Annotated in this window: 98 protein-coding genes, 1 tRNA gene and 1 other RNA gene (1 of these 100 running past the window's edge); 60 read left to right on the forward strand and 40 right to left on the reverse strand. The window is 45.2% G+C overall.

Translation table 11 applies throughout. From position 1 onward, the window contains the following. On the reverse strand, positions 1 to 863 hold an 863-nt coding region (locus AB4384_RS11715; protein ID WP_372129593.1), incomplete at its 3' end, for a PIN domain-containing protein. 466 nt (positions 864 to 1,329) lie between these two features. On the opposite strand from AB4384_RS11715, the gene rapA reads away from it, so the two are divergent. Continuing rightward, entirely contained in the window at positions 1,330 to 4,239 is a 2,910-nt protein-coding gene (gene rapA / locus AB4384_RS11720; RefSeq protein ID WP_017062952.1) for an RNA polymerase-associated protein RapA, read from the forward strand. Between the two features lie 92 nt (positions 4,240 to 4,331). Here rapA and AB4384_RS11725 read toward each other — a convergent pair whose 3' ends face one another. Continuing rightward, entirely contained in the window at positions 4,332 to 5,609 is a 1,278-nt protein-coding gene (locus AB4384_RS11725) for an NRAMP family divalent metal transporter (RefSeq protein ID WP_171732381.1), read from the reverse strand. 158 nt (positions 5,610 to 5,767) lie between these two features. Between AB4384_RS11725 and rluA the strand changes: the two genes are divergently transcribed. Further along, positions 5,768 to 6,502, forward strand: a complete 735-nt coding sequence (rluA, locus tag AB4384_RS11730; RefSeq protein WP_372129594.1) for a bifunctional tRNA pseudouridine(32) synthase/23S rRNA pseudouridine(746) synthase RluA — start codon at positions 5,768 to 5,770, stop codon at positions 6,500 to 6,502. 36 nt (positions 6,503 to 6,538) lie between these two features. Further along, positions 6,539 to 7,501 (forward strand): D-2-hydroxyacid dehydrogenase, encoded by a 963-nt coding sequence (locus tag AB4384_RS11735; protein ID WP_372129595.1) that lies wholly within the window; start codon positions 6,539 to 6,541, stop codon positions 7,499 to 7,501. An 85-nt stretch (positions 7,502 to 7,586) separates the two neighbouring features. Here the strand turns inward: AB4384_RS11735 and AB4384_RS11740 are convergent, their stop codons facing one another. The 4 genes from AB4384_RS11740 to argR form a co-directional block, all read right to left on the reverse strand. Next, entirely contained in the window at positions 7,587 to 8,024 is a 438-nt protein-coding gene (locus tag AB4384_RS11740) for a universal stress protein (RefSeq protein ID WP_017061372.1), read from the reverse strand. A 104-nt stretch (positions 8,025 to 8,128) separates the two neighbouring features. Continuing rightward, entirely contained in the window at positions 8,129 to 10,708 is a 2,580-nt protein-coding gene (locus tag AB4384_RS11745) for a TRAP transporter permease (RefSeq protein ID WP_065584689.1), read from the reverse strand. A 255-nt stretch (positions 10,709 to 10,963) separates the two neighbouring features. Then, complete coding sequence (locus tag AB4384_RS11750; RefSeq protein ID WP_017061374.1) at positions 10,964 to 11,932, reverse strand: TAXI family TRAP transporter solute-binding subunit; 969 nt, start codon at positions 11,930 to 11,932, stop codon at positions 10,964 to 10,966. Between the two features lie 341 nt (positions 11,933 to 12,273). Next, on the reverse strand, positions 12,274 to 12,744 hold the full coding sequence (argR, locus tag AB4384_RS11755; protein WP_004740827.1) for a transcriptional regulator ArgR: 471 nt from the start codon (positions 12,742 to 12,744) through the stop codon (positions 12,274 to 12,276). A gap of 332 nt (positions 12,745 to 13,076) precedes the next feature. Between argR and mdh the strand changes: the two genes are divergently transcribed. Next, positions 13,077 to 14,012 (forward strand): malate dehydrogenase, encoded by a 936-nt coding sequence (gene mdh / locus AB4384_RS11760; protein ID WP_009847834.1) that lies wholly within the window; start codon positions 13,077 to 13,079, stop codon positions 14,010 to 14,012. A gap of 124 nt (positions 14,013 to 14,136) precedes the next feature. Then, on the forward strand, positions 14,137 to 14,328 hold the full coding sequence (locus tag AB4384_RS11765) for a hypothetical protein (RefSeq protein ID WP_017068805.1): 192 nt from the start codon (positions 14,137 to 14,139) through the stop codon (positions 14,326 to 14,328). Positions 14,329 to 14,445: 117 nt separating this feature from the next. Here the strand turns inward: AB4384_RS11765 and ispB are convergent, their stop codons facing one another. Then, positions 14,446 to 15,417 carry an octaprenyl diphosphate synthase gene (ispB, locus tag AB4384_RS11770; RefSeq protein ID WP_017061376.1) on the reverse strand — a complete coding sequence of 324 codons (972 nt, stop codon included), beginning with the start codon at positions 15,415 to 15,417 and terminating at the stop codon, positions 14,446 to 14,448. Between the two features lie 268 nt (positions 15,418 to 15,685). Here ispB and rplU point away from each other — a divergent pair, with 268 nt between their 5' ends. The 6 genes from rplU to folA all read left to right on the forward strand — a co-directional run bounded on the left by rplU (position 15,686) and on the right by folA (position 19,691). Beyond that, a complete protein-coding gene (gene rplU / locus AB4384_RS11775) occupies positions 15,686 to 15,997 on the forward strand; it encodes a 50S ribosomal protein L21 (protein ID WP_004740823.1) in 312 nt (103 codons plus the stop codon). A 19-nt stretch (positions 15,998 to 16,016) separates the two neighbouring features. Then, the gene (gene rpmA, locus AB4384_RS11780) at positions 16,017 to 16,274 is read left to right on the forward strand and encodes a 50S ribosomal protein L27 (protein ID WP_004735905.1); all 258 of its coding nucleotides are present in this window, start codon (positions 16,017 to 16,019) and stop codon (positions 16,272 to 16,274) included. A gap of 323 nt (positions 16,275 to 16,597) precedes the next feature. Next, positions 16,598 to 17,770, forward strand: a complete 1,173-nt coding sequence (gene cgtA, locus AB4384_RS11785) for an Obg family GTPase CgtA (RefSeq protein WP_372129596.1) — start codon at positions 16,598 to 16,600, stop codon at positions 17,768 to 17,770. A 164-nt stretch (positions 17,771 to 17,934) separates the two neighbouring features. Continuing rightward, positions 17,935 to 18,702 carry a threonine/serine exporter ThrE family protein gene (locus AB4384_RS11790; RefSeq protein WP_017061378.1) on the forward strand — a complete coding sequence of 256 codons (768 nt, stop codon included), beginning with the start codon at positions 17,935 to 17,937 and terminating at the stop codon, positions 18,700 to 18,702. Then, positions 18,702 to 19,175, forward strand: coding sequence for a threonine/serine exporter family protein (locus AB4384_RS11795; RefSeq protein WP_017062945.1), 474 nt, complete (start codon positions 18,702 to 18,704; stop codon positions 19,173 to 19,175). Before AB4384_RS11790 ends, AB4384_RS11795 begins: the two co-directional genes overlap by 1 nt. Positions 19,176 to 19,211: 36 nt before the next feature. Next, positions 19,212 to 19,691 (forward strand): type 3 dihydrofolate reductase, encoded by a 480-nt coding sequence (gene folA, locus AB4384_RS11800; protein ID WP_137001747.1) that lies wholly within the window; start codon positions 19,212 to 19,214, stop codon positions 19,689 to 19,691. 74 nt (positions 19,692 to 19,765) lie between these two features. Here folA and AB4384_RS11805 read toward each other — a convergent pair whose 3' ends face one another. The 6 genes from AB4384_RS11805 to lptD form a co-directional block, all read right to left on the reverse strand. Continuing rightward, the gene (locus tag AB4384_RS11805) at positions 19,766 to 20,569 is read right to left on the reverse strand and encodes a symmetrical bis(5'-nucleosyl)-tetraphosphatase (RefSeq protein WP_017062943.1); all 804 of its coding nucleotides are present in this window, start codon (positions 20,567 to 20,569) and stop codon (positions 19,766 to 19,768) included. A 29-nt stretch (positions 20,570 to 20,598) separates the two neighbouring features. Beyond that, entirely contained in the window at positions 20,599 to 20,979 is a 381-nt protein-coding gene (apaG, locus tag AB4384_RS11810; RefSeq protein ID WP_004735899.1) for a Co2+/Mg2+ efflux protein ApaG, read from the reverse strand. A gap of 88 nt (positions 20,980 to 21,067) precedes the next feature. After that, entirely contained in the window at positions 21,068 to 21,883 is an 816-nt protein-coding gene (gene rsmA, locus AB4384_RS11815; RefSeq protein ID WP_017062942.1) for a 16S rRNA (adenine(1518)-N(6)/adenine(1519)-N(6))-dimethyltransferase RsmA, read from the reverse strand. Continuing rightward, complete coding sequence (pdxA, locus tag AB4384_RS11820; RefSeq protein WP_017061382.1) at positions 21,880 to 22,872, reverse strand: 4-hydroxythreonine-4-phosphate dehydrogenase PdxA; 993 nt, start codon at positions 22,870 to 22,872, stop codon at positions 21,880 to 21,882. Before pdxA ends, rsmA begins: the two co-directional genes overlap by 4 nt. Further along, positions 22,859 to 24,157: a peptidylprolyl isomerase SurA gene (gene surA / locus AB4384_RS11825; RefSeq protein ID WP_372129597.1), complete on the reverse strand. Its 1,299-nt coding sequence runs from the start codon at positions 24,155 to 24,157 to the stop codon at positions 22,859 to 22,861. Before surA ends, pdxA begins: the two co-directional genes overlap by 14 nt. 43 nt (positions 24,158 to 24,200) lie before the next feature. After that, complete coding sequence (gene lptD, locus AB4384_RS11830; protein WP_372129598.1) at positions 24,201 to 26,531, reverse strand: LPS assembly protein LptD; 2,331 nt, start codon at positions 26,529 to 26,531, stop codon at positions 24,201 to 24,203. Between the two features lie 149 nt (positions 26,532 to 26,680). Here lptD and djlA point away from each other — a divergent pair, with 149 nt between their 5' ends. Further along, positions 26,681 to 27,535, forward strand: coding sequence for a co-chaperone DjlA (djlA, locus tag AB4384_RS11835; protein WP_017061385.1), 855 nt, complete (start codon positions 26,681 to 26,683; stop codon positions 27,533 to 27,535). Between the two features lie 57 nt (positions 27,536 to 27,592). Beyond that, a complete protein-coding gene (locus AB4384_RS11840; RefSeq protein WP_017061386.1) occupies positions 27,593 to 28,138 on the forward strand; it encodes a DUF924 family protein in 546 nt (181 codons plus the stop codon). A 95-nt stretch (positions 28,139 to 28,233) separates the two neighbouring features. On the opposite strand, the gene AB4384_RS11845 is transcribed toward AB4384_RS11840, so the two are convergent. The 5 genes from AB4384_RS11845 to leuA all read right to left on the reverse strand — a co-directional run bounded on the left by AB4384_RS11845 (position 28,234) and on the right by leuA (position 34,057). After that, a complete protein-coding gene (locus AB4384_RS11845; protein WP_017061387.1) occupies positions 28,234 to 29,016 on the reverse strand; it encodes a DUF547 domain-containing protein in 783 nt (260 codons plus the stop codon). Between the two features lie 156 nt (positions 29,017 to 29,172). After that, positions 29,173 to 29,775 (reverse strand): 3-isopropylmalate dehydratase small subunit, encoded by a 603-nt coding sequence (gene leuD, locus AB4384_RS11850; protein WP_372129599.1) that lies wholly within the window; start codon positions 29,773 to 29,775, stop codon positions 29,173 to 29,175. A 14-nt stretch (positions 29,776 to 29,789) separates the two neighbouring features. Then, complete coding sequence (gene leuC, locus AB4384_RS11855) at positions 29,790 to 31,202, reverse strand: 3-isopropylmalate dehydratase large subunit (protein ID WP_372073167.1); 1,413 nt, start codon at positions 31,200 to 31,202, stop codon at positions 29,790 to 29,792. Positions 31,203 to 31,319: 117 nt separating this feature from the next. After that, a complete protein-coding gene (gene leuB / locus AB4384_RS11860; protein ID WP_017061390.1) occupies positions 31,320 to 32,411 on the reverse strand; it encodes a 3-isopropylmalate dehydrogenase in 1,092 nt (363 codons plus the stop codon). A gap of 98 nt (positions 32,412 to 32,509) precedes the next feature. Then, a complete protein-coding gene (gene leuA, locus AB4384_RS11865; protein WP_017066940.1) occupies positions 32,510 to 34,057 on the reverse strand; it encodes a 2-isopropylmalate synthase in 1,548 nt (515 codons plus the stop codon). 568 nt (positions 34,058 to 34,625) lie between these two features. Here leuA and AB4384_RS11870 point away from each other — a divergent pair. The 10 genes from AB4384_RS11870 (at position 34,626) to AB4384_RS11915 (ending at position 49,677) form a co-directional block, all read left to right on the forward strand. Continuing rightward, on the forward strand, positions 34,626 to 35,285 hold the full coding sequence (locus tag AB4384_RS11870) for a TetR/AcrR family transcriptional regulator (RefSeq protein ID WP_372101346.1): 660 nt from the start codon (positions 34,626 to 34,628) through the stop codon (positions 35,283 to 35,285). After that, positions 35,285 to 36,622 carry an efflux RND transporter periplasmic adaptor subunit gene (locus tag AB4384_RS11875; protein WP_372129600.1) on the forward strand — a complete coding sequence of 446 codons (1,338 nt, stop codon included), beginning with the start codon at positions 35,285 to 35,287 and terminating at the stop codon, positions 36,620 to 36,622. The genes AB4384_RS11870 and AB4384_RS11875 overlap by 1 nt, the downstream gene beginning before the upstream one ends. Then, positions 36,619 to 39,726, forward strand: coding sequence for an efflux RND transporter permease subunit (locus AB4384_RS11880; RefSeq protein ID WP_372129601.1), 3,108 nt, complete (start codon positions 36,619 to 36,621; stop codon positions 39,724 to 39,726). The genes AB4384_RS11875 and AB4384_RS11880 overlap by 4 nt, the downstream gene beginning before the upstream one ends. A gap of 287 nt (positions 39,727 to 40,013) precedes the next feature. Beyond that, on the forward strand, positions 40,014 to 40,538 hold the full coding sequence (locus tag AB4384_RS11885) for a phosphatase PAP2 family protein (RefSeq protein WP_136982218.1): 525 nt from the start codon (positions 40,014 to 40,016) through the stop codon (positions 40,536 to 40,538). Between the two features lie 54 nt (positions 40,539 to 40,592). Next, positions 40,593 to 41,648 carry an MJ1255/VC2487 family glycosyltransferase gene (locus tag AB4384_RS11890; protein WP_372129602.1) on the forward strand — a complete coding sequence of 352 codons (1,056 nt, stop codon included), beginning with the start codon at positions 40,593 to 40,595 and terminating at the stop codon, positions 41,646 to 41,648. Positions 41,649 to 41,994: 346 nt separating this feature from the next. Next, complete coding sequence (gene leuO, locus AB4384_RS11895) at positions 41,995 to 42,954, forward strand: transcriptional regulator LeuO (RefSeq protein WP_137001755.1); 960 nt, start codon at positions 41,995 to 41,997, stop codon at positions 42,952 to 42,954. 202 nt (positions 42,955 to 43,156) lie between these two features. Next, positions 43,157 to 44,965 (forward strand): long-chain fatty acid--CoA ligase, encoded by a 1,809-nt coding sequence (locus tag AB4384_RS11900; protein ID WP_372129603.1) that lies wholly within the window; start codon positions 43,157 to 43,159, stop codon positions 44,963 to 44,965. 461 nt (positions 44,966 to 45,426) lie between these two features. Further along, a complete protein-coding gene (locus AB4384_RS11905) occupies positions 45,427 to 47,184 on the forward strand; it encodes an acetolactate synthase 3 large subunit (RefSeq protein ID WP_017062926.1) in 1,758 nt (585 codons plus the stop codon). Between the two features lies 1 nt (position 47,185). Beyond that, the gene (gene ilvN, locus AB4384_RS11910; RefSeq protein ID WP_008219984.1) at positions 47,186 to 47,680 is read left to right on the forward strand and encodes an acetolactate synthase small subunit; all 495 of its coding nucleotides are present in this window, start codon (positions 47,186 to 47,188) and stop codon (positions 47,678 to 47,680) included. Positions 47,681 to 47,793: 113 nt separating this feature from the next. Then, complete coding sequence (locus AB4384_RS11915; protein WP_017068819.1) at positions 47,794 to 49,677, forward strand: diguanylate cyclase; 1,884 nt, start codon at positions 47,794 to 47,796, stop codon at positions 49,675 to 49,677. Between the two features lie 582 nt (positions 49,678 to 50,259). On the opposite strand, the gene AB4384_RS11920 is transcribed toward AB4384_RS11915, so the two are convergent. Together AB4384_RS11920 and pykF are read right to left on the reverse strand one after the other, a co-directional pair. Then, positions 50,260 to 50,931: a GntR family transcriptional regulator gene (locus tag AB4384_RS11920; RefSeq protein WP_080582236.1), complete on the reverse strand. Its 672-nt coding sequence runs from the start codon at positions 50,929 to 50,931 to the stop codon at positions 50,260 to 50,262. 176 nt (positions 50,932 to 51,107) lie between these two features. After that, complete coding sequence (pykF, locus tag AB4384_RS11925; protein WP_017061403.1) at positions 51,108 to 52,520, reverse strand: pyruvate kinase PykF; 1,413 nt, start codon at positions 52,518 to 52,520, stop codon at positions 51,108 to 51,110. Between the two features lie 429 nt (positions 52,521 to 52,949). Here pykF and AB4384_RS11930 point away from each other — a divergent pair, with 429 nt between their 5' ends. Then, a complete protein-coding gene (locus AB4384_RS11930) occupies positions 52,950 to 53,720 on the forward strand; it encodes a DeoR/GlpR family DNA-binding transcription regulator (protein WP_372129604.1) in 771 nt (256 codons plus the stop codon). A gap of 107 nt (positions 53,721 to 53,827) precedes the next feature. Continuing rightward, entirely contained in the window at positions 53,828 to 55,660 is a 1,833-nt protein-coding gene (gene glmS, locus AB4384_RS11935) for a glutamine--fructose-6-phosphate transaminase (isomerizing) (RefSeq protein WP_372129605.1), read from the forward strand. A gap of 102 nt (positions 55,661 to 55,762) precedes the next feature. On the opposite strand, the gene AB4384_RS11940 is transcribed toward glmS, so the two are convergent. The 6 genes from AB4384_RS11940 to rpsU all read right to left on the reverse strand — a co-directional run bounded on the left by AB4384_RS11940 (position 55,763) and on the right by rpsU (position 61,974). Next, positions 55,763 to 57,031, reverse strand: a complete 1,269-nt coding sequence (locus AB4384_RS11940) for an O-acetylhomoserine aminocarboxypropyltransferase/cysteine synthase family protein (RefSeq protein ID WP_372129606.1) — start codon at positions 57,029 to 57,031, stop codon at positions 55,763 to 55,765. A 204-nt stretch (positions 57,032 to 57,235) separates the two neighbouring features. Then, positions 57,236 to 57,311: transfer RNA gene (locus AB4384_RS11945), tRNA-Ile, on the reverse strand. Positions 57,312 to 57,474: 163 nt separating this feature from the next. Beyond that, entirely contained in the window at positions 57,475 to 59,319 is a 1,845-nt protein-coding gene (rpoD, locus tag AB4384_RS11950) for an RNA polymerase sigma factor RpoD (protein WP_048614894.1), read from the reverse strand. 99 nt (positions 59,320 to 59,418) lie between these two features. Beyond that, a complete protein-coding gene (gene dnaG, locus AB4384_RS11955) occupies positions 59,419 to 61,170 on the reverse strand; it encodes a DNA primase (protein ID WP_017069474.1) in 1,752 nt (583 codons plus the stop codon). Between the two features lie 119 nt (positions 61,171 to 61,289). Beyond that, a complete protein-coding gene (locus tag AB4384_RS11960; RefSeq protein ID WP_017069475.1) occupies positions 61,290 to 61,733 on the reverse strand; it encodes a GatB/YqeY domain-containing protein in 444 nt (147 codons plus the stop codon). 25 nt (positions 61,734 to 61,758) lie between these two features. Beyond that, on the reverse strand, positions 61,759 to 61,974 hold the full coding sequence (rpsU, locus tag AB4384_RS11965; protein ID WP_004396009.1) for a 30S ribosomal protein S21: 216 nt from the start codon (positions 61,972 to 61,974) through the stop codon (positions 61,759 to 61,761). Between the two features lie 257 nt (positions 61,975 to 62,231). Here rpsU and tsaD point away from each other — a divergent pair, with 257 nt between their 5' ends. Together tsaD and AB4384_RS11975 are read left to right on the forward strand one after the other, a co-directional pair. After that, a complete protein-coding gene (tsaD, locus tag AB4384_RS11970) occupies positions 62,232 to 63,248 on the forward strand; it encodes a tRNA (adenosine(37)-N6)-threonylcarbamoyltransferase complex transferase subunit TsaD (protein WP_017061410.1) in 1,017 nt (338 codons plus the stop codon). Positions 63,249 to 63,354: 106 nt separating this feature from the next. Further along, entirely contained in the window at positions 63,355 to 64,170 is an 816-nt protein-coding gene (locus tag AB4384_RS11975; RefSeq protein WP_372129607.1) for an alpha/beta fold hydrolase, read from the forward strand. A gap of 43 nt (positions 64,171 to 64,213) precedes the next feature. Here the strand turns inward: AB4384_RS11975 and plsY are convergent, their stop codons facing one another. Further along, a complete protein-coding gene (gene plsY, locus AB4384_RS11980) occupies positions 64,214 to 64,810 on the reverse strand; it encodes a glycerol-3-phosphate 1-O-acyltransferase PlsY (protein WP_009847793.1) in 597 nt (198 codons plus the stop codon). A 138-nt stretch (positions 64,811 to 64,948) separates the two neighbouring features. On the opposite strand from plsY, the gene folB reads away from it, so the two are divergent. The 3 genes from folB to AB4384_RS11995 are packed head-to-tail and all read left to right on the forward strand — an operon-like array spanning position 64,949 to position 66,606. Next, on the forward strand, positions 64,949 to 65,308 hold the full coding sequence (folB, locus tag AB4384_RS11985; protein ID WP_102321466.1) for a dihydroneopterin aldolase: 360 nt from the start codon (positions 64,949 to 64,951) through the stop codon (positions 65,306 to 65,308). Continuing rightward, entirely contained in the window at positions 65,305 to 65,787 is a 483-nt protein-coding gene (gene folK, locus AB4384_RS11990) for a 2-amino-4-hydroxy-6-hydroxymethyldihydropteridine diphosphokinase (RefSeq protein ID WP_017062921.1), read from the forward strand. Before folB ends, folK begins: the two co-directional genes overlap by 4 nt. Positions 65,788 to 65,802: 15 nt before the next feature. Further along, a complete protein-coding gene (locus tag AB4384_RS11995; RefSeq protein WP_017069477.1) occupies positions 65,803 to 66,606 on the forward strand; it encodes an undecaprenyl-diphosphate phosphatase in 804 nt (267 codons plus the stop codon). 104 nt (positions 66,607 to 66,710) lie between these two features. Here the strand turns inward: AB4384_RS11995 and AB4384_RS12000 are convergent, their stop codons facing one another. Next, entirely contained in the window at positions 66,711 to 68,027 is a 1,317-nt protein-coding gene (locus AB4384_RS12000; protein ID WP_372129608.1) for a multifunctional CCA addition/repair protein, read from the reverse strand. 36 nt (positions 68,028 to 68,063) lie between these two features. Between AB4384_RS12000 and AB4384_RS12005 the strand changes: the two genes are divergently transcribed. Together AB4384_RS12005 and AB4384_RS12010 are read left to right on the forward strand one after the other, a co-directional pair. After that, positions 68,064 to 69,734 carry an AAA family ATPase gene (locus tag AB4384_RS12005; protein WP_372102380.1) on the forward strand — a complete coding sequence of 557 codons (1,671 nt, stop codon included), beginning with the start codon at positions 68,064 to 68,066 and terminating at the stop codon, positions 69,732 to 69,734. Next, positions 69,734 to 70,726, forward strand: a complete 993-nt coding sequence (locus AB4384_RS12010; RefSeq protein WP_372129609.1) for a general secretion pathway protein GspB — start codon at positions 69,734 to 69,736, stop codon at positions 70,724 to 70,726. Before AB4384_RS12005 ends, AB4384_RS12010 begins: the two co-directional genes overlap by 1 nt. A 105-nt stretch (positions 70,727 to 70,831) precedes the next feature. On the opposite strand, the gene AB4384_RS12015 is transcribed toward AB4384_RS12010, so the two are convergent. The 3 genes from AB4384_RS12015 to AB4384_RS12025 all read right to left on the reverse strand — a co-directional run bounded on the left by AB4384_RS12015 (position 70,832) and on the right by AB4384_RS12025 (position 73,720). Further along, a complete protein-coding gene (locus AB4384_RS12015) occupies positions 70,832 to 71,443 on the reverse strand; it encodes a TIGR04211 family SH3 domain-containing protein (protein ID WP_017062917.1) in 612 nt (203 codons plus the stop codon). 205 nt (positions 71,444 to 71,648) lie between these two features. After that, entirely contained in the window at positions 71,649 to 72,911 is a 1,263-nt protein-coding gene (locus AB4384_RS12020; protein ID WP_017062916.1) for an inorganic phosphate transporter, read from the reverse strand. Between the two features lie 128 nt (positions 72,912 to 73,039). Further along, positions 73,040 to 73,720, reverse strand: coding sequence for a TIGR00153 family protein (locus AB4384_RS12025; RefSeq protein ID WP_010434644.1), 681 nt, complete (start codon positions 73,718 to 73,720; stop codon positions 73,040 to 73,042). A 207-nt stretch (positions 73,721 to 73,927) separates the two neighbouring features. Between AB4384_RS12025 and AB4384_RS12030 the strand changes: the two genes are divergently transcribed. Then, complete coding sequence (locus AB4384_RS12030) at positions 73,928 to 75,445, forward strand: CYTH domain-containing protein (RefSeq protein WP_372129610.1); 1,518 nt, start codon at positions 73,928 to 73,930, stop codon at positions 75,443 to 75,445. 51 nt (positions 75,446 to 75,496) lie between these two features. Here the strand turns inward: AB4384_RS12030 and AB4384_RS12035 are convergent, their stop codons facing one another. Continuing rightward, entirely contained in the window at positions 75,497 to 76,246 is a 750-nt protein-coding gene (locus AB4384_RS12035) for a potassium channel family protein (RefSeq protein WP_102321461.1), read from the reverse strand. 97 nt (positions 76,247 to 76,343) lie between these two features. Here AB4384_RS12035 and AB4384_RS12040 point away from each other — a divergent pair, with 97 nt between their 5' ends. The 3 genes from AB4384_RS12040 (at position 76,344) to hldE (ending at position 82,227) form a co-directional block, all read left to right on the forward strand. Further along, positions 76,344 to 77,600, forward strand: a complete 1,257-nt coding sequence (locus AB4384_RS12040) for a methyl-accepting chemotaxis protein (protein ID WP_372129611.1) — start codon at positions 76,344 to 76,346, stop codon at positions 77,598 to 77,600. A gap of 225 nt (positions 77,601 to 77,825) precedes the next feature. After that, the gene (glnE, locus tag AB4384_RS12045) at positions 77,826 to 80,675 is read left to right on the forward strand and encodes a bifunctional [glutamate--ammonia ligase]-adenylyl-L-tyrosine phosphorylase/[glutamate--ammonia-ligase] adenylyltransferase (protein WP_102321459.1); all 2,850 of its coding nucleotides are present in this window, start codon (positions 77,826 to 77,828) and stop codon (positions 80,673 to 80,675) included. Between the two features lie 121 nt (positions 80,676 to 80,796). Continuing rightward, positions 80,797 to 82,227, forward strand: coding sequence for a bifunctional D-glycero-beta-D-manno-heptose-7-phosphate kinase/D-glycero-beta-D-manno-heptose 1-phosphate adenylyltransferase HldE (hldE, locus tag AB4384_RS12050; RefSeq protein ID WP_017069485.1), 1,431 nt, complete (start codon positions 80,797 to 80,799; stop codon positions 82,225 to 82,227). Positions 82,228 to 82,348: 121 nt separating this feature from the next. Here hldE and tolC read toward each other — a convergent pair whose 3' ends face one another. Further along, positions 82,349 to 83,674, reverse strand: a complete 1,326-nt coding sequence (tolC, locus tag AB4384_RS12055) for an outer membrane channel protein TolC (protein ID WP_017061424.1) — start codon at positions 83,672 to 83,674, stop codon at positions 82,349 to 82,351. 227 nt (positions 83,675 to 83,901) lie between these two features. Here tolC and nudF point away from each other — a divergent pair, with 227 nt between their 5' ends. The 6 genes from nudF to parC all read left to right on the forward strand — a co-directional run bounded on the left by nudF (position 83,902) and on the right by parC (position 90,863). Further along, entirely contained in the window at positions 83,902 to 84,531 is a 630-nt protein-coding gene (gene nudF, locus AB4384_RS12060) for an ADP-ribose diphosphatase (RefSeq protein ID WP_017061425.1), read from the forward strand. Positions 84,532 to 84,535: 4 nt separating this feature from the next. After that, complete coding sequence (locus tag AB4384_RS12065) at positions 84,536 to 84,976, forward strand: DUF1249 family protein (RefSeq protein ID WP_008222561.1); 441 nt, start codon at positions 84,536 to 84,538, stop codon at positions 84,974 to 84,976. Positions 84,977 to 85,035: 59 nt separating this feature from the next. Then, positions 85,036 to 85,860: a 3',5'-cyclic-AMP phosphodiesterase gene (gene cpdA, locus AB4384_RS12070; protein WP_017061426.1), complete on the forward strand. Its 825-nt coding sequence runs from the start codon at positions 85,036 to 85,038 to the stop codon at positions 85,858 to 85,860. Positions 85,861 to 85,875: 15 nt separating this feature from the next. Continuing rightward, positions 85,876 to 86,481, forward strand: a complete 606-nt coding sequence (gene yqiA / locus AB4384_RS12075) for an esterase YqiA (protein ID WP_102319687.1) — start codon at positions 85,876 to 85,878, stop codon at positions 86,479 to 86,481. A gap of 239 nt (positions 86,482 to 86,720) precedes the next feature. After that, positions 86,721 to 88,601: a DNA topoisomerase IV subunit B gene (parE, locus tag AB4384_RS12080; protein WP_017061428.1), complete on the forward strand. Its 1,881-nt coding sequence runs from the start codon at positions 86,721 to 86,723 to the stop codon at positions 88,599 to 88,601. Positions 88,602 to 88,604: 3 nt separating this feature from the next. Next, positions 88,605 to 90,863: a DNA topoisomerase IV subunit A gene (parC, locus tag AB4384_RS12085; protein WP_017067236.1), complete on the forward strand. Its 2,259-nt coding sequence runs from the start codon at positions 88,605 to 88,607 to the stop codon at positions 90,861 to 90,863. 102 nt (positions 90,864 to 90,965) lie between these two features. On the opposite strand, the gene degS is transcribed toward parC, so the two are convergent. From degS to zapG, 3 genes are all read right to left on the reverse strand, one after another. Further along, complete coding sequence (gene degS / locus AB4384_RS12090; RefSeq protein WP_017061430.1) at positions 90,966 to 92,030, reverse strand: outer membrane-stress sensor serine endopeptidase DegS; 1,065 nt, start codon at positions 92,028 to 92,030, stop codon at positions 90,966 to 90,968. Between the two features lie 158 nt (positions 92,031 to 92,188). After that, positions 92,189 to 93,544, reverse strand: coding sequence for a Do family serine endopeptidase (locus tag AB4384_RS12095; protein ID WP_017061431.1), 1,356 nt, complete (start codon positions 93,542 to 93,544; stop codon positions 92,189 to 92,191). A 126-nt stretch (positions 93,545 to 93,670) separates the two neighbouring features. Continuing rightward, positions 93,671 to 94,126 carry a Z-ring associated protein ZapG gene (zapG, locus tag AB4384_RS12100; protein ID WP_017061432.1) on the reverse strand — a complete coding sequence of 152 codons (456 nt, stop codon included), beginning with the start codon at positions 94,124 to 94,126 and terminating at the stop codon, positions 93,671 to 93,673. A gap of 219 nt (positions 94,127 to 94,345) precedes the next feature. Here zapG and zapE point away from each other — a divergent pair, with 219 nt between their 5' ends. The 8 genes from zapE to sspB all read left to right on the forward strand — a co-directional run bounded on the left by zapE (position 94,346) and on the right by sspB (position 100,685). Next, positions 94,346 to 95,449, forward strand: coding sequence for a cell division protein ZapE (zapE, locus tag AB4384_RS12105; RefSeq protein ID WP_102319689.1), 1,104 nt, complete (start codon positions 94,346 to 94,348; stop codon positions 95,447 to 95,449). A 247-nt stretch (positions 95,450 to 95,696) separates the two neighbouring features. Next, positions 95,697 to 96,125, forward strand: a complete 429-nt coding sequence (rplM, locus tag AB4384_RS12110) for a 50S ribosomal protein L13 (RefSeq protein WP_010434689.1) — start codon at positions 95,697 to 95,699, stop codon at positions 96,123 to 96,125. A gap of 13 nt (positions 96,126 to 96,138) precedes the next feature. Then, complete coding sequence (gene rpsI, locus AB4384_RS12115) at positions 96,139 to 96,531, forward strand: 30S ribosomal protein S9 (protein ID WP_004740758.1); 393 nt, start codon at positions 96,139 to 96,141, stop codon at positions 96,529 to 96,531. Positions 96,532 to 96,861: 330 nt separating this feature from the next. Continuing rightward, positions 96,862 to 97,452 carry a ubiquinol-cytochrome c reductase iron-sulfur subunit gene (petA, locus tag AB4384_RS12120; protein ID WP_017061434.1) on the forward strand — a complete coding sequence of 197 codons (591 nt, stop codon included), beginning with the start codon at positions 96,862 to 96,864 and terminating at the stop codon, positions 97,450 to 97,452. Beyond that, positions 97,452 to 98,717: a cytochrome bc complex cytochrome b subunit gene (locus AB4384_RS12125; protein WP_017061435.1), complete on the forward strand. Its 1,266-nt coding sequence runs from the start codon at positions 97,452 to 97,454 to the stop codon at positions 98,715 to 98,717. The genes petA and AB4384_RS12125 overlap by 1 nt, the downstream gene beginning before the upstream one ends. Continuing rightward, positions 98,714 to 99,451 carry a cytochrome c1 gene (locus AB4384_RS12130; RefSeq protein ID WP_017061436.1) on the forward strand — a complete coding sequence of 246 codons (738 nt, stop codon included), beginning with the start codon at positions 98,714 to 98,716 and terminating at the stop codon, positions 99,449 to 99,451. Before AB4384_RS12125 ends, AB4384_RS12130 begins: the two co-directional genes overlap by 4 nt. Before the next feature lie 97 nt (positions 99,452 to 99,548). Then, positions 99,549 to 100,184 carry a stringent starvation protein SspA gene (sspA, locus tag AB4384_RS12135; protein WP_009848943.1) on the forward strand — a complete coding sequence of 212 codons (636 nt, stop codon included), beginning with the start codon at positions 99,549 to 99,551 and terminating at the stop codon, positions 100,182 to 100,184. A 6-nt stretch (positions 100,185 to 100,190) separates the two neighbouring features. Continuing rightward, positions 100,191 to 100,685: a ClpXP protease specificity-enhancing factor gene (gene sspB / locus AB4384_RS12140; protein WP_017072808.1), complete on the forward strand. Its 495-nt coding sequence runs from the start codon at positions 100,191 to 100,193 to the stop codon at positions 100,683 to 100,685. 254 nt (positions 100,686 to 100,939) lie between these two features. Here the strand turns inward: sspB and AB4384_RS12145 are convergent, their stop codons facing one another. Genes AB4384_RS12145 through AB4384_RS12160 form a run of 4 tightly spaced genes read right to left on the reverse strand, consistent with a single transcriptional unit; the run spans position 100,940 to position 104,357 of the window. Next, complete coding sequence (locus tag AB4384_RS12145) at positions 100,940 to 101,545, reverse strand: BON domain-containing protein (protein WP_017062905.1); 606 nt, start codon at positions 101,543 to 101,545, stop codon at positions 100,940 to 100,942. A gap of 16 nt (positions 101,546 to 101,561) precedes the next feature. Beyond that, the gene (locus AB4384_RS12150) at positions 101,562 to 102,152 is read right to left on the reverse strand and encodes a phosphoheptose isomerase (protein ID WP_004729817.1); all 591 of its coding nucleotides are present in this window, start codon (positions 102,150 to 102,152) and stop codon (positions 101,562 to 101,564) included. A 2-nt stretch (positions 102,153 to 102,154) separates the two neighbouring features. Next, the gene (locus tag AB4384_RS12155; protein ID WP_048614934.1) at positions 102,155 to 102,553 is read right to left on the reverse strand and encodes a YraN family protein; all 399 of its coding nucleotides are present in this window, start codon (positions 102,551 to 102,553) and stop codon (positions 102,155 to 102,157) included. Then, entirely contained in the window at positions 102,540 to 104,357 is a 1,818-nt protein-coding gene (locus AB4384_RS12160) for a penicillin-binding protein activator (protein WP_102319690.1), read from the reverse strand. Before AB4384_RS12160 ends, AB4384_RS12155 begins: the two co-directional genes overlap by 14 nt. Before the next feature lie 61 nt (positions 104,358 to 104,418). Between AB4384_RS12160 and rsmI the strand changes: the two genes are divergently transcribed. From rsmI to ftsW, 10 genes are all read left to right on the forward strand, one after another. Beyond that, on the forward strand, positions 104,419 to 105,285 hold the full coding sequence (gene rsmI / locus AB4384_RS12165) for a 16S rRNA (cytidine(1402)-2'-O)-methyltransferase (protein WP_017066241.1): 867 nt from the start codon (positions 104,419 to 104,421) through the stop codon (positions 105,283 to 105,285). Positions 105,286 to 105,461: 176 nt separating this feature from the next. After that, positions 105,462 to 105,901, forward strand: an RNA gene (gene rnpB / locus AB4384_RS12170) — RNase P RNA component class A. A 228-nt stretch (positions 105,902 to 106,129) separates the two neighbouring features. Next, the gene (gene rsmH / locus AB4384_RS12175) at positions 106,130 to 107,080 is read left to right on the forward strand and encodes a 16S rRNA (cytosine(1402)-N(4))-methyltransferase RsmH (protein WP_017062902.1); all 951 of its coding nucleotides are present in this window, start codon (positions 106,130 to 106,132) and stop codon (positions 107,078 to 107,080) included. Between the two features lie 3 nt (positions 107,081 to 107,083). Continuing rightward, positions 107,084 to 107,401: a cell division protein FtsL gene (gene ftsL / locus AB4384_RS12180; protein WP_017062901.1), complete on the forward strand. Its 318-nt coding sequence runs from the start codon at positions 107,084 to 107,086 to the stop codon at positions 107,399 to 107,401. Further along, a complete protein-coding gene (locus tag AB4384_RS12185; RefSeq protein ID WP_102319691.1) occupies positions 107,398 to 109,155 on the forward strand; it encodes a penicillin-binding transpeptidase domain-containing protein in 1,758 nt (585 codons plus the stop codon). The genes ftsL and AB4384_RS12185 overlap by 4 nt, the downstream gene beginning before the upstream one ends. A gap of 18 nt (positions 109,156 to 109,173) precedes the next feature. After that, positions 109,174 to 110,658: a UDP-N-acetylmuramoyl-L-alanyl-D-glutamate--2,6-diaminopimelate ligase gene (murE, locus tag AB4384_RS12190; protein ID WP_102319692.1), complete on the forward strand. Its 1,485-nt coding sequence runs from the start codon at positions 109,174 to 109,176 to the stop codon at positions 110,656 to 110,658. After that, positions 110,658 to 112,031 carry a UDP-N-acetylmuramoyl-tripeptide--D-alanyl-D-alanine ligase gene (murF, locus tag AB4384_RS12195; RefSeq protein WP_017070828.1) on the forward strand — a complete coding sequence of 458 codons (1,374 nt, stop codon included), beginning with the start codon at positions 110,658 to 110,660 and terminating at the stop codon, positions 112,029 to 112,031. Before murE ends, murF begins: the two co-directional genes overlap by 1 nt. Continuing rightward, entirely contained in the window at positions 112,028 to 113,110 is a 1,083-nt protein-coding gene (gene mraY, locus AB4384_RS12200) for a phospho-N-acetylmuramoyl-pentapeptide-transferase (protein WP_017059284.1), read from the forward strand. Before murF ends, mraY begins: the two co-directional genes overlap by 4 nt. 57 nt (positions 113,111 to 113,167) lie before the next feature. Further along, the gene (gene murD, locus AB4384_RS12205; RefSeq protein ID WP_102319694.1) at positions 113,168 to 114,493 is read left to right on the forward strand and encodes a UDP-N-acetylmuramoyl-L-alanine--D-glutamate ligase; all 1,326 of its coding nucleotides are present in this window, start codon (positions 113,168 to 113,170) and stop codon (positions 114,491 to 114,493) included. Between the two features lie 22 nt (positions 114,494 to 114,515). Next, on the forward strand, positions 114,516 to 115,343 hold the 5' portion of the coding sequence (ftsW, locus tag AB4384_RS12210; RefSeq protein ID WP_102319695.1) for a cell division protein FtsW. 369 nt of this gene lie beyond the right edge of the window; the window shows 828 of its 1,197 coding nt (coding positions 1–828); it begins with the start codon at positions 114,516 to 114,518; its stop codon lies off the right edge, out of view.

A 115,343-nucleotide genomic window follows, 5' to 3' on the forward strand; every position in this document is an offset into this window, starting at 1 on the left:
TTTTCGAACTTGACACCCGTCTTACCACTACCTGCGGCGCCAGTGAGAATCACAAGATCAATATCAGGGTCGAGCAGCGCATCAATCGCCATGCCTTGATAGACGTTCTTTGGTGTGATGTCCCATGCTCTGCGATTCATCAATCTTTCGCGGCTGAGGTCTCTCAGGGTAATGCTTTCCGGCTCAATCTCCTCGACTCGAGCGGCAAAGTCACTTTCTTCGTCAATCACATATTGGTTGAGGAAGGTTGGCTCGAACGGCGCTCTTGCTAAGGTGTGCAGCGTCTTGCCGCCTAAACTTCTGCTCTCGACATTATCGATACCATCCCAAAATGAGCCTTCCAGTTGTTGGAAGCCTTTGGTGAGGTATTGGATATCATCAATCAGTTGGTCAGTTTGATAGTCTTCAACAAAACGTACACCGGCGCCTTTTGCTCGTAAACGCATATTGATGTCTTTGGTGATGAGAACCACTTCGCGTGGTGCGCGTTTATTTTGAAGATAGAGGACAGCGTTGAGGATTCGGTTATCGCCCGCCTTGTCATCGGCAAAGGCTTTGATGCTTTCTTGAAGTTCGTAGTCAGCGAGTATTGAAATACTGCCAGATGCATTTATGTCTTTAGAAAAAGGGATGCCTTCCGATATTTGGTCTGGTGTGGCTTCCCTGAACAGGTCTTCGAGCGTTCGAATCGCAATTCTCGCATCTCGAGCAACGTCTCTTTTACTGTCTTTGATTCTGTCGAGTTCTTCTAGCACTGTCATGGGGATAACGACATCGTGCTCTTGGAAAGAAAATATAGCGAAGGGTTCGTGAAGTAGGATATTGGTGTCTAAAACAAATAGCTTCCGGTTGGTCTCGCCCATAGCATCTCCTTGCCGACGTGCGGCTTGCCTTGCATTCATTGAACGTAGATAAAGCTCATATAAAGATTAGTATCTGATTCTGGTGATAGTCAACTACTCACCTAAACTTCATCTAGAGGAACAGCACCATATCGTTACGAGTGAATATGGTGTATTCGTTTGAGAGCAGCAATCTGCTACCTATAGATTAACCATGAATTTTTGACAGTTTGATTGCACTGGCGAAAACAGAAAAAAAGCATGAAATCATCTCCTTTAGGCGTGACCTAAATCACAGCATCGAGTAAGATTAGCGACCTTTTTCTGCACCATTTTCTCGAGATATTTATTATTGAGAGCGCACTTAAAAAGTGGCTGCAAACTAGACATTTTTGGCTATATTTTTAGTTCAGGAGCGATAATGTTCTTGTTTAAAACTGCAGTTAAGAAGACCAAATTCCAACTATAAGATTGAGGTAGTCGATTCATGACATTTGCTTTGGGGCAACGCTGGATAAGCGATACGGAGAGCGATTTAGGTTTAGGTACCGTTGTAGCAATGGATGCTCGCACAGTGACACTAATGTTTGCAGCGTCAGAAGAAAACCGTGTTTATGCACGTACTGATGCTCCCGTAACCCGAGTAACGTTTAATGTAGGCGATGTCATCGAATGCCAAGAAGGTTGGTCTCTGTCTGTCGAAGAAGTTATCGAAGACAAAGGGCTGCTAACCTACTTAGGTACTCGCGAAGATACCCAAGAAACAGAAGTCACTCTGCGTGAAATCTTCTTAAGCAACCAGATCCGCTTTAACAAGCCACAAGATAAGCTATACGCAGGTCAAATCGACCGTATGGATAACTTTGTGTTGCGTTACCGTGCGCTAAGCAACCAGTACCAACAACACAAGAGCCCGATGCGTGGCTTGTGTGGTATGCGTGCTGGCTTGATCCCTCATCAGCTATACATCGCTCATGAAGTGGGTCGTCGTCACGCTCCGCGCGTTTTACTGGCTGATGAAGTGGGCCTAGGTAAAACCATCGAAGCGGGCATGATCATTCACCAACAGGTGCTGTCTGGCCGTGCTGAACGCATTCTGATTGTGGTTCCTGAAACTCTACAACACCAATGGTTAGTAGAGATGATGCGCCGTTTCAACCTGCATTTTTCTATCTTCGATGAAGAGCGTTGTATTGAAGCGTTTGCTGAATCAGACAACCCGTTTGATACCCAGCAGTACGTTCTGTGTTCTTTGGACTTCCTACGTAAGAGCCGTAAGCGCTACGAGCAAGCACTTGAAGGCGAGTGGGACTTGTTGGTTGTCGATGAAGCGCACCACCTTGAGTGGAGCCAAGACAAACCAAGCCGTGAATACCAAGTGGTTGAAGGCTTAGCGGAAAATACGTCTGGTGTGCTACTACTAACAGCAACGCCTGAACAGCTTGGTCGTGAGAGCCACTTTGCACGTCTGCGTCTGCTTGATCCTGATCGCTTCTACGATTACGAAGCATTCGTTGAAGAAGAAGACCAATACGCACCGGTTGCTGATGCAGTAACGGCTCTGTTCTCTGGCGTGAAGCTTGAAAACAGCGCGAAGAACCAGATTACGGAACTGCTTTCTGAGCAAGATGTTGAGCCTCTGTTCCGCGTTATCGAAGGTGATAGCAGCGAAGAAGAGCAAGCGTTAGCTCGCCAAGAACTGATTGATAACCTTATGGATCGCCATGGTACCGGCCGTGTTCTTTTCAGAAACACACGTGCTGCAATCAAAGGCTTCCCTAAGCGTAATGTAAACCTACTGCCGATGGAGATTCCAACGCAGTACACAACCTCAATGCGTGTATCTGGCATGATCGGTGGCAAAATGGCTCCCGAAGCTCGTGCAATGAAGATGCTGTATCCAGAAGAGATCTTCCAAGAGTTTGAAGGTGAAGATTCAAGCTGGTGGCAGTTCGACTCACGCGTTAACTGGTTGATTGAAAAGATCCAAGACAAGCGCAGCGAGAAAATCCTAGTGATCGCCTCTCGTGCAAGTACGGCTCTTCAATTAGAGCAAGCACTGCGTGAGCGTGAAGGTGTACGTGCAACCGTATTTCACGAAGGCATGTCGATTCTAGAGCGTGATAAAGCTGCGGCTTACTTTGCTCAAGAAGAGGGCGGCGCTCAGGTTCTTATCTGTAGTGAAATCGGCTCTGAAGGTCGTAACTTCCAGTTCGCTAACCAACTTGTGATGTTCGATCTTCCATTCAACCCAGACTTGCTTGAGCAACGTATTGGCCGTTTGGACCGTATCGGTCAGCTGCGTGATATCGACATTCATGTTCCTTACCTAAAAGGCACATCACAGGCGATCCTTGCGCGTTGGTTCGATGAAGGTCTGAATGCATTTGCGGAAACTTGTCCAACGGGTCGCACGGTTTACGATAAGTACTCAGATGTTCTTATCGAGATGCTGGCTTCTGGTAACACTGAGCAACTTGATGAAGTGATTGAAGAGTCTGCCAAGCTAAATCAAAGCCTGAAATCAGATCTAGAAAAAGGCCGTGATCGCCTATTAGAAATGCACTCAAACGGCGGCGACAAAGCGCATGAAATTGCAGAGAAGATTGCCTCGACTGACGGCGACACTAACCTAGTAACGTTTGCACTAAGCCTGTTCGATACGATTGGCTTGAACCAAGACGACAAGGGTGAGAATGCGCTAGTTGTGACACCATCTGAGCACATGATGGTGCCAAGCTACCCAGGCTTACCATACGAAGGAGCAACCATCACGTTTGATCGTGATACTGCACTTTCTCGTGAAGACATGAACTTCATTAGCTGGGAACACCCAATGATTCAGGGCGGTATCGATCTGCTACTGAGTGAAGGTGTTGGTGCATCAGCGGTATCGCTACTGAAAAACAAAGCGCTGCCAGTAGGTACTATCCTGCTTGAGCTGGTCTATCTTGTCGATGCGCAAGCGCCGAAACGCAGCGGTATCAGCCAGTTCTTACCTAAGACGCCAATTCGTTTGATGATGGATGGCCGTGGTAATGACTTATCAGCTCAGGTTGAGTTCGACAGCTTTAACCGTCAACTAAGCCCTGTAAACCGTCACCTAGCGAGCAAGCTAGTTAACTCGGTACAAGGTGAAATTCACAAGCTAATCGAAGCGGGTGAGACGCACGTACTTCCTAAAGTGGAAGAAGTGCGTGAACAAGCTCAACGAGACATGCAGACTAACCTGAACGGTGAATTAGAGCGTCTACAAGCGCTTAAAGCCGTGAACCCTAACATTCGTGATGAAGAGCTAGAAGTCATTGAAGCTCAAATCAATGAATTGACTGGTTACATCAGCAAAGCTCAGGTTCAGCTAGATTCATTACGCTTAATTGTGGTTTCTCACAACTAGTTTTGAATTAGCGAGATGCTTCAACGAAATAAGGCCTTCATTATGAAGGCCTTATTTGTATCTGTAGCTTAATTAACAATTCAAGTAGCTGGTTACATTAACCACTTCCACCAAACAAATACCGCTAGGAAACCAAATAGGTAAACAAGACCTGCTACAGACAACCATTTTAGTTTGCTGCCAATGGCTAGCGCTTCTGGAAGCTTAGCTTTGTTGACCAAGATGAAATTAAGCAGAGCGAAGAATGGCGTTGTTGCAAACGCGAGTACCATTGCGAAATCGAGCATAGGCATCAGTGCTGCGCTAAAGAACATCACAATCGCGAGTGCCGCGATAGAGACAATGATTATCCAGCCTTGCAGCATTCTTGGGCTTGAATCTTTTTTGAATAATAGACGTTGTGATTCAGCAAGCACGCGTGAGTAGCCATCGATAACGGTAATGGTGCTACCAAAGATACAGAAGAAAGCGATAAGAGCGATTAACGGGCGAGACCATTCACCAATTGTCGAAGCGTAGATGCCGACCAATTGATGAGTAAAGCCAACACCGGAGCGAGACAGTTCAACTCCCGAACCGTGAAGTACTAGCGCGCCTAACGCAACGAATACTAAAGCAAGCAGCGCCGTACCAATGTAGCCAACGTTAAAGTCGAACAGCGCTGATTGTGCGGTCACTTCCTGCTTCTCTTTTTGGCTTTTTAGCCACATAGAGGTGATGCTTGATATTTCGATAGGCGCAGGCATCCAACCCATGGTCACCACGATAAAACCAATAGCAGCCAATGACCAAGGCGACGGTGGAACAAAAGCAGTATCAGGTTCGACTGGAGAGCCGATAGCAATGGCGACTGCAGCTAAGGTTGTGATGGTTAAGATCGCCATGATCGCTTTAGATAGTGTATCTAGAGCACGATAATGGCCAGCAAACAGAATGATCAAACAGGTCGCTAAAACGATCATGCACAAGGTGCTAGTGGCTAAATCGAAAGGAACAAAGTAACTGAGTAGGCTTGCACTGAATAATAGCAGGGCAGCGGTATTCACGACCGCAGATATGGCACTCAAGATCGAAAAGATCACAAGGTATGGGCGGCCTAGGTTAGAGTAACCTTCCACCAAGCTTTGACCCGTTCCTAGCGTGTATTGGATGCCGGCTCTGAAGAATGGATATTTAAATACGTTAACGAGGATAATGAGAGCGGCAAGCTGCCAACCATAAATCGCACCCGCCTTGGTTGAGGCGACTAAGTGAGAACCACCTACAGCCGCTGCGGCCATCATAACGCCTGGGCCAAGAGACTTAATTAAACTTGATAGGGGAGCTGAGGTTGGTGTTTTTGTGTTGGTGGTTTTAACCGTACTGTCCATCGTTTTTCCTTTGATGCTGACTTCTTATTATCCGTTACCCTATCAATACCATGTTTTGTAAAATCGTCAACTTTTATGTACGAAAATGTTGAAAGTTGTATTTATTTATAAACGAATCAACCGTAAATTATTTATTCACTAGCAATTAAGAGGCTTCAATGGCGTTAGAACAGTACACACCACCGCGTGAACCGTGGATTGATATTGTTTATCAAGATGACGATATTCTTGTGGTGAACAAGCCTGCAGGCCTGCTTTCTGTTCCGGGTAGGTTACCTGAGCATTACGACAGCATGTGGAGTCGGTTAATTGTCGAATTTCCAGAGATTCAAGTCGTTCATCGATTGGACATGTCGACCTCAGGCTTGATGCTGCTCGCTAAACACAAACAAGCTGAGCGTCATTTGAAGAAGCAATTTCAATATCGACTGACACACAAACTCTATTACGCCCGAGTATGGGGTTCAGTAGAAGAAGCAGAAGGTTTGATTGACCTCCCTCTTATTTGCGATTGGCCAAACCGGCCGAAGCAAAAAGTGTGTTTCGAGGATGGTAAATCATCACAGACTCGTTATGTGGTAGAACAGCAAGAACTCCAAACGACTTTACTTAAGTTACTGCCAATTACCGGGCGTTCTCACCAATTGAGAGTGCATTGCATGGAAATAGGCGCACCGATTGTGGGCGATGAGTTTTACGCAACATCAGAAGCATTTGAATACAGTGATAGGTTGGCTTTGCATGCGTGTGAGCTGAGCTTTTATCATCCAGCGAATAATCAGTTGTTTAAAGCCTTTGTTCCCTGTGACTTTTATCCTCAAGCATCCCCACAAATCGAACAGCACTTTGAAATTGCGCTTGAGCTTCCAGACTACAGTAAGCTAAAAGCTTAGAATGGACTGATTCATAGATCTAACCAAGGAAGAAGAATGCCAACGCTGAATGTTGTGTTTCTTGATAGAGCGACTATCCCATCTCAAATTCATTTAAAGCCTCTGAGCTTTGAGCATGAATGGGTAGAGTATGATTTCACAGCTCCTGAGCAAGTATCAGAGCGAGTTGAAGAAGCTGATGTGGTGATCACTAACAAGGTAGTGCTCAATGAGTCGAATCTCGCTGGTGCGAAAAAACTCAAGTTGATCGCGGTTTCAGCGACCGGTGTTAATAATGTCGATGTGGAATACTGCAAATCTAAAAACATTGCAGTGACAAACGTGCAAGGCTATGCGATTCAATCGGTTCCTGAACATGTCATCGCAATGCTGTTTGCACTTAAACGAAACCTTGTTGGTTATCATAAAGACATTGAGGCGGGCGAGTGGCAAAAGGACAAGCAGTTCTGCTTCTTTACTCATCCGATTCAAGATGTGGCTGGCAGCACACTGGGGTTGATGGGGAGTGGCAGCTTAGGTCAAGCCACCGCAATGTTAGCCAAAGCGATTGGTATGAAGGTGATGTTTGCCGAGCGAAAAGGAGCAGAGTCTTGTCGAGAAGGGTATCTACCTTTTGATACGGTATTGAAGCAAGCGGATGCGATCAGTCTACATTGCCCATTGACTGATGCGACCCAAAATCTGATTTCAGAGCGAGAGCTCACAATGATGAAATCGAGCGCGGTATTAATTAATGCCGGGCGCGGAGGTCTAGTAGATGAACAAGCCCTAGTTGAGGCTTTGAAAAAACATGAGATTGCAGGCGCAGGTATGGATGTGTTTACACAAGAGCCAGCCGACAACTCAAATCCACTATTAGCTAATAGCCACTTACCGAACTTATTACTCACTCCACATGTGGCGTGGGGCAGTGACAGTTCAATTCAAAAGCTGTCTGATATCTTAATCGACAATATTGATGGGTTTGTTGCGGGTAATCCGCAGAACTTAGTGAGTTGATTGAAGAATTAAATTGCGTGAACGAAAAACAAAAAAGGTTGGCTTTTAGGCCAACCTTTTTAGATCGTTGTGTCGATTAAGTGATTTAGCCTTGCGGCTTAACTACCAATACATTGATTGGTGAGTTCTGTACCACTTTGCTTGCAACAGAACCAAGTACCACTTTGTCGATTTTCGAACGCTTATGGCTAGGCATCACGATAAGGTCAGCGCCCAGTTTTTCTGCGTAATCTAGAATCGTTGTGTAAGTCTTGCCTTCGGCAACGTGAACTTTATACACCACTTCATCGTCAATGTGCTTGTCAGCAAACTCTTTCAGCTGATTTTTAACATCAAGCTTCATTTGGTTCGCTGCATCTTTCGGGAAGTAAGACGCCACCATCGACATGTGAATGCCTGGTAGTACGTTCAGAATGTGGATTTCAGCATTGCTGTGTTTTGCGTGCCATACCGCCAGTTCGACTGCCTTATCAGAAAAGCCTTTGTCATTAAGATCAACAGGAACAAGGATTTGTTTATACATGTATTCGTCTCTTTTTAATCAGCGCTAAGCTTTCACTTAGCACTGTAATTATCCTTTCCATGTAATAAAGCCAAATAGCGCTAAGCACTACTCAGCCTTATCCATTACGCGCTAATCTCATCCTTACGAGCACGTCTTCTTTGGTTCATCGCTAAACCAATCAAAATGATCAGAGCTGGTAAGAATACCCACTCTTTCATTGGTCGATCTGCATCTTGGATAACGGATTTGATTTCCCAATCGAAATCAATACCAGCCGCTTCTGCTGGGCTACCGAACTCAACCATATCAACAATCATCTTGCCTTCTGATTCAGTCAGCATTAGACCCATAGAGGCAATACGATCTTCACTTGAGGTCGCAGAATCTTCAAACGGCAGGCGAACTGTCTTTTCAGAATAGTCACCTTCTAAGTTTTCGCCACCCACTCTAAGTTCAAGTGATTGTCCCACATCCAGCTTTTCCGTGATTTGAGCAATCTCAACTCCAGGTGAAAGAACTTTCTCTGGGTAAATCATGTCCCACCAGAAGCCAGGGCGGAAGAAAGTGAAGGTTAATGCAATAAGCAGCACCGTTTCCCACCACTTGTTCTTGGTGAACCACCAACCTTGTGTTGCAGCTGCGAAGATAAGTACCGCAGTCACAGATGAGAAAATCGTTAGTGCTAAGTGCCACCAAGAATCAATGCCCATCAGTAGTAGTTGAGTATTGAAGATGAACATGAAAGGTAGAATTGCGGTACGGATATCATAGGTGAAGCCTTGGATACCAGTACGAATCGGATCTGATTTCGCAATTGCCGCTGCTGCAAACGCCGCGAGACCTACCGGAGGTGTATCATCCGCAAGAATACCGAAGTAGAACACGAATAAGTGAACCGCAATCAATGGAATGATCAAGCCGTGCGCAGCGCCTAGGGTCACGATTACCGGAGCCATCAGCGTTGATACAACGATGTAGTTCGCCGTTGTTGGCAAGCCCATACCTAAGATCAAGCTGATTACTGCAGTGAATAGCAACATAAGAATGATGCTACCGCCTGAGATAAACTCAACGAAGTCCGTCATTACTAGACCGATACCCGTTAGAGTCACCACGCCTACAACCGTACCTGCAGCCGCTGTCGCGACACCGATACCAATCATGTTACGTGCGCCTGAAACCAAGCTCTCTGCGAGATCAACGAAGCCAGCTTTAGTTTGCTCTGCAAGATCGTCTGATTTGTTCATCAGAGTCATTAACGGACGCTGAGTGATCAGAATGAAGATCATGAACACGGTCGCCCAGAATGCCGACAGACCTGGAGAGAAACGTTCAACTGTTAAACACCAAACAAGCACCACGATAGGCAATAGGAAGTGCAGGCCAGACTTAATTGTTGGACCTGGATCCGGAACTTCTTTGAGATCCGCATCGATTTCCATGCCGCCTTCAGATGCGTATTTTGCTGATACACGAACCAGAGCGACATAAGCGACTAATAGCGCCACCGTTACGATTGGTGTTGCAGCATCGCCAAAGACATCTTTCGTCCAACCGACACCGTAGTAAACTGCGGCACTGATAACACACAGACCTAAAATGGTACCCGTGAAAGACAGTAAGCTTTGTACGATAGTTGGTGTGTGGCGACGAGGTAGGCCAGTCATACCTGCTTTACATGCTTCTAGATGAACAATGTAAATCAGAGCGATGTAAGAGATCAGAGCGGGCAGTAGCGCGGCTTTGATTACTTCTACATACGAAATGCCCACATACTCAACCATCAAGAAGGCTGCTGCACCCATGATAGGTGGTGTTAATTGACCATTGGTTGAAGCCGCGACTTCTACTGCGCCTGCTTTAGTACCCGGGAAACCAACACGCTTCATTAGCGGGATAGTAAAGGTACCCGTGGTTACCACATTCGCGATAGATGAACCTGATACCAAACCAGACAGACCTGATGCGACAACGGCTGCTTTCGCTGGGCCGCCTTTCATGTGACCAAGCAGTGAGAATGCAACTTTAATAAAGTAAGCACCGGCGCCAGCACGTTCTAGCATTGCACCAAACAGTACAAACAAGAATACGAATGACGTTGATACGCCAAGTGCCACACCGAATACACCTTCAGTTGTTAGCCACAGATGCGACATTGCCTTGTTCAGGCTCGCACCTTTGTGGGCAATAACGTCCGGCATGTGAGGGCCGCCAAAGGTATAAAGTAGGAATACTGCTGCCACAACCATAAGAGGTGGACCCAAAGCGCGTCGTGTTGCTTCAAGCAGTAAAACCATACCGAATACAGCCGCAACAATATCGAATGTTGTTGGTGCGCCCGATCGCTCAGCGAGTTCAGTATAGAAAATATAGATATAAGAAGCTGAAAAGCTACCTACAAGCGCTAATATCCAATCGACTGCGGGGATGCGATCCCTAGGCGAATTCTTCATGGCTGGATAAGCGGTAAAGGCTAGGAAAATAGCAAACGTAAGGTGAATTGCTCGAGCTTCAGTGTCGTTTAAAATTGCGAAGTTAAAAATGAACGGCAGCGGAGATGCATACCAAAGTTGGAACAGTGACCAACATAGAGGCACAAACCATAAAATACGGCCTTGGATACCACGAGGGCTACGCGCACCAGTATCTGATTGTGCCACCATTTCTTGCACATCTGGAGACGGTGATGTTGTCTGCGTCATGTACTTTATCCTTATTATTGATGGTCTGCCTTTTCTTACGAACAACCAAACGTTATTTATTTCCTATCTAGTGTAGTGAATGGATAGGGAAATGCGTTTTTTGTTCGTCTTTGTCTTAGGCTTGATACGAAGGTAAGTCCTCCAAATTGGAGAAACTTAAAGGGCTGTTCTTTTCACTTAAATTATTTTTATAAAACGTGAAAAGCCAATAAGGAGGGCTAGCCTCCTTATTGGTGTAGTAGGCTTAAAGTAGAGTTACTTTAGAAGGCCCACTTCTTTGTAGTATTTTGCTGCGCCTGGGTGAAGAGGGATAGAGATACCCGCTTTAACCATGTCTTCTTTTTTCAGGTTAGCAAATGCTGGGTGTAGGCGTTTGAAAGTGTCAAAGTTTTCAAATACTGCCTTAGCAACGTTGTATGCAACTTCTTCAGAAACGTCTGAAGTTGTTACCATAGTAGCTGCAACACCGAAGCTGTTTACGTCAGCGTCAGTACCACGGTACATACCAGCAGGAACTGTGCTGTAAGCGTAGTATGGGTTTTCAGCTACGATCTTGTCGATCTGTGGACCTGTTGCTGAAACCAGTTTTGCATCACAAGACGTTGTTGCTTCTTTGATTGATCCGTTCGGGTGACCAACCATGTAGATGAATGCATCAATCTTGTTATCACAAAGTGCTTGTGAACGCTCAGAACCTTTAAGTTCAGAAGCAAGCTTGAAGCTGTCGTTAGTCCAGCCCATAGCGTCCATTACAACACCCATCGTTGCACGGTCACCAGAACCTGGGTTACCAATGTTTACACGCTTACCTGCTAGGTCAGACACATTGTTGATGCCAGCATCAGTACGAGCGATGATGTTGAACGGTTCTGTATGTAGAGAGAACATCGCGCGAAGTTTCTTGTATTCGCCCTGATCTTTGAACTTACTTGTACCGTTGTAGCCGTGGTATTGCCAGTCCGATTGAACAACACCGAAATCTAGTTCACCAGCACGGATGGTGTTAACGTTGTAGATTGAACCACCAGTAGACTCTACAGAACAACGAATGTTGTGGTCTTTGCGGCCCTTGTTCACTAGCTTACAAATCGCACCACCAGTTGGGTAGTAAACACCCGTAACTGAACCAGTACCAATCGTGATGAACTCTTGAGCGTTAACAGCGCCAGCGCCCATTACAGCAGCTGCAATAGCACCAACTTTAATAAGTTTGGTAAATGCCATGAATTTCCCTTCCTTTATTCATTATTAACCCTGAAACAAGTGTAGTTGCTTCAGGAGTTTCCTATTTGGAAACGGCACCTTTTTCAATCCATGTGATGAAAAAGTGGCTGAATAATATCAAAAATTGGCAGAAAATTACTCGAATGTTAAAAGATATAGCTAAAAAATCTAACAAATGATGTCTTGATCTCGTGTTTGATTTGCTACTGGGTTTTTAAAATCAATGGTTTAGTGTGATTTTGGAAGGGAGGTATGGATATTCTAGGATGTGATTTGGATCACGAAGCAAATAGATACTCGTGATCCATTAATAAGGCTGATAGTTATGAAACAGCGATCAATTATCCTGCGTATTCAAACAGTTCACACACTGAATCAAACAGTTGCTTAGTGGTAACCGATAACGTTGGGGTAATGAAGATAGTATCATCACCTGCGACTACGCCCAGTATACCTTCCGACTTACCTAGTGAGTCTAATAAACGAGCAATCAGCTGCGCCGCACCAGGACCTGTGTGTATCACCACCAATGCATTGTTGTGGTCAATATCTAGTACTAATTCTCGTAAAGAGCTAGAAACGGTCGGAACACCTAGCTCAGCAGGAAGACAGTAAACCATCTCCATTTTTGCGTTACGAGTTCGAACGGCACCAAACTTGGTTAACATACGCGAGACTTTAGACTGGTTGATGCTTTCAAAACCTTCGTGTTTTAGGGCATCCACAATTTCGCCTTGTGAGCCAAAACGTTCTTCTTTTAGTAAGGCTTTAAATGCACGAACTAAGTTGTCTTGCTTTTCTGTATTGCGCATATGTCATTCTTATTCATTAACAAAGATGTTTGCATATTCTCGCATACATATTCAATTTTAGCCAAAACATCCCTGTAATTTGTTAGTCATATCACTGTAAATATTTAATAGAATAATGTGTTATTTGCGACGACTTATTTTGTTATTTCAGTCGATTATCGCCATAATGCGAACTTGCTGTGTAGCACGGTTTTATTGACTTGCGCGAAGTCGCAAAGCTAGCGTTAATTGATTGTAATCACTTTGTGATTAATATAGTTTTTTAACTTAGATTTAGCTCAAGAATTACCCTACAAAGAATCTATAAGAGAAAGCTCTCAAGGAGAATAACAATGAAAGTAGCTGTTATTGGTGCCGCTGGTGGCATCGGTCAAGCCCTAGCCCTACTACTTAAGAACCGCCTACCTGCTGGTTCAGATCTTGCACTTTACGACATCGCTCCGGTAACACCGGGTGTTGCTGCCGATCTTAGCCATATCCCAACGCCTGTTTCGATCAAAGGTTACGCGGGTGAAGATCCAACACCAGCACTAGAAGGTGCGGATGTTGTACTTATTTCAGCGGGTGTTGCTCGTAAGCCTGGTATGGATCGTGCGGATCTTTTCAATGTGAACGCTGGCATTGTTAAGTCTCTTGCAGAGAAAATCGCAGTTACTTGTCCGACTGCTTGTGTTGGTATCATTACTAACCCAGTAAACACAACAGTGCCAATCGCGGCTGAAGTACTGAAGAAAGCGGGCGTTTACGACAAGCGTCGTCTATTCGGTATTACGACTCTTGATGTGATTCGTTCTGAAACGTTCGTTGCTGAACTAAAAGACAAAGATCCAGGCGACATCCGTGTTCCTGTTATCGGTGGTCACTCAGGCGTAACGATTCTTCCTCTACTTTCTCAAGTTGAAGGCGTAGAGTTCACTGATGAAGAAATTGCAGCGCTAACGACTCGCATCCAAAATGCAGGTACTGAAGTAGTAGAAGCTAAAGCTGGCGGCGGCAGTGCGACACTGTCTATGGGTCAAGCGGCTTGTCGTTTCGGTCTTGCACTAGTTAAAGCACTTCAAGGTGAAGAAAACGTGATTGAATGTGCATACGTTGAAGGTGAAGGCGAGCACGCTCCATTCTTCGCACAGCCAGTTAAACTAGGCAAAGAGGGCGCTGAAGCGATCCTTAGCTACGGTGAGCTAAGTGACTTCGAACGTAACGCTTTAGATAGCATGCTTGAAACGCTAAATGGTGACATCGAGATTGGTGTTGAATTCGCTAAATAAGCGAAACGCTATTTAACTCAGACTTAAGCTAATTAATAAGGGCCGGTCATTACGATCGGCTTTTTTGATCCTGAAGTTCAAGCTACTCGTATTTAGCTTTACAATTAATGTGAAGGTAAATGTTATGGCTACTGTTCAGAAGGGTATGAATGTCGAATATTTGGGGCACTTAGGAAAAGTATTGGTAATTGATGAGCAAGAGCAGTACGCGCTAGTAGAGACTTACAACGGGCAAGAGCAGTACGCGGTGCCAATGGAAGAGCTTGAAGAGATTGAAGCACAACTGCCGTTATCATTAGAAGCCAGTCGATATTGAATTTGGCTCACCTACAAATATTTGTTGAAAACCAAAAAAAAGAGCCCTGAGGCTCTTTTTGTTATTTATATAGAAGCTAGAAGCTAGAAGCTAGAAGCGAGTTGTCTATTAACCTGCTTACTTACTGCGTTTAACAGCTAAGTGTGCGAGCGTGGTTAGCGCTTGCTTATATTCAGAGTCAGGAAGTACAGAAAGCTCAGCGATGGCTTTATCGGCCTCTTCGTAGGCTTTATTTGTTGTGTACTCTAAAGAGCCTGTCTCTTTCATTACAGCCATAATGTCGTCAAGACGTTCCATGCCGTTCGCTTTCTCAATCGCTTCACGAATCATGCTTGCTTGTTCAGGAGAGCCATTATGCATTGCGTAAAGTAGAGGAAGCGTTGGTTTGCCTTCGGCAAGATCGTCACCAACGTTTTTACCCATCTCTTTACCATCTGCAGTGTAATCCATCACATCGTCAATCAGTTGGAATGCGGTGCCTAGGTATTTACCATAGTTCTGCATTGCTGTTTCGATCTCTGGTGATGACTCAGTAAGAATCGCGCCGATTTGGGTCGCAGCTTCGAACAAACGAGCAGTCTTAGAGTAGATCACCTGCATGTAGCTTTCTTCTGTGGTGTCTGGGTTATTGCAGTTCATTAATTGTTGAACTTCACCCTCGGCAATCACGTTTACCGCTTCACTCATTAACTCAAGGATCTTTAAGGATCCTAGCGTTGTCATCATTTGGAATGAGCGTGTGTAGATAAAGTCACCCACCAAAACGCTAGCGGCATTACCAAAAGCGGCATTGGCCGTCGCTTTACCACGTCTCATGTCCGATTCGTCGACAACGTCGTCATGAAGCAGGGTTGCGGTGTGAATAAACTCGATAAAGGCTGCAGAGGTGATATGAGCTTCACCTTGGTAACCAAGTGCGCGGGCAGATAAAAGAGCAAGCAAAGGGCGTAGGCGCTTTCCACCACCGCTAACGATATAAAAACCAAGCTGGTTGATTAAACTTACGTCAGAATTAAGTTGGGCTTGAATTGTTTCATTCACTTTTGCCATATCATTGGCAGTAAGCGTTTGGATAGCTTTAAAATCCATTGTTCATCCGGCTGAAGTTAGACCCTGTAAGGCTTATACGTTGTATTCAATTGTTGAATAATACACTAAAAAACGTTGATTAATACATCGCTAAAGGGCATGATTGCCACACTTTTCTTTGGCGAACAGGTTTTCGCCAATTTTTTAAAAATATGGCTTGTCATAGCGCCATGATTCCCGTAGAATCTGCGCCCTATTGATTAGTTTAGCGCACACCCGAGTTGTACAATTGACAACCATAGGCTGTGCGGAAAAAGCGGAGTAAAATATGTACGCTGTTTTCCAATCTGGTGGCAAACAACACCGAGTAAGCGAAGGTCAAACACTTCGTTTAGAGAAATTAGACGTTGAAACTGGTGCAACTGTTGAATTTGATAAAGTTCTTCTTGTTGCTAACGGCGAAGAAATCGCTGTTGGTGCACCTCTTGTTGAAGGTGGCAAGGTTACTGCAGAAGTAGTACAACACGGTCGTGGCGATAAAGTAAAAATCGTTAAGTTCCGTCGTCGTAAGCACTCGCGTAAGCAAGCTGGTCACCGTCAGTGGTTCACTGAAGTGAAAATTACTGGCATTAACGCTTAAGTATTAGGAGAGTTTAACAATGGCACATAAAAAAGCTGGCGGTTCTACTAATAACGGCCGCGATTCAGAAAGCAAACGTCTTGGTGTTAAGCGTTTTGGTGGTGAATCTGTTCTTGCAGGTAACATCATCGTTCGTCAACGTGGTACTAAGTTCCACGCTGGCACAAACGTTGGCATCGGTAAAGACCACACTCTTTTCGCTCTTACTGAAGGTAAAGTGAAATTTGCTGTTAAAGGTCCTAAAAACCGTAAGTTTGTAAGCATCGAAGCTGAGTAATTTAATCTTTAACTAGATTATTTTATTAGCTTTCAAGCTGAATTCAAAAGCCCTGCCGATTCGGCAGGGTTTTTTATTTATAGCAAGAATAAAAAAGCAGACGCTCTTGTTTTGGTTTTGAGAAGCCGTTTTATTTTTTGATAAACAGATTAGTTTTTAAGAAGCCGTTTGTTTTTAAGAAATAAGAAGCAAAGAACCTCTCCTTATTTGTTCCTTGGTTGCAGGTCGGCCTAGATCTTAGGTGATCGATCTAAACACGGATCTGCTAGAATTTATATCACTCCTTGATGAGTGGTAACGCAACGTAAGTGCGGAGTTAAAAAATGAAATTCGTTGATGAAGCGGTAGTAAAAATAGAAGCCGGTGATGGCGGTAATGGTACAGTTAGCTTTTGGCGCGAAAAATTCGTCGCTAAAGGTGGTCCTGATGGCGGCGACGGTGGTGACGGCGGTGATGTTTACATCCAAGCGGATGAGAACTTAAACACACTGATCGATTACCGTTTCCAACGTTTTTACAATGCAGAGCGTGGCGAGAATGGTCGCGGCGGTAACTGTACTGGTAAACGTGGTAAAGACATTACGCTGAAAGTACCAGTTGGTACGCGTGCAGTTGATATCCACACCAACGAAATCGTTGCTGAAGTTGCTGAACACGGCAAGAAAGTAATGGTTGGTAAAGGTGGTTGGCACGGTCTTGGTAACACGCGTTTTAAATCGTCTGTTAACCGCGCTCCTCGTCAAAAGACAATGGGTACTAAAGGCGAAGTTCGTGAACTGCGTTTAGAGCTTCTTCTATTAGCTGACGTTGGTATGCTTGGCCTACCAAACGCAGGTAAATCTACTTTTATTCGTTCAGTATCTGCTGCGAAACCAAAAGTGGCTGATTACCCGTTCACTACTTTGATCCCAAGCTTGGGCGTGGTAAGTGTTGTCCCTGAAAAGAGCTTCGTTGTTGCCGATATCCCAGGACTAATCGAAGGCGCAGCTGATGGCGCTGGCCTTGGTATCCGATTCCTTAAGCACCTTGAGCGTTGTCGTGTTCTTCTGCATATGATCGACATTATGCCGATCGATCAATCTGATCCTATTCAGAATGCACTAACGATCATCGATGAGCTTGAGCAATACAGTGAAAAAGTTTCACAAAAACCTCGCTGGTTAGTGTTCAATAAAGTTGACCTAATGCCAGAAGACGAAGCAGACGAAAAGATTCAAGAAATCATCGATGCTTTGGGCTGGGAAGGCGAGTACTTCAAGATCTCTGCTGTGAATAAAATCGGCACCAAAGATCTTTGCTTCAAACTTGGTGAGTTTATGGAAAACCTACCTCGTGATGTTGTAGAAGTTGAAGAAGAAGAAAAAGTAGACTTTATGTGGGATGACTACCATAAAGATGCGATGAGCGGTAAGAATGTCGTTACTGAAGATGACGACGATTGGGACGATTGGGATGACGAAGAGGATGACGGCCATGTTATCTATGTTCGTGACTAATCCTCTTAGTTTCTCATAACGCATCGGTCGCTTCTTACAAGTACACTGATAGTTTTATTAAACCGCAATGAAAATTGCGGTTTTTTTGTATCTAAATCATGACGTCTTACTGTTTTTTATGCAAAATTTATCTTTAGATAATTAACGCCTATGGGAAGGAAATCATGGCATCAAAGCAAAGAGCGATCTCAAGACTCGTCGCTCAATCAGGACAAATGTTATTGGCGCACGGGGCAGAGAGCACACTGGTCGGCGATATCATGCGTCGCATCGGTATTGCTTGTGGGGTGAATGAGGTTGAAGTCGCACTGTCAGCCAATGCGCTTGTTGTAACTACCGTAATGGATGATCACTGTATTACCACTACTCGAAGTTGTGCTGATCGTGGCATTAACATGCAGGTTATCACCGACATTCAACGCATTTGCATCATGATGGAGAAGGGAATTCTCGATTATGATTTGGCGTATAAAAAGATTCAAAACATCAGCCCCGAGCGCTACAACCGTTGGTTAGTGGTTGTGATGATAGGGTTGTCGTGCGCCTCTTTTAGCCACCTTGCGGGCGGAGACTGGCAAGTCTTCATGATGACTTTTATTGCTTCAGCTTGCGGTATGATCGTCAGGCAAGAGATTGGGCACCGCCATTTCAATCCGCTATTAAACTTTGCTATCACAGCATTCGTTACCACGACCATTTCAGCTCAAGCCGTACTTTACAATATTGGCGGCCAACCCACGATCGTGATGGCTTCATCTGTATTAATGTTAGTACCTGGTTTTCCTCTGATTAACTCCGTCGCTGATATGCTTAAAGGCCATATTAATATGGGGTTAGCGCGCTTTACCATGGCCAGCTTATTAACTCTGGCGACGAGCTTGGGCATTGTCGCGGCGATGAGTCTATCAGATGTTTGGGGGTGGGCAAGCTAATGAGTATTTTCGAACTGTTTTTAGGTCTGCTCAACGATATGTTTTTCGCCGCTATTCCTGCGGTTGGGTTTGCATTGGTGTTTAACGTTCCGCAACGTGCTTTAATTTATTGTGCACTCGGTGGTTCTATCGGTCATGGTAGCCGGTATCTGATGATGCACTTTGGTATTCCAATCGAATGGGCGACGTTCTTCGCCGCAACCGTGGTTGGTATGATAGGGGTTCATTGGTCACATAAACTGTTAGCACATCCGAAGGTGTTTACGGTTGCAGCTCTAATTCCTATGGTGCCAGGTGTGTTCGCCTTCAAGGCGATGATTGCGATGGTGGAGATTAACAGGGCAGGCTACACGCCTGAGTTGTTGGCAATGTTGATGGAGAACTTTTTAAAATCGATGTTCATTATCGCAGGGTTGGCGGTTGGCTTAGCTGTGCCAGGGCTGTTATTCTATCGCCGTAGACCTATCGTTTAGCGTTAATTTTCTTTTTAGGGACAGGACTTTCGATTTATGATCATCAGCATGATAGCGGCAATGGCAAACAACCGTATAATTGGTAAAGACAATCAGATGCCTTGGCATTTACCTGCGGATTTTGCATGGTTTAAACGCTCGACTATGGGTAAACCAGTCGTGATGGGACGTAAGACCTACGATTCTATTGGACGCCCTTTGCCGGGTCGGTTGAATGTCGTAATCAGCCGTGATGAGAGTTTAAAGATTGAAGGTGTAACGACGGTAACTTCTATTGAACAGGCTCTAGAGCTACTCAGTGATGTTGAAGAGGTGATGATCATTGGTGGCGGCTCTATTTATGAGAGCTGCTTACCTAAAGCGGACAAGTTGTATCTGACTTACATCGATTTCGCCGTCGATGGAGATACACAATTTCCTGACTGGGGTGAAGGTTGGAAGCAGAGCTTTAAAGAGAGCTATCAAGCTGACGAGAAAAACAAACACAACATGGAGTTTGTGATTCTCGAGCGTTAACTGTGGTTATCAATAGCTAGTCTCTGAAAAATGCTTGCGTTACCCTACCAAGGTAGCGCAAGTTTCTCGTATCTTTATAGCGCTTTCTGAGTGAAAAACTGTTTATCTTCCCAGCGAAGAATTGTCAATTCACCTCCCCAGACGCATCCAGTATCAAGTCCAATTACGTCTTTTCCGTTATAGCCTTCAAGCGCAGCCCAGTGTCCAAAAACAACGGTTTTATCGAGCTTTATGCGTTGCGGAAGGTCAAACCATGGCACTAATGGTTCATCGGTAATCTCATTCGGTGGTAGCTTACATGCCATGTCGAGACGGCCATCTTCAAAACAGAAACGCATTCTTGTCAGGCTATTGATCGCATAGCGATAGCGCTCAATATCATGTAAATCCTGATGCCATAAATCAGGCGCGTTGCTGTACATGTTTTCGATTAGCCATTGCCATTTATCGGACTTTAACAAGGATACGATCTCTCGATTTTCAACACGTGCTCTTTCTAGATTCCACTGCGGTGAGATACCCGCATGGCACATCACGAACTCTGGGTGTTCTTGAAGCAAAGGCTGTTGTCTTAACCATTCGATTAGCAGTTCACGATCTTCAGCATCAAGAATCGCTTGAGTCTTATCTTTTGGTTTCGCTGGAAATAGTCCTAAGGACACCGCCAGAAGATGTAAGTCGTGGTTGCCTAATACAACCTTAGCTGCGTCACCAAGGTTACGAATAAAGCGTAACGTCTCCAATGATTTAGGGCCTCGAGCAACTAAGTCTCCGGCGACCCATAAAGTATCTTGGTGTTTATCAAAGTTAATTTTTTCAAGTAGTCCTTGAAGTTCGTCGAAGCACCCTTGGATGTCTCCGACAATGTAATTCGACACAATAATTTCCTGTAGATACGGATGTACGGCTAATTAAGAATATTAGGGATTGCGAGTCTGAATGGGTCAACTTCGGTAATAAAATCAATGCCCTTGTTATCGGTCATCACATAGTGACCTTGCATAACGCCAACAGGGGTTTCGATGACCGTACCACTTGTGTAGGTGTACTCGTCGTTGGCTTCAATCACGGGTTGTTGGCCAACTACACCATCACCCTCAATGGTGAGCTGCTTGCCGTTAGAGTCGGTAATTAACCAGCGGCGAGACATAAGTTGCACCGTTGTTTTACTTAGATTTTTGATGGTAATAATGTAGGCGAAGACATAACGATTCTTCGTTGGCTCAGATTGTTCTTCTATGTACTTAGAGTGAACCTGGCATTTGATACAAGGCGTAGATATATCCATATTCGCACCTTTTGTTGTTGATATACTTAATGTAATTAAAGTATTACATAAAAAAGGCTCCTAACCGAAGTGTAGGAGCCTTTTTTATTTATTTGTCAGCGTTATGACTGTCGTACAACCAGTTTGCCATGTCGACAAACTGCTCGAGCGTTAAGTTCTCAGGACGCATGCTTGGGTTGATACCTAGCTCTTCAAGCACTTCCTTATCGATTAAGCTCTTGTAGCAGTTACGAACTGTTTTACGACGTTGGTTAAAGCCTTCACGACATACGCGATCTAGCCATTTCAGATCTTTTGCCGGATAAGGCAGCACTTCGTATGGCTGTAGACGCACGACTGCTGAGTCTACTTTCGGTGGCGGAACGAAGGCCGTTGGTGGAACTTCTAACACAGGCGTTACTTTACAGTAGTATTGAGCCATTACAGTAAGACGACCGTAAGCTTTACTGCCAGGGCCAGCAGCTAGACGGTTAACCACTTCTTTTTGAAGCATAAAGTGCATGTCTTGCACGTCTTTATGGAATTCAAAAAGGTGGAACATCAATGGTGTAGAGATGTTATATGGCAAGTTACCAAAGATGCGTAGCTTATTGTTTGGCTTAACCAGTTCTTGGAAATCGAACTTCATCGCATCGCCTTCACGGATCGTTAGCTTGTCCGCAAGATCTGGATGGTTACGAAGACGTTCTGCAAGGTCTCTATCCAATTCGATAACAGTAAATTTATCGACAAGCTTACCCACAGGCTCAGTAATTGCGCCTAGACCAGGACCGATCTCTACCAAGTTTTGACCTGGTAGTGGGTTAATACTCGATACGATGCCATCAATAATGTATGGATCGTTAAGGAAGTTTTGACCAAAACGTTTACGCGCTTTGTGCCCTAAGTGGACATCATTTCTCATTGCTTTTTCTCTACTAATTCAATGGCGTGCGTGAGCGCTGTTCTAAAGCTCCCTGTATCGGCTTGGCCTTTCCCTGCCAAGTCTAAGGCGGTACCGTGGTCGACTGATGTGCGAATAAACGGTAAGCCAAGCGTGATGTTCACTGAGCGACCAAACCCTTTGTATTTCAATACCGGGAGTACTTGGTCGTGATACATACCTAAAACAGCATCTGCATCTTGCAAATATTTTTCATTAAAGATGGTGTCTGCTGGCAATGGGCCAACTAAATTGATGCCATCTTTTTGGCGAATTTTTTCTAGCGTCGGGGTGATAGTTTCAATCTCTTCACGCCCTAAACAACCATCTTCACCAGCATGTGGATTCAAGCCACACACATAGATAGTTGGTTTCTCAATAGCAAATTTTTCAACCAAGTCTTTATTTAGAATAGCAATAATTTGCTCTAATCTGTCTTCGGTCACAGCTTGAGATACATAAGCTAGTGGGATGTGCGTTGTTACTAGCGCAACACGCAGCCCTTCAGTTGCCAACATCATCACCACCAGTGGTGTATTGGACTTCTCTGCAAAGAACTCGGTATGGCCGCTAAAAGCAACGCCAGCTCGGTTAATTACACCCTTGTGAACGGGGCCGGTGACAATAGCATCAAATTCATCATTCATACAGCCAATTGCTGCGGTTTCTAAAGTATTTAATACGTAATGACCATTAGCCTCATTGAGTTGACCTGCAACTGCCGTTTTAGCAAGTGGAACGTGTTTCACTACCAGTGTGCCAGCGCGTTGCGGTTGCTTAGCTGCATTTGCATCGTAGTCCAGAAGATCGACTTCGATACCAAGAATTTTAGCTCGCTCGGATAGCAGTGTTTTATCAGCACAAACCACGAGTTGATGAGGCCAACTTTCTTGAGATAGAGCCAAAGTTAAATCTGGGCCTATCCCTGCTGGTTCACCTGCGGTTATGACAATACGTTTAGTTGTTGTCATCTTGGTCGTCCTCAACCATCTCAACAAAGGCACTTGCTCTTACTTCTTGTAGCCAAGCACCAGCTTCTTCGTTGAATTTACGGTTAAATAGAATTTGGTAAGCTTTGTTTTTCAAAGCTGAATCGGTACGGTCGACTTCGCGACGGTCTAGTACTTCAACAATGTGCCAACCGTGTACGGTTTTGAATGGCGCACTGATTTTGCCTTCTGGTAGCGTTTCTACTTGGTGTTTGAATTCTGGTACATACAAATCTGGTGTTTGGTAGCCTAGCTCACCATCTTGTACTGCAGAACCTGGATCTTGGCTGTATTGCTGTGCAAGGTCGCCAAAGCTCGCTTCACCTGCGTTTACGCGGCGCGTGATCTTTTCAAGTTGTTCTTTCGCGCCATCGTCACTCAAGATTACGGTTGGCTTAATCAAGATATGACGAGCATTCACTTCCGTTACTGCTACGGTTTCTAAGCCTTTCACATCTTCAATTTTTAGAATGTGGAAACCTACACCGCTACGGAAAGGACCGATGATGCTGCCTTTATTTTGCATTTTGATCTGGTCAGCAAAAATGGTTGGCATCTCTTCTTTACGCATCCAACCCCAATCACCACCTTGCAGCGCTTTAGGACCCTTAGAGTAAGTATATGCCATGGTGCTGAAATCTTTGCCTGAGTTCAGTTCTTCAACCAGTTCAGTAGCTTGAGCTTCTAACTCTTCTTTGGTTTGGTCATCATTAAAGCGCAGTTGAATGTGGCCAATTTTATATTGAACGGTCGCGTTAGTCTCTTGCGCTAAGATATCTGCTAGGTTATCAACTTCCGCAGGAAGAATATTGATACGGCGACGAACTAAGGCGTTACGAGCTTCACTTGCTGCAATCTCTTTTCTTACTTGCTCTCGAAATGCATTGTAGCTAAGGCCTTCTTCAGCAACCGATGCGGTAAGTTGTTCTACCGTTTGGTTGTTGTCTTTAGCGATACCTTCAATTGCTTGATCAAGTCGAGCATCATCAATACGAACACCGATACGTTCTGCTTCTTGAGTTTGAATAGTATCGATGATCAGTTTTTCTAGTACTTGCTCATTGAGCACATCTTGCGATGGCAGTGTTTGACCGCTTTTTTTTGCGTTGGCACGCAGTGTCTTCATCGAAGCATCGATGTCGCTTTGTAAGATAACGCCTTCGTTAACGATAACTTTTACGCTGTCTAGCTCAACCGGTGCTGCAAAGCTTGTTGATAAAGTACAAGTCGCTGTAATAGCAATTAATGTGCGTTTCCACAATGTCATGTGTAATCCTTTAAATTTACTGATTTCTTATCAGTAAAGAAAATTAGTTGTTTAAGAAGAATGGGCGACCGTAGCTCAATGAGTTATCAGAACTGCTATCCCCAACAGCGCCTGAATCAGAGCCTAAGTTAGTACCAAAGCCGATAATACCGAAATTCACACCAAAGTTATTTTCATATTCAGGCGTGACATTTGGATCACTAATGTTATTTGTCAGCTGGTTACTATACGTAAATCCGATATACCAACAATCCGATTTATAGTTCAAGCGAGCCAACCATTCTAGATTTTCTTGTGTGGTTAAATCATAGAAATATTGAGCACTGGCATTCCACTTCCGCGAAATCTGGTAAGCACCAAGTAAGCCTGCTTGTGAGATACCATCTCTAGTTATGGATGATACGTCAAAATCTACAGTTTCATTTATGTACTCTTCTGTTACATAGCGGTAGTTGGTTTGTATATAGCCGCCGGCAAAACGGTACTCAATGGTACTGTTAGCAAGTTGCATCGAAGATGAATCAATGTCGTATTGCACACCGCCATGGTAGAAAAGGTAATCATCGTAGTTGAAATCCATTTCAATAGCCCAAGACGAATAATTAGTTTTCTTATTAGAGTCGTCGTTGTCTAAAGTCTGTTTTGTATCTTTATCAAAATAGAAAATTTGACCAAAAGATATGTTTAAGCGCTCTCGGTACTCATCATCAAAAAAGCGAGATGATGCGCCATAGCTAATTTGATTTGCTGACGCAATGCGGTCTACACCACTGTATTTACGGCTTCTAAATAGGCCGTAGTAATCGGTTTGTAACAGCGTAGTATCATAAAGACCAATATCGCTTTGATCCTCTTCAGGAACATACAGGTACTGGACTTGAGGCTCCAAGGTTTGAGTATAGTTACCTACAATCGTGGTATCTCGCTCCAGAACAATACCAGCGTGGCTTCTAAATTCAGGGATAACTCGACTTACCGATTCTTCTAAATCTTTGTACTCGTCACTTGTTGTATCAACGCCATCAAGATCCTGTTGGTAGTATGTACCAAGTAATCGTGCTTCGGTTGTCCAAGTGCCCCAAGTGTTACCTACTGGGATTGTAATACCAGGTTCAACGTGAACACGAGTGGCTGATGGTTTGCCTGATGCGTCGGTATCGAACATTGATATATGACTGATTAAGTCAAAATCTAGGTAATCCATTACCTCTGGAGCATAGTAGTTATACTCGAGTTGTGGCATTAGACGATAAGGCAAGTTATTGCTGGTGGTAAGAACTTGGAAGTCTCGAACAAGTACAGACGCATCCCAATTTTGAGAACGGTATGTTGCTTGCCCTTCTTGAAGCAGTTGTCCATCTTCACGGTTACCGATATTTGAGCTCATGTCCGAAAAGTAGTCAATATCACTGACTTTAGAGTAATCAATTTCGAATAACCAAGATTGTTGGAATATTCCTGAATGTTCTAGTTGGAAACCCCAACGATCGCCTAGATCAGTGTACTTTTGATCGTCTGGTAAATATTCAGACTCGATACTACCGGAACCAAAATCGCTTAAATATCTGAATTTACTGTTGAGTTGAGTGCCACGCTCTTGCATGTACTTGAAGGTAGTTTCCAAATCGTAGTCTGGTGCTAAGTTCCAATAAACAGGAATTTCAGCTTCAAAACCATCGCTTGAACCATACGAAACTGTTGGGTACAAGAAACCGGTTTTACGTGTATCACCCACCGGTACTGTTAAGTAAGGTAAGTAAAAGACGGGAACACTTTGGATTTCAAAACGTGGATTATAAAAAGTGGCTTGTTCTTCGTCTTGGTCGACACTGATGCTCGATGCTCTTAGACGCCAAGCATTATCGCCGATAGGGCAAGAGGTAATGGAGCCATCTTCAATCTCATAAACCGCTTTACCTGTTTTTGCTATATAAACAGCATCTCCGCGACCGGGCTCGCAAAGGAATTCGTAATCGGTGTTCTCAAGCGTCATTTCATCTGTAGTCAGATTATTGGTCGCTCTGTCTGAGATAGATTTGATTTGACCATCACTAAAGTTTACGTTGCCTTCAGCTACAACGATATTTTCTTGTTGGTGCAGGGTTACGTTATCTGCAAGGATGGTCTTGTTCCCTTGCGTAACGACTACGTCACCTGAGTATATTGCCTTGTCACCATTGATAGCTTCTAAGCGATCTGACTCAACATGAGCGGGTAGCTGTGTCTCGTTTTCTGCAGCGGGCTCGATCAAGCATTGATCTATAGAGGGCATTTCCTGCACACTACTATCGGTGATTGTTTTAGCTTGAGTTGTCGACACGTATAACGCCGTACTTATAGACGCGGCTAACAAGGTGCGGGAAAAAGATTGCATGAAGTTGAACTATCCTGTGTCACTAGATGAAGGGTTGATCTAGTATCAATCCAATTAATAAAGCATTTTCCTTATGATAAAGGAAATAATAGCATTCAGCATCATCAGACAGCATTACTCAGATAAAATTCATAGATAGAGAACACATAATGCAAATATTTGGCAAAATTTTGGGCGCGTTTTTTGGCTTTTTATTTGGAGGGCCACTCGGTTTAGTTTTTGGTCTGTTTTTAGGACACCAATTCGATAAAGCTCGCGGATTGAACCAATCAGGCTTCAATAGCTCTGGTTTTGGTCGAGGTCCAAGCCAAGCAGAAAGACAGAACGAGTTTTTTAAATCCGCTTTTGCGGTTATGGGGCACGTTGCTAAAGCGAAAGGGCAGGTAACGCCAGAAGAGATTCAACTCGCTTCTACCATGATGGAGCGTATGAACCTGCATGGCGAACAGCGTAAAGCAGCGCAAGATGCATTCCGTGACGGCAAAGAGAGCGACTTCCCTCTGAACGACGTACTTGAGCGAGTTAAAATCTCATCGGGTGGTCGTTTTGATCTTCTGCAGTTCTTTCTAGAGCTTCAGGTATCTGCCGCATTTGCGGATGGAAGTTTGCACCCGAGTGAACGTCAAGTTCTGCATAAAATAGCGCAAGGGCTTGGGTTTTCGGCAGCACAACTAGAACGCCGCTTGCAGATGCAAGAAGCTGCGTTCCGTTTCCAACAGCAAGGTGGAAGCTTTGGTGGCCATCAGGGGCATGGGCAATCATCAGGTTGGCAACAGGCTTCGCAACAGAACCAACTTGGCGACGCATATAAGGTTCTTGGTGTGAGTGAAAGTGCTGACGGTAAAGAGGTGAAGAAAGCCTACCGCAAGCTGATGAATGAACATCACCCAGATAAACTGATGGCGAAGGGCTTACCGCCTGAGATGATGAATGTTGCGAAAGAGAAATCGCAAGAAATTCAGAATGCTTATGACCTGATAAAGAAAGTAAAAGGTTTTAAGTAATTGAACACTAAACCGAGTAATAACAAAGTTACTCGGTTTTTTATTAAAGGGAATTATATGACGGTAACGTATCAGGATGTTCTAGAGTTTTGGTTCGATGAGTTGACGCCTAAAGATTGGTTTACTGGCGGCGCCGAGATTGACACTTTGATAGAGTCTCGATTTTCTGAATTGCATAAAGCAGCCATTCAAGGCGAGCTATTTGAGTGGCGCCAAACTGCGCAAGGACGATTGGCTGAGATTATCGTACTTGATCAGTTTTCTCGAAATATTGGTAGAAAAAGTCCGACAGCATTTTCTGCTGATCCGATGGCGTTGGCTCTAGCCCAAGAGGCGGTAGCGGGTGGTTTTGATCACCAGCTTAACGAGCAACAGAAAAGCTTCCTGTATATGCCTTATATGCACAGTGAATCTTTGTTAGTCCATGAACAAGCCGTGGAACTCTTTTCTCAAACGGGATTAGAGCATAATCTGGACTTTGAGTTTAAGCACAAGGTTATCATTGAGCGATTTGGTCGCTATCCGCACCGTAATGAGGTGTTAGGGCGAGCTTCGACTCCCGAAGAGATTGAGTTCTTGCAGCAACCGGGCTCAAGCTTTTAATTGTAGAAATACGGTCAAAGAATTGAGAAGAGGCTAGAGGTTAATAAAAACCTCTCGCCTCTTTTTTACTTTAGTGATCAACTTTAGCCTTAGAGCTAGTTTGCTTGGTTGAGCGACCAATCGTATTCATAACTGATGTTTTGAGTATTGGTTACTGCTTCAATTCGATATTGTTCTAAGTGCTGAATAAGCTGTTTCTTCGTACCAAAATCCACAGCAAACCATTCGTAAATCGATGATAGTTGAAGCTTATTGTTTGTAACCATCACGCCTTTGTCACTGCTTACAAACTCAGTTGCAGCTTGCTCTAGCAAGGCTTCAGTATTTTTAGAGGTAAAAGCGTCAGGTTGTAAGTTAGGGCAACCTAGGCTGGCACAGTTCACTGCATAATGCGTGCGAGGATCTTGCCAAATTGGTCTTAGGATTCGGTGTTCAATGTCATTGAGTGTCAGTGATTTCCCATTAACGACTACCACATCATCTCCCCACGGACCGAAACTAAATAGTCCGCCAAGTTTAGTTATGGATTTGATCGGGTAGGCATCAAGAATCAAATCGACAGTCACGGCGTTATATAGATTAACCCAGTAGGCATACTGCTCCGCTTTTGAATAGTTGAGCGGATTCACCTGTTCGAGTTGCTTGATGTATTGCTTAAGTTTGGTCTTATCGGCAGTGTTCACCGCTTTATAGCTAACTAACGTATTTTGCCCCTGTTTAACCAAGTAGCTATCGAGGAATTGCTGCCAATCTTGATGAGATACCTGTTCTAGGTTGGTTTCGTCGCTTTGCTTCCAGTATGGCCAAAGATCGGATTTAGGCGCAGACCAAGCTAAGGTTGAGAAAAGTAGGCTGACAATAAAAAGTAGTTGTTTCATGGCATTCTCCTGATGACTGACTACTAAGACCTTAAGGCTTACCATTTTCTTTCATTGCTCTTCATTTAAATAAACATATGAAGTTAAGTTAAAAGCTTAGCCAAATAAAAAAGGTTGGCACTTGGCCAACCTTTAGATTTATTCAGAAACGTCTCATTATTTTAGGAAGCTAGGAATCTTAGCTTCAAACTCTGAAATCTTATCGGCGTGTTGAAGTGTTAGGCCGATGTTATCTAGGCCATTCAGTAAGCAGTGACGACGGAACTCATCAATTTCAAACGAGTACTCTTTGCCGTTCGCGCTGACTTTCATTGCTTCTAGATCAACCGTAATTTCTGCACCTTCATTCGCTTCAACGAATTGGAATAGCTCATCCACTTCTTGCTCAGTCAATCGAACTGGCACCATTTGGTTGTTGATCGAGTTACCGTAGAAAATGTCGGCAAAGCTTGGTGCGATCATTACTTGGATACCGTAATCGGCAAGCGCCCACGGTGCGTGTTCACGAGATGAACCACAACCGAAGTTTTCACGAGCTAAAAGAATTGAAGCGCCTTGGTAGCGAGCTTCGTTCATTACAAAATCAGGGTTTGTCTGTTGGCCTGCATCGTCTAGGAAGCGCCAATCGTGGAACAAGTGCTTACCAAAACCGATGCGGTTTACTTTCTGTAGAAACTGCTTTGGAATGATCGCATCAGTATCGATGTTGGCCGTATCTAGAGGAACGACTAATCCGGTGTGTTGTTGAAAACCTGACATGTTAAATCCTCTAATTAAAGTTCACGAATATCGACAAAGTGACCAGCGATAGCCGCTGCGGCTGCCATTGCTGGGCTAACTAGGTGCGTACGACCATCACGGCCTTGGCGACCTTCAAAGTTACGGTTTGATGTAGAAGCACAGCGCTCTTGTGGACCTAGACGGTCGTTGTTCATCGCAAGACACATAGAGCAACCCGGTAAACGCCATTCAAAGCCTGCTTCTTTAAAGATTACATCTAAACCTTCAGCTTCTGCTTGTGCTTTAACTTGCTCTGAGCCCGGAACGATCAATGCTTGAACATGTTTCGCTACTTGGCGGCCTTTCGCTACCGCAGCGGCTGCGCGCATATCTTCGATACGAGAGTTAGTACAAGAACCCACGAACACTTTATCTACGTTGTAATCAGATAGAGATTTACCGGCTTCAAGACCCATGTAAGCCAGCGCTTTTTCAGCTGATGCTTTTTCTACAGGGTCTGCGAAGCTTTCTGGTGCAGGGATTGGTGTGTCTACTGAGATAACCTGACCTGGGTTGGTACCCCAAGTGACTTGTGGTTTGATGTCTGCCGCTTCTAATGTAACAACTGCATCGAATTCTGCATCAGCATCGGTTTTTAACGTATCCCAGTATTCGATTGCTGCTTCTAGGTCTTCGCCTTCTGGAGAGAACTTACGACCTTTGATGTACTCGTATGTCGTTGCATCTGGAGCGATTAAGCCTGCTTTAGCGCCAAGCTCGATTGCCATGTTACATACTGTCATACGACCTTCCATCGTAAGGTCGGTAATTGCCTCACCACAGAATTCAACTACGTAGCCAGTACCGCCAGCAGCCGTTGTTTTACCGATGATCGCTAGCACGATGTCTTTTGCAGTGATGCCAGGAGTAACCTTGCCTTTTACTTCGATCTTCATGGTTTTAGCGCGAGCTTGTTTTAGCGTTTGCGTAGCTAGAACGTGTTCCACTTCTGAAGTACCGATACCAAATGCTAGTGAACCAAATGCACCGTGTGTAGCCGTGTGCGAGTCACCACATACGATGGTCATGCCCGGTAGCGTAATACCTAGCTCAGGACCCATTACGTGCACAATACCTTGGTATTTGTGGTTTAGATCGTAAAGCGTGACACCAAACTCTTCACAGTTCTTCGATAGCGTTTCCATTTGGATACGAGCCATCTCACCAGAAGCGTTGATGTCTTTAGTTTGTGTCGATACGTTGTGATCCATGGTCGCGAAAGTCTTGCCAACTTGGCGAACTTTGCGGCCTTTCTCACGCAAGCCATCAAATGCTTGAGGTGACGTTACTTCGTGAACTAAGTGACGATCGATATAAAGAATTGGTGTTTCGCCCTTCGCTGCAACCGCAACGTGAGCGTCATAAACTTTTTCGTATAAGGTTTTTGCGTGCTGGTTTGTCGACATAGCTTTTCTTCCTTGGGAGCATCAGTCCCAGTGTTTGTTTCGAGCCAAGTCATGCGGTTTACGCTGACTTGGCTTGATATTATTCTTATGTACTTGCTTCTAATCGGAGCCTTTAGCTTATGAAGCTAAGATGTACTCAGCGATCTTGTCACCCATTTCAGAGGTAGTCAGCGCTTGGTTTTTGCCAGCAAGGTCTGCCGTTAGCTCGCCTGCAGAAAGTGCTTTAGAAACCGCTGCTTCGATGTCTTGTGCTGCCGCTTCTTCGCCTAGGCTGTAACGAAGCATTAGGGCTGCAGAAAGGATTTGCGCGACTGGGTTTGCGATGTTCTTACCTGCGATATCTGGTGCGCTGCCACCTGCTGGTTCGTATAGGCCGAAGTTGCTTTCATTTAAACTTGCAGAAGGAAGCATACCCATAGAGCCAGTGATCATTGCGCACTCATCAGAGATGATGTCACCAAAGATGTTTGAACATAGCATTACGTCAAACTGAGATGGGTCTTTGATTAGCTGCATGGTCGCGTTGTCGATGTACATGTGGTTTAGCGTTACATCTGGGTAATCTTTTGCGATCTCTTCAACGACTTCACGCCATAGGATAGAGCTCTGTAGAACGTTCGCTTTATCGATTGAGTAAACATTTTTGTTACGTAGGCGTGCAGATTCAAAAGCAATCTTTGCAATACGTTCGATTTCGTAGCGGTGGTAAACCTCTGTATCAAAAGCTTTTTCAGTTGCGCCTTCGCCTTCACGGCCTTTAGGTTGGCCGAAGTAGATACCGCCTGTTAGCTCACGGACTACCACGATGTCGAAACCGTTACCTGAGATGTCAGCACGTAAAGGAGAGAAAGACTCTAGACCTTTATGGATTTGAGCTGGACGTAGGTTACAGAACAGTTGGAAGTGTTTACGTAGAGGAAGTAGGGCACCACGCTCTGGTTGGTCGTTCGGTGGAAGGTGTTCCCATTTAGGACCGCCAACAGAACCAAAAAGTACTGCGTCAGATTCTTCACAGCCAGTGACTGTTGCTTCTGGAAGTGGACAGCCGTGGTTATCAATTGCAATACCACCAACATCATACTCTTCGCGAGAAAAGCTAATCGCGTGCTTCTTTTCGATCGCGTCTAGCACTTTATGCGCTTGTTGCATTACTTCTGGGCCAATGCCATCACCAGGTAGTACGGCAATTTTGTATGATTTATCAGTCATGTTAATCCTTTAATTCTTTGTTACTGAGCTATTTAGCTCGTTTTAAATTTTGTCCCTAAAGCCAATAACATCGGCTCTAGGGCTCTGTTATTGGGTGTTTAAACTGTTGCGATTCTTTGCTGTTTCATTTCAGCAATGGTGTCTGCGCGTTGAATGCTATTAATAACGTGCAGTAGCGCCTGACCAGAGGCCTCAACGATATCCGTTGAAACGCCTGTACCGTGGTACTTGCGGCCTTTGTAGTTCGCAATAATATCAGCTTGGCCTAAGCCATCTTCGCCTTCACCTTTCGCGGTAAGGTCGAATTTATCCAATGCAATTTCGTAACCCGTTAAGCGGTAGATACATTGGTATAAAGCATCAACCGGGCCGTTACCGACAGCCGCTTCGCATTTCTCTTCATCACCACATTGCAGCTTGATGCTGGTGGTAGACATAACACTACCAGATTGTACGCTTAGGTAGTTAAGTTTATAGAAGTCATCTTCGTCACGTAGATTTGCGAAGTGCATTAGTGCTTCTAGGTCGTAATCGAATACTTGGCCTTTACGGTCAGCCAGTTTCAAAAAGTCTTCGTACAATGAATCTAGGTTGTACTCATTGTCTTTGTAGCCCATTGCGTCCATGTGGCTCTTAACGGCTGCACGACCACTGCGGCTGGTTAGGTTCAATGCTTTGTTTTTCAAGCCAATAGACTCAGGAGTCATGATCTCGTAAGTGTTCTTGTTCTTAAGCATGCCGTCTTGGTGGATACCTGAAGAGTGGCTGAATGCGTTAGCACCGACGATTGCTTTGTTGTCTTGAATTGGCATGTGGCAAAGCTGGCTAACCAACTTACTGGTACGGTGAATCTCTTGATGATCCAAACCAGTATGAACACCTAGTAACTCTTGGCGAGTTTTGATGATCATTGCGATTTCTTCTAAAGAACAGTTGCCCGCACGCTCACCGATACCGTTAATAGTACCTTCAACTTGACGAGCACCGGCTTGTACCGCAGCAATTGAGTTAGCAACCGACATACCCAAGTCATCGTGACAGTGAACAGAGATGATTGCTTGGTCGATGTTTGGAACGCGATCAAATAGCGTTTTGATAATGCCACCAAACTCGTTAGGTACTGTGTAGCCCACTGTGTCTGGAATGTTGATGGTTTTCGCGCCCGCGTTGATTGCCGCTTCAACCATACGACATAGGTTATCGATAGGCGTACGACCTGCATCTTCACAAGAGAACTCAACATCGTCTGTGTAGTTGCGCGCATGCTTTACCGCTTTTACTGCCATATCGACAACATCGTCGTAGCTACGGCGTAATTTATCTTGCACGTGAACCGTTGATGTAGAAATGAAGGTGTGAATACGGAACTGCTCAGCGACTTTTAACGCTTCTGCAGCGGCATCGATATCCTTCGCTACAGCACGAGAAAGTGCACAGATTCGGCTGTCTTTAATATTTTTTGCGATGGTTTGTACTGACTCAAAGTCGCCTGGTGATGACACCGGAAAGCCCGCTTCAATAACATCTACACCCAGTCGTTCAAGTGCATAAGCGATCTGTAATTTCTCTTTTACCGTTAAGCTTGCAGCCAACGCTTGCTCGCCATCACGTAAGGTCGTGTCAAAAATTATCACTTGATCGTTCATGGGTGCTTCCTTATATCGATAATGAATCGATTGCTATCCAAATTATTATTAAGAATGATGTTCTTTTAAAAGTGCCAGTTACAAAAAAACCCGCTCAGCGCGGGTTTTAATATTTGTGTAGTTCTTGACCCACAACTTACCCGCGCGATTGGTTCACGATAAGGAGAAGTTTCAGCAGTCGAGAAGAAGAAAAAATCATTACACAAATATCCGTAAATAAACTGTTAACACCATATTTACCGCAATTTATTCTGAGCGTCAAACAAGAAAATCCAATATCAGCGTGCTTTGGCGGTGTTTTTTTTTGGTTTGTGCTGCTTGCGTGTTGTTTGCTGGTGTTATCAGCTGATTGAGTGTTTTGTACTGGGCGGTTAGTTTATCGTTTGGCTTATGTGTAGGTTAAAACTTTGTAGTAAATCTTTTTGATGGAACGATTCACCAAAAAAATCACAAGCGTGACCAAATTAATTAATCACTTGATTAAATAGTGAGTAATTAATCTTCTACTGTTACACCTGTTTATCTCTATAATTAATCAGATGATTAATTATAGAGATGGATTTTTGCCATGACGGCACGAAAAGCGGGGCGACCTCAAAAAAACTTAGATGTTCGACAGTTATTGATTGAGCATGCTCGTGATCTGTTTGTCGTTCAAGCATACGACAAGGTCTCGACGCGCCTGATTGCTGAGCGTGCGGGTGTGAATATAGCGATGATCCGCTATTACTTTGGTAGTAAGGCTGGGCTGTTTGAAGCGATGCTGCGTGAAACGCTACGACCGATGCAATTGCAGATGCAGAGGTTGGTTGAAGAAAGCAGTCATGAGAACTTTCTTGATTTAATGAGGACTTACTACAAAGAGATGGTCAAGGTGCCGAAGTTTCCTCGCTTGATAGCCCAAGTGATGAATATGCCTCCCTCTGAAGTGCAAAGAGAGTTGCTCGAAAAGGTTTTCCTCGATGTTGCAAAGCCAGCCCAAGATGTCATTTTTGAAAAGTTGGTTGAACAAGGCATCTTAAAACAGAACATGGATCCAAAATTGTGCCGTATTTCGTATGTAAGCTTGATGGTGTTTCCTTTCATCGCTCCGCCGCCTTTATTGGCAATTCATGGGATTGAGATTAATGAAGAATTTCTTAATCGTTTAATCGAACACAACATTCAATTGATGACTGAAGGCTTTATTAACGCACCGAGCCCTTCTTCCGTGCAGGACCAAAGATAATGAAAATAAATAAAAAACTACTCTTCTTTCCAGCACTTGCGGTTGGTGTTATTGGCCTTGTCGCCGCGATTAACTTGAAGCCGGATCTTCCAACCAAACCTGCGGGTGATAGGGCTCGCTTAGTTGATACTGTGAGCCTAGAACAACAACTGATAGCGCCGTTAGCGGTCGGCTTTGGCAAAGTAGTGCCTAAAGTTGAATGGAAAGCGATTGCTGAGGTGACAGGACAGATCGTGTATCGACATCCAGATCTTGAAAAAGGCCAGGTGATCCCTGCAGGAACGGTCGTGCTCAAGGTTGATCCATTGGATTACGAATTGAAACTGATACAAGCAGAGGCGGATCTAAAATCAAGCCAAACCTCATTAGCGAAATTGAATCAAGAAGAAGACAACCTTAATCAGACTCTTAAGATCGAAAAGAATCGTTTGGTGATCAGCAATAAAGAGCTACAACGTAAACAGGATCTGCGTAAGAAAGGGCTCACCTCTCAATCGGATGTCGACCTGCAACAACAAAGCGCATTGTCTCAGCAGAAGTTGGTATTAGATATCGCGAACCAAATCGCGTTGATGCCAGATGAAAAGCGTGTTGCGGAAGCGGTGATTAAGGTCAACGTGTCTAAGGTAAAAGAGGCGCAGCGCTCTCTCGATAAGACCACCATCATTTTGCCAAGAGCGATGAGAATTGCTCAAGTTGATATCGAACAAAACCAAGTGGTTAACCTTCAGCAAGAGATGTTTGTTGCTCACGGAATTAATGTCATGGAAGTGGAGGCGCAACTTTCTATTCACGATATGCAAACTTTAGCCTCGAGCTTTAATCAATTCCCTCGCGATGCAGCAGGGATCCCTAATCCTTATGAAGTGCCAATCAAAGCGACGATTCAACTTAACAGCGGCAACCTGAAACTGAGTTGGCCTGCGAAGGTGGCAAGAATCAGTGAGACGGTTGATGAAAACCAAGCGACAGCCGGAATTATTCTTGAGATCGCTCAAGACTATTCACAACTGCAGCCAAGCAATGCGACCCCTTTGGTCAACGGCATGTTTGTAAAAGCTGAGATTGAAGGTGTCGCCAATCTAAGTTGGGTGGTTCCAGAGCGAGCATTGCACGGTGACAAGGTTTACCTGATGGATGACAATCAGCGCTTGCAAGTAGTGAATGTTGAAGTGCTTTATCGCAGAGATAACCAAGTGATTGTGAGTGGCGAGCTACAAACGGGAGATAAATTGGTTCTTAATGACGTCCTGCCAGCCATCGAAGGCATGTTACTGAAAGAGTCGAACTCTACAGAGGTTAAGCTTGAATCTGATACTCAGGAGAGTGCGTCATGATCAAGTTCTTTTCTAGGCACCCAACAGCTGCAAACTTGTTGATGCTTGGGTTATTGATCATGGGTATAAGCTCGTTATCAACCATCAAGCGTGAAACCTTCCCCGCTTATGATCCGCCTTATATTATGGCTGCCATCGTTTATCCCGGTGCATCACCACAAGAAGTGGAAGAAAGCTTGTGTGTACGAATGGAAGATGCCGTCGATGGCCTAGCTAACATTGAAGAGACTCAGTGTGAAGCCATCGAAGGTAGCGCACGTCTAATTCTGAAGTTGAATGAGAAAGCGGATATCGGCCGAATGCTGGTGGATGTACAAACTCAAATCAACTCTATCAATGACTTCCCGACTGAGATTGAATCACCTGTTGTTCAAGAGCTGGATTGGAATGAACCGGTTGTTGATATCGCCATCACAGCAGAAACATCGTGGCCGGAGCTTAAGGCCTACGCTGAAGACCTCAAGCGTATCATGAAGCTTGATTATGATGTTTCACTGGTCGATGTTAGCGGCTTCTCTGATCATCAATACCGCGTTGAACTGGATACTCAAGCGATTCGCCAGCTGGGTTTGAGTGTCGGTGATATCGCAGACCAGATTGGCCGTCAGAATGTAAAACTGCCAAGCGGTAACGTTGAAACACCAGACAAGAATTTTCTGATTCGTTTTGATGAAAGACGAATTACACCTGTTGAGCTGGAAAGTATCGTGGTTGGATCTGCGCCCAATGGCTCTGTGATCCGTTTGAGGGACATTGCAAAAATAACCGACCGCTTTGAGCTTGATGAACAGAAGGTGTTGTTTGATGGCAAGCCATCGGCTCTGTTGAAAATCAGTAAGAATAAAGAAGATGATGCGTTACGAATCAAAGAGAACGTGACGCGATTCGTTGAAGATCAAAGCGCTATTGCTCCTGATGGCGTGACACTACAAATGACCAACGATCTCTCGTCGGTACTTTGGGATCGCCTTACTATGATGGTTCGCAATGGCTGGCAAGGTATTGTGCTGGTATTTGCCACCATGTGGCTGTTCTTCAGCTTACGCTATTCATTCTGGGTTGCGGCTGGCTTACCGGTTGCCTTCCTTGGTGGTTTATTCTTAATGGCGAACTTAGGTTTATCGATTAACATTATGTCGCTGGTCGGACTGTTGATGGCGATTGGTATCATGATGGATGACGCCATCGTGATTGCCGAATCGATAGCGTCCCATTTAGACCGGGGGCAAAACGTTGATGATGCGGTGTACAACGGCGTTAAGAAAGTGCTTCCCGGGGTCTTATCTTCTTTCTTAACTACGGTGTGTATTTTCGGTAGCTTGTTGTTCCTCGATGGAGAGATGGGCGCGGTGCTTAAGGCTGTTCCTCAAGTATTGATTTTGGTGCTGTCGTTGAGCTTGATTGAAGCCTTCCTGATTCTGCCTAATCACTTGTCTCATTCATTACACAAAGAAAAGAATGACAAGCCAGCGCTGCGCTTCAAAGTTGTGTTGTTAGAGAAGTTTGAGAACTTTCGTAATACCACTTTGATGAACATGGTTGAGAAAGTGGTGACATTCCGCTACGCCTTTATGGGCGGAGTGCTGACCCTGCTGTTGCTTTCGGTAGCCTTGATTGCTGGTGGCGTTGTTAAGTTCCAACCTTTCCCTGAGCTTGATGGTGATATTGCCGAGGCGCGTATCATTCTTCCGCCGGGGGCGTCACTGTCTCAAACCGAGATAGTGGTCGATAAGATTGTAGCATCAGCCGAGCGTTTAAATGCGCAGTGGAGCGAAGAGGTCGAAGAAGGCAACACCTTGGTTGAGCACATTACTAGCCAATTTAATGCCAACGCAGATGCCAACGAATCTGGTCCGCACTTAGCTACCGTGCGCTTAGACTTACGCGGAGCTGAGAGCCGTAACACGGTTATCGATGATTTTATTGATGCATGGCGAGAAGACATCGGTGACTTGGCTGATCCTATCTCGTTAGTTTTCAAGCAACCGACCATGGGACCGGGCGGCCGTGCGATTGAGATTCGTGCTAAGCATGATGACCTGAGCGCATTGAAATCGGCTTCTTTGGATATTCAGGAATACCTTAATCAGTTTGATGGCGTGCACGGCGTGCTGGATGACATGCGTATGGGTAAAGAAGAGATTTTGGTGAAGCTGCGTCCGGGCGCTGAGACCTACAATGTGAATGGACAGATGATCGCTTCCCAATTACGTGCGGCTTTCTTTGGTCAGACAGCGGATGAGATTCAAATCGGTGTTGAGAATATCTCGATTGAAGTTCGTCTTGATAAAGAACAAGCGGGTGATTTACAGCAGCTGGCTAACTTCCCAATCATCACTGCAGACGGCAGTCAGATTCCATTAGCAACATTGGCAACGTTAGATTTTCAGCGTAACTATGTGCGAATCCAACGTATCGATGGGTTGAGAACCATCAGTATCTTTGGTGATATTGATAATAAGAAAGCGAGTTCATCCGCGATTTTGGCTCAGTTCCAAAAAGATGAAGCCGCCAAACTTATTCAGAAGTACCCGGGTTTACGCTTTGATTTCGAAGGGGAGGCCAAGGATGCAGCCAAGACTGGCGCTTCGATGGGCAAAGGATTCTTGCTCGGCTTATTCGGCGTGTTTGCGATTCTTAGCTATCAGTTCAGAAGCTATTTAGAGCCTGTGGTCGTGATGTTAGCGATTCCACTCGCTTTTATTGGGGTGGTCGTTGGTCACTGGATACTTGGCCATTCTTTGAGTATGCCAAGCATGATGGGCTTTGTGTCGCTTGCCGGTATTGTGGTTAATGATTCCATCTTGTTGGTGCAGTACATTCGTCACCATGTCGATGAGGGAGATAGCGTGCATGACTCGGTGGTGAAAGCCAGTCGCGAGCGTTTCCGAGCGGTATTCTTGACCTCAATGACGACTGCGGCAGGTTTGCTACCGCTGTTGACGGAAACCAGCTTACAGGCTCAGGTTATCCAGCCACTGGTTATTTCGATCGTATTCGGCATATTTGCCTCGACCTTATTAGTATTGTTTATGATCCCAGCGGCCTACGCGATATTGGCGGATTTCGGTTTGGTGAAAAAGCACGAGCCATTAGCGCTATAACTTTTAGTGCTATAGCCTTTAGCGCTATTATCATTAGCGAACGCTATAACCATTAACACGATAGAAGTAGCGTTTGCTTGCTTATATAAAGAAGTAAAAACATAGAAGAATAAAGCGGCCTTGGGTCGCTTTATTTTTATCGACAGTTTCTAGGCCTCATCAGCTTGCTTAGCGAAAGCGGTCAATTCGCCTCAAAATTCATTTTAGTTCATTCAAAACGTCACTTAACTGTCATTTCAGGAGCATAACTTGAGCCTTAACTGAATAAGGATTGTTAAGGAGATTGTATGCGTACTATCGAACCTATTGTCCGCTGGGATGTGGCATTTTCTGTTTTCTGTTTAAAGAGCCGTTATAGCGGACAACAGGCGACACTCAGTAAGGCGGTGTCTCATACTGGAGATGGACACCTTTATGTTTTGATTGCCTTGATTGCACTGCTGGTCGATAGCAACACCGGTCGAGACTTTCTTTTGGTGGGCTTAACCGCCTTCGCAATCGAACTGCCTATTTACTGGTTTGCTAAAAATACCCTCAAGCGCCGTCGACCAGCTGAATTCTCTTCACTACTTCACTCTCATATTGTGCCATCCGATAAATACAGTCTGCCTTCAGGGCATTCCGCTGCTGCTTTTGTTATGGCGACCCTAATCGGGCATTTCTATCCGAGCTTGTACCTCTTTAGCTTGGTGTGGGCAACTGCGATTGCAGGCTCTCGAATCCTGCTCGGTGTGCACTTTTTAACGGACGTACTGATTGGCGCAGCCTTGGGCATCGCTTGTACCAGCCTAGCTATCAGCTTCATCCTGTAATTATTTTGTTGGCAACCACTGCCGAGCTTAAGTGGTAAATTTAAAGGAACATGCATGAAAATTTTATATGGCGTACAAGGCACAGGAAATGGGCACATCGCTCGAGCGAGAGCAATGGCCGTCGCTTTTCGTCAGCAAAATATTGATGTCGATTTTCTGTTCTCTGGGCGAGATGAGAGCAAATACTTTTCGATGGAAGCGTTTGGCAACTATCAGACCCGCAGCGGCTTAACTTTTTACAGCGAGCAGGGGCAGGTTAAATACGGCAAAACATTCATGAAGAACAACATCTGGCGATTTCTCCGTGAGATTAACCAGATCGATCTTACGGCTTATGACTTAGTGATTAATGATTTTGAGCCTGTCACTGCATGGGCGGCTAAGAGACAAGGTGTGCCATGCATTGGGATAAGCCACCAGAATGCGTTTCGTTATGATGTACCCAAAGAAGGGGGCAACTGGATTGAACATTCAGTGATTCAACATTTCGCCCCAACCGAGCACTCTATTGGCTTGCACTGGTATCACTTTGAACAGCCTATATTACCGCCTATCGTTCACACGCTGGTTGGTGATCAACAAACCAAAACAACACAAGACTTTACGTTGGTCTATTTGCCATTTGAGGATCTTGAGTCGATCTCAGAGCTGCTGATGAAGTTCATTTCGCACAACTTTGTCTGTTACCACCCGGATGTTATTGAGCACAGCCGAGTCGAAAATATTGAGTTCAAACCACTCAGTCATACTGGCTTCCAATTCGACCTCAATCAGTGCTCTGGAGTGGTCGCAAATGGCGGCTTTGAATTGCCATCTGAAGCCCTCACTTTGGGGAAGAAATTGCTTCTCAAACCACTCGAAGGGCAGTTCGAACAACAGAGCAATGTGGCGACGCTAGAGGCTCTTGGATTAGCTCAAACCATGAGCTTTTTAGATGCGGCTATCTTGCGTACTTGGCTCAGTGAAAAACAGGCTGAAGTGGTCACCTATCCAGACGTGGCAAGTGCACTCGTTGAGTGGGTATTAGCGGGGAATTGGTCTAATCAAGATGATTTAAGAAAGCAACTTTGGGACAAGGTCGACTTTCCAAGTTATGCATCGCTCACCTAACTCATAAGTGCTATTTCTGAATTGACCGGTTGAACAATTCACGAGTTCAATAAATTGTAACAAATGTAACCAAACGATAGAACAGCTAAATAAGTCGAAATTAAACTCATAAGTGACGCATTTTATGTTTTTTTATAACTCTATAAATAATTGATTTTTAGATGTTGTTTAATCATTAAGGTAAAATAAAATTATTCTTTATCAATCTTGTTGGTAGCTCGAGATGCATTGGTTAATAGTAATGTCAATCCGAAAAACATCGGTCTGATAAATATAAGAATTAGTGGTTATCTATTCTCATACCATTACCAATTTAACGCTGTCGAACCGACAAGAGGCAACTTGAATGTTAGATAAGAAAGACGCAATGAGTGCTATTGCAAGCTACAGAATGGAAAGCACACTTCGTGGAGTCGACTTAAATCTTTTGACTGTATTTGATGCAGTTATGCAAGAGCAAAACATTACACGTGCAGCTCACAATCTGGGTATGTCTCAGCCTGCTGTAAGTAACGCTGTTGCTCGTCTAAAAGTGATGTTTAACGACGAACTATTCATGCGCCAAGGTCGTGGTATTCAACCGACTCAACGTGCTCGTCAGTTGTTTGGTCCTATCCGCCAAGCGCTACAGTTAGTACGCAACGAACTACCAAGTTCTGTGTTCTCTCCAGAGTCGTCTTCTCGCCTGTTCAAACTTGCGATTTGCAGCCCTTGTGACATGCGTTTTGCACCTAAGATTATGTCGACAATTAACGAGCAAGCACCAAGCGTTAAACTGCACATGGACGCTGAGTTCGATCGTCAGCTTTCTGAGCGTATGCGCTACCAAGAAATCGACTTCGTGATCGATTACGCTCGCTTTGATGAGCAAGGTTTCTCAAGCACTGAAATCTTCCAAGATGAGTTGGTTGTTGTCGCTTCTGCTTCTCACCCACGCATTAACGGTGAAGTAACAGCGGCAGAGCTGCTTAACGAAAAGCACGCGAAATTGTCTCGTATCCACGGTCAACGTAGCTTCTCTGAGCAAGCTTACCGTGACCTAGATTGCACGCCTTTCTACGAAGGTACGAGCTTGAGCAACGTTCTTTACGTTGTAGGCCAGTCTGAACTAGTAACAATTGCTCCTCGTTGGATGGTAGAACATGCAGCAAACAAAGAGCAGCTTCAGATTCTAGATTTCCCATTCGATAATGCGGCGATTTCTGGCTTCCTAAGCTGGCACGAATCAAGTGAAAAGGATAAAGGACACATTTGGTTACGAGATCAGTTAATGATGATCTGTGGCGAAGTAGTGGCGCTTAACTAAGCACTAAACTCTATGATTTATAAGCCCTAAGCTGGGAGTCTGGCTTAGGGCTTTTTTATGCGCGCTATTTTAGTAGGTAGAAAACTAAGCGTTAGACGTACTATTACTTATAACTTTGAGTTTCATCAGTTGCCTTTTCCATGATCAGAGGTACACTTGTGCGCTCAAAAAAGCTTACAGGTGTAAGCCTAAAGGTAAAGAGATGGCCAATTTAGATTTTCATATCGTAAAAAGACTTCGTGACCAAATTGCCCAAGGCGGCAACCGTACAGCTTTGAAGCACAAAGTAGACAATGTATGGCAAGGCATTAGCTGGGAACAGTTTGGACAACAAATCGATACGCTTTCATTAGCACTATTGGCTCAGGGACTGAGAGTTCAAGATAAGATCGGTATCTATTCAAATAATATGCCTCAATGGACCGTGGCAGATTTTGCATCTTTACAAGCTCGTCTTGTGACTGTGCCGATTTATCCAACCAACACAGCAGCACAGTCGTCTTACATCATCCAAAATGCGGATGTGAAGATCTTATTCGTTGGTGAGCAAGTTCAATTTGACGCGGCGGTGAGCCTATTCGAAGAGTGTGAACAGCTAGAAGTGGTTGTCGCGATGTCTGATGATATCGATCTTCAAGGCCATAGCTTTGCGGTATCTTGGGCTGATTTCATGGCGCGCGGTGTTGAAGCTCAGCAAGCTGAACTTGATGCTCGTCTTGCAGATGCAAGCATGGACGACTTACTGACTCTTATCTATACCTCTGGTACTACTGGCCAGCCGAAAGGCGTAATGCTTGATTACACCAATATTGGCTATCAATTAGAAGGCCACGATGAGCGTCTAAGTTTAAGCAAAGACGATGTCTCATTGTGTTTCTTACCGTTATCACACGTATTTGAGCGTGCGTGGACGTTCTACGTTCTCTATAAAGGCGCAACCAACTGTTACTTGCAAGATACCATGCAGGTGCGTGACGCGCTGAGCGACGTGAAGCCAACCGTAATGTGTGCGGTTCCACGTTTCTACGAGAAGATTTTCTCTGCGATTCACGAGAAGGTATCTAAAGCACCATTTATTCGTAAAGTGCTATTTACTTGGGCGGTGAACATGGGAGCAAAGCTTTCAGTTTGTCACCAAGAAGGTCGTACTCCATCGTTGATGCTGAAGAAGAGCCATGCGCTAGCTGATAAGCTTGTGCTATCTAAACTGCGCGCTCTACTCGGCGGTAACATCAACTTCATGCCATGTGGTGGCGCGAAGCTTGATGAGATGATTGGTCGTTTCTTCCATGCTATCGGCATCAACGTAAAACTTGGCTACGGCATGACAGAAACCACGGCAACAGTATCTTGTTGGGATGATCGCTGTTTTAACCCTGATTCGATTGGTATGTCGATGCCGGGCGCAGAAGTAAAAATTGGTGCTAAGGACGAGATTCTTGTTCGCGGTCCAATGGTGATGCGTGGCTACTACAAGATGCCAGAAGAGACAGCTAAGACATTCGATGAGCACGGTTTCTTGAAAACCGGTGATGCGGGTCATTTTGATGAAAATGGTAACCTGTTCATTACTGATCGTATCAAAGAGCTGATGAAAACTTCTGGTGGTAAGTATATTGCCCCGCAAGTGGTTGAAGGTGCGATTGGTAAAGATCACTTTATCGAACAGATTGCTGTTATCGCTGATACACGCAAATTCGTTTCTGCGCTGATTGTTCCTTGTTATGACTCGCTAGAAGAGTACGCCAAAGAGCTTAATATCAAGTATCACGATCGCGTTGAGCTTGTTAAGCATCACCAAATCGTCGAGATGCTAGAAAAGCGTGTGAATGACCTACAGCAAGAACTGGCTAAGTTTGAGCAAGTGAAGAAATTCAAACTGCTACCAAAAGCATTTTCTATGGATGATGGTGAACTGACACCAACTCAAAAATTGCGTCGTAAAGTTATCAGCGATAAGTATCAAGACGAAATCGAAGAAATGTACAACGAAAAGCCGAAAGATAAGTAGTTTTCTGCTTAGATAAATTTTCAGTTGTTTAAAAATCCCCCTACGAATGTGATTGCATTTTTAGGGGGATTTTTTGTATCTAATGACACAGCACAATGTGCGAAAGCGCACACCAGCAGACTCGCTGTTTATCGATAAATAGTGATCTATTGAAATATTAAGTGCTTTTTTTTGTTCGTTAACTAGTGTTTAAGCCTAGTGTGGGGGTCTGGGTTGGGTTTTATTTAATGCTTTGAGCTAATAGTTGGTTTTTTGGCACAGTTGCCGAATAACAGGTGTTAGACCAGATGATAATAAAGCGTTAAAGTTGTTTCGTATTACTGTTTGTTGTTATCACGACAGACAGCCATAGCCGAAAAAGTGGAAGTATTTCGAATTAGGCTACGAATAAGCCCTAGACTATGAAAAAACCAGCCCAACATGTTCACCAAATATGATTGGAAACTGGTGAGGAGAGCAATATGACAACAAAACCTGAAACAGCCATGTCATCCGGCGCTGAAATGTTATCCGGCGCTGAGATGGTGGTGCAGTCTCTAATTGAAGAGGGTGTAGAACAAATCTTTGGTTACCCAGGTGGTTCTGTACTTGATATCTACGATGCGTTGCATGCTAAAACTGCTGAAATTAAACACGTATTAGTGCGACACGAACAAGCCGCTACCCACATGGCAGATGGCTATACTCGTTCTACCGGTAAACCGGGTGTAGTACTTGTGTGTTCTGGTCCAGGTGCGACCAATACCGTTACTGGTATTGCAACCGCCTACATGGACTCAATCCCAATGATTGTTATTTCTGGTAACGTACCAAATAACCTCATTGGTAATGACGCCTTCCAAGAGTGTGACATCGTGGGTGTATCACGCCCGATCGTTAAACACAGCTTCTTAGTTAAGAAAGCGGAAGATATCCCTGAAGTCGTTAAAAAAGCATTCTATATTTCAACGACAGGGCGTCCCGGTCCTGTGGTTATTGATCTGCCGAAAGATATCTTAAACCCACAAATCAAGCTTCCTTATGAATACCCAGAAACGCTCAAAATGCGTTCGTATAACCCAACGGTTACGGGTCATAAAGGTCAGATCAAAAAGGCGCTAAAAGCCCTTCTTGAAGCGAAGAAGCCGGTACTTTATGTCGGTGGTGGTGCGGTTATTTCTGAGGCAGATAAGCCGCTGTTAAAATTAGCAGAGGCACTGAATTTACCTGTGGTAAGCACCCTAATGGGGCTTGGCGCTTTCCCTGGCACCCATAAGAACTCTTTGGGTATGTTAGGCATGCATGGTTTATATGAAGCCAATATGGCGATGCACAATGCGGATTTGATCTTTGGTATTGGCGTACGTTTCGATGATCGAACGACTAATAACCTAGATAAGTACTGCCCTGATGCGAAGATCATGCACATTGATATCGACCCATCTTCGATCTCTAAGAACGTAAAAGTGGATCTACCGATTGTAGGTTCTGCTGAAAAGGTTCTAGAGAGCATGGTGAACTTGCTCGTTGAGCAAGGCGGCACTAACGATGCAGAAGCGATTGAAAGCTGGTGGAGTGAAATCAAGCAGTGGCAAGAGCGTGACTGCCTAGCTTACGAGAAATCGTCTGAGCGCATCAAACCACAGCAAGTAATTGAAACACTGCATAAAGTAACCAATGGCGATGCCTATGTTGCTTCTGACGTAGGTCAACACCAAATGTTTGCTGCTTTATACTACCCGTTTAACAAGCCACGTCGTTGGATTAACTCTGGTGGTCTAGGCACGATGGGCTTTGGCCTGCCTGCTGGTATGGGCGTTAAGTTTGCTAAGCCAGATGAAGAGGTGGTTGTGGTAACCGGTGACGGCAGCATTCAAATGAATATCCAAGAGCTGTCGACTGCGCTGCAATACAATATCCCGGTTAAGATTATTAACCTTAACAACCGTTTCCTAGGCATGGTAAAACAGTGGCAAGACATTGTTTATCAAGGCCGTTACTCTAACTCATATATGGACTCTGTTCCTGATTTTGCTGCTATCGCTGAGGCTTATGGCCACGTTGGTATGCGCATTTCATCTCCGGATGAATTGGAATCAGGTTTGGAAAAAGCACTGGCGATGAAAGACCGTTTGGTATTTGTCGATATTAGTGTGGATGACACCGAGCACGTATACCCAATGCAGATCAAAGGCGAGGGTATGGATAACATGTGGCTAAGCAAAACGGAGAGAACATAATATGAGACACATTATTTCACTACTAATGGAAAACCAACCTGGTGCGCTTTCTCGTGTGGTTGGCTTGTTTTCTCAACGTGGCTACAACATCGAGTCTTTGAACGTATCTCCAACCGATGATCCGACGCTGTCTCGTTTGAACGTCACTACTAACTCGAGCGAAATGCAGCTTGAGCAGATTCAGAAACAGCTACATAAGCTAATCGACGTACTTAAAGTACAAGAAGTGTCTGAGCTTGAGCATATTGAACGTGAGCTGTTGATGGTAAAAGTACGTGCGAGCGGCTTCGCTCGTGCGGAAGTGAAGCGCACAGCGGATATCTTCCGTGGTCAGATTGTTGATGTCACGGCTTCTCAATATACGGTTCAAATGGCGGGTACTAGCGAGAAACTGGATGCCTTCATTCAGGCACTGTCTGAAGTGACGGAAGTGCTTGAAGTTGCTCGAAGTGGTGTTGTTGGCATCGCACGAGGCGAACGTGCGTTGAAAGCCTAGACGATAAGTCTTTAAAAAATAACTTAAAAGCCGCTTTTTTAAGCGGCTTTTATTTTGTTAATTTTATAGAGTGCTATAATCCCGCGCTGCACTTCCATTCATCTGAGTTAGCAATGCGAAATAAAAAATCAATAATTACATTGCTGATTATCTCTATCATATTGTCTTCTGCAGTATGTCTGTATTATTTGCAGCGCTACAAAGAAGTAAAACAGCAGAGCTTTGACTACTCAGCTAAGCAAGCCGTTCATCAGTTAGTGTATGCCAAGCGAGATTATGATCTTCTCAAGACTCAGTTAGTCTCGGTCATGGAGCTACTCAGTCATAGCCAGAGCTTGGTTAACTTTGCTTCCTCTCCCTCAGACCAAACCAAACATCTACTTGAAGAGGTCTGGCAATCTGTTCTCGTGAACCAGAAGTGGTATACACAAATCCATCTGTTAGATGTCACTGGCAAAGAATTGGTGCGTGTTAACTATTCCTCTGATACCGGTAGAGTGACGTTTCCTCAACAGCTGCAAGATAGGTCGGATTCTAACTACTTCCAATACGCTCAAAAACTAGAAGCCGAACAGATTGGCGGTTGGGGTATTGAGCTTGAAACTGAGCATGGTGAAGTCACCTTCCCTTATTCGCCGGTAATCCGTGTCTTTACCCCAGTAGAAACCCCTGACGAAAGAGTAGGCTACCTCGTCATCAATCTTGATGTATGGGGCTTATCGTCGCGTCTGAGCTTTTCACCAGATAACGATCTTAGAGCAGAAGTTCTCAATGACGCGGGTTACTTCATCGCGAGTAACAACAGCGGTAAGTTGTTCGGAGACTCTATTCCTGAAAGAAAAGGCTATAACCTGAAAAATATCGCGCCGAAGACGTGGGATGCTATCTCCAATGATCAGGTGGGGTACGTTTTTGAAGATGGTAATTTGTTTGCCTTTAACACGGTTATGCTCGCGAACAGTCAAAAGGTCCATTTACTGATTCAACTTAATCAAAAGCAACTGATGGATCGGGCTGAGCGTGATCTAGATGATTTGGCCCATGAAGAGATCATTGTTCTGATTACGGTGCTGATATTCGCTTTCCCGTTTGCTTACCTGGTGACGCACTGCCGACGCCGAAGCCTAGAGAGTAAATTGGCACGCGCCGCATTGAATGGTATGTCGGCAGTGATGATCTCTGACAAGCAGCACCGCACAATGATGATCAACAACGAATTTGAGAACATGACTGGGTACTGCAAAAAACAGGTGATCGGTCAAAATGCATTGCAGTTGCTGCTTGAGAATACCGACCAAGTGCTCTCAAGCTCGGCTATTTGGAGTCATTTAGAGCAAGAAGAAGTATGGGAAGGGGAGGTTCAGTGTAAGAACAAGCTGCGTATTCCTTTTACTGCGATCATGCGAGTGCATGCGGTCAAAAACAATTCAGGCAAAGTCAGTTACTACATCACCTCGTTGGTTGATATTTCCGTAAGGAAGGAGCTTGAGGTACGTTTGAGGATTTTAAGTGAACGTGACTCTTTGAGTAATCTCTGGAACCGACGAAAATTCGAAGAGCAGCTGGCCTACTATTCTCGCTTAGTTGAGCGTTACCCGATCGAAGCGACCACCTGCTTAGCCTTGGTGGACATCGATAACTTCAAGCGAATCAATGATGAGCTTGGCCACGACGAAGGTGACCGTGTGATCGCTGGTGTTGCTAAACTTCTGCAAGATAGCCTTCGTGGGACGGACTTTGTTGCACGTGTCGGAGGAGAAGAGTTTGCACTCTTGATGCCACACACGTCTCTGCCAGAAGCAAAGCGCGTATTGGATCGCTTGCGAATAGAGATTGAACTGGCAGCCGGAACTAAGGTAACGGTGAGTGTTGGCTTTACTGATTTAACAAGTAACAGTACTCGCTCATACAAGTGTGCCGATGTTGCGCTTTACGAATCTAAATCGTCTGGTCGTAATACGGTCTCTATGTGTCCTAGCTACGATGATGTCGCTTAGGTTCGCTTCTATCTAGTCCTGTCTTCTATTTCCTTCACCTCTTCAAGTCGCGGCCCGACTCCTTTTTCCTTCCCCTCTTTTTATTAGGAATCTCACTTTTGAGCGACCTATGTCACAAAATCTATACAGTTAGACTAAAGTCTAATGCTGGTGGAAATTTGAGCTAAAATGAACAATAAGTAAACTACCTTGCTTCAGATTACATCGTGCTTAACGGTGTAATAAATAGAGTGTTTACCAGATGTAAAAGGATGACACCGTTAACTTAATTCAACTGATTAGCTAGCCTTTTCAATGGTTTGAAAGGCAGCAGTAGAATTAGGTTAGCTGGAGCAAGAGTTTGGGGATCATACAGTCTGGTTAAAAGAGGCGTGGTATGTTTGTCGATTTTTTAGTGAGGTTAACCATAGGCACATTAGCCATTCTTGGCTTTCAATTGAGTGCTTTGTATTTTTTACCTATGGTTGTGCTACTCAATACTCATCACAAAGAGTTTTTTGGGTGGTAGTTCAGTCGTAATACTGGAAACAAAAAACGGAGCCATTGGGCTCCGTTTTTATTTGGTTAGAAGCTACTTTAGCGTTATGCCGCTTCGATAACTTCTTCAATTCGTTTCATTGAACCTAGCAGGTGTTGATCAAGCAGTTCAGTCGCTTGTTCTACATTCTTAGACAGTACTAGTTTCATGATCATTTCGTGTTCATCAATATTGAACAGATCATCTGATGCGCTTTCTGCAGACATAGCGAGGAAGCGGTAACGTTTCACTTGGTTAATTAGGTCATCAAAGAACTTAAACATGTTCTCTGAATCTGCACCTTCAAGCAGTGCGACATGGAATTGCTGGTGGCGCTCTTCCCATTCTACACAGTCAAACTCTTCAGATACGTACTGTACTCGCGATAGTTTATGGTAAGACGTTAGTACATCCAGTTCCCAGCTCTCATCACCTGCTGCAATCGCTTTTTTAAGCAGAACCGATGATACAACACGAAGGCTTTCGTATAGGTCATTCAGTTCTTTCTTTGATACAGGAGATACCCAGCAGCCTTTTTGTGGCTCTAGCTTTACGTATTTGCTCCAAGATAACTGTACCAAGGCTTCGCGAATAGGGGATGCGCCAACGTTGTAGCGTGCTTTTAGATCAGCAACAACAAGCTTTTGGCCTGGGGTTAACTCACCATTAAGAATATCTTGGCGAATCATCTTTGATACTTTGTCAGTGAGCGTAGGACTAGACATTACAAACCTCATCTATATATGATTTCTAGTCTGCTAATCCGTCTCTTAGAAAGAGTCAGTTGGAGGTTAACAGTACGTAGTTCTATTGTGATTGATAATACAGCGTACTGAAAAGTTAGGCAAGATTTTGTTTCATAAAAAAAGAGGGCCGAAGCCCTCTTTTATATTTTATGCGAATCGGTTCATTCTTATAGAACGTGAACAGATGCCGTGTTTGTAGTACCAGAAGCTACTAGAGCACCAGAAACCATAACTACGATGTCGCCTTTGTTACCTAGGCCAGATTGTAGAGCGATTTCTTTACCGTTGATGTAGAACGCGTCTGTGTTCTCGATAGAGTCAACAAGAACTGGCTTAACACCTTTAGTAAGAACTAGCTGTGCAGCTGTCTTTTCGTTAGTTGTTAGAGCTAGGATGTTTGCAGTTGGGAAGTACTTACGTACTGAACGTGCAGATTTACCGCCTTCAGTTGCAACAACGATTAGAGGAGCAGCTAGCTTCTCTGCTGTGTCTACAGCGCCTTTACATACTGCTTCAGTGATACGTAGACGTGGGCTGTCTAGACGAGAACCTAGCTCAGCTTTAAGAGCTGAATCAGTACGGTTCGCGATTTGAGCCATGATAGTAACAGCTTCAACTGGGTACTTACCTTTAGCAGTTTCACCAGAAAGCATTACTGCATCAGTACCATCCATGATTGCGTTCGCAACGTCACCCGCTTCAGCACGAGTTGGACGTGGGTTGCTGATCATAGAGTCAAGCATTTGAGTTGCAGTGATAACCATCTTACGTGCACGGTTACACTTCTCGATCATCATCTTCTGAGCGAAGATTACTTCTTCAGCTGGGATTTCAACACCTAGGTCACCACGAGCAACCATGATGCCGTCAGAAGCTTCAAGGATTGAATCGAAGTTATCTACACCTTCTTGGTTTTCAATCTTAGAAATGATGTGGATGTTCTCGCCGCCGTTAGCGTTTAGAAGCTCACGGATTTCTTTAACGTCTTCTTCTTTACGGATGAAAGAAGCAGCAACGAAATCTACGCCTTGCTCACAACCAAACTTAAGGTCAGCTTTGTCTTTCTCAGAAAGAGCAGGAAGTTGAACAGAAACGCCAGGAAGGTTAACACCTTTGTTTTCGCCTAGAGCACCGTTGTTAAGAACTTTACACTTAACTTCAGTTTCTGTTGTTGCGATAACTTCCATTTCGATTAGGCCGTCATCAACAAGGATAGTGTTACCTGCTGTTAGGTCTTTAGCGAAACCTAGGTAAGTTACTGCTACTACGTCTTTGTTACCAACAACTGTTGCGTCAGTTGTGAAAGTGAACTCTTGACCAGCTACTAGATCTACGTCGTTACCATCTTCAAGTTTGATAGTACGGATTTCTGGACCTTTAGTATCTAGAAGGATAGCAAGTTGCTCACCTTTGTTTTCCATTACTTTACGGAAGTTCGCGATACGAGTGCCGTGCTCTGCGAAATCACCGTGAGAGAAGTTAAGACGCATAACGTTCATGCCAGCATCTACTAGTTCAGTTAGCTTCTCTACAGATTCAGTTTTAGGGCCAATCGTACATACGATTTTGGTCTTTTTCATGGAAGGTACTCTCCGGTAAGTATTGTTACAATTTGAAATTTATTTAAGTTCTGAAGATTGGTCCGCTACATCAACATTTTGTGCCTGTTGTGTAAAAGCGCGGGACTTCCAATATGTCCTTCAGAGTTGTAAGTCTTTCATCAATTTTAGTCATTTTATGACTAAAAGATTTTGATTCAATATCGGTTTTCTGTGACTTACCCCACTATATAGGGGGTAAGTTGCAAAAAAATAACAGTCAGTTTTGTAATTTTTTTTCTTTTCGGGTGCGGATTCTACCACCTAATGAGTTCAATATCACTGCTTAACAATTGTCTTAGGACAAGGTTTTATCGCTATTTATTAATTTTTTGGATCAAAATAAATAGACTAAATAGTTTCGTTGTAACTATAATATGTTTCACATCGAAACTTAGTGGCCTTTTTTAAATGTCGAAACGAAACACCCAACTCAGAAGACATGCAATTTCTAACCTAGTGAATGAAAAAGGGGAGGTTAGTGTTGATGAATTATCCGTTAAGTTCGAAACCTCAGAAGTCACTATTAGAAAGGACTTGGCGTCTTTAGAGAAAAACGGTCAGCTTTTACGCCGTTATGGTGGTGCGATTTCGTTACCGAAAGAGGTTGTCAACGAAGAGCTGGGTCAACAAGTTTCGACTCGAAAGATTTCATTGGCAAAAGCCGCTGCAGATTTAATTCGCGACCATAACCGCATCGTGATCGATAGTGGCAGTACGACCGGTGCTCTAATTCAGCAGCTTAATGCTAAGCGTGGCTTGGTTGTTATGACCAACTCATTGCACGTTGCTAATGCGCTTAATGAGCTTGAAAGCGAGCCGACGTTATTAATGACTGGCGGCACTTGGGATACCCATTCGGACTCTTTCCAAGGCAAAGTTGCAGAGTCGGTACTTCGTGCTTACGATTTTGACCAACTATTTATTGGGGCTGATGGTATCGACCTCGATAGAGGCACAACCACGTTTAACGAACTGGTTGGCCTGAGCAAAGTAATGGCTGAAGTGTCACGAGAAGTGATCGTGATGGTTGAGTCGGAAAAGGTGGGACGAAAGATCCCGAACTTAGAGCTGGCATGGGAACACATTGACATCTTAATTACCGATACAGACTTAGGCGAAGAATCCAAAGCAAGTATCGAATCACATGATGTTCGAGTGATCCTGACCGATCCAGCGTAAAAACAAATTTAAGTATTATGCATTTACCTTCCTATAATTGATCTTAATGAAGATTTGGCCTTTGCTTGCTGCCAATAGGAATAAAACAAAATTGATGGAGTGAAACTATGTGTGGAATTGTTGGTGCAGTAGCACAGCGTGATGTAGCTGAAATTTTAGTAGAAGGCCTTCGTCGTCTAGAATACCGTGGCTACGATTCAGCTGGTGTCGCTGTAGTCGATACTGAATCTAACCTAACTCGTGTACGCCGCCTAGGTAAAGTACAAGAGCTAGCTGACGCAGTAGAAGAGCAACAAGTGATTGGTGGTACAGGTATCGCTCATACACGTTGGGCGACACACGGTGAGCCGTCTGAAGCGAACGCACACCCACACATGTCTGGTGATATTGCCGTTGTACACAATGGCATTATCGAAAACCACGAAGCACTGCGCGCTATGCTGCAAGAGCGTGGTTACGTATTTACTTCACAAACGGATACAGAAGTTATTGCTCACTTAGTTGAGTGGGAACTTCGCACTTCAGCTTCTTTGGTTGAAGCGCTACAGAAAACAGCAAAACAATTAGACGGTGCGTACGGCACGGTTGCGGTTGATCGTAAAGATCCTAGCCGTATCGTTGTAGCTCGTTCTGGTAGCCCGATCGTTATCGGTTTTGGTGTCGGCGAGAACTTCCTTGCTTCTGATCAACTGGCGCTACTGAGCGTAACTCGTCGCTTCATGTACCTAGAAGAAGGTGATGTTGCTGAGGTAACTCGTCGTGATGTTACGGTATTTGATGTAGCGGGTGAGCGTGTTGAGCGTGAAATCGTTGATTCAAACGCTGAACACGACGCAGGTGACAAAGGTCAATACCGCCACTTCATGCAGAAAGAGATCTTCGAGCAGCCAACAGCGCTGATCAATACAATGGAAGGCCGTATCTCTGACACTTCGGTTATCACTAACGCGATCGGCGTTAAAGCTGAAGAGATCCTAAGCAAGGTTGAACACGTGCAGATCATCGCATGTGGTACGTCTTACAACTCAGGCATGGCAGCGCGTTACTGGTTTGAATCTCTAGCTGGCGTAAGCTGTGACGTAGAGATTGCTTCTGAATTCCGTTACCGTGATTTCGTTGTTCGTCCGAACAGCCTATTGGTGACTCTGTCTCAATCTGGTGAAACGGCGGATACGCTTGCTGCACTTCGTCTTGCAAAAGAGAAGGGTTATATGTCTGCAATGACTATCTGTAACGTTGCGGGTTCTTCACTGGTTCGTGAATCTGATTTTGCCTTCATGACTCGCGCAGGAACAGAGATCGGTGTTGCTTCTACTAAAGCTTTCACAACTCAACTAGCAGCGATGCTGATGATGGTAACGTCAATTGGTCGTCTACAAGGTCGTATCAATGAAGAAAAAGAAGCGGAAATCGTTCAAGCACTTCACCAACTGCCTGCTGATATCGAGAAAGCATTAGCGTTCGATAAAGAAATTGAAGCACTGGCACCTGATTTTGCTGATAAGCATCACACACTGTTCTTGGGTCGTGGTGAGTTCTACCCAATCGCGATGGAAGCGTCTCTTAAACTGAAAGAGATCTCTTACATCCACGCAGAAGCATACGCAGCTGGTGAGCTTAAGCACGGTCCTTTGGCTCTTATCGATGCAGATATGCCTGTAGTCGTTATTGCACCAAGCAACGACTTGCTAGAGAAGCTGAAATCGAACGTTGAAGAAGTGCGTGCTCGTGGCGGTCTACTTTACGTATTCGCTGATGAAGATGCGGGCTTTGAAAGCGATGAGAACATGAAGATCATCAAGATGCCTCACGTAAGTGAAGTAACAGCGCCTATCTACTACACAGTACCGATGCAGCTGCTGTCTTACCATGTCGCACTAATAAAAGGTACCGACGTTGACCAACCTCGTAACCTAGCGAAAGCGGTAACAGTTGAGTAATCGACAGCTTACCTAAGATATAGATAATAAGAAGCCCATCCTGTGATGGGCTTTTTTATGTCTGTTAGTTAACGATCAGTGTTAGAGCTAGCTGTAGCGTCATTAAGCGCTCAGTGCTTGCTCTAGGTCAGCCAAGATATCGTCAATGTGCTCGATACCTACTGATAGGCGAATCATCTCCGGTGATACACCGGCTTGTTTCTGTTCAGCTTCGCTTAGTTGACGGTGTGTCGTCGAAGCTGGGTGACAAGCGAGAGATTTCGCATCGCCAATGTTAACTAAGCGCTTGAAGATTTGCAGTGCATCATAGAAGCGAACACCGGCTTCATAACCGTCTTTTAAACCAAAAGATAGAATGGCCGATGGCTTGCCTTGCATGTACTTTTCAGCGAGTGGATAGAATTCTGAATCAGGCAGGCCAGCGTAACTTACCCAGCTGATTTTCTCGTGTTGCTTGAGGTATTCCGCTACTTTCAAGGCGTTCTCTGTGTGTCGCTCCATGCGCAGCGACAAGGTCTCCAAACCTTGCATCAACATGAAAGCATTCATTGGTGACAGTGCTGCACCTGTATTACGCAGGGGAACCGTTCTAGCACGACCAATAAACGCAGCCTCACCAAATGCCTCGGTATAAACCACGCCATGATAAGAAGGCTCTGGCTGATTAAATACAGGGAAGCGGTCTTTGTGTTGTGTCCATGGGAATTTGCCTGAGTCGACAATCACGCCACCTAACGTTGTACCGTGACCACCCACGTATTTAGTTAGTGAGTGCACCACGATGTCAGCACCAAAATCGATAGGTTTACACAGCACAGGTGTCGCCACCGTATTATCAACAATCACAGGTACACCTTGTGCGTGAGCAAGTTCTGCAACACGTTCTAAGTCGATAATATTACCTGCTGGGTTACCAATACTTTCACAGTAAACCGCCTTGGTTTTTTCATCGATCAGTGCCGCTAAGCTTTCTGGTTTATCGTCTTTAGCAAAACGAACTTCTATCCCTTGGTTTGGCAGCATATGAGCAAATAGGGTGTAAGTACCACCGTAAAGCTGAGGCGTTGAAACAATGTTGTCACCGATTTGCGCCAACGTCTGAATCGCGTAGTTGATCGCAGCACTGCCCGCACTTACCACTAAGCCTGCAATCCCCCCTTCTAAGGCTGCCATGCGTTTTTCTAACACATCATTGGTTGGATTCATTATCCGTGTGTAGATATTACCTGGCACCGCAAGGTTAAACAGGTCGGCGCCATGTTGTGCGTCATCGAATTCGTAAGCGACGGTTTGGTAAATAGGTGTGGCAACCGATTTGGTTGTTGGATCAGTTTCGTAGCCGAAGTGAATCGAGAGTGTTTCGTCTTTCATGTTTCTTCCCTGAACTATTGAATGATTTGTGTACACTCATATTGCCGATTTTTTTATAAAAGAAAAGTATGTTTAGTCACAGAGAGGCAATTGGAATTGTGTGCGGGATGATTCGTTATTGGTTAGGAAATGCAGGGCGTAAGTTGTACAGATTTAGAAAAGCAAAAAGCCAGAGCAGCATGAACTGTTCTGGCTTTTCTAATTTGGTGGCCCCTCCCAGATTTGAACTGGGGACCGAACGATTATGAGTCGTGCGCTCTAACCACTGAGCTAAGGGGCCGTAGGGCATAGATTATAGGGGAAGCGTTCAATGGTGTCTAGACACTATAAGGGGCAATTCCGCTTACATCTTAGCCACTTAAATCACACAGATAAAAAAAAGGTGAGCCAACGCTCACCTTTTCTTATTTATGCTTAAAAGCTAACCACACTTGAGTGTGCGATTACTCGTCTAGGAAGCTACGCAGAGTTTCTGAGCGGCTTGGGTGACGAAGTTTACGCAGTGCTTTTGCTTCGATCTGACGGATACGTTCACGAGTTACGTCGAACTGTTTACCAACCTCTTCAAGAGTGTGGTCAGTGTTCATGTCGATACCGAAACGCATACGCAGTACTTTAGCTTCACGAGGTGTTAGGCCTGCAAGAACGTCTTTAGTTGCACCGCGTAGGCTGGTTGCCGTTGCAGAGTCTAGAGGTAGTTCTAGCGTTGTATCTTCGATGAAATCACCTAGGTGCGAATCTTCGTCGTCACCGATTGGTGTCTCCATTGAGATTGGCTCTTTAGCGATTTTCAGTACTTTACGGATCTTGTCTTCAGGCATTTGCATGCGTTCAGCTAGCTCTTCCGGAAGTGGTTCACGACCCATCTCTTGTAGCATTTGACGAGAGATACGGTTTAGTTTGTTGATCGTTTCGATCATGTGAACCGGAATACGGATAGTACGAGCTTGGTCGGCAATCGAACGAGTGATTGCTTGACGGATCCACCAAGTAGCGTAAGTAGAGAACTTGTAACCACGACGGTATTCAAACTTATCTACGGCTTTCATCAGACCGATGTTACCTTCTTGGATTAGATCCAGGAATTGTAGACCACGGTTTGTGTACTTCTTAGCAATCGAGATTACTAGACGTAAGTTCGCTTCAACCATCTCTTTCTTCGCACGACGAGCTTTCGCTTCACCGATGGACATACGACGGCTGATATCTTTGATGCTTTGAACAGTAAGAGACGTTTCACGTTCGATCATATCCAGTTTTTGGATAGAGCGACGGATGTCGTGCTCGTTACGTTTGATCTTTTCTGCGTATGGCTTGTCTGAAGCAAGAACTTCATCCAACCATGCTTCGCTAGATTCGTTGCCAGTAAATAGAGCAATGAAAGATTTCTTCGGCATTTTGCCGTACTCAACCGTTTGACGCATGATTAGGCGTTCTTGAGTACGTACACGATCCATAGAGTTACGCAGTTCGTTTACTAGGTAATCAAACTGTTTTGGTGTTAGACGGAACTCTTTGAATACGTCTTGCATCATTGTCGTTGCAAGCATTGCTTTCGGGCTTTCATGGCCGTACTCGTTGATCGCTAGTTGACGATTCTGGTAGCTAGTACGAAGTGCTGTGAACTTCTCAAGAGCAAGCTCAGGATCGATACCTGTATCTTCTTCTTCCTCTTCCTCGTCGTCTTCAGCGTCTTCTTTGTCTTCGTCTTCCAGATCAGTTTCAGCAAGTTCTGAACCGATGTGAGTCGCCGTTGGCGCAGCTGTGCCATCGTCGTCAGGGTCAACAAAGCCATTGATTAGGTCTGTTAAGCGAATCTCTTCTGCTTGTACGCGGTCAAACTGTTCCAAGATGTATGGAATAGTGCCTGGGTACTCAGCAACCGATAGTTGAACTGTATTGATACCATCTTCAATACGTTTCGCAATGTCGATTTCGCCTTCACGAGTCAGTAGTTCAACCGTACCCATTTCACGCATGTACATACGAACTGGGTCAGTAGTACGGCCAATCTCGCTTTCTACGCTTGAAAGCGCAGCAGCTGCAGCTTCGGCTGCATCTTCATCTATATTGGCATCGTCATCATTAAGTGCTAGATCATCAGCATCAGGTGCAGTTTCAACTACCTTGATACCCATGTCGTTGATCATTTGAATGATGTCTTCTACCTGTTCAGAATCCACGATTTCTGCAGGTAGGTGGTCGTTTACTTCGGCGTAGGTCAGATAGCCTTGTTCCTTGCCTTTAATAACAAGTAATTTAAGCTGTGACTGCGGATTTTGATCCATAGATGATATCCAACTTCAGGTCTGGTGAAGGACGTTGCATTCTCAAATGCAAACCAATTATGTTAACAAATTTATTAAATGCTGACTAATCAAACAGGGTTACGCTTTTAGATCTAGCATTAAAGCTAGTAGCTCCCTTTTTTCTTCGGCTGATAAACCGACGCTTCTTGCTTTGGCCTGCAGGTTTTCAATTTGTTTTTCAACGCACTGGGCAAGTATGTTGTCCAATGAGTCTAAAAATATGTCTTCTTGATTGTCTTCGTCGAGGGGGATTTCCCAGCTCGCGAGACGAGACAGAAGAGCCTCATGTTTATTGTGTCGCCAATGCTCTAATAATTGGCCTGTGTTGATATGGGGATGCGCGTGGCATTTATCAAGTACTTCGACGAATAAACTTAGCCCAGGCAATTGTAAGCCTTTGACACTTGATAAATCCGGTACCATATCAGCATAGCTCGGATTTTGGATAAGCAAAGCGATAACTTCACGCATTGGAGTGCGCTTCAGCTCTTTATGTGGTTGAGGTGTCGGGTTCTGTGTATGAACACGCGCACGTCTCAATTGGTTATCAAATCCAGTTCGCTCATCGAGCAGTTTTTCGAGCAATTCTTGGAAGTAACTGTCAGGGATTTTATTAATCAAGGCGCTGGCGTGTGCACGCAGTGCTGATTTCCCTTCGGTTGTTCCCAAGTTTAACTTGTGTATTTCAATCAGGTTATCGAACAAATAGGTCGAAAGCGGTGTCGCATTGTGGACCAGCTGTTCAAAAGCGGCTTTGCCATGCTCTCTAATATAGCTGTCTGGGTCTTCACCGTCGGGCAAGAACAGAAACTTAAGCGTGTTACCGGTTTTCAGGTACTCAAGTGCGTTTTCTAGTGCGCGCCATGCGGCCTCTTTACCTGCTCGGTCACCATCGTAACAACAAACCACAGTGCTGGTTTGACGGAACAACATTTGAACATGGTCGCCGGTTGTCGAGGTGCCCAGTGATGCTACTGAGTAATCGACACCATATTGCGCGAGTGCCACGACATCCATGTAACCTTCAACCACAAGTATTTGCGGCGGTTCACGGTAGGCTTGCAGCACTTCATAAAGGCCGTAAAGCTCTTTACCTTTATGGAAGATAGGCGTTTCTGGTGAGTTGAGGTATTTTGGTGTGCCGTCTTCTAATACACGACCACCAAAACCAATCACACGGCCACGACGATCACGAATTGGGAACATTACGCGTCCACGGAATCGGTCGTATCGGTTACCTTTATCGTTCTCAATTAACATGCCGCCAGTTACGAGCATGTCTTGGGCTTCTTTCTGTTGGCCAAAGTTCTTACGAACTAAGTCCCACTCATCGGCCACATAACCAATGCCAAACTTCTGGACGATCTCGCCCGAAAGGCCACGATTCTTTAGGTAATCAATCGCAGGTTTGTTGGCTGATATTTTCAGTTGAGAGCGGTAAAAATTACTGATGCCGCCCATCAAATCGTAGAGGTTACGTTTTTGTTCGCTGTTGGCTCTTGGTGCTGTTGATATCTCGCCGCTACGTTGCTCTCTAGGAACATCGAGGCCTAAGAAAGAGGCAAGCTCTTCAATCGCTTCAACAAAATCGAGACGTTCGAACTCCATAATGAAGTCGATAGCATTACCGTGTACGCCACAACCAAAGCAGTGATAAAACTGTTTTTCTTGGCTTACGCTAAAAGAAGGGGTCTTTTCGTTGTGGAATGGGCAACAAGCACCATAGTTTTTGCCTTTTTTCTTAAGTTTCACGCGTGCGTCCACTATGTCGACAATGTCGAGACGCGCTAGGAGATCATCGATGAAACTACGCGGGATGTGTCCTGCCATAAAACCTTAGAAAAATGCACTAACTGAGAGTGTAGATAATAATAGTTTGAATAGGTTACAGATACAAACAAGCCGTGCGTTCCGAAGGATTGCACGGCTTGTTGCAATTTGATTTGGGATTAAGCGAGTTTAGAACGAACTAAACCACTAACTTTACCCATATCTGCACGCCCTTGAATTTGTGGTTTCAAGATAGCCATTACTTTACCCATGTCTTGCATGCCCGCTGGTTGAGCTTCGGCGATTGCGCTATCAAGTAGTGCAATAACTTCTTCATCAGTTAGCGGTTGAGGCATAAAGCCTTCAAGTACCGTAATTTCTGCTTTTTCCACGTCAGCAAGATCTTGACGATTTGCTGATTCATATTGAGCAACAGAATCGCGACGTTGCTTAACCATTTTAACTAATACAGCAAGAATGTCGTCGTCGTTCAGAGTGATCCGTTCGTCAACTTCACGTTGCTTAATTGCTGAAAGAGCTAAGCGGATAGTGCCAAGGCGCGGTTTGTCCTTGGCTTTCATCGCTAATTTTTGCTCTTCTTTGAGTTGTTCAATAAGAGCCATAACTCAGTCCTTATGGATTAAGTTATTAGTACAGGCGAACGCGACGTGCGTTTTCGCGAGCTAGCTTCTTAGCGTGACGCTTTTGAGCTGCTGCTTTAGCGCGTTTGCGAACTGTAGTTGGCTTTTCGTAGTGCTCGCGACGGCGAACTTCAGAAAGGATACCTGCTTTTTCACAAGAGCGCTTGAAACGACGTAGTGCAACGTCGAACGGTTCGTTTTCACGTACTTTAACTATTGGCATATGCCTTTCACCTCAGGGGTTATTCATTATCGCTGGCCACTCAGTACCAAATCAGAGAAGTTACCATCGAGCTAACTCTCTATTCGCGTTTGGCCATTAACCAGCTTGATCAAAAATGGTGCGGAATTTTAATCCGATCACAGTGGCTTTGTAAAGCACTTTGTCGATTATAGTCTGTACAATATTTGTTTGAAGAGCTTAGGCAGGGTAATATTGCGCTAATTTCCCATTTTAGACGAAAGCGTGCCGAGAAAATTATGCGCATTATTGGTATTGAAACCTCTTGTGATGAAACAGGAATCGCGATTTATGATGATGAGCAAGGGCTGCTTTCTCATCAATTATATAGCCAAGTAAAGCTGCACGCCGATTACGGTGGTGTGGTACCTGAGCTAGCTTCACGTGACCACGTGAAAAAAACAATTCCTCTTATTAAAGCGGCATTAGCTGAAGCGAACCTAACGTCGAAAGACATTGATGGTGTGGCTTACACGGCTGGCCCTGGTTTAGTGGGTGCACTGCTGGTTGGTGCAACGATTGGTCGCAGTATTGCTTATGCGTGGGGAGTGCCTGCAGTGCCTGTTCACCATATGGAAGGTCACCTTCTTGCGCCAATGCTAGAAGATAACCCACCACCATTCCCATTTGTGGCTCTGCTGGTTTCTGGCGGCCATACCATGATGGTAGAAGTGAAAGGTATTGGTGAATACCGAATCCTTGGTGAATCGATTGATGATGCAGCGGGTGAAGCGTTTGATAAAACCGCGAAACTGATGGGCTTAGATTACCCTGGTGGTCCACTGTTATCTCGTTTGGCGGAAAAAGGCACTCCGGGTCGTTTTAAGTTCCCGCGTCCAATGACCGATCGTCCGGGTCTAGATATGAGCTTTTCTGGTTTGAAGACGTTCGCAGCGAATACCATTCGCGATAACGATAATGATGACCAGACTCGTGCTGATATTGCTTACGCGTTTCAAGAAGCCGTTTGTGCAACCTTAGTAATCAAGTGTAAGCGTGCCTTGGTTGAAACGGGCATGAAACGTATAGTTATTGCTGGCGGTGTAAGTGCCAACAAACAACTGCGCGTTGAGCTTGAGGCGCTTGCTAAGAAAGTCGGTGGTGAGGTGTACTACCCACGCACTGAGTTCTGTACAGATAATGGTGCGATGATCGCTTATGCGGGCATGCAGCGCCTGAAGAATGGCGAAACGGCTGATTTGTCTGTTCATGCCACACCGCGTTGGCCTATTGACCAGCTAGAGCCAATTGCGTAATTGACTATAGTGTTTCGATAAACGGTCGCCTTGTGCGGCCGTTTTTATATCCTAGCTTACCGACTGTATGTCGATAAATAATTGCTGATAGAGATTAGGGAAGAAAATGAACAAGTTCACAGTAGACAATCAATCGATGGCGTACCTAGATGAAGGTCTAGGTCCTGTTGTTGTACTCGGCCACAGCTACCTTTGGGATAGTGCAATGTGGAAGCCGCAGATCGAAGCGTTAAAAACTCAGTATCGCTGTATTGTTCCAGAGCTTTGGTCTCATGGTGAATCTCAAGCAGCACCCACTTCGATGCGTAACTTGAAAGATTACGCTCAGCACGTTTTGGCTCTGCTTGATCATTTAGAGATCGAAGAATTCTCAGTGGTTGGCTTATCGGTTGGCGGTATGTGGGGTACTGAGTTAGCGGAACTTGCACCTTCACGTATTAAGTCTTTGGTTCTAATGGATACTTTTGTGGGTTTAGAACCAGAAGTTGCTCACGCTAAGTACTTCAGCATGTTAGATACCATCACTCAAACCAAGACGGTTCCTCAGCCAATTGTTGAAGCGGTTGTGCCACTGTTCTTCGCTAATGATGCTCAAACCAACACGCCAGCTTTAGTTGAAGGTTTTACTCAGCAGTTATCAGCTCTTGAGGGCGACAACGCTGAAGAAGTGGCACGAATTGGTCGAATGGTGTTTGGACGTCGCGATATGATTGAATCGGTAGAGAACTTTGCTCTGCCTGTTTTGATTGCTGTAGGCCAAGAAGATAAACCACGTCCGGTACTTGAGTCATACCTAATGCACGATTGCATTACGGGCAGTGAATTAGTGGTGATTCCTGGCGCAGGTCATATTAGCTCGTTAGAGCAACCAGAGTTTGTGAACACAATGCTGAAGACGTTTTTAGATAAACATCTGCTATAAGCTTTAAATACTGAATATTATGGTTCGGCTTAGACGTGATAGTTTAAGCCGATTTTTTTTGTCCGAGTTTTGGTTCGCTGCCATCGAGTAGGCGGCGGATATTTTGGTGGTGACGCAACACGATCAAACAGCACAGCATGGCTACAGGCAGTGTGTATTGAGGTTTGACTAACCAAGCGTAGAAAGGGGCAAGTAGCACGGTGACTAGTGCCGCTAAAGAAGAGTAACGAAACAAAAACGCGACCACTAACCAAGTCGCCATGATCATTCCTGTTAGATCGAACCCTATTGGGGCGATGGCTCCGAGTGCGGTTGCGACGCCTTTACCACCTTTGAAGTGGAAGAAGATCGGATACATATGACCTAGACACGCCGCAATTGCCACAACCCCTAGAATGATTGGGTCGATCTTGAGGTAGTAGCCAAGCCAGACAGGGATAGTGCCTTTCAGCATGTCACATAGGAGGACGGCAGCAGCTGCGCCTTTACCGCCAACGCGCAGTACATTGGTGGCTCCTGGGTTATTGGAGCCAACTGTTCTTGGATCAGGAAGTCTTAAGACTCGGCATATCAAGACCGCACTAGAGATTGAACCTAGCAAATAGGCTGCAATGATCATGATTAGTGCCAATGGGGTCATGTCTTTCCTTAAACGGTTATAAGCCTAACGATGGGAAAATAATGCTCAATCCAAGAGTAATTGATATCATATCTCGAATTACGCAAATAATACGTTTTTTTCCCCTATATGGGTATCCGACCTCTAAAAGGACAAGTCATGGCACTGGATAAAGTTTTCATTGAACAGCTAGAAGTAATTACAACGATCGGTGTTTACGATTGGGAACAAGAGATTAAACAAAAACTTGTGCTTGATATTGAAATGGCTCATGACAACCGCCCAGCGGGTAAGAGTGATGATGTGGTTGATGCTTTGGATTACTCGACAGTGAGTACAGCCGTGCTTGACCACATTACGAATGGCCGATTCCTATTGGTTGAACGTGTGGCTGAAGAAGTTGCTGAATTGATCATGACTCAATTCTCTGTGCCGTGGATTAAAATCCGATTGGCTAAACCTGGCGCAGTGCCACAAGCAAAAGCCGTTGGTGTGATCATCGAACGAGGTCAAGCATGACAGTAGCCTATGTTGGTGTTGGCACGAACATAGACCGCGACAAGCATGCAAGGGTGGCATGGACAGAGCTTCAATCGTTAGGGACTAACCTTAAATGCTCTAAAATCTATCACTGTGAGCCCGTGGGTTTTAATAGCCATCCGTTTTATAACTTTGTGATAGAGCTCGACACGTCACTCTCATTGACTGAATTTTCACAGCAGCTGCGTAAAATTGAGTTTAAATGGGGTCGCTCTCAAGATGCGCACAAACTACAAGATCGAAAACTCGATCTTGATATTGTGCTGTTTGGAGAGGAGGTTTCTGAGTGTGAACCAGAATTACCACGCAGTGATATCTACAAATATCCTTTTGTAACACAGCCGCTTTATGATCTTTGTCCTGCGCGAGTGATCCCGCAAGACGGAAGAACCGTCAGTGAAATATGGCAGAAGATGCAGCAATTAGACTCGCTCTCTGTCGTAGATATAAAACTATAATTTTTAAGGTAAGTAATGAGTTATTTTGAAGCGTTTATATTGGCGTTGGTGCAAGGCTTTACAGAGTTTTTACCTATTTCCAGTTCTGCACACCTAATCCTTCCTTCAGCTGTTTTAGGCTGGGAAGATCAAGGTTTGGCTTTTGATGTCGCTGTCCACGTTGGTACTTTGGCAGCTGTTGTTATCTATTTCCGCAAAGAAGTGGTCTCTCTGTTGAGCGCATTCTTTGGTTCAGTGTTTAAAGGTGATCGTAGTAAAGAAGCGAAGTTAGCGTGGATGATCATTCTCGCGACGATTCCTGCGTGTATCTTTGGCTTGTTGATGAAAGATATTGTTGAGCTTTACTTACGCAGTGCGTGGGTGATCGCGACGACAACGATTATCTTTGGTCTATTGCTATGGTGGGTGGACAAGAACTCAAGCCTGCGCGATGACGAATACCAAGCGGGTTGGAAAAAGGCGCTGTTTATTGGTCTTGCTCAAGCAATGGCGATCATTCCGGGCACGTCTCGTTCTGGCGCAACCATTACCGCGGCGCTTTACCTTGGTTTCACACGTGAAGCGGCGGCTCGACTCTCTTTCTTGATGTCTATCCCAATCATCACTCTGGCTGGTGGTTATTTAGGTCTTAAGTTGGTGACAAGCGGTGATCCAATCCATGTTGGCACTTTGCTAACGGGCGTTGCGGTGTCTTTCATCAGTGCTTACATCTGTATCCACTTCTTCTTGAAGCTTATCTCTCGTATGGGCATGACACCGTTCGTTATCTACCGCCTGATTCTAGGTTGTGGTCTGTTTGCTTTCTTGATGATGCAGTAACAGACACAGGCAACGGTCACAGGCAACGGTCTCGCTGTAAGAATTGAAACAAAAGGCCCGCTTAACTGCGGGCTTTTTATACGTTTTAGGTAGAGCGGCGACGATTAACTGCTAGCGAGTTCTGATAGGGCGTTTTCAATTGCGATGGCTCTGCGTTTCTCTTGTTCTTCTCGAATATCTTTACCTTTAAAGCCATCGGCAATAATCGCCTTAACTTCGACTTGCAGCGCCGCTTGGTAAGCCACTTCAAAACGCGCTTTTTGAGGATAAGGTTGATCTTCTAATCCTTTTCGGCCTGCGTGATCGGCTTGGCAGCAAAGCAGTATATCGTCGAGCCTATCTGGCTTACGCCAAACATCGAACTTGTTGAGAACCTTGAGAAAGGTGGTTGGTTTGAGCTCGCCTGCGCGGTGGATATTAGAATGTTGCTCGCACACTAACAACGCAAGGTCTCTGAACTCATTGGGCACTCTCACTCGCTCACACAGTTTCTTGATTATCTTAACACCTGTGTGGCAGTGCATTTTATGGCTTGGCCATTCAGCTTGTGGTGTGACGCCTTTACCTAAGTCATGCACTTGAGCTGCAAAGCGTACCGGTAGCGATGGGCTTAATAGTGCGGCTTGCTGAGCAACCATCAGAGTGTGAATACCCGTGTCGATTTCAGGGTGCCATTTTTCAGGTTGAGGGACGCCAAATAGAGCGTCAATCTCAGGTAATACGACTGCCAATGCACCACACTCTTTCAATACAGAGAGGAACACTTCAGGGTGCGGTGTACTAAGAGACTTATGCCACTCTTGCCAAACTCGCTCTGCAGTAAGGTGTGCCAGCTCACCAGATTGGACGATCTCACTCATCATATCCATGGTTTCAGGTGCAACCGTGAAGTTAAGATGGTGAAGCTTGGCGGCGAAGCGAGCCACACGCAGTACACGAAGAGGGTCTTCAACAAAAGCGTCTGAAACGTGTCTTAAGATACGATCCGAGAGATCTTTCTGGCCATGATAAGGATCGTGAAGTTGGCCTTTATCATCTTGAGCTATAGAGTTGATGGTCAGATCTCGACGCATCAGGTCTTCTTCCAAACTCACGTCTGGCGCGAAGTAACATTCGAAGCCTGTGTAACCAGAGCCTGATTTTCTCTCAGTGCGAGCCAGTGCGTGCTCTTCTTTGGTTTTTGGGTGCAAGAATACCGGGAAATCTTTTCCCACAGCAGTAAAGCCAAGGTTTTCCATCTCTTGAGGGGTACTCCCTACCACGACCCAATCTCTATCATAACTATCAATATTGAGCAGCTTATCGCGCACTGCTCCACCGACTAGATAGCGTTGTAGCCCGTTGTCTTTTGGTAGGCTATCGTAAATTTGCAACTTATCACCTCGAAATGTTTTATCACTGCTGGACTTTACTGCAAGCAATGGTACTTTCCATTAATCGTAATTATAGGGCAGCACATGTATAAGGAATATTTTGGCTTCGTTGAGATGCCATTTTCGATTGTACCAAATTCTCGCTACTTGTTTTTGAGTCAGCGCCATCAAGAAGCGATGCAGAACCTACAAGCCGGTTTAGGCGAGGGTGGGGGCTTTGCGATGCTTACTGGTGAGGTTGGTACAGGGAAAACAACGGTCGCTAAGGCGATGTTGTCTTCATTGGATAGTCATACTCAGGCTGGCCTTATACTTAACCCTACGTTTTCAAATACGGATTTACTAGAAGCTATCTGCGATGAGTTTGAGGTCGAGTACCCAGAACAAGCATCGTTGAAACAGCTCAGTCAGGCTATTCATTATTTTCTACTTGATAGCCATGCCGAAGGCATTCAAACCCTATTGGTGATCGATGAAGCCCAACACCTCGCTGCCGATGTGTTGGAGCAGTTACGCCTTCTAACAAACTTGGAAACCGACAATCGTAAGCTGTTAAAAGTACTGTTGGTCGGCCAGCCGGAATTACAACAGCACTTACAAACCACGCAGCTACGTCAGCTAGCACAGCGCATTACTGGTCGTTATCACTTACTGCCTCTTAATACCGAAGAAACGGGCAAGTACATCGCGTTTCGTTTGGAGACGGCGGGTGGCGAGCAGATGTTGTTTTCGAACCGTTCTATCAAGCTGATTGCTCAATATACGCATGGTATTCCAAGGCTCATTAACTTGGTGTGTGATAAAGCACTGCAGTTGGCTTTTCATGACGGTGAGCAGCTACCGAGCAATGAAACGGTTAACCGAGCGTGTCAGCAGGTTATGTCCTTTCAGGCCGATGTGTATCACGTCGAGAAAGCTCTAACTTCTCGTGTCGCGCCTAAGTTATTCCAATACGCAGGGATTGCGACGTTAAGCGTTGGTCTTGCAATAGCGACCTTTAACTTCGCTCCAAGCTATATCAATGCTTGGTTGCCTACGGATGCATCAAATGAAGCAAAGACGGAAGTGTTAGCACGTACTCAGCGTTCTTTGGTATCAGATGTTCCTAAGTTGGTTGCTGAGCCAAAACCTGCCAAGTTTGAATTGCCACAACACATTCAACAACATTTGATGCAGGGGACCAATCGTTCTCTCGCTATCAAAGACTTGTATACGCTGTGGGGATATCAATCTTCACTGCGTGATGGATTGTGCTTAAGTGAGCCACAAAGTGTTTTTGTGTGTGAGCAGCAGCAGGCCAATTTGGATACATTGTTAGAACTAGGTGTGCCTGTGGTACTTAATCTCGACATAGACCAAAAGCCAGTGTTTGCTGTGCTGTATGGCGTGTCTAAGGATTCTGTCGAGTTGCTGGTTAATGAAAAGCTGTTGGTGATGCCGAAGCAATCCTTAGAGCAAATCTGGCAAGGCGATTACGTCGCTATTTGGAAGCAGCCGCTGCGAGAGACCCTTAAAGAGGGCTATCAAGGTGAAGCGGTTGCTTTGCTTGATCTACTGCTTTCTGAAGTATTAGGAGAGGTTGTTTCCGGTAGTGATGTATTTGATTATGAGTTAAAAATGAAAATCGAAGCATTTCAAACGTGGCAAGGTATGTCTGTTGATGGCATTGCAGGTAAGCGCACCTTAGCAAGATTGCAGAGATTAGCTCAACTCGATTCGCCTAAGCTGATGTCACTAGAAGGGGGCGAAAGCTAATGTCACGTATTATGCACGAACTTAAACAGCCGTCTCACAAGCCATCTTCTATTAATCAGCACTCTCTTAGCAAACCAAGCTTCAAAGGCTACCAGAATCATCATGTTCCTAATTCTGCAAAAGGGATGAGCAACAAGCGAGGTTCATCGTTAGCGATGGGGCTACTCTTAATCTTGGTTCCTTCTTTGTTGGTGGGTGGCGTCTTGGCTTATCAATCGTATATCCAACAACAAGAAGCCGTGAACCAAGCTGCCAATGTCGCTCTGCCAGAATTTAAAACTGAATCAGACATTGAGCCTGAAATTGCGGATGCTGATATAGCAAGCATGGATGCCGTGTCTGAGGAAGAAGATGCCTTGTTCACCGTTCGCCCTGCACCGGCGAGCCAACCGTTGAAAGCATTGCCACGCCAAGAGATGTATGCACAGATTGATTCTGGCGCTAATCGTGCAAACACCGCTGGTGGCTCAGCAGTGATCTTCGCTAATGCTGATAACAACACTCAAATGACAGCCAGTTCTGAGTCGTCATCCGTTCAGCCAGGCGCGAGTGATGAAACGACTGCTCTGCAATCAAGCACTGATCAGCAATCAAATAGTGACTTACAATCGGACAGTGATCTGCTGCAAGGGCTAGACCTCAGTGAGTTGCCACCTGATTTGGCATTGAAGCTTGAATCCATTATGGGGGAGCGACAAAGCACTCCTGAGCCGATGGACTCTAGACCCGCAGGGCAAACAGGCTCTCAGGTTATTGAGTTGGAAACGCACACCAATAGCTTATCAGGAGTCCTTCCTAAGTTAGACCTACAAACTCATATGTACTCGAGCAGCGAGACCAAACGTTGGGTAAAAGTGAACGGCCAAGAAGTGGCGCAAGGAGATTGGATTGGACAAGACATTCAATTACTAGAGATTAAGCCACAATCAGTGATCATAGAGTTCAATCAGCAGAAGATAGAAATCCCAGCTCTGTACGAGTGGAAAGGCTAGCGAGCTCTAAAGGTATCTAGATAACAGACAAATAAAAAGGAGCACCTCGGTGCTCCTTTTTGATCTTCGATACTGAATTTACTGTACCTAATACAAGCGTTACGTCTACGCCCAACCGTTTGGTGATTTTCTGCGACGAGGCATGATGTGTGGCAGAACAAGGCCTAGAAGTAGACCAATACCCGCAACACCACCACCGTACATGAAGTACTTCAATAGTAGGTCGTCTTTTTGAGTGTCTAGCTTAGCGCGCAGTTCACGGTTCTCTGTTTGAGAACTCGTTAGCTGTTGGCTAATTTCACTGTAGTTCTGTTCTAGTTCAGCAATCTGCTTGTTACGAGAATCTAGAGAGCTTGCTAGGCCAGCTTTTTCGCTGTCAGCACTCTGACGAGCATTCGCTAGCTTGCCTTTAACTTCCGTCAGCTCTTTCTCTAGCTTAGGCATACGCAGTGCCATGCTTTCTTGAGTGCTTACAAACTTGCTTTCAACCCAACCTTTACGGCCACGGTTGTCTTGAATTTGGGTGTAACCCGTACTCTTGTTAGTTTGTAGGAATGTAATCTTTTCACCAGCATCAACACTACCGATGATACGGAATGTGTTGTTTGGGCCAGAATGCATATAAGTAAATAGTTTGTCAGCAATATAACGGTCTTGTGCAAAGGCAGCTGGAGCCGCAAGCATTGCGAACAAAACTAAGCTAATCAGTTTTTTCACAGTAAATCCCTTAACGATTCAAATTGGGTAGGCGTATGAGTCAGCCTCAATCAGCAAATAATATTTAGTTTCTTTATGCGGTGCAACAAAGAAGGGAGGCAAAGCCTCCCTTTCTGTGCGTTTGAGTCAATAATGACATGGCATTTACATATCGTTACTGAAGCTCACACTGTTCTGACGCTAGTATTCACTAACGCAGTCGCGATTACATAGTAAACGCAGCTTGAATTCCGTAGAAGAACACAACAGCAAGTAGAGCACCTGCAGGTAGTGTCACAATCCAAGAAGCCACGATATTACGTACAACGCCTAAGTTTAGTGCTGCGATACCACGAGCAAAACCAACACCTAAAACAGCACCAACGAGTGTTTGTGTAGTAGAGATTGGAAGGCCAGTACCTGAAGCTAGTACAACCGTACATGCAGTTGCAAGTTGTGCAGCAAAGCCACGGCTTGGTGTTAGTTCTGTAATACCAGTACCAACGGTTGCCATTACTTTATGACCCATTGTTGCAAGACCAACAACGATACCGAATCCACCTAGAGGAAGAATCCACCATGCGATAGTACTCTTACCTGTGATTTCACCCATGTGCTCAACGGTTGATACAACAGCAGACAGTGGACCAATCGCGTTCGCAACGTCGTTTGAACCGTGTGCAAATGCCATCGCACAAGCTGTGATAACCATGAGTACAGAGAAGATGCCTTCAACACCTGCAAAGCCGTGGTCTTCTTCGCGGTTAGCGAATTTCTTCTGGATGTATAGGTAACCGCCGATCATTACAAGCGCAGAAACGCCAGCAGCCCAAACCCATGCTTCAGTGTTGCTTAGGTGAAGACCAACGTGCTTAAGGCCTTTCTTGATGGTTACAAGTGCAATTACCATTGTTGTAATGAACATGTATACCGGTACAAAGCGTTTCGCGTTAAATAGCGGGTTCTCTGTATCAAAAATCAGTCGTTGAGCACTTACAAATATGACGTAAGCGAAGAAACCGGAAATAACCGGTGTGATAATCCAACTGCCCACAATGCCTTGAACGCTGTTCCAGTCTACCGCTTCAGTACCTACAGACACACAAGCGAAGCCGATGATTGCACCGATGATTGAGTGAGTCGTAGAAACCGGCCAGCCCATGTAAGAAGCGAGAAGTAGCCATGTACCCGCAGCAAGAAGTGCTGACATCATGCCGTACACAAGTACATCTGGTTGATGAGCGAATAGAGACGTTTCGATAACACCTTTACGGATCGTGTCTGTTACTTCGCCGCCCGCAAGGTAAGCACCTGCGAATTCAAAGATCATTGCGATAATGATCGCTTGTTTAACGGTTAAAGCTTTAGAGCCTACAGAGGTGCCCATTGCGTTCGCAACGTCATTTGCACCAATACCAATAGCCATCAAGAAACCGAAAGCTGCTGCAACAATAATCAGGACAGTGCCGTAGTTAGCAAGGATATCCATCGTAATACCTAGTTGTTTGATAACAAGCGGAACAAATTTAGACGCAAAAAACCGCTCAGCGAGAGGAATACTCAGCGCATAAGTGGTTTGTTCAAAAAATGCTCTTCGTTATATGGTTAACGTATGATTTAAGATCGAGAAAGCATTACTTCAAGACGAGCGCCTACACGCTGTGCTTGATCTGCAATACCACCAACCCATTCAAGAATTTTGTATAAGAACATGATATCAACTGGATTCAGATCGCCTTCAATTGCCATTAGTTGTTGGCGTAGTTCGATCTGCATCGCATCCGTGTCATCTTCAATTACATCTAATTGATGAATCATTTCGGCAACGAGTGTTACTTCACGGCCTTTAAAGCCAGTCTCAAGTAATTCGTCTAATTCATTGATTACGTTTTGTGCTTGGTTCGCTGCATCTAGACAACGTTTAACGTAAGCGATGAAGTTTTCTTGCATAGGAGCAGGAATGACAAGTTGACGACCATATACACGGCCAGCAATGTCTTTCGCTAGGTTTGCGAGTTTGTCTTGTTGCGTTAATAGCTCCAACATATCGGTGCGATCAACTGGCATAAACAAACCACGAGGAAGTTTAAGGCGAATTTCACGTTTTAGTACGTCAGCTTCTTTCTCAAGGTGAGAAATTTGAGCTCGAATTTCTGATGCTTTTTCCCAGTCACCTTTTGAAGAAACTTCAAAGAAATTAACTAGGTGAGAACAACATTCGTTCACGCATACTACGTGACGCTGCAAAGGTTTAATTGGGGACTTTGCAAATAACCCCATAATTGTATTTACTGGCATGGTCATCCAACCTAATAAATAATAACCTTAAAACAACATACACCATATTCATGGTGAAATGTTAAGCGATGGCTACAAAGTCGCGCATGTTAACCTAATCAATCTCTCATTAAAACTGTTTTAGATCATCATAAGGGCGATATTTCTGACTTGCCGACTTTTCAAATTGGCAATATCCTGTCCCTATCTTCACAGAAAGGTATAACTATGGAAACCGAGATAGAACTGAAGTTTTTTGTTTCTCCTGAATTTTCAGAGACTTTACGCAATAAAATTGCTGAAACTAAAGTACTTCAGCACAGTTGTCGTGAGCTAGGTAACATCTACTTTGACACCGCTGACAACTGGCTACGTAAGCACGATACAGGCTTACGCATTCGACGCTTTGATGACGTATTTGTACAAACCGTAAAGACTGCTGGTCGTGTGGTTGCTGGCCTGCATCAAAGGCCTGAATACAATGCAGAACACGACAGCAACGAACCTAAGCTAGCCCTGCACCCAGAGGATATCTGGCCAGCGGGTAAAGACATCGAAACGTTGCAAGCTGAGCTGACTCCTCTGTTCTCTACCAACTTCACGCGTGAGCAGTGGTTGATTGGTATGCCTGATGGTAGCCAAGTCGAGGTCGCATTTGATCAAGGCTTCGTTGAATCAGGCGATCTACAAGAACCGATTTGCGAAGTTGAATTGGAACTTAAATCCGGTCAAACGGATGCGCTATTTACATTGTCTCGCCAATTCTGCGAACAAGGTGGCATGCGTTTGGGTAACCTAAGCAAAGCAGCTAAGGGTTACCGTCTTGCTCAAGGTTATCAAGGAGATGAAGTCACTCCTTTGACCTTAGTTGATACTGACAAAAGTGATACCGTTGAATCGTGTTTCATTCAATCTTTAGAGCATGCTCTCGCTCATTGGCACTATCACGAGCAGATTTTCACTGAGCGCCAATCGATTGAAGCGCTACACGAGATCAGTCACTCGCTGAGTTTTATCCGCCAGACTTTCACCATTTATGGTGGCATTGTCCCTAGACGTGCGAGTGCTATTTTACGTCAAGAGTTGAAGTGGCTTGAGCAAGAGCTCGACTGGCTGAAAAGCTATGATCACTTCGAAGACTTGCTGGAAGATAAAGGACACGTGCTGCGTAAACTCGATGCGCGTAAGTTCTTAGTCGCTGAGCTTAAAGAGATGCAAGAGCAACTGCCAGATCGTGAAGATCTGCTTACCTTGCTGAGCTCTGCTCGATACACTGGGTTATTATTAGATCTGAGCCGTTGGATCTTGTCTCGTGGCTGGCAACCTTTCTTAGATGAAAAAGCACGTGAGCAAATGGCTCGTGGTATCGAATGGTTTTCCGTGCAGCAACTCGATCGCACATGGGCCGATTTGATGGAAGCTTTCCCGCCAGAGCGAGTGATGACTAGCCAAGCGTATATTGATCAGCAATACCGTTTGATGCGTAATCTGTATTCTGGCGTTGGTTTCGCGAGTTTGTATGATGACGATGAACGAAACAGCTTCCGCTTGCCATGGGCCGATATGGTGCAAGGCATTGATGACTTGCTGGCACTTAAAACATTAGAGCCTTTGACTGAGAAGCTGGAAGGCGATGAGAAGCTTCAGCTAGAGCGTTGGTTAGCTCGTCAAGAAGTGTCCATTCTGCATGCGATGGAACAGACACGCCAAATCAGTGTTGAGGTTGAGCCATACTGGCAAGACTAAACTCGATACCTGTATCAATAGAAGTATGAATTTGAAAATAGGGCTCGGGCCCTATTTTTTTGTTTGTTGCTCAAGTTTTTCGAGTCGCTCTAAGATTTTCTGTTGCTGCTCGATGATCTTCTCAAGGTGTTTCTCTTTGTTTTCCGCTCGTTGATTCTCATGATGAGTTGGGGAGGTGATCAAAGAAGTAATCAAGCCTGAAATCATACCAAACACACCGACACCACAGATGATCACCATTGAAGCCACTAACTGACCGGAAGTTGTCACTGGGTAATGGTCGCCATAACCCACAGTACTGATGGTCACAAACGCCCACCATAAAGCATCATGACCTGTAGTGATGTTGGCGTTCGGATCTTTGTGTTCCAATAGCAGGATCGTGCCAGCACCGATAGTCAGTAAGATCACCAAAAGCAGAATGATGGAAGCGAAAGTGGTCTCTTTCCTATTACGAAATAACTCTCTGAAAATACGTTTACTTGAACGCAGAACTAAGATGACTCGCAGAATTTGAAAAATACGGGCGAAACGAAGAGGCTCGATCATTGGGATACTTGCTAAGAAATCGATCCAGTGTACTTTTAGAAATTCTTTTTTGTTTTGTGATCTAAATAGATCAATTGTGAGCTGAAAAAGAAAAACACTACAGATTATAAAATCGAGGCCGATAAGGACTTGTTTCGATTCTTTATCGATCGGTACGAACAATAAGCCTGAGATCACAAATAACGCTAAGAAAGAGAGAATCAGTGACAATAAGCTCATCGGCTTGGTGGCGTCTTTGGTATTATTCAACATTCATACGAGGCTCAAAATAAATCGCGAACTTTGACTGACATAGCCAACTCGCGGATATAGAAGCCATCAATATATAAGAATTAATGGAGAACTGACAATGACTAAACTGTCATTCAAGCCGTGGGAAAGGGTAATCTCTGACGTTCGTCTCGTTCCAAAAATGGTCATGTTGATGATATTCAGCACTATCTTGATCATTTCGAAGCAGCTATGGGACGCAAGTGCGTTTTACGATTCATTGCTTGCTGTAACGAACAATGCGCAAGTCGCACAACAGCATTACGAGACTTACCTAGTTCAAGTGGCTTGGCAAACAGCCTTGATGATCATTGTGTTTGTGGTTCTTCTGTTAGCAGCGGCGCGCGTTATGCTGCGCCAGACTCAATACCTTAATGACGCCATTAAAACCATGGCAGATAAGAACTTTTCAGTGCCGATTCAAATGGACTGTAAAGATGAATACGGCGATGTGGCACGCGAACTTGAAAAAACTCGCGTCCAACTGAACGACATGATCAAAACTCAGGTGGCCTCTTCTGATGAGCTGTTTGCTCTGACGGAAGTGATGACCATCAGCATGTCTGAAACCAAGGAGTCAGCTCAAGAAGAGTTCAACGAGATCGATCAACTGGCAACAGCAATGAGTGAGATGACGTCGACGGTGCAAACTGTCGCTGAGCATGCGCAAAGCGCTTCGTCATTGACTGAACAGGCATCAGGCCAAGCTCTTACTGGTCAGAAGTTCGTTCAAGGATCAGTGTCTAAGATGAGTGAGCTATCTTCAGATATCGCAGCATCTGCAGCAGCGGTAAACCAAGTAGAAGAACGCGTTGACTCAATTGGCAGTGTGGTTGGTACTATCCAAGGCATTTCAGAACAGACAAACCTACTAGCATTGAACGCTGCAATTGAAGCGGCACGTGCCGGTGAAGCGGGTCGTGGTTTTGCGGTTGTTGCTGATGAGGTTCGTAACCTTGCACAGCGCACTCAGCAAGCGACGGTAGAGATTCAAGACATGATCAGTCATCTACAAAGCAGCGCTAACTCTGCGGTAGAACTGATGGAGAAGAGTGTTGTTGAAGCGGCTGAAGGTGTTGATCTGGTGACTAACGCGGGAAGTGAGCTTGACGGCATTGTAAGCCAAGTCAATCAAATCAATGATATGAACTTCCAGATCGCGACCGCTGCAGGCCAACAGAGCAGTGTTGCTGAAGAGATGAGCGTCAACCTGACCAATGTACGCGAGCTTGTTGAAGCTTCAGTTGTGGTGGTTGGTGAACTGCTCGAGACCTCTCAGCTTATGGAAAGTAACGCGCAAGAACTCGACGGTAAGATTAAGCAATTTAAGGTTTAGTCCTCAGCACCCAATCTTCATCCGTCAAAGGCTAATTCCCAGAGACTGTTTCTCGGTTGTAAGCTCAACCAGATAAGTTAATCGATAAAACGCCCACATTGCTAATGTGGGCGTTTTTTATTGGCGTAACTTTGGTATAACTTATCTTTAGTTATGAAAACTCGTTATTGAAGAACTGAATCGATAAACCGATTGTTCGGCGCGCAGCTTATACAAGGAAGAAACATGCCATTGCCTTCTCAACTCATCACTCACTCCCAGTCTGCTTTTGAGCAATTATTAGAGCATCAAAGTGAAGCCATCAATACTTGGTCTGAGCCACTGACTGAAGATCTTAAACGTGTACTCGGTTTAAGCTGTTTTGTTGGAGATTGCCTACAGCGTGATACGGTTTTATGCGGTGACTTACCTGATATGTTGGCATACGAAGAACGTGCTGAAGGATACCGAGAACGCTTGGCTGAATTACTTTCTGGTTGCACCGATGAAATGAGCGGTCAGCGCGTGCTGCGTCAATTCCGAAATCGAGAAATGACCTACATTGCTTGGCGTGATTTTATGGGTTCGTGGGAGCTAGAGCAGAGCCTAAATCATCTATCGATGTTGGCTGAGGCGATGATCTTCGAAACCTACCAATGGCAGTACGATATTTGTTGTAAAGAGTGGGGCACACCTTGTAATGAACAAGGCGAAGCACAGCCGATGTTGATCATTGGTATGGGCAAGCTAGGGGGCGGTGAGCTTAACTTCTCTTCCGATATCGATCTGATCTTCACCTACCCAGAGAATGGTGAAACCCAAGGTGCAAGACGCAGCATTGCCAATGCGCAGTTCTTTACACGTCTCGGGCAACGTATTATTAAGGCGCTTGATCAGCAAACCTTCGATGGATTCTGTTATCGAGTAGACATGCGCCTGCGTCCATTCGGTGAGAGTGGTCCACTGGTCATGAGTTACGCTGCGCTAGAAGATTACTATCAAGAACAAGGTCGCGATTGGGAACGCTACGCTATGGTCAAAGCGCGTGTGATGGGCAGTGAGATGTACCCTGAGTATCAAGAGCTTCGCCAAATGCTACGCCCGTTTGTGTTCCGCCGTTATATTGATTTTAGTGCGATTCAATCTCTGCGCCGAATGAAGTCTATGATCAGCAGCGAAGTGCGTCGTCGTGGTCTCTCGAACAACATCAAGCTTGGCTCTGGTGGTATTCGTGAAGTTGAGTTTATCGCACAAGTCTTCCAATTGATTCGTGGTGGACGCGAGCCTAGCTTACGCGGTCGAGGGTTACTCGAAACCTTAAGTGCGATTGAATCCCTTCATCTGCTAGAGTCTGAAGAGGTGGGGCACCTACGTGAAGCTTATCTGTTTTTGCGTCGCCTTGAGAACCTGTTACAAGCCATGGCTGATAAGCAAACTCAAACCTTACCTGACGGTGAATTCGAACAACTGCAGCTTGCGGTTGCCATGCAATTTTCCGATTGGGATAGCTTGATTGTGGCAACTCGCGCCCATATGGCGAATGTACATACCGTGTTCGAAGACCTAATTGGCGTTGATGAAGATGACGCTAATCCGATCGCGAGCCACTTTAGCGAGTTGTGGGATATGGCCCATAAACCCGATGTAATTGAGCACGTGTTGGAACACGACATTGCGGTCGCGAGCCCGCCTGATGCGGCGAAAACGATCATTCAGTTTAAAGCCGATTTGGCTAAAAAGACTCTTGGCCCTCGTGGGCGGGAAGTCCTCAATCGACTGATGCCGAAAGTGTTTCAAGCGCTGTACACCGCTAAGGATGCCGAGTTTGGTTTGTCGCGAGTACTGCATCTGCTGCATAAAATCGTTACGCGTACCACTTACCTTGAACTACTAGATGAACACCCTGCCGCGTTGACTCAGCTAGTTCGCCTGTGTACGGCAAGCCCGATGATTTCGGAGCAGTTGGGTCGTTATCCAATTCTGTTAGATGAACTTATCGACCCTCAGCAACTCTACAATCCCGTGCCTTTAGAGTCTTACAAGACCGAGTTGCGTGATTATCTAGCCCGTATCCCTGAAGATGATATGGAGCAACAGATGGAAGGTCTGCGTCAGTTTAAGCAGACCTGTATATTGAGAATTGCAGCCGCGGATATTGCGGGTGCTCTACCTGTCATGAAGGTCAGTGATCACCTGACCTACTTAGCAGAAGCCATTGTGGAGGCGGGGGTCAATCAAGCTTGGTTACAAGTATCCGCCAAGTTTGGTGAACCGACCCATGTTAAAGATCGCGAAGGTCGCGGTTTTGCTGTCGTTGGTTATGGCAAAGTCGGTGGTTGGGAGCTTGGTTATAACTCCGATCTTGATATCGTGTTCATGCACGACTGCCCGGTACACATCTATACTGATGGAAAGAAAGAGATCGATGGACGCCAATTCTACTTAAGATTAGCGCAGCGTATTATTCATATTTTCTCGACCAGAACTGCTTCTGGCATTTTGTACGAAGTCGATACTCGCCTACGCCCTTCTGGTGCATCTGGTCTATTGGTGAGTCCAACCGATGCCTTTGACGAGTATCAGCACAATGACGCGTGGACATGGGAGCACCAGGCCCTCACTCGTGCTCGTATGATTTACGGTGATGACTTATTGGTATCTGCGTTTAACAAAACTAGGCATGAGGTTTTGTGCTTGCCACGAGATGAGGCAACACTCAAAAAGTCAGTTGTGGATATGCGTGAAAAAATGCGTGGCCATTTAGGCGGTAAAAAAGCCGATCGATTCATGCTTAAACAAGATGCGGGCGGTATTACTGATATTGAGTTCTTGGCGCAATACTTAGTGCTGAGATACAGCAACGAGAAACCTAAGCTTACTCGTTGGTGTGACAATGTGAGAATCTTTGAAAGCTTGTTGTCGCAAGGGATAATGGACGAGCAACAAGGTATGGCATTGACCAATGCGTACACCACATTAAGGGATGAAATCCACCACCGTAATCTACTTAACCTTGATGCGGATGTGGCGATTGAAAAGTTCGAAATGGAAAGAGAACATGTTGTTCAGGCATGGAAGCAGTGGATGGAAGCATAATTCAGTCATAGCGTAGCGAGTGCTATGTTTATCTTGATAGGCTTTTACTCATTTATCTGTAGTTTAGCCACTGTAATCAGTGTGCTAGACTCTAGCCAGATTCGATTTTTGGAGCTCAACAATGAAACCAATTCTACCTGACTACAGCCAATCAGGTGTTCTTATTGTCGGTGACGTAATGCTTGACCGTTACTGGTATGGCCCAACTGGCCGTATTTCACCAGAAGCACCAGTCCCCGTTGTGAAAGTAGAAAATAACGAAGAGCGTCCTGGTGGTGCTGCCAACGTAGCAATGAACATTGCCTCTCTTGGTGGGCATGCTCATGTTGTTGGTTTGACTGGTAAAGATGAGCCTGCTGAGGTGTTGAAAAGCACTTTAGGTGCTCTGAAGGTTAAGTGTGATTTCGTTGAGTTAGAAGACTATCCAACCATCACCAAACTACGAGTGATGAGCCGTGGTCAGCAGTTGATTCGCTTGGATTTTGAAGACAAATTCGAAAACACCAACCCAGAGCTTATTCTGTCTCGCATGGAGCAAGCCCTACCAAATGTGCGTTCGGTTATCTTGTCAGATTACGCGAAAGGTGCATTAGAGCATGTACAGAGCTTCATTCAAAAAGCACGCGCAGCCAATGTTCCTGTATTCATCGATCCCAAAGGCGCGGATTTAGAGCGCTACCGTGGTGCGACATTACTTACACCAAACATGGCAGAGTTTGAGCTGGTTGCAGGTAAAGTGAAATCAGAAGAAGATCTTATCGAGAAGGGTATTGCCTTGATCGAGAAGTATGACTTTGAAGCTCTATTGGTGACTCGCAGTGAAAATGGTATGACTTTATTACGTAAAGGTCAGGCACCATTCCACTTGCCAACCCAAGCGAAAGAAGTGTACGACGTAACTGGTGCTGGTGATACGGTTATCTCAGTACTGGCTGCGTCTGTTGCAGCTGGTAAGCCATTGGATGAGGCGTGTGCATTAGCGAACGCTGCAGCTGGTGTCGTTGTTGGTAAGCTAGGTACGTCAACGTTATCCACGATAGAGCTAGCTGAAGCGATTCACGGCAGTCAAGACACAGACTACGGTGTGATCTCAGAAGCGGCACTGGTTGAAGCGGTGAAGCGTGCTCGTGCGAAAGGCGAGAAGGTAGTTATGACCAATGGCTGCTTTGATATTCTACATGCTGGTCATGTTTCTTACATGAATCACGCGGCTGAGCTGGGCGATCGTTTGATCGTTGCGGTAAATACCGATGAATCAGTGAAACGCTTGAAAGGCCCTGGTCGCCCTGTGAACCCAACTGATCGTCGTATGGCGGTATTGGCTGGCTTAGGTGCAGTTGATTGGGTTGTGCCATTCTCTGAAGATACCCCTCAACGTTTAATCTCTGAGGTACTGCCAAGCATTCTTGTGAAAGGTGGTGATTACAAGCCTGAAGAGATTGCTGGTGGTGCGGAAGTGATTGCTGCTGGTGGTGAAGTGAAAGTACTTAACTTTGAAGATGGTTGCTCTACCACTGAAATCATTAAAGCGATTAAAGGTGGTCGAGGCTAGTTTTTAGTTTTTAGTTTTTGGCGTTAAGCTTTTAGTTAGGCAGTAAATCTCGCTTTAATCGATAATAAAAATGCCGCTCAATGAGCGGCATTTTTGTAACGGTAACTTGAGTAATTAAGAGTTACTTACTTGCTACTTTTAGACCTGCGTTTACATCAACAATGTCTTGTTCGCTTAGCGTACCAACTGCTTGACGAAGCTGAAGTACACTTAGGATGTAGTTGTAACGAGCATCTGAAAGGTTTTTGTTCGCATCATATAGACGACGAGTCGAATCTAGTACGTCAACGATAGTACGAGTACCTACATCAAAACCAGCTTCTGTTGCTTCTAGAGCAGACTGAGCAGAAACTACAGACTGTTCGTAAGCGCGTAGAGCACCGATCGAAGCGCTGATGTTGTTGTTGAATGCACGTACGTCTTTTACAACGCTACGGTAAGTTGCTTCTAGATCTTCACTTGCTGCAACGTAGTTGTATTCAGCCTGTTTAGTCAATGAAGTTGTGTTACCACCCGTGTATAGAGGTACAACTAAGTTCAAACCAATGTTTAGGTTGTCTTGGTCGTAATCTTGGGTGCTGTTTGATTGATCTGAAACAGCGTAGCTACCATCTAGGGTTAAGCTTGGTAGGTGACCAGAGCTTGCTAGAGAGATGTTGTCTTTTGCTACGTCTTGAGAGATACGTGCAGCCAATAAGCTAAGGTTCTTTTGTTCTGCTTGTTCAACAAGTGCAACTGCAGACTCAGAAGATTTGCTTGCTGAGAAACGATCAGTATCTAGGATGCTTAGGTTAGAGTGTTCCTGACCTGTAATCTCACGAAGACCTTCGTAGCTATTCGTTAGGTCGTTCTCTGCAAGAACTTCATCAGCCAAAACACCATCGTACTGAGCTTGCGCATCATGTACATCGGTGATTGCTGAAAGACCTACTTCAAAACGTTGCTTAGTTTGCTCTAGTTGACGAGCAACCGCTGCTTTCTCTGCACGAACAAATTCTAGGTTATCTTGAGCGCGAAGCACTTCGAAGTATGCTGTCGCAACACGAAGGATCAAGGCTTGTTGTTCTGCCGCGTAAGCTGAATCAGATTGACGAGCGGTTTTCTCTGCCGTATCTAGTGTGATCCATGAAGAACGCTGGTAAAGCTCTTGGCTGAAGCCGATAGCAGCTCCCCAAGTGTTGTTATCAATGCTTGAATTACCAACACCTGATGTATCTCGATCACCACGATTAATGTCGTAGTTTGCTGTTAGGTTGATTTGCGGTAACAAAGAGCTACGACTTGACGTTACTGCTTCAAAAGCGGCATCGCGCTGCGCTGCTGAACGAAGAAGTTGTGGATCGTTCTGTTTTGCTTGGTCGTAAACTTCAGCTAGCGTATCAGCAAAAGCTGACGAACTCAGGCTGCCAATTGCTGCACTGATAAATAGTGGAAGCAGTTTTTTCATTTTCCTATTCCTGCCTTTTATGGAATTTTCTTTAGAAGAGTTTAACCCAGTTTGGTGGTAATTTACTCGAAACTTTGCACTTTTTTACAGTTAACTGTCCACTTGTGCAATATTTATTTTTTAAAGCTTAACTTTAATTATAAATTTTATATAAAAAGTTGAACCTTATCCTTGGTAGTTAACTCGGACAATGAGTAAACTATAAAGATCACTTAGTGAGGTACCAAATGCAACAGTATGACAATCAACGACATGAGTTTACTCCGCAAGATGTGGAAATAGTCTCAAAAGAGACGCTGTTTCGTGGTTTTTTCAAAATGGTCAAGTACACATTTAAACATAGACTATTTGAGGGAGGCTGGAGCCAACCAATAGAGCGTGAGATGTTTGAGCGTGGACATGCTGCCGCTTTGCTACCTTATGATCCTGTGCGTGATGAAGTGGTGATCGTCGAACAGATCCGTGTCGGAGCCCTAGAGCATGAGAACCCATGGCAATACGAAATTGTTGCTGGGATCATTGATACGGACGAATCGCCACAAGACGTCGCTCGTCGTGAAGCAATGGAAGAAGCCGGAGTCGAAGTCGGATCTGTATTGCCTATTACTTCGTATTATCCTTCATCTGGTGGTTGCTCTGAAAAGCTCGACGTCTTTGTTGGCTGTGTTGATGCAACGACAGCCAAAGGGGTACACGGATTGGACTACGAAGGTGAAGACATTCGTGTACAAGTGATGAGTCGCGAAGCGGCTTATCAGTTGGTAAAAGATGGTGTATTTGAAAATGGAGCCACGATCATTGCGCTACAGTGGCTACAATTGAACTACCAAGAATTACAGTCAGAGTGGATAGATTAACGTCATGCCAAATATCGCGGTCAAAAAACCGTATCATGTTGATCTTGCTGAATTGATGCGAGTTTACGAGACTAACTATGCCAAACTGAACGCTTTGTTACCGGTTGGGCATGAGGTTGGTGACGTTCGCTGTTACCAAGCCGTTAATATGGTGTATCAATTGACAGTGAATGAGGTCACAAAATACACCACATTAATAGATATATGTCAGAGTGATGCGATGCCAGTGTTTCCTTTGCCAAAAATGTCTGTCAGGCTATATCACGACGCTCGAGTTGCAGAAGTGTGCGCTAGCGGGGATTTTTCGCGAGTCAAAGCGAAATATGACTACCCCAACACTAAGCTTCTGCAAAAGGACGAGAAATTTCAATTGAATAAATTTCTTGGGGAATGGTTAACGTTTTGTTTAAAAACGGGTATCAGCCGAACCCCAATTGCCTTTTAATTGAGCCTATTTATCAACACTTTTAAAGTCTAAACAGTAACGTATCTGGATTTGTTATTTTGGAATTATCACACACTTCAAAATTTGATGAGAGCACTATTAAGCTTGTGCAGCTAACGGACACGCATTTATTTGCGCCGAGCAATGGCAGCTTATTAAGCATCAACACTCAAGATAGCTTTCGTGCTGTAGTCGATGGCATTGTTAGTCAGGGCTTTGACTATCAAGCGATTTTAGCAACCGGTGATATATCTCAAGATCACAGTGCTGAGTCGTACCAGAAATTTGAGTCAGGGATTCAGCCTTTGGAAAAGCCATGCTATTGGCTGCCAGGGAACCATGACTTTAAGCCTAATATGGGCAGTGTTTTACCATCACCACAAATACAGTGTGTTGAGCATGTCTTGCTAGGCGATAACTGGCAGATGGTGATGCTAGACTCGCAGGTGGTTGGTGTGCCTCATGGTCGCCTCAGCGATCAACAGCTTGACCTATTAGAACAGAAGCTGACGGAGTTCCCTGAACGTAATACCTTGGTTCTATTGCACCACCATCCATTGTTGGTTGGCAGCGCATGGTTAGATCAACATAACCTAAAAGACGCCGATCAATTTTGGGATGTGGTTCAACAGCACACCAATGTTAAAGCCGTACTGTGTGGTCACGTTCATCAAGACATGAACCGAGATCATCATGGTGTACAAGTCATGGCAACACCGTCGACTTGTGTGCAATTCAAACCTAACTCAGATGACTTCGCGGTTGATACTTTGTCTCCGGGCTGGAGAGAGATTGAATTACATCAAGACGGTACCGTTAGCACGCAAGTTCGTCGTCTGCCTCATGGGCAGTTCTTGCCTGATTTTAAGGCTGCTGGTTACTAATGAAGGCGGTTATTGATGCTAGGCTCTAATCAACAAGCTAATAAGCCATCGCTGCTTCTCTATATTCACGGATTTAACAGCTCATCACGTTCTCATAAAGCGAATGTGATGGCAGATTACTGTGCGGAGCATCGCGCTGATATTAAAGTCGTAACCCCTCAACTGCCGAGTTTCCCTCAACAAGCGGCACTTCATTTACAGCAGCTGGTGGAGCAATACAAAGAGCAATATCAAATAGCGTTGGTCGGTAGCTCGCTGGGTGGCTATCTTTCAACATGGCTGAATAGCCACTATGGTTTTAAAGCGGTGGTTGTAAACCCAGCAGTGAAGCCGTATGAGCTTCTTGCTGACTATTTAGGTGAACAAGTAAACCCATACACAGATGAACGATATGTACTGGAAACAAAACATATTGATGAACTGAAGGCGTTAGAGGTTTCGGCTATCGCTAAGCCGAGCGACTTCTGGTTACTTCAGCAAACGGAAGACGAAGTTCTGGATTACCGACAAGCGGTAGAGAAGTACCAAGGTGCAACACAGACAGTAGAAGAGGGCGGGGATCATAGCTTTGTTGATTTTGAACGCTACCCACAACAAATCATCACCTTTCTAAATCTTTAATCTGTTCCACCAACCAAGTGATTTTCTCTTGTTTGCCTGTTATTTCATCTATCAATGGTGAAATATCATAGTTTGATGTCTTAGTTTTTGAACTAGCTTGACATCATTACTCAGCTTCCAGACTATATTCCCCAATACTTCGCTCGTTCGCTCTACTATGACGGTTCATAGTAATGATTCTGCTTTAGTGAAACTGGAGCCAGCGAACTGACGCAAACTTTTTGAGTAAACTCCGTATTATGACTGAACAATATAATGCAAAAGACCTCGAGGTACTTGAAGGTCTCGACCCTGTGCGACACCGCCCGGGAATGTATACCGAGACAGAAAGACCTAACCACCTTGCCCAAGAAGTCATTGATAACTCGGTCGATGAAGCACTAGCGGGACACGCTAAGAAGATCAAAGTGGTACTTCATGCAGACCAATCGTTAGAAGTTACCGATGACGGCCGTGGTATGCCTGTCGATATCCACCCTGAAAAAGGGATCTCAGGTGTTGAGCTGATTTTAACTAAGCTCCACTCTGGCGGTAAATTCTCGAATAACAACTATAAGTTCTCTGGTGGTCTGCACGGTGTAGGTATCTCGGTTGTAAACGCGCTGTCAAAACGTGTTGAAGTGACCGTACGCCGAGAAGGTCAGGTTCACGAGATCGCACTTGAAGGCGGTCATGCAGTAACAGAGCTTACTGTGACGGGCACTTGTGGTCATCGTAACAGTGGTACATCAGTACATTTCTGGCCTGATCCTAAGTACTTCGATAGCCCTAAATTCTCGACACTTCGTCTGATTAACAACCTACGTGCAAAAGCAGTGCTTTGCCCAGGTTTAGAAATTACCTTTATCGACAAAGTCGGTGGTGAAGAGCATAAATGGTTCTATGAAGATGGTCTAAAAGACTACCTTGCCGAAGGCGTGAAAGGTTACACCTTGCTGCCTGAAGAACCGTATGTTGGCGAATTCGTTGCTGAAACAGAAATGGCAAACTGGGCGATCATCTGGCAGCCAGAAGGCGGCGACATGATCACCGAAAGTTACGTGAACTTAGTACCGACTAAACAAGGTGGTACACACGTAAACGGTCTTCGCCAAGGTCTTCTTGATGCAATGCGTGAGTTCTGTGAATTCCGTAATTTGCTGCCGCGTGGCGTTAAGCTAACGGGCGACGATATCTTCGATCGCTGTTCGTACGTACTGTCGGTGAAGATGCAAGATCCGCAGTTTGCTGGTCAAACAAAAGAGCGCTTGTCTTCACGTCAAACTGCTGCGTTTGTGTCTGGTGTGGTAAAAGATGCGTTTAGCCTGTGGTTGAACGAAAAGCCACAACTGGCAGAACAGCTAGCAGAAGCTTGTATTGCGAATGCCCACCGCCGTATGCGCGCAAGCAAAAAGGTTGTGCGTAAGAAAATCGCTTCAGGCCCAGCACTGCCGGGTAAGCTAACTGACTGTTCAGTTCAAGACTTAAGCCGTACCGAAATCTTCTTCGTGGAAGGGGACTCGGCGGGTGGTTCTGCTAAACAAGCACGTGATCGTGAGTTCCAAGCAGTTATGCCACTTCGCGGTAAGATCCTAAATACATGGGAAGTGTCAGCAGACCAAGTATTGGCTTCGCAAGAAGTGCACGACATCTCGGTGGCTCTAGGCATCGACCCGGACAACGATGATTTATCCGGCCTGCGTTACGGTAAGATCTGTATCCTTGCCGATGCGGACTCGGATGGTCTTCATATCGCGACACTGCTGTGTGCTTTGTTTACTCGCCATTTCCATGCATTAGTTGAAGCGGGTCATATCTATGTGGCAATGCCTCCTCTGTATCGTATCGATTGCGGTAAAGAAGTGTTCTACGCACTCGATGACGCAGAGAAAGACGGTGTGCTTGAGCGACTATCGCAGAAGAAAGCCAAGATCAACGTGCAACGATTCAAAGGTCTGGGTGAAATGAACCCACTTCAGTTGCGTGAAACCACCATGGATCCAAACACTCGTCGCCTTGTGCAGTTAACGATTGATGACAGCGAAGCAACCAACGAGATGATGGACATGCTGCTTGGTAAGAAACGTGCAGATGATCGCCGTACATGGCTACAGACTAACGGTGATATGGCCGAGGTATAATGGATGTCTAACGAAATTACATATGATGGCGTTGAACAGCTGCCAATGCGCAAGTTCACCGAAGATGCCTACTTAAATTACTCAATGTACGTGATCATGGATCGTGCATTGCCGTATATCGGTGATGGCTTGAAGCCAGTACAGCGTCGTATTATCTACGCGATGTCTGAGCTAGGCTTATCGGCTGCATCGAAATACAAAAAATCAGCACGTACCGTTGGTGACGTATTAGGTAAGTATCACCCACATGGAGACTCTGCTTGTTACGAAGCGATGGTATTGATGGCGCAGCCTTTCTCTTACCGCTACCCATTGGTAGATGGTCAAGGTAACTGGGGTGCTCCTGATGATCCGAAATCGTTCGCTGCGATGCGTTATACCGAAGCCAAATTATCTAAGTTTGCTGAGGTTCTTCTAGGTGAACTAGGTCAAGGCACTGTTGACTGGCAACCAAACTTTGATGGCACGATGAAAGAGCCTCAAATGTTGCCTGCTCGCCTACCTCACATCCTACTTAACGGTATTACAGGTATCGCGGTAGGTATGGCGACCGATATTCCACCACACAACGTGCGTGAAGTCGCTAATGCAGCCATTCACCTAATTGATACGCCTAAGTCTGAGCTTTCAGACGTGATGGGTTTCATTCAAGGTCCAGATTACCCGACTGAAGCTGAGATTATCTCCCCGAAATCGGACATCGAAAAGATCTACCGTACTGGACGTGGCAGCATCAAGATGCGCGCGGTTTGGCACAAGGAAGGCTCTGATATTGTTATCACGGCTTTACCTCATCAAGTGTCAGGTGCGAAGTTACTTGAGCAAATCGCTAACCAGATGCGCGCTAAGAAGCTGCCAATGGTTGACGACTTGCGAGATGAATCGGATCACGAGAACCCAACGCGTATCGTTGTCGTTCCTCGTTCGAATCGTATCGACTGTGACCAATTGATGAGTCACCTGTTCGCGTCGACGGATCTAGAGAAAAACTTCCGCGTTAACTTGAACATGATTGGTTTAGATAATCGTCCTCAAGTTAAAGGCTTAGTTCAAATCCTGAAAGAGTGGATCGAGTTCCGTCGCACAACGGTTCGCCGTCGTTTGCAGTACCGTTTAGATAAAGTACTGGCACGCTTGCACATCTTAGAAGGTTTGCTTGCTGCTTATCTTAATATCGATGAAGTGATTGAGATCATTCGTACAGAAGACGAACCATGTCCTGTCCTAATGAGCCGTTTCAACATTTCTGAAATTCAAGCCAATGCGATTCTTGATATTAAACTTCGTAACTTAGCTAAGTTAGAAGAGTTTAAAATCCGAGCGGAACAAGAAGAGCTTGAAGCTGAACGTGAGAAGCTTGAAAAGCTACTCGGTTCAGAGCGTCGCTTGAATACGCTGATCAAGAAAGAAATCCAAGCAGATGCGGATAAATACGGCGATGATCGTCGTTCACCTCTGATTGAGCGCGCTGAAGCGAAAGCGCTAACAGAGCGCGACTTAGTACCAAGCGAACCAATCACGGTTGTGTTGTCTGAGAAAGGTTGGATTCGTCATGCCAAGGGGCATGAAGTTGACGCTGAAGGTTTGAACTACAAATCGGGTGATAAATTCTTAGCGAGTGCTAAGGGTAAGAGTAACCAGCAAGCGGTGTTCCTCGGCAGTGATGGTCGAAGCTACTCCCTTGAGTCACATTCATTACCGTCGGCGCGAAGCCAAGGTGAGCCAATTACAGGCCGCTTGAACGTCAGCCCAGGTACTTCTATTCGCCAAGTGGTGATGGGAGAGAATGAACAATTATGGTTAGTCGGTTCTGATGCAGGTTATGGTTTTGTTTGTAAGGGTAGCGATCTGCTGTCCAAGAACAAGAGCGGTAAAGCCTTGGTTAACTTGCCACAAGCTTCTGAAGTGATGATGCCAAGCCCTATTGCTGACTTGGACAGTAATCAGATTCTGGCGATTACTAACCAAGGTCGTATGTTGTTGTTCCCGATTAAAGATCTCCCTCAGCTGAGCAAAGGTAAAGGCAACAAGATCATCAACATCCCTTCTGCGAAAGCAAAAGAGCGTGAAGAGTTTGTCTCACATCTTATGGCTATCCCAGAGAATGCGACGCTGACTATCTACGCCGGTAAACGTAAGCTTGGTTTGAAACCTGCGGATCTTGAAAACTTCCGTGGTGAACGTGGTCGTCGTGGTGGTCTACTGCCTAGAGGACTACAGCGAGTGACTCGCATCGATATCGAAGAGCAAAGTGAATCGTAGAGATACTTGAAACAATCTTTAGATAAAAGAAAACCCAGCCTATGAGCTGGGTTTTTTGTACTTGTGTATTAGCAGCTTGAATCATTGCTTACAGAGTTTGCTCTACAGGCGAGTATCTTCGGCGATGGTCACCTTTAAGGTTTTGCTTTCACCTTGGCGCAATATACCCACATCGATAACTGTACCAGGTCGCAGGTCGGTAACGATGTCCATTACACTCTGGCGACCATTTACTTGGTTATCGTTGATACTGACAATAATGTCTTGAGCTTCAAAACCCGCATCGGCAGCCGGACCATTAGGGTCTATCCCCAACACAACGATCCCGCCGATATTCTTAGTACCCAACATGCGTGAGGTGACTGAGTTGATGTCTTGTCCATCGATACCAATATAGCCACGAATCACACGACCATCGGCGATGATCTTTTCCATGATTTTATTAGCAAGCGGATAGGGGATAGCGAATGAGATCCCATAGGTTTCCATGTCGGTAGCTTGCTGGAAAGAGGCGGTATTGATACCGACTAGCTCACCTTGTGAGTTCACCAGTGCGCCACCTGAGTTACCTTCATTGATTGCCGCATCGGTCTGGATAAAGGCTTGATGGCCATCGGCACTGATCGAAGAACGGCCGGTTGCAGAGATGATACCAAAGGTTGTTGTTTGACCTAGGTTGTATGGGTTACCGATAGCCAGTACAACATCACCGACATTGGCTTTGTAATTAGGATTGAGTGGGATCACCGGTAGATTATCACCGCTGACTCTAAGTATCGCGATATCGGTGCGTTTGTCTGAACCGACAAGTTGCGCAGCTGCTACTCGGCCATCTTGAAGTGCCACAACTATTTGGTCTGCTTGAGCCACCACATGGAAGTTGGTAATGATGTAGCCTTTCTCGCTAACAATCACCCCAGAGCCCAAACCTTGTGTGAGCAGTTTGTTTCGATCGCTTTCAGCGTATTTACGGCTATAAATGTTAACCACTGCAGGCGCCGCGCGGCGAACTGCTTGGTTAAATGAAATCTGAAGAGAGCCAATATTATCGACTTTAGGGCTAGTGACGTCAGCGACAATCGCTGGTCTTAAGCTCGGGAAGGCGAGAAGAATAAGCGCCGCTGAAACGAGTCCAAGGGAAATAGAACGAAATAGAAAGGACAGCATGTTTCCCTCTTCAACAAGTAAGGTGTGAAGCCTCCATCAATGGATGACTGATTTGATTACAAGTGAAGCATAGCATTTTGATTGATCTAAAGAAAAGGGAGACTGAGTAAGTTTAAAGCAAACTTACTGAGCCTCCCTGTAATTGCGCTGACGTAAGACTATCGAATCACAAGATAGATAGTTCGGTCGCCTCGCTGGATATTAAGCGCCAGTACACCAGGTTGTTTTTCAAGAATCTCTCTAAACTCAGCAAGGTTCTTAACGGGCTGGCGGTTTACTCCGATGATGATGTCATCTTTCAGGAGTTGATAGGCTTCGGCTGGTGAACCTTGAGCAACATTCGATACCTTGACGCCCGTTGCAGAGTCACTCTCTGTTGTGTTGGTTAACTCAGCACCAGCTAGTCCTTCATGGAGCTTCTCAGCTTGTGTTTTATTATTGGTGGATTCACCAAGCGTCACATCAAAGGTTTTGCTCTTACCGTCACGAACCACACCCAGTTCAATCTGCTTACCAGCGCCGAGTGTTGCGACCTTAGCTCTTAACTCGCTGAAGGTATCAATGCGTTTGCCATTAATAGAGACAATAATATCGCCCGCTTTCAGTCCTGCTTTATCGGCTGCGCTGTCAGGGACGATTTGGCTAACAAAGGCGCCCTTGCTTGATTCATAACCGAGTGCTTCTGCCAATTCAGAGGTCACTTCTCCGCCTTGAACGCCAAGCATGCCGCGTTTTACTTCACCGAAGTCGAGAATTTGTTCTGTCAGGTTTGTCATCATATTAGAAGGGATTGCAAAGCCGATACCGACATTACCTCCGTTAGGGCCAAGAATGGCGGTGTTGATACCAATTAGCTCACCGTTAAGGTTCACTAGCGCACCACCAGAGTTGCCGCTGTTGATTGCTGCATCGGTTTGAATGAAGTTTTCAAAGTTTTCTAGATTCAGGCCGCTACGGCCGAGTGCAGAAACAATACCGGATGTCACGGTTTGCCCAAGTCCGAATGGGTTACCGATCGCGACACTAAAATCACCAACTCTTAGTTTGTCTGAGTCTGCGACTTTTATCTGGGTCAGGTTTTTGGCTTCTTCTAATTTTAGCAGTGCGATATCAGACATCTGGTCGCCGCCGATTAGCTCAGCATCGTACTCTCGACCATCATGCAGTTTTACTTTGATATCGTCCGCACCATTAATGACATGGTAATTGGTCACGATATGACCTTTCTCGGCGTCAATGATGACACCAGAGCCTAATCCGCGGAAGGGACGCTCTCGTGTTTGTTCTGGACCAAAAAAGAATTGAAATTGTTCAGGGATTTGCTGACGTTGTACCTGTTTGCCTTCTACGGCAATACTAACCACAGCGGGGGTCACTTGTTCAAGCATAGGAGCAAGGCTCGGTAATTGTTCATTACCCACACTTAATGGCAGTGCGGCTGTTGCTTTAATGGGGGTGATGATTGAACTTAAGCTTAAAGTTAGCACTGATAAAGCAAGCAAAGGTTTTTTCATCATAAACTCCTCTCTAGTTAAGGTCTTAACCCTCTTATACGTTTAATAAGTATGATAAGTTTCAAATGACCTGAGTGAAAGTTATGACTCAAAAACCTTTGTAAAGTTCACAGAAGTGTTAAATGTTTACGATGCTTTTGCTGTAACAACATCGGGAGCATTCATGATTTCTTTCTTCTGCTCTGTAAATAAACCGGTTGCGCCATTAGCGTAATCTTTCGGTTGTTCCTCAAGTGTCGCCTCTTTTACTGAAGGCTTCTCTTGTGGCTTGTCCGAATGGGCAGCGGCTGTTTTCACAAACGGGTTATCTTGCTCTGGCAGGTTAGGAATCAGCTCTGAGCTTGTTTTTTCCATGTGTTGGTACAGTTTTGTGTAGTCTTTACCTAATGTGTCCAACATTTCTGCTGATTTCGCAAAGTGATCAGCCAGCTCTTGTCGCTGCTGCTCAAGGGCAAACTTTGCGCTATCCAATTCTTTCTGTACGTTCTTTTGTTTTTTGTATTCAGGTGTCATGAGACGAGAAATAGCGACCCCTAAAATAACTCCGACTAGTAAACCGGCAACGGCATACATCCAAGGCATAACAGCTCCTTATTATTGTTTTTTAACATGTTTGTTACTACTTAGTTACACGTGATACAGCTCCATGGTACTATGAGAAAGCCGCAGTATAAAGAGAAATGCGTGTGCGCTAGTTAGCAGTTTGATGCTGCATTATTCACCACATCACGTTATTCCTCGTACTGTTTGGGCTCATTTTTAGTTGTTGTCTGATATTGCTTTCATTGTGGAAATGTCGTCATGAATCCCATTAAAAAATACGAACAAGATATAAAAGAACATGGATTTCAAAGAGATCCAGCACAAGAGCAAGCCGTAAAATCTTTAGATGAACTCTTTCATCAATTTCAAGATTACATGAATACGCCCATTCCTCAACTGACTCGCTTCCAGAAATTACTAGGCAAAAAGCCAGAACTGCCACAACCACCGAAAGGTCTCTATTTTTGGGGTGGCGTAGGGCGAGGAAAAACGTACTTAATGGATACGTTCTATGATGCCTTACCGACCACTAAAAAAATGCGTGTTCACTTTCACCGCTTTATGTATCGAGTTCATGATGAGCTAAAGGCGCTAGGTAATGTGAGTGATCCATTGCCTTTAGTCGCAGACAAGTTGAAGGAAGAAGCGGACATTATCTGTTTCGACGAATTATTTGTTTCAGACATCACCGATGCGATGATCCTAGGAACCTTGTTCCAAGAGTTATTCGCTCGAAACGCTATCTTGGTTGCGACCTCTAATATTCCACCTGCGGATCTGTATCGCAACGGGTTACAGCGAGCGCGTTTCTTACCTGCCATCAAGCTCATTCAAGACAACTGTCATATCCTTAATGTCGATAGTGGTATTGACTATCGTCTACGTACCTTAGAACAGGCTGAGATTTACCATTACCCGCTAGATAGCCAAGCGAATATTAATCTCGAAAAGTATTACGCTCAGCTCGTTGGTGAAGATAAAGAGAAGCTTAAGCAGATAGAGGTTAACCACCGTCAATTAGATGTAGTCGAAGCGAGTGATGGCGTACTGCATGGTACCTTTGCTCAGCTTTGTCAGTCGGCTCGTAGCCAGAACGACTATATTGAGTTGTCTCGGGTTTATCACACAGTTCTATTGGCGGATGTATTGCAAATGGGCGCGACTTCAGATGACGCTGCGAGGCGCTTCATTGCATTAGTTGATGAGTTCTACGAGCGCAATGTGAAGCTGATTATTTCAGCGGAAGTGGAGCTAGAAAAGCTATACACCCATGGTCAGCTAGAGTTTGAATTTAAACGTTGTCAGTCGCGTTTAATTGAAATGCAGAGCCATGAATATTTGGCAAAAGAACACTTAAGTTAGCTTTGATTATCTCGAATAAGAAATAGAATTAAAAAAATCGTGATTTTGTTCAAAAAGAGGTGATTTTTTCTTCGCTCTTCTCTATAATCCTGCGACCTACCGTTACTGCGGGCCTCTAGCGATGAGTAAAATCACGTTATGCCAAGAGTTTTCCAACACTCGAAGGGGTGATGAATGGTAACTCTTAGACAGTGGGAATACGCGAGTATTCCTTAAGTGTAAATTTTTTAAATAGGTAATTATTAGCATGAAAACTTTCGTTGCTAAACCAGAAACTGTAAAACGCGACTGGTATGTTGTAGACGCTGAAGGCAAAACTCTTGGCCGTCTAGCAAGTGAAATCGCTTCTCGCCTACGCGGCAAGCACAAAGCAGAATACACTCCTCACGTAGACACTGGTGATTACATCATCGTTGTTAACGCTGAGAAAGTTGCTGTAACTGGTAACAAAGCTAAGGGTAAGGTTTACTACCGTCACTCAGAGTTCCCAGGTGGTCTTAAAACTATCACTTTTGAAAAGCTAATTGCTAAGAAACCAGAAATGGTTCTAGAACTAGCAGTTAAAGGTATGCTTCCACGTGGTCCTCTAGGCCGCGCGATGTACCGTAAGCTTAAAGTGTACGCTGGTACTGAGCACAACCATGTTGCTCAACAGCCACAAGTACTAGACATCTAAGGGGATTATGAAAATGGCAGAGAATCAATACTACGGCACTGGTCGTCGCAAAAGCTCAGCAGCTCGTGTTTTCATCAAACCAGGCTCTGGTGAGATCGTAATCAACAAGCGTAGCCTTGATGTTTACTTCGGTCGTCCAACTTCTCGTATGGTTGTTAAGCAACCTCTTGAGCTAGTTGAACTAACTGAGAAACTTGACCTTTACATCACTGTTTCTGGTGGTGGTATTTCTGGTCAAGCTGGCGCAATCCGCCACGGTATCACTCGCGCTCTTATGGAGTACGATGAAACTCTACGTCCTGCTCTACGTGCAGCTGGCTACGTTACTCGTGACGCTCGTTGCGTTGAACGTAAGAAAGTTGGTCTACGTAAAGCACGTCGTAAACCTCAATTCTCTAAGCGTTAATTTTTCTTTACGAAAAAGTACACGCCCCCAGTTTTACGACTGGAATTGTGGTTCAAAGCTCGGCTATATGCCGGGCTTTTTGTTTTTATACCCCCTCTAAACGCTTTCCCTTCCTCGTTTTATTTCCAAATTCTTATATTTTGAAAGCTTTTGTAACCCAATGTGCGCTTTGCCTCATGATTGTTACAAAAAGGTAGCTTTATCTTGTCAAAAAGTAGGGTTTTATTTATCATTTGCCGTCAATAAATAGAACTAAATACATATTTTGTTAGCCATGCTCTTTAATCGGAATTATTTCAATCCACAAGGAGCAAATGGGAGAATGTTTGGATGAGCAACGCGCCTTTAAATAACGGTCGCAGGCGTTTCTTAACCGCAACAACAGCCGTTGTTGGTGGTTTAGGAGCAGCTGCTGTAGCCGTGCCTTTTATTAAATCATGGAATCCGAGTGCCAAGGCGAAAGCTGCGGGCGCGCCGGTGGAAGTGGAAGTCAGTAAGTTAGAACCGGGACAAATGGTTCGTGTCGAGTGGCAAGGTAAACCTGTATGGGTTGTACGCCGTGCTGAGTCGGTACTAGAAAACCTAAAATCGATCGGTGGTCAACTTCGTGACCCTCAATCTGAAGCTGAACAACAACCAGAATACGCACAGAACGAGTTCCGTTCAATTAAGCCGGAATTCTTCGTTGCTGTTGGTTTCTGTACGCACTTAGGTTGTTCTCCAACTTACCTGCCGGATTCTTTTGCAGAACAAGTTCAGGGTGTTAAGTCTGGTTTCTTCTGTCCTTGTCATGGTTCAAAGTTTGATATGGCAGGTCGAGTATTCCAAGGCGTACCAGCTCCATTGAATCTTGTTGTACCAAAGCATATGTATTTGAGTGACACTAAGATCATGATCGGTGTGGACGAGGGAGACGCGTAATGCAAGGATTGCTTGATTGGGTAGAGAAACGTCTACCCGCGATGAATGCGTATAAAAAGCATTTATCTGAATACCCAATGCCTAAGAACTTTAACTTTTGGTACCTTTTCGGTTCTTTGGCAATGTTGGTATTGGTTAACCAAATCCTTACGGGTATTTGGCTAACAATGAACTACGTACCGTCAGGTGAGGGTGCATTTGCTTCTGTTGAATACATCATGCGTGATGTGGAATACGGTTGGCTACTACGTTACATGCACTCAACAGGTGCTTCGGCATTCTTCGTTGTTATCTACCTGCACATGTTCCGTGGCCTAATCTATGGTTCTTACCAAAAGCCTCGTGAGCTACTTTGGATCTTCGGTATGTTGATCTTCTTAGTGCTTATGGCTGAGGCTTTCATGGGTTACCTACTACCATGGGGTCAAATGTCTTACTGGGGTGCTCAGGTAATCATTTCTCTGTTTGGTGCGATCCCTGTTATCGGTGATGACCTAACGCTTTGGATCCGTGGTGACTACATCATCTCTGGTGCAACGCTGAACCGTTTCTTCGCACTGCACGTTATCGCTCTACCAATTGTACTTCTGCTGCTTATCGTACTTCACGTACTAGCACTGCACGAAGTGGGTTCGAACAACCCAGACGGTATTGAGACGAAACTTCCTAAAGGCACAATGGGCGACGACTACAAAACGCAGTTCCCATTCCACAAGGATTACACTAAGAAATACGACATCATTGACTCTATTCCTTTCCACCCATACGGGACCGTGAAAGATATGGTTGGTGTGGCCGGTTTCCTATTCTTCTTCTGTTATGTGCTGTTCTTTAACCCAGAGATGGGTGGATTCTTCCTTGAGCCGCCAAACTTTGAAGCTGCTAACCCACTGAAAACACCAGAGCACATCGCTCCGGTATGGTACTTCACGCCGTTTTACGCAATTCTGCGTGCTGTTCCTGATAAGTTGCTAGGTGTTGTAGCAATGGGCGCATCTATTGTTGTGCTATTCCTACTACCATGGTTCGACCGTTGTAAAGTGCGTTCTTACCGTTACCGTAGCAAACTGCATTTGATTAACATCATCCAATTCACAATAAGCTTTATTGCGCTTGGTGTACTTGGTGCGCTTCCAGCAACGCCAACATACACGCTACTGGCTCAAATCTTTAGCTTAGGTTACTTCATGTTCTTCGTTCTACTGTGGTTCTACAGTAAAAATGAAGCGACGAAACCATTACCAGAAAGGGTGACATTCAAATGAAAAAGTGGATTGTAATTTTATTTGCTATGTTGCCGTCACTGGTGATGGCAGCGGGTGCAAACGTACCATTAGACAAAGCGAACAATGATTTAACAGACAAAGCTTCATTGCAAAATGGCGCTAAGATGTTCATGAACTACTGTTTCGCTTGTCACTCAACGCAGTACCAGCGCTATGAACGTGTTGCGAATGATTTAGAGATCCCCGTTGATCTTATGAAGGAAAATCTGATTTTCGACCCTGAAGCGAAAATCGGTGACTTGATGGTTAATGCTATGCCTTCTGATCAAGCGGCAAGTTGGTTTGGTGCTCCGCCACCAGACCTAACATTGGTTGCTCGTGTTCGTGGCGCAGACTGGCTGTACACTTACCTTCGTACTTTCTATGAAGATCCGTCTCGTCCATTTGGCGTGAACAACATTGTTTTCCCAAGCGTTGGTATGCCGCACGTTCTTGAAGAACTGCAAGGTATCCCAACACCAATCTACGATACTCATATGGTAGATGGCGAGGAAGTGACGGTTGTTGTTGGCACTGAGACTGACGGCTCTGGCGAATTAAGTGCTGGTGAATACGACGAAGCAGTTCGTGACCTTGTTAACTTTTTGGTTTACTCGGGCGACCCAGTTCAACTTGAGCGTCACGCTATGGGTTGGTGGGTAATGGCCTTCTTAGTAATCTTCACTATCATCGTGATTTTGCTGAAGAAAGAGTATTGGCGTGATGTGCACTAATTGTGCTATAATACCGTGCTAATTCCCAAATTATGTTAATGTTCAATGGAGGCTTTAGGCCTCCATTGTTTTTATTTAAAGTGTACTGGAGGGCTCCATGGCTGTAGCTGCCAATAAACGTTCTGTAATGACTCTTTTCTCAAGTGCTTCTGATATGTATAGCCATCAGGTGCGCATCGTTCTTGCTGAAAAAGGCGTAAGTGTTGAAGTTGAGTTGGTTGATGAAAAAAATCTACCAGCAGAGCTTGTTGAACTGAACCCGTACAAATCAGTACCTACTCTTGTTGATCGTGAGCTTGCTCTATATGACTCGAAGATCATCATGGAATACCTAGATGAGCGTTTCCCTCACCCACCGTTGATGCCTGTATACCCGGTTGCTCGTGGTAACAGCCGTCTAATGATGTACCGCATTGAGCGTAACTGGTATTCAGTTGCAGAGAAGATCGTTAAAGGCAACGCTGAAGAATCTGAAGCAGCTCGCGTTAAACTGCGCAACGACCTACTGACTCTTGCTCCTATCTTCGCTGAGTATGAATACTTCATGAGCGAAGAGTTTAGCCTAATTGATTGTTACCTAGCTCCGCTATTATGGCGTTTACCTGAGCTTGGTATCGAACTAATTGGTCCTGGTTCTAAAGAGCTTAAGATTTACATGAACCGCGTATTCGAACGTGATTCATTCCTAGCTTCTCTAACTGAAGCTGAGCGTGAGATGCGACTCGTTCGCTAAGCGTTTATGGATATTTCTAATATGACTCCACGCCGACCATACATGCTTCGTGCATTTTATGAGTGGCTGGTTGATAACGAACTAACTCCACACCTTGTTGTTGAAGCAACATTACCGGGTGTGCGAGTTCCAGAAGAGTTTGTTCAAGATGGTCAGATCATTCTGAACATCGCGCCTCGTGCGGTTGGACAACTTGAACTGGGTAACGAAGCTGTGACGTTTAGTGCTCGCTTTAGTGGTCGTCCACACTCTGTGATCGTTCCGCTTTACGCAGTACAAGCGATTTATGCTCGTGAAAATGGTGCTGGTACCATGTTTGAACCTGAAGAGGCTTACATGGAAGCGTTTGAAGAAGGGATTGAAGAAAGTCCTTTTGAAGAACCAGAAAAAGGCCCATCTTTGAGCGTAGCAACGGCAGACGTAGATGCTGAAGAGCCAGACTCAGATCCTGAGCCACCTCGTCCAGCGAAAGGTCGCCCAAGCCTTCGTGTTATCAAATAACGTTAGTTATACCAATCACAGTAAGTAAGTGATCAGAAATAGCGCAGGAAAAAAGCTTGAGAGCAAGGCGGAATTTTTTGATAAGTAGTTATTCTACAATCAAAAATTCTAACGCAGTTATCGAGATTTTTAACAAGCTAGAATGATAGATTATTTACTACGATTGGTATTAGATAACGAACCAAATAAAAAAGCAGCGACTCGTCGCTGCTTTTTCTTTTCTGCTATATAGCATTCAATTGACTGGCTTAAGGCTAGTTAACAGCCGTCTCTTCTTCACCATATTCAAACGCTCGAATGACCTGTTTTACGCCAGAGATGTTACGAGCAACTTCTGTTGCGATATCGGCATGCTCTCGAGTCACGAGTCCAAGCAGGAATACTTCTGAATCCTCAGTAATCACTTTTACTTTGATGCCGTTAAGTTCAGCATTCGCAAGCAGAGCTGATTTCACTTTAGTGGTAATCCAGCTGTCTTTACTAATAGCACTTACAGACAAAGGTTCTTTCACTCGAACCTGATTGTGGATGCTCTCAACGCCAGCCACTTCTTTGGCTTGGTTTTCAAAAGCGCGACGTTCTGAATCTGTGGTTGCTTGTCCCATCAATACCACCGAACCTCGGTACGAGCTTGCGGTGACACGTACGTTGCCACGGAATGGTTGTTTATTGGTAATCGCTGCGACTTCAAATTCGATGTTGTTGTCGTTCCAAATCTCTTTGGTTGTTCGCGTATCCGTGACTAGGTTTGCAGTGGTTGCAGCACCAGCAATGAAAATGCCAGCACAACCAGACAGAGACAGTGTAAGTAGCGAAACATTAATCAGCTTAAACAGCCTCATAGAGGTTAATGATTTCATTGTGATGCTCCGTATATCACTCTTCGTGGGCAGGGAAGAGTACTTGATCGATTAGGTCACATAGGCAGTGTAGTGTCACCATGTGTACTTCATGAATGCGCGCTGTACGGTGTGAAGGGATACGAATCTCTACATCGTGTTCACCAAGCAAACCTGCCATCTCACCACCATCTTTACCGGTAAAGGCGATGATGGTCATGTCGCGAGTTACCGCCGCTTCCATTGCCTTGATGATGTTCTTGCTGTTACCGCTAGTCGAGATAGCCAACAGAATATCGCCAGTTTGACCGAATGCACGCACCTGCTTAGAGAAGATCTCTTCATAGTGGTAGTCGTTAGCCACAGCCGTTAGCGTGGTGTTGTCTGCTGTGAGTGCCATTGCTGGAAGGCTGGGGCGCTCTGTTTCAAACCGGTTGAGTAGGCACGATACAAATTGCTGAGCATTCGACGCCGAACCACCATTACCACAACAAAGAATTTTGTTTCCGTTAAGCAAGGTCGCAACCATTGCTTGAGCGGCATGCGTGATTGCGTCAGGCAGAGCTTCTGCAGCCGCAATTTGGATTTGAATACTTTCTGTGAAACTTTCTTTAATGCTGTCTAGCATGTTTATCCTTGGGTAATCGCGTTTTGAATCCAGTCGATAGTGTCATTCGGCCCTTCAATGGCAACAATATCAAACCTGAAATCTGTAGAGTGCACCGACAATCCTTGCTGCATAAGCCAAACATTGGCTGTTTTGAGCAGTTTCTGTGACTTCTTGGCAGTCACCATTTCAGCGGCATGTCCGTAGCGGGTTTGCTTGCGGTATTTTACCTCAGCAAACACAACCGTATTGTTATGGCGCATTATAAGATCAATCTCGCCACATTTTGCTATGAAGTTTTGTTCTATTAACGATAAACCGTGGTTAATCAGATAAGATTTTGCCACGGTCTCGTATTTATCACCCACTTGTTTGTGGGTGATGCTTGGTTTGGATAGGAACTTTCGGCTAAAAAGCCCCATGCTCTGCCCAGCTGATTTCACGTTGAACTACACAGTTGTTATCGATGGTTAACACACCCGTTTCACCTGGAATGCTGTAACCTTGCACTGCTTTCATCTGTGGCAGTGCATCCATTAGGTAGTAAGCATCCATTCCCAGTGCTTGCAAGCGTTTTTGGCCGTTTGAGTGTGCAGGCCATAGGTCGTTGAGCTCTTTATTAAGCTCGTTTTTATTCTCAACTAATAGTGGGATATCGCTGTAGAACACACCGGTTAGGTCTTCATACTGCTTATCACCGCTGTTGCTGCGTGAGTTTGAGAAAAGAGCGGGCTGGCTAGCATCAGGGTTAATTGCAACTTCAATGAAGGGTTTGATTAGCGTTAGCTCTGAGTTCTTAGCCACAATGTAAACAGAATCGATATCACGACGGCTGCGTGGCTCTGTTTCTAGGTCTAGGTTCAGTAACCCGTCCATTTGAGCGATACGCTGTTGGCTCTCTTGCAGGCCGAATACCTGATTCACATTACGTTGCAGTTGGCGTTTGTCAGAGAATAAGCTGATAGCAACATCGTTGCTGCTGTATTTTTTCCACTCTTCTTTAAACGCTTGCTCAACACGCTCACCTAAACGTCCTCTTGGCGCAAGGATAAGCGGATACTTGTAGCCTTGAGCAAATAGGTGTTTCGCTGCCTGAGCAACTTCTTGTTCTGGCGATAGAGCGAGATAACAAATGTTAGTATCAGGTTCTAGTTGTGTTGGAATGTTCAGAGCTAATGCTGGAATCGAGTTTTCGTGGTTTTTCTGTGCTTGCTGAAGCTTAGTGATGTTACTCTTGATCAGCGGGCCAACGATGAAATCAACATTGTTCTCTTCCAGTGTCGCTTTAATCTCAGCGGCACTTTGCACGTTGGTATCCATTACCGTCAGCGTTGCATCTTCTTCGCGCTCTTTGTCATTCATCATCGCAAAGATGAAACCGTCACGCACAAGTTGTGCCTGCTTGCCGTACTTACCGGTTAGAGGCAGTAATAGTGCAGTGCTGGTTGGCTTGCTGATCTCTAGCGCCAAGATGTCAGTGATCGCCTGAGGTGTATATGTTGCTGCTGGGTGCTGAGAATTCTCTGCTAGCCAATCAGACAGGGTTTCCTGCAGGTTTGGAAGGTTTGAATTCAGCGTCTTCATGTAAATCGCCAGCTGTAACCAACCTGCAAGAACGTCTTCTGTAGGCGACGTCTTAAGCTCCAGAATCTCATATTGAGAGTAGCTATTTAGGTTCTGCCAAATACGGTCAGCAGCTTGTTGTTGGAGCTCGTCGTCAGCGTCTAGATATTCTGAATAAAGAACTAACTCACGGCTTGCTTCAAAATACTCGCTTTGCATTTCAGAAATGTTCGCGCGTAGCTCGTGATAATCTTTCCACTGCTCGTTCGGAAGTTTCCACCAAGGCTGGAAGTTCAGTTGGCTATAAGCTTGTTCAGGCTGCGAGTTATTCACCAACAGTTGAGCGCGAGCTAATTGCCATTCCGCTTGTTGCGTTTCGCTCAGCTCTTGTTTTGCTAAGCGTTTAATAAGCAGAGTTGCTTGATCGGTTTTTCCAGCTTGCACAGAAGCCTTAAGCGCCATGATTAACCAGTCGTTTTGTAGACTTCCTTTGCTACTATCCGCTTGCATCATGTAACTTTCAGTTGATTGCGCTGGATCTAGTGTAATATCAACGCTCGTTGGTGCTTGAGGACCTGAAGAACAAGCCACCAATGTAATTGCTAATGCAATTGGAGTTAGTAAGCGTGGTACACTGAGTCTCTTATGGTTCATCGTTGCCATGAGTTCTTTAAATTCCGTATAAATTTGTATCTATATTAATCGTTGAAGTGATGGTAAACAAATGACAGATAACAAAACCTTGCTCACAGAGAGCCCAACTCTCTACATTGTGCCAACCCCAATCGGAAATTTGGGAGATATCACTCAAAGAGCAATTGAAATTTTATCAAGTGTCGATGTTATTGCAGCCGAAGACACACGCCACACGGGTAAGCTGCTTGCTCACTTCAATATATCAACCAGAACGTTCGCTTTACATGATCATAATGAACAAACTAAAGCGCAAGTTCTAGTCGAAAGGTTATTAGAAGGTCAGTCTATCGCATTAGTCTCTGATGCGGGTACTCCTTTAATTAGTGACCCAGGTTACCATCTTGTCTCACAATGTCGTCAAGCGGGTGTGAGAGTTGTGCCACTTCCTGGTGCTTGTGCTGTGATTACCGCGTTAAGTGCTTCTGGTTTACCGTCAGATCGTTTCAGCTTTGAAGGCTTCTTACCGCCCAAAAGCAAAGGTCGTAAAGACAAGTTCTTAGAGATCGCAAAGGCAGAGCGCACCTGCATCTTCTATGAATCACCACACCGTATTTCAGACTCTTTGCAAGACATGCTTGAGATTCTTGGCCCTGACCGTGAGGTTGTATTGGCGCGTGAGCTAACTAAAACCTTCGAAACCATCCAAGGGCTGCCACTGGGTGAACTTATTGAGTGGATTGAAGAAGACGCGAACCGTAAACGCGGTGAGATGGTGTTACTGATTCACGGCCACCGTGAAGAAGCGAGCACAGAACTGCCAGACGAAGCGACTCGCACACTAGGCATTCTAACCAAAGAGCTGCCTCTTAAAAAAGCGGCGGCGATGACGGCAGAAATCTACAATCTGAAAAAGAACGCGTTATACAAATGGGGCCTAGAGCATCTAGACCACTAGAAACCTCTTTATAGAGTAGCTAACCTGTATTGAAAAGCTTGTGAGGAGTGATGGTATTGCCGTTATTCCTCTTTTTTTGTCTGAATTGTGTAAAATTCACGCAGTTGCTTAGAGGTTTGCACCATATTTGTGATCTCGCTAGACACTGCACCCTAATCTCTATACAATCCGCCCTCGGAGTTGAACGGGTAATCGCTGCTTTGCTGATGTCCTTCGGGAGACTGACGTTGAGGTCCTTCGGGAAACTGACGTTGAAGTCCTTCGGGAGACTGGCAGAGGGGAGGAACGTCCGGGCTCCATAGAGCAGGGTGCCAGATAACGTCTGGGGGGCGCGAGCCCACGACAAGTGCAGCAGAGAGAAGACCGCCGATGGCCTCATTTCTTCGGAAGGGGCACAGGTAAGGCTGAAAGGGTGCGGTAAGAGCGCACCGTGCGACTGGCAACAGTTCGTAGCAAGGTAAACTCCACCCGGAGCAAGATCAAATAGGCCCTCACATTGCGTTGCTCGCGTATGGGGGCGGGTAGATTGCTTGAGCCTGTGAGCGATTGCAGGCCTAGACGAATGGTTACCGCCGCGCAAGCGGAACAGAACCCGGCGTATGTGTCAACTCCACCTATATAAAGAACCCATCATTACTTAACGGTAGTGATGGGTTTTTTGCTTTATATTGACGTAAATTATTTAGATTTCCTTAGAATCCTTCACCCTGATATGAGCTTGGGTCAAAAATTCCCAAAGCCTATACACAATATGGTGGAGATACGGCGTGAAATCAGTACACTAAAACGTTAATAGAACAAATTATTGCCGAACTAATGGCTCAATCCACTCACTGAGAAGACTATGACAGAAGCATTCAAACATATTTCAGTATTGCTTAACGAATCTATTGACGGACTTGCGATCAAACCTGACGGTACCTACATCGATGGTACTTTTGGCCGTGGTGGTCACAGCCGTACAATCCTGTCTAAACTGGGCGAGAATGGACGACTCTTTAGTATTGACCGCGATCCACAAGCGATTGCAGAAGCGCAAAAGATTGATGACCCTCGTTTTACGATTATTCACGGCCCGTTCTCAGGTATGGCTGAATATGCAGAGCGTTATGACTTAGTCGGTCAAGTGGATGGTGTGTTACTGGATCTAGGTGTTTCTTCACCACAGCTAGATGACGCTGAGCGTGGCTTTAGCTTCATGAAAGACGGTCCGCTTGATATGCGTATGGACCCAACAACCGGTATTCCTGTCTCTCAGTGGTTAGTTGAAGCCGATCTTGATGACATCACATGGGTTATCCGTGAGTTCGGTGAAGACAAACACGCTCGTCGTATCGCGAAAGGCATCATTGCTTATCAAGAGAACGAAGAGAACGAACCGTTAACACGTACTGGCCAATTGGCTAAGCTTATCTCTGATGTAGCTCCAAAAAGCTTCAAAGAGAAAAAGCACCCAGCAACACGTGCTTTCCAAGCCTTCCGTATCTACATCAACAGTGAACTTGAAGAGATCGATACAGCCCTGAAAGGCGCAGCAAGCATTCTTGCTCCTCAAGGCCGTTTGTCTGTTATTAGCTTTCACTCTCTTGAAGACCGCATGGTGAAGCGCTTTATCCGTAAAGAGAGCCAAGGTCCGCAAGTACCACATGGCCTGCCACTAACAGAAGAGCAGATCAAAGCGCTAGGCAGTGCTGATCTTAAGCCTGTTGGTAAAGCGATCAAGCCTTCTAAAGATGAAGTGGATGAGAATACTCGTTCGCGTAGCTCAGTATTACGAATCGCAGAAAAGCTATAGTCAATGAAGACCTCCAAACCTAACTTAGCCAAGATAATATTTTTTGATTTGATCTCCGTGGGTAAAGTCCCATTGGTGCTGCTTATCTGTATCTTCGCGAGCGCGATGGGGGTCGTTCTCACGACACACATGTCACGTCAGGCAATCACGCAAAAAGACATGGCATTGAGTGAGCGTGAACAGCTTGATAATGAATGGCGAAATTTAATGCTTGAAGAGACGGCTCTGGCTGAACATAGCCGCGTTCAAGCATCGGCAAAACGAGAGCTAGACATGAAACGTCCAGACTCCGACAAAGAAGTTGTGATCACACTGAAATGACCGGAAAAAAGGAAAAAGCCCCCGCGAAAGCCGTTAAGAAACCAACGAAAGAGCGAGTGAAGAGCGAAAAGGACTCGGATCCAATTCTTATTAAATGGCGTTTCAACGTTGTTATTGCTTTCGTGTTTCTTGCCTTTGCTGCGCTGGTTGGTCGTGTGGCTTACATCCAAATTATTGAACCAGATAACTTAATTCGTCAGGGCGACCTTCGCTCAGTACGTGTTAAGGCCATTCCTTCTGCTCGCGGTATTATTTCAGACCGCAATGGCGAGCCGCTTGCTGTGAGTGTTCCAGTTGAAGCGGTATGGGCCGATCCTAAAACGATTTTCGATAAAAATGGCATGGCCCAAATTGATCGTTGGTATGCGCTAGCTGATGTACTTGGCTTAGATCGACAATCGATGATCAACAAGATCTCCAGCGACAAATCTCGTCGTTTTATCTACCTACAAAGACAAGTTAGCCCAGCAATGGCGAAATACATCCGCGACTTAAAGCTGGTGGGTATTGGTCTTAAAGCAGAATCACGTCGTTATTACCCAGCCGGTGAAGTCAGCGCGCATCTTATTGGTGTGACCGGAATTGATGGACACGGCCTAGAAGGTGTCGAGCGCAGCTACGATAAGTGGCTCACGGGTGAAGCAGGTAAACGTACAATCCGTAAAGACCGTTACGGGCGAGTAGTTGAAAACATTGCACTAGAAGAGCGTGAAGAAGGTAAACCACTCGAATTGACCATCGATCAGCGCTTACAAGCCATCGCTTATCGAGCGATTAAACAGGCGGTAGCCGATCACAAGGCGACGTCTGGATCTGCCATCTTATTAGACGTAAAAACGGGTGCGGTTTTGGCCATGGTTAACGCACCGTCTTACAACCCAAACAATCGTGCTGATTTACAAAGCTTTAAGATGCGTAACCGCGTGATCACCGATGCTTTTGAGCCAGGTTCGACGGTTAAGCCGTTTGTTGTTCTTGCCGCTCTCGAAAATGGTACCGCGGATGCTGATACTGTAATTGATACGGGTAACGGCATCATGCAAATCGGTGGTAGCCGTGTACGTGATACTTCCAAAGTTGGTAAGGCAGACTTGGCGTTAATCCTTAAGAAGTCGAGTAACATCGGTGTGGCGAAGTTAGCACTGGATATGCCACTTGAAGCGCTACTGGGCATGTACAGTTCTGTTGGTCTTGGCGAGATGTCTGGGCTGAATCTAGTCGGTGAGACCGCGGGTATTTTCCCGAACCGTCGACGCTGGTCTAAGTTTGAAATCGCTACCTTATCCTTTGGTTATGGTCTAGCGATTACTCCGCTGCAATTGGCTCATGCCTATGCGACGTTAGCGAATCACGGTGTTTACGAACCTATCCATATCGTTAAAAGCAACGACCAAGATTTCTCAAAACAGAGCATCAAGCGCGAAAATGCTGAGTTGGTTTTGAACATGCTAGAAGGCGTAACCCAAAAGGGCGGTACAGCGACAAGAGCTGCCGTGCCGGGTTACCGAGTAGCAGCAAAAACAGGTACATCTAGAAAAGCGATTTCCGGTGGTTATGGAGACGAGTACTTCGCCTATACCGCAGGTGTTGCTCCAGTGAGTGACCCAAGAGTCTCTTTGGTTGTGATGATCAATGAACCTCAAGGTGACCTCTACTATGGTGGCTCGGTCGCAGCCCCTGTTTTTTCTGAAATCATGAAGGGCGCACTGCAAATTCTGAATGTCCCTGCTGATGAAAACAAGTTTCAAGAATAGAGCCAATCAGGATTCAATATGAGTAATAGCCTCACGCTGTCATCTTTACTTTCTCCTTGGGGTGACTTTAGTTCACCTGAGCTGGATGCGATTGCCGTTGAACAGTTGGAGTTGGATAGTCGTGCCATCAAAGACGGCGATATTTTTGTTGCTGTAGTTGGGCATGCTGTTGATGGCCGTCGTTTCATTGACAAAGCGGTCTCACAGGGAGCCAATGCCGTTATCGCACAAGCTGATGCTGAAAAGGCCCATGGTCTGATTGAGTGGTTGGATGCTGTTCCGGTTGTTTACATTAAAGACCTTAACTTGGTGTTATCTGAGTTGGCCGGTCGTGTTTACTCGTCTCAGGCGACTAAGCTGATTGGTGTTACCGGCACCAATGGCAAAACCACTATCACCCAATTGATTGCTCAGTGGCTAGATTTAGTCGGCCAACGCTCTGCGGTAATGGGCACCACGGGTAACGGTTTTCTAGACAACCTTAAAACGGCGGCGAATACGACCGGTAGTGCGATTGAAATACAACGTACGCTGAGTGAGTTGGCTGAAGAAAACGCTGTTTATACCGCGATGGAAATCTCGTCTCATGGTTTGGTTCAAGGCCGAGTTAAGGCATTGGATTTTGAGGCTGGTGTATTTACTAACTTGAGCCGTGACCACTTGGATTACCACGGCACGATGCAAGAGTACGCTCTGGCTAAGAAGAGCTTGTTTACTCAGCATAAGTGTAAGCACGCTGTGATTAATGTTGATGATGAAGTCGGTAAAGCTTGGATGGCTGATCTGTCCAATGCAGTAGCTGTGTCATTGCTTCCGTTAACTGGCTACCAACAGTCGGTATGGGCATCTGATGTTGCTTATGCAGAGACGGGTATCAAACTCGCTTTTGATGGTAGCTGGGGGCAGGGACAACTGTCTGTTCCTTTAATTGGCCAGTTCAACGCATCAAATGTACTGGTTGCCTTTGCGACCTTGCTGTCATTAGGTATCGATAAGCAAATCTTGGTCGACACTGCGCCTCAGTTGCAACCTGTGATTGGTCGTATGGAACTGTTCCAAGTGCCGAACAAAGCAAAAGTGGTTGTCGATTACGCGCATACGCCAGACGCTTTAGAGAAAGCATTGGCAGCACTACGTGTACATTGCTCTGGAAAGCTATGGGCAATCTTTGGCTGCGGTGGTGATCGAGATACAGGCAAGCGCCCTATGATGGCGGTTACCGCAGAGCAGTTCGCCGATAACATTATTATTTCAGATGACAACCCTCGCAGTGAAGACCCGGCATTGATTGTTAAAGACATGCTGGCAGGTTTAAGTGAGCCTGAAGTCGCCTTTGTTGAACACGATCGCTTTCAGGCGGTTAAGTTTGCTCTAGAGCAGGCGGGTAATAACGACATTATTCTTCTGGCAGGTAAAGGCCATGAGGATTACCAAGTATTGAAAGACAAAACGATCCACTATTCGGATCGAGAGTCAGCACTACAACTTTTAGGTATTTCATAATGATTGATGTATCACTCGAGCAGATCTGCTCAGCGGTGTACGGTCAGCTGATAGAGGCTGGCAAATCGAGCAATAGTTTGATCAATGCGGTTTCTACCGATACTCGCACCGTTGAAGAAGGTGCACTGTTTGTTGCTCTTGTAGGTGAACGTTTTGATGCGCATGATTTTTGTGGTCAGGCTGTTGAGGCCAATGCGAGTGCGTTATTAGTTCAACGAAAACTTGACCTAAATATTACTCAAGTTGTTGTTGAAGACACTAAACTTGCTTTAGGTCAGCTAAGTGCTTGGATCCACAAACAATGTAACGTGCCAACCATGGCGATAACAGGAAGCTGTGGCAAAACGACCGTCAAAGAGATGGTCGCGAGTATTCTACAACAACGTGGCAAAGTGCTGTTTACAGCGGGTAACTTCAATAATGATATTGGAGTACCACTAACCTTGCTGCGCAGTGAACCCAATGACGACTATGCCGTGATAGAACTGGGCGCGAACCACATTGGTGAAATTGCCTATACCACGCAGCTTGTGAAACCACAGGTGGCCTTAGTGAATAACGTTGCTGCCGCGCATCTAGAGGGCTTTGGCTCAATTGATGGTGTTAAACAAGCGAAAGGCGAAATTTTTCAGGGGCTTGCTGCTGGTGATACTGCTATTGTTAACCTAGAGAGCAATGGTGGTGACTTCTGGAAAGATGTGCTTGCAGACAAAAACGTACTGACCTTTTCTGAAAGTGATGACACGGCGGATTACTTTTCGACGAATATTCGCATCAACGAGCAGGGTGAAGCTTGCTTTGATATGCAGACCCCGCAAGGCGCTATCGATGTCGAACTTGGCATTATTGGTCAGCACAATGTAGCCAACGCATTAGCCGCAGCAGCACTGAGCATTCAATTCGGTGCCACGCTTGCAGAAATTAAAAGCGGTTTAGCGAATCTTATCTCAGTTAAAGGCCGAGTTGAGGTTCAACAATTAAGTCAGAATATCAAGCTAATAGATGACAGTTACAACGCCAGTGTACCGGCAATGAAGGCTGCAGCTAAATTGTTGTCGAGCTTCAAAGGTCAGCGTTGGTTGATTTTAGGCAATATGGCTGAGTTAGGCGATGAAAGCCTTGCACTTCACCGTCAAGTCGGTGAATATGCTGCCCCATTCGCTTTTGAGCATGTACTCACTTACGGTGATGATACCAAGGTGATTAGTGAAGTGTGTAACGGCACTCACTTTGCAACGCATGAAGCGATGATCGCGCACATAGAGCAGCACTTGAGCTTGCCAGAAAACGCGCCACATACCTTGTTGGTAAAAGGCGCCAATAGTGCAGGAATGAGTAAAATAGCCGCTGCTTTAAAGGAGAACTTTTCATGATAATTTGGCTTGCAGAGCTACTACAGCCACACTTTTCTTTTTTCCGTTTGTTCGAATACTTATCGTTTCGTGCAATCGCGAGCATTTTGACGGCTTTATGTCTGTCGCTGTGGATGGGACCTCGTTTAATTGAGCGTCTGCAAATGCTGCAAATTGGCCAAGTTGTTCGTAATGACGGCCCAGAATCTCACTTCAGTAAGCGTGGTACACCAACCATGGGTGGTGTGATGATCCTTGCTGCGATCATCATTACGGTCTTACTTTGGGCTGACTTATCAAACCCTTACGTTTGGGCCGTACTTGTCGTGCTAGGCGGTTACGGTGCAGTTGGTTTTGTTGATGATTATCGTAAAGTCGTTCGTAAGAACACTGATGGCTTGATTGCGCGTTGGAAGTACTTCTGGCAATCGGCTATTGCATTGGTTGTGGCGTTTGCTCTGTATGCTCATGGGCAAGACACTGCTGCGACACAATTAGTGGTGCCTTTCTTTAAAGATGTGATGCCACAACTTGGTTTACTGTACATTGTTCTAACTTACTTTGTTATTGTGGGTACCAGTAACGCGGTAAACCTAACTGATGGCCTAGATGGCTTGGCGATTATGCCAACGGTTATGGTTGCTGCGGGTTTTGCTGTTATCGCTTGGGCGACAGGTAACGTTAACTTTGCAGCATACCTACACATTCCATACATCCCATACACCTCTGAACTGGTGGTGGTATGTACTGCTATCGTTGGTGCAGGCCTTGGCTTCCTATGGTTTAACACTTACCCAGCACAAGTATTCATGGGCGATGTTGGCTCTCTAGCACTGGGTGGTGCGTTAGGTGTGATTGCGGTACTCGTTCGTCAAGAGTTGGTACTAGTGATCATGGGTGGTGTGTTTGTAATGGAGACTCTGTCAGTGATTCTGCAGGTGGGCTCTTACAAATTGCGTGGTCAGCGTATTTTCCGCATGGCACCGATTCACCACCACTATGAACTTAAAGGTTGGCCAGAGCCGCGTGTTATCGTGCGTTTTTGGATAATCTCAATGGTATTAGTACTGGTTGGCCTAGCGACACTGAAAGTTCGTTAATCCTGTATGAGCCTCTGAATAGGGGCTCTTTAAAACTATTAAGAGCATCTTGTTTAAATGGAACGTTGGCAAAATATTCAAAATGTAGTGGTTGTGGGGCTCGGTATTACCGGGCTCTCTGTCGTTAAACATCTCGTAAAATATCAGCCCCATACTTGCGTAAAGGTAATTGATACGCGAGAGCTACCACCAGGAAAGGAATCTTTGCCTGAGTCGGTTGAGCTGCATTCTGGAAGCTGGAATAGCCAATGGCTAGCTGAGGCTGATCTGGTGGTTGCTAACCCAGGCATTGCTTTAGCGACACCTGAAATTCAAGATGTGCTTCAAGCGGGTACGCCTGTCGTTGGCGACATCGAGCTGTTTGGTTGGGCTGTAGATAAGCCTGTTGTGGCGATTACTGGTTCAAACGGTAAGAGTACCGTGACTGATCTGACTGGTGTGCTTGCTAAGGCTGCTGGGCTTAATGTTGGCGTTGGCGGCAATATTGGCATTCCTGCCCTAGACCTTCTAGACCTTCTAGAACTTGATGCGGATTTATATGTGCTTGAGCTTTCAAGCTTCCAGTTAGAAACCACATCGAACCTAAACCTTGTAGCAGCAGCCTTTTTGAACCTGTCAGAAGATCACATGGATCGCTATCAGGGTATGGCTGATTATCGTGAAGCCAAGTTAAGAATTTTTAATAACGCGCAGTGTGCGATTGTTAATCGTGAAGACAAAGAGACTTACCCTGACCAGACAATGCCATTGTTGACTTTTGGCCTAGATAACCAAGAGTTTGGTGTATCAACGATTGATAGTACTGAGTGGTTGGTCGATCACGGTAAACCTGTCCTTGCTACCCAAGATTTAACATTGGTTGGACGTCACAATGTGGCGAATGCGTTAGTCTCACTTGCACTATTGAAGCAAGTTGGTATCGACTACAGCAAAAGTCTTGATGCTTTGAAGGCCTATAACGGTTTGACGCATCGTTGCCAAGTCGTGGCTGACAAGCGCGAAATCAAATGGGTTAATGACTCCAAAGCAACGAATGTAGCCAGCACATTGGCAGCCCTGTCTGGGTTGGAGTATCAAGGTACGTTATATCTTTTGGTTGGCGGCGTTGGTAAAGGTGCTGACTTTAGTGAGCTTGAACCAGTATTGGCGCAACTTGAGCGTGTTCAGCTGTGTTGTTTCGGTGAAGATGCAGATCAATTCATGCCTCTGCACCCATCGGCACAAAAGTTCGATACCATGCAGCAGATAATCGAATCTATCTCGCCACAGCTGGTGGCTAGAGATATGGTGATGCTGTCTCCGGCGTGCGCAAGCTTCGATCAATTTAATAATTTCATGGCAAGAGGTGATGCGTTCACTGAGCTTGCTCATGAGTATGCTTAACGTGTTGAAGGACTAACATTCAGTGCAAAGAGTCAAAGAGATTAATCAATCCATCTGGCAGTGGCTAAACCGTGCTACTCCCGAGGCGCTTTACGATCGTCAATTGGTGTGGATTGCTCTTGGGCTAATGCTGACAGGTTTGGTGATGGTGACGTCTGCTTCGTTCCCCATCAGTGCTCGTTTAACCGATCAGCCGTTTCACTTTATGTTCCGTCATGCCATCTTCCTTGTATTGGCGTTAGGTGTCTCTAGCATCATATTGCAAATCCCGATGCAACGCTGGTTTCAATACAGTATGTATCTACTGGGCTTGTCCTTCTTCTTGCTGATTGTGGTATTAGCCGTCGGTAAGTCGGTTAACGGCGCATCGCGTTGGATCCCATTAGGGCTATTTAACTTACAACCCGCTGAAGTCGCCAAGTTATCGCTGTTTATCTTTATGGCGGGCTACTTGGTTCGGAAGCAAGATGAAGTGAGAAAAACCTTCTTCGGTGGTTTTGGTAAACCGATCATGGTATTCGGCGCTTTTGCCGTGCTGCTGCTAGGCCAGCCCGATTTAGGTACTGTGGTCGTAATGCTAGTGACCCTGTTCGGCATGCTATTCATTGCTGGTGCCAAGCTTTCACAGTTTATCGCCTTGATGGTGGCAGGTATTGCCGCGGTCGTCGGTTTGATTGTTATAGAGCCTTATCGTGTTCGACGTGTTACCTCATTCTGGGAACCTTGGAACGACCCGTTCGGCAGTGGTTACCAGTTAACTCAGTCATTGATGGCGTTTGGCCGTGGTGATTGGATGGGGCAAGGGCTCGGTAACTCAATTCAGAAACTCGAATACTTACCCGAAGCGCAC

The sequence above is a fragment of the Vibrio sp. 10N.261.51.A4 genome (genome assembly GCF_041471945.1).
Taxonomy (GTDB): domain Bacteria; phylum Pseudomonadota; class Gammaproteobacteria; order Enterobacterales; family Vibrionaceae; genus Vibrio; species Vibrio crassostreae_C.

Bases quoted from the DNA above. Each gene is read 5' to 3' on its own strand.
- AB4384_RS11940 (WP_372129606.1), bottom strand. From the start codon at position 57,031: ATGAAAGACGAAACACTCTCGATTCACTTCGGCTACGAAACTGATCCA.
- murD (WP_102319694.1), top strand. From the start codon at position 113,168: ATGGAACGTTGGCAAAATATTCAAAATGTAGTGGTTGTGGGGCTCGGT.
- folK (WP_017062921.1), top strand. From the start codon at position 65,305: ATGACAGTAGCCTATGTTGGTGTTGGCACGAACATAGACCGCGACAAG.
- lptD (WP_372129598.1), bottom strand. From the start codon at position 26,531: ATGCAATCTTTTTCCCGCACCTTGTTAGCCGCGTCTATAAGTACGGCG.
- parE (WP_017061428.1), top strand. From the start codon at position 86,721: ATGACTGAACAATATAATGCAAAAGACCTCGAGGTACTTGAAGGTCTC.
- AB4384_RS11745 (WP_065584689.1), bottom strand. From the start codon at position 10,708: ATGACGCAGACAACATCACCGTCTCCAGATGTGCAAGAAATGGTGGCA.
- AB4384_RS11725 (WP_171732381.1), bottom strand. From the start codon at position 5,609: ATGGACAGTACGGTTAAAACCACCAACACAAAAACACCAACCTCAGCT.
- djlA (WP_017061385.1), top strand. From the start codon at position 26,681: ATGCAAATATTTGGCAAAATTTTGGGCGCGTTTTTTGGCTTTTTATTT.
- AB4384_RS11930 (WP_372129604.1), top strand. From the start codon at position 52,950: ATGTCGAAACGAAACACCCAACTCAGAAGACATGCAATTTCTAACCTA.
- nudF (WP_017061425.1), top strand. From the start codon at position 83,902: ATGCAACAGTATGACAATCAACGACATGAGTTTACTCCGCAAGATGTG.
- AB4384_RS11880 (WP_372129601.1), top strand. From the start codon at position 36,619: ATGATCAAGTTCTTTTCTAGGCACCCAACAGCTGCAAACTTGTTGATG.
- AB4384_RS11735 (WP_372129595.1), top strand. From the start codon at position 6,539: ATGCCAACGCTGAATGTTGTGTTTCTTGATAGAGCGACTATCCCATCT.
- murF (WP_017070828.1), top strand. From the start codon at position 110,658: ATGATTGATGTATCACTCGAGCAGATCTGCTCAGCGGTGTACGGTCAG.
- sspB (WP_017072808.1), top strand. From the start codon at position 100,191: ATGGATATTTCTAATATGACTCCACGCCGACCATACATGCTTCGTGCA.
- AB4384_RS12020 (WP_017062916.1), bottom strand. From the start codon at position 72,911: ATGGATATCCTTGCTAACTACGGCACTGTCCTGATTATTGTTGCAGCA.
- rpmA (WP_004735905.1), top strand. From the start codon at position 16,017: ATGGCACATAAAAAAGCTGGCGGTTCTACTAATAACGGCCGCGATTCA.
- plsY (WP_009847793.1), bottom strand. From the start codon at position 64,810: ATGACCCCATTGGCACTAATCATGATCATTGCAGCCTATTTGCTAGGT.
- folB (WP_102321466.1), top strand. From the start codon at position 64,949: ATGGCACTGGATAAAGTTTTCATTGAACAGCTAGAAGTAATTACAACG.
- rsmH (WP_017062902.1), top strand. From the start codon at position 106,130: ATGACAGAAGCATTCAAACATATTTCAGTATTGCTTAACGAATCTATT.
- rpsI (WP_004740758.1), top strand. From the start codon at position 96,139: ATGGCAGAGAATCAATACTACGGCACTGGTCGTCGCAAAAGCTCAGCA.
- rsmI (WP_017066241.1), top strand. From the start codon at position 104,419: ATGACAGATAACAAAACCTTGCTCACAGAGAGCCCAACTCTCTACATT.
- AB4384_RS12035 (WP_102321461.1), bottom strand. From the start codon at position 76,246: ATGTTGAATAATACCAAAGACGCCACCAAGCCGATGAGCTTATTGTCA.
- cgtA (WP_372129596.1), top strand. From the start codon at position 16,598: ATGAAATTCGTTGATGAAGCGGTAGTAAAAATAGAAGCCGGTGATGGC.
- AB4384_RS12030 (WP_372129610.1), top strand. From the start codon at position 73,928: ATGGAAACCGAGATAGAACTGAAGTTTTTTGTTTCTCCTGAATTTTCA.
- leuC (WP_372073167.1), bottom strand. From the start codon at position 31,202: ATGTCGACAAACCAGCACGCAAAAACCTTATACGAAAAAGTTTATGAC.
- AB4384_RS11995 (WP_017069477.1), top strand. From the start codon at position 65,803: ATGAGTTATTTTGAAGCGTTTATATTGGCGTTGGTGCAAGGCTTTACA.
- petA (WP_017061434.1), top strand. From the start codon at position 96,862: ATGAGCAACGCGCCTTTAAATAACGGTCGCAGGCGTTTCTTAACCGCA.
- AB4384_RS11920 (WP_080582236.1), bottom strand. From the start codon at position 50,931: ATGAGGTTTGTAATGTCTAGTCCTACGCTCACTGACAAAGTATCAAAG.
- glnE (WP_102321459.1), top strand. From the start codon at position 77,826: ATGCCATTGCCTTCTCAACTCATCACTCACTCCCAGTCTGCTTTTGAG.
- AB4384_RS12025 (WP_010434644.1), bottom strand. From the start codon at position 73,720: ATGCCAGTAAATACAATTATGGGGTTATTTGCAAAGTCCCCAATTAAA.
- AB4384_RS11790 (WP_017061378.1), top strand. From the start codon at position 17,935: ATGGCATCAAAGCAAAGAGCGATCTCAAGACTCGTCGCTCAATCAGGA.
- AB4384_RS12005 (WP_372102380.1), top strand. From the start codon at position 68,064: ATGTATAAGGAATATTTTGGCTTCGTTGAGATGCCATTTTCGATTGTA.
- AB4384_RS11845 (WP_017061387.1), bottom strand. From the start codon at position 29,016: ATGAAACAACTACTTTTTATTGTCAGCCTACTTTTCTCAACCTTAGCT.
- AB4384_RS11740 (WP_017061372.1), bottom strand. From the start codon at position 8,024: ATGTATAAACAAATCCTTGTTCCTGTTGATCTTAATGACAAAGGCTTT.
- AB4384_RS11915 (WP_017068819.1), top strand. From the start codon at position 47,794: ATGCGAAATAAAAAATCAATAATTACATTGCTGATTATCTCTATCATA.
- pdxA (WP_017061382.1), bottom strand. From the start codon at position 22,872: ATGACAACAACTAAACGTATTGTCATAACCGCAGGTGAACCAGCAGGG.
- AB4384_RS12160 (WP_102319690.1), bottom strand. From the start codon at position 104,357: ATGGCAACGATGAACCATAAGAGACTCAGTGTACCACGCTTACTAACT.
- argR (WP_004740827.1), bottom strand. From the start codon at position 12,744: ATGCGCAATACAGAAAAGCAAGACAACTTAGTTCGTGCATTTAAAGCC.
- AB4384_RS12150 (WP_004729817.1), bottom strand. From the start codon at position 102,152: ATGCTAGACAGCATTAAAGAAAGTTTCACAGAAAGTATTCAAATCCAA.
- pykF (WP_017061403.1), bottom strand. From the start codon at position 52,520: ATGAAAAAGACCAAAATCGTATGTACGATTGGCCCTAAAACTGAATCT.
- apaG (WP_004735899.1), bottom strand. From the start codon at position 20,979: ATGGATATATCTACGCCTTGTATCAAATGCCAGGTTCACTCTAAGTAC.
- glmS (WP_372129605.1), top strand. From the start codon at position 53,828: ATGTGTGGAATTGTTGGTGCAGTAGCACAGCGTGATGTAGCTGAAATT.
- ftsL (WP_017062901.1), top strand. From the start codon at position 107,084: ATGAAGACCTCCAAACCTAACTTAGCCAAGATAATATTTTTTGATTTG.
- AB4384_RS12185 (WP_102319691.1), top strand. From the start codon at position 107,398: ATGACCGGAAAAAAGGAAAAAGCCCCCGCGAAAGCCGTTAAGAAACCA.
- degS (WP_017061430.1), bottom strand. From the start codon at position 92,030: ATGCTGTCCTTTCTATTTCGTTCTATTTCCCTTGGACTCGTTTCAGCG.
- tsaD (WP_017061410.1), top strand. From the start codon at position 62,232: ATGCGCATTATTGGTATTGAAACCTCTTGTGATGAAACAGGAATCGCG.
- tolC (WP_017061424.1), bottom strand. From the start codon at position 83,674: ATGAAAAAACTGCTTCCACTATTTATCAGTGCAGCAATTGGCAGCCTG.
- AB4384_RS11960 (WP_017069475.1), bottom strand. From the start codon at position 61,733: ATGGCTCTTATTGAACAACTCAAAGAAGAGCAAAAATTAGCGATGAAA.
- leuD (WP_372129599.1), bottom strand. From the start codon at position 29,775: ATGTCAGGTTTTCAACAACACACCGGATTAGTCGTTCCTCTAGATACG.
- AB4384_RS11905 (WP_017062926.1), top strand. From the start codon at position 45,427: ATGACAACAAAACCTGAAACAGCCATGTCATCCGGCGCTGAAATGTTA.
- AB4384_RS11885 (WP_136982218.1), top strand. From the start codon at position 40,014: ATGCGTACTATCGAACCTATTGTCCGCTGGGATGTGGCATTTTCTGTT.
- surA (WP_372129597.1), bottom strand. From the start codon at position 24,157: ATGACATTGTGGAAACGCACATTAATTGCTATTACAGCGACTTGTACT.
- rplU (WP_004740823.1), top strand. From the start codon at position 15,686: ATGTACGCTGTTTTCCAATCTGGTGGCAAACAACACCGAGTAAGCGAA.
- AB4384_RS12125 (WP_017061435.1), top strand. From the start codon at position 97,452: ATGCAAGGATTGCTTGATTGGGTAGAGAAACGTCTACCCGCGATGAAT.
- AB4384_RS12155 (WP_048614934.1), bottom strand. From the start codon at position 102,553: ATGGGGCTTTTTAGCCGAAAGTTCCTATCCAAACCAAGCATCACCCAC.
- mraY (WP_017059284.1), top strand. From the start codon at position 112,028: ATGATAATTTGGCTTGCAGAGCTACTACAGCCACACTTTTCTTTTTTC.
- rpsU (WP_004396009.1), bottom strand. From the start codon at position 61,974: ATGCCAATAGTTAAAGTACGTGAAAACGAACCGTTCGACGTTGCACTA.
- AB4384_RS11875 (WP_372129600.1), top strand. From the start codon at position 35,285: ATGAAAATAAATAAAAAACTACTCTTCTTTCCAGCACTTGCGGTTGGT.
- AB4384_RS11840 (WP_017061386.1), top strand. From the start codon at position 27,593: ATGACGGTAACGTATCAGGATGTTCTAGAGTTTTGGTTCGATGAGTTG.
- ispB (WP_017061376.1), bottom strand. From the start codon at position 15,417: ATGGATTTTAAAGCTATCCAAACGCTTACTGCCAATGATATGGCAAAA.
- yqiA (WP_102319687.1), top strand. From the start codon at position 85,876: ATGCTAGGCTCTAATCAACAAGCTAATAAGCCATCGCTGCTTCTCTAT.
- AB4384_RS11900 (WP_372129603.1), top strand. From the start codon at position 43,157: ATGGCCAATTTAGATTTTCATATCGTAAAAAGACTTCGTGACCAAATT.
- folA (WP_137001747.1), top strand. From the start codon at position 19,212: ATGATCATCAGCATGATAGCGGCAATGGCAAACAACCGTATAATTGGT.
- AB4384_RS11765 (WP_017068805.1), top strand. From the start codon at position 14,137: ATGGCTACTGTTCAGAAGGGTATGAATGTCGAATATTTGGGGCACTTA.
- zapG (WP_017061432.1), bottom strand. From the start codon at position 94,126: ATGCCTTGGATGTATGCCGTTGCCGGTTTACTAGTCGGAGTTATTTTA.
- murE (WP_102319692.1), top strand. From the start codon at position 109,174: ATGAGTAATAGCCTCACGCTGTCATCTTTACTTTCTCCTTGGGGTGAC.
- sspA (WP_009848943.1), top strand. From the start codon at position 99,549: ATGGCTGTAGCTGCCAATAAACGTTCTGTAATGACTCTTTTCTCAAGT.
- rplM (WP_010434689.1), top strand. From the start codon at position 95,697: ATGAAAACTTTCGTTGCTAAACCAGAAACTGTAAAACGCGACTGGTAT.
- rluA (WP_372129594.1), top strand. From the start codon at position 5,768: ATGGCGTTAGAACAGTACACACCACCGCGTGAACCGTGGATTGATATT.
- leuA (WP_017066940.1), bottom strand. From the start codon at position 34,057: ATGAACGATCAAGTGATAATTTTTGACACGACCTTACGTGATGGCGAG.
- mdh (WP_009847834.1), top strand. From the start codon at position 13,077: ATGAAAGTAGCTGTTATTGGTGCCGCTGGTGGCATCGGTCAAGCCCTA.
- ilvN (WP_008219984.1), top strand. From the start codon at position 47,186: ATGAGACACATTATTTCACTACTAATGGAAAACCAACCTGGTGCGCTT.
- leuO (WP_137001755.1), top strand. From the start codon at position 41,995: ATGTTAGATAAGAAAGACGCAATGAGTGCTATTGCAAGCTACAGAATG.
- leuB (WP_017061390.1), bottom strand. From the start codon at position 32,411: ATGACTGATAAATCATACAAAATTGCCGTACTACCTGGTGATGGCATT.
- AB4384_RS11870 (WP_372101346.1), top strand. From the start codon at position 34,626: ATGACGGCACGAAAAGCGGGGCGACCTCAAAAAAACTTAGATGTTCGA.
- rapA (WP_017062952.1), top strand. From the start codon at position 1,330: ATGACATTTGCTTTGGGGCAACGCTGGATAAGCGATACGGAGAGCGAT.
- AB4384_RS11750 (WP_017061374.1), bottom strand. From the start codon at position 11,932: ATGGCATTTACCAAACTTATTAAAGTTGGTGCTATTGCAGCTGCTGTA.
- rpoD (WP_048614894.1), bottom strand. From the start codon at position 59,319: ATGGATCAAAATCCGCAGTCACAGCTTAAATTACTTGTTATTAAAGGC.
- AB4384_RS12065 (WP_008222561.1), top strand. From the start codon at position 84,536: ATGCCAAATATCGCGGTCAAAAAACCGTATCATGTTGATCTTGCTGAA.
- rsmA (WP_017062942.1), bottom strand. From the start codon at position 21,883: ATGAGAAATGATGTCCACTTAGGGCACAAAGCGCGTAAACGTTTTGGT.
- dnaG (WP_017069474.1), bottom strand. From the start codon at position 61,170: ATGGCAGGACACATCCCGCGTAGTTTCATCGATGATCTCCTAGCGCGT.
- hldE (WP_017069485.1), top strand. From the start codon at position 80,797: ATGAAACCAATTCTACCTGACTACAGCCAATCAGGTGTTCTTATTGTC.
- AB4384_RS11975 (WP_372129607.1), top strand. From the start codon at position 63,355: ATGAACAAGTTCACAGTAGACAATCAATCGATGGCGTACCTAGATGAA.
- parC (WP_017067236.1), top strand. From the start codon at position 88,605: ATGTCTAACGAAATTACATATGATGGCGTTGAACAGCTGCCAATGCGC.
- AB4384_RS12095 (WP_017061431.1), bottom strand. From the start codon at position 93,544: ATGAAAAAACCTTTGCTTGCTTTATCAGTGCTAACTTTAAGCTTAAGT.
- AB4384_RS11795 (WP_017062945.1), top strand. From the start codon at position 18,702: ATGAGTATTTTCGAACTGTTTTTAGGTCTGCTCAACGATATGTTTTTC.
- AB4384_RS12130 (WP_017061436.1), top strand. From the start codon at position 98,714: ATGAAAAAGTGGATTGTAATTTTATTTGCTATGTTGCCGTCACTGGTG.
- AB4384_RS12010 (WP_372129609.1), top strand. From the start codon at position 69,734: ATGTCACGTATTATGCACGAACTTAAACAGCCGTCTCACAAGCCATCT.
- AB4384_RS11890 (WP_372129602.1), top strand. From the start codon at position 40,593: ATGAAAATTTTATATGGCGTACAAGGCACAGGAAATGGGCACATCGCT.
- AB4384_RS12040 (WP_372129611.1), top strand. From the start codon at position 76,344: ATGACTAAACTGTCATTCAAGCCGTGGGAAAGGGTAATCTCTGACGTT.
- zapE (WP_102319689.1), top strand. From the start codon at position 94,346: ATGAATCCCATTAAAAAATACGAACAAGATATAAAAGAACATGGATTT.
- AB4384_RS12145 (WP_017062905.1), bottom strand. From the start codon at position 101,545: ATGAAATCATTAACCTCTATGAGGCTGTTTAAGCTGATTAATGTTTCG.